The organism is Thiocystis violascens DSM 198, from assembly GCF_000227745.2.
GTDB lineage: Bacteria > Pseudomonadota > Gammaproteobacteria > Chromatiales > Chromatiaceae > Chromatium > Chromatium violascens.
The window spans coordinates 514,505-629,847 of sequence record NC_018012.1 but is presented as its reverse complement, the minus strand read 5'-3'; the positions used below and the strand labels follow the sequence as shown (position 1 = coordinate 629,847).

Below are 115,343 nucleotides of genomic sequence, written 5' to 3'. Positions count from 1 at the left end.
CATGCCGCCGATCGAGCCCGCGCTGTCACTCGCGCCAAAAACCGCCACGGCACTGGCTGTGAAGAGTTGATCGATGTCCGACAAGCGCATGGGGTTTGCCCTCCGGGGCAAAAAAGCGGTTAATCTTCGGTACTGCCGCCGAAGCGCGGCAAAGAACAATCCGGGCACTGCCCGAATCGAGAATCGCACATGACCCGCCGCGTCACGCACCGCGATCGAGCCTTAGAGGAGCCGACATGAACCTCGCCTTCATTTCTCATCAGTCCTGCAAAGAGCACCGCATGGGCGCGCATCACCCGGAATGCCCCGAGCGCCTCTACGCGATCCAGGATCGCCTGATCGCCTCGGGCATGGAGATGCTACTGACCCATTATGACGCCCCGGCGGCCAGCGTCGAACAACTCGCCCGCGTCCATGAGCGCGACTACATCCAGCACATCCTCGACAGCGCGCCTCAGGACGCCGACACGCTGGCCTGGATCGACGGCGGCGACACGGCGATGAACGACCACACGCTGGAGGCCGCGCTGCATTCGGCCGGGGCTGCGATCCTGGGCGTGGATCTGGTGATGAGCGACCGGCACCACGCCGCCTTCTGCTGCGCCCGCCCGCCCGGTCATCATGCCGGCCGGCGCAACGGAGGCGGATTTTGCATCTTCAACAACCTCGCCGCCGGTGCCGCCCACGCGCTCGAACAGCATGGCCTGGAGCGCATCGCCATCGTCGACTTCGACGTGCATCATGGCGACGGCACCGAGAACATCGTCAGCGGCGACGAACGGATCCTCTTCTGTTCCAGTTTTCAGCACCCCTTCTATCCCGGCACCGGGGCCAACAGCACGGCCCCCAACGTCATCAACCTGCCGCTGCCCAAACTCACCGATGGTGCCGCCTACAAGGCCGCCGTCGAATCCGCCTGGCTACCGTGCATCGACGCCTTCGCCCCGCAGTTGATCATGATCTCCGCTGGCTTCGACGGCCACATCGAGGACGACATGGCCCACTTCAACCTGCACACCTCGGACTACGGCTGGATTACCCGCGAACTCCACAAACTCGCGGTCAAGCATTGTCAGGAGCGGGTGGTGTCCTGTCTGGAAGGCGGCTATACGCTGTCGGCGCTCGGGCGCTGCGTGAGCACGCATCTCGACGAATTGATCGGACATGCCTGAGCGGATTGCCGCCGCTTTTGCTGCAATGCAGCATCAGGATAGCCCGGCGAGTTGCGGACTGCAATTCCCTTCGGTAGAGCGTGGTGCCGTTGGTGCGTGGGAATGACCTTGGTTTTCGGCTTGCCGTCAGCCCACGAACGGCTTCAGTCTCCAAGCTAGCTCGTTTCGGCTTCGCTCAACGCGGGGCGCGAAGACGGAACGCGGCGGTTCGCACGAGAGGTCGGGCGATTTCAGCGATGGCAGCACCGGGCGTGGAGCACGAGGCGTACCGAAGTAAACACTATCTTTGAGATTTTTATCCGCGCTTGATTTCGAGTGTAAAATTTTCCGACACCACGAAGGGCCTATTGTGCGCTTGTTGATCGGATCTAACGACACGGTTTCCGCTATGTCATTGTGATGAAAGAATTTCAAGCGCAGAAATTGGCGAATGCGAAGTGTAAGAAATCCTGACACTAGGGCAGTGGTTAAGTCCATCGCCTTTATCAGGGGAGCGATCAGGTCGCGCAGGGGATGCGCGATGTCGGACGGATGACGCTGATCGCAGAAGTTATTTATCTATAAAATACAAAAGTTTGTATTTTTAAATTAGCGCGGGGATGTCAGTATTTCTGTGTCGGTGGTCATTTTATCCTCGTGCTGCTTCAAAGCGTTCGGCGTAGAGGAAAGGGATGACCCGGTCCCAGGCTCGCCGCCAGGCCACCGCGACGGTGGGAATTTCTCGCCCCAGGGGCGCTGCGCGAAGGCATCCAGTTCGGCCAAGGCCGCTTCGGCGCTGGGTGCCGTGTCAATCGGTTTGATCGCCGCTGCCAGCGCCTTGCGATCCTTCCAACTCGCGTCGTCGAGGCTGTTGCGAGATGGCCTTGTTGCGAACCACCGCGTCCTCGCGAATCTTGACCCGCAGCGCATCGAAGAAGACGACCGGAGACATCGGTTCCAGCGCACGCGACTGCTAGGCGGTCACCTCGGCCATGACCGCATCGGTGACCGAACTGATGAATTCCGGTGACACCTCGGTGCCGTACTGCTCGGCCAAAAATCCCTGAATCTCGCGGACGCTCATACCCCGAGCGTACAGGGCGACGATCTTGTCGTCGAAGCCGGTGAAGCGCCGCTCGTGCTTGGGAATGAGCAAGGGCTCAAAACTCCCCTGCCGGTCGCGTGGGACGTCGATCCGCAACGGCCCATCGTCGGTCAGGACCGTCTTGCTGCTCGCGCCGTTGCGATGGTTGGCAACCTCGCTGGGTTTCTCGGCACCGGGCGGGTAACCCAGATGATGGCTGAGTTCGGCACCCAACGCGCGCGCGACCAGCGCCTTCTTGAACGCCATGGAGGTCGCATTGATCGCCTCGGCGTTCACCGAGCCGCTGACCATCTGGTCAATGAACTCTTTGGGGATGCTGGGTAGTGCCGCTGCCGGTTGCTTCTTGCTCGTCTTGCTTGGCATACATGCTCCTGCTTGCTGACATGTTATGCCTCACACACAAAATTTCTGACAGGCTCATTGGCGGAGAGGGAGTCCGCGTTTATCTAGTTCAATCATGTCCAGAAAGATCCACAAGAAAAAAATAAATTCTTTTAATATTTAGTAGTTACAATTATTTTCGTCCAACTCCGTCCAAGCGAATACCAGCGCAGCCGACTATAATGTGGTGGGCTGAGTGGTGGGCTGATCGATTCGCTGGAGGATTGCGGCAATGAGTTTGACTGCACTGGAGATCAAAAACGCACGGGAAGGAATGCATGCCGATGGAAATGGCCTTTATCTCAGGGTACAGAAAAGTGGGGCGAAATCCTGGATTTTCCGCTTCCAGTTACAGGGTAAGCGGCGCGAGATGGGGATCGGCACACTGACCGACAAGACCGCGCCTGTCGCTCGGGCTGAAGCCGCACAGCTTGCCGCTCTCGTCCGTGCTGGCACCGATCCCATCAAGGATCGTCATGCCAAGGCTATCCAAGCCACCGAAGACGCGAAAGAGGCCGACGCTGAAACGATTACGTTTCGAGCTGTAGCGGCTGACTACATCGCGAGCCATCGCGCTGGCTGGAGCAATGCCAAACATGCGGAACAATGGGCAAACACCCTGGAAACTTATGCAGCCCCAGTTATCGGCGACAAACCCATCAGGAGCGTTAACACAGATGATGTGCTAACAATTCTGAAACCGATCTGGAACACCAAGACCGAAACGGCTACGCGCGTTCGATCCCGTATTGAATTGATCCTCAGCTACGCGAAAGCCTTGAGGTTACGCCAAGGCGAGAATCCAGCACTGTGGCGTGGACATCTGGACGCATTGCTTCCCAAGCCGACAAAGCTTAAGCGTGTACGACATCATTCTGCCCTGCCATATGACAAAACTCCTGCATTTGTAGCGAGACTCAGAGAGGTGACAGGTCTGGGTGCGCGGGCGTTGGAGTTTGTCATTCTAACAGCCGCTCGCTCTGGAGAGGTCCGGTTAGCGACCTGGGCTGAAATCGACCTGAAGACGAGATTATGGACGATTCCGGCTGCGCGCATGAAAGCAAAACGAGAACATCTTGTGCCACTGTCCAGCGCCGCGATGCGACTCCTGGAAGCTCTCCCGAGGATCGACGGCAGCCCTTACCTGTTTCCGGGCAGTCGCGAACAGAAACCGCTCAGCGATATGTCGCTTACCCAAGTAATCCGACGCCTCAATGAGCGTGCCTTAGACAATACAACGTTACTGGAATGGATCGATCCGAAGACCGGCAACCCAATCGTTCCGCATGGTTTTAGATCAACGTTTCGCGACTGGACGGCAGAGCAAGGCAATTATCCCCGCGAAGTGTGCGAACACGCGCTGGCACACAGCCTGCCAGACAAGGTGGAAGCAGCCTATCAACGAGGCGTAATGCTGGAGCGACGCAGACCCATGATGCAATCATGGGCTGACTACCTAGAACCACAAGAAACGATGGTTGCCCTGTTGAAAGACATTCGCGACATCCTGCACAAACCTGAAAGAAGCAACTGAACAGTCATTCATGTCATACCCTTCGATTGACGTGGACTCACTCCCTTGCCATTGAACGAGAAAAACTCGTCCACCAAAAGCGTTTATAGCCGTCAAGTGTGATATTCTTACATACCCCAGGGCAATCGCATCAAGCGCTGCTAACATTAGCGGGTACCGATGTATCAGCGTCGCCCTTCCTCTGAGGCGACTCGAAGAGCAATTTCGACAGGTAGGACTCGTCCCAACCGGCTTTCAAGCGTTTGTTCTGGATGCCGAGCTTGGTGCCGTCATTCTTGAGGCGCGAGAGGGCGAGGTGACGCAGGACGGCAAGATTCTCGCGCGCCACCGGATCGCGGACACGGCACTCATCCTCACGAAAGGCGATATCGAGATTCCAATGCAACCCGTTTTCGATGCCCCAGTGACCGCGTACTGCGTGGGCAAAGCGCGCGGCGCTGGTGCCGATGCTGCCAATGAAATAGCGGGTCTCGACCGAGACCTTGCCGGCGACCTCACGGCGCGATTCAACCATGCCGATCATGTTCATTGCCTCCCACGAGGCGCTGTGCGGCACGCCGGAAAGATCGCCCAAGGTTTGGTAGCGACGGGTTTCGAGACGACCATGCCCTCGCTCGACGGTTTCGAGGAATGCCGAATCGACACCGGCGTAGCCTCTGGCGTCGGCGTCGATGAACGCCTCCTCGACCTCGGCGGCCAGCGTTTCCTGGTTGCCTTTGAGCGCGAGCACATAGTCCCCTCCCTGGTGGATGATCTGCGCGGCAATCTTGGTCTGGCAGCCCATGGCGTCGATGGTGACGATGCAGCCCTCCAGCTTCAGCCACTCCAGCAGACGTGGAATGGCCGTGATCTCATTGGATTTGGCGTCGGTGGCGACCTGTCCGAGCACCACCCGATTGGCCGTCGCCCAGGCACTGACCAGGTGCAACGCCGCCAAGCCCTTGCCGCGGCTGTGGGAGCGGCGCAGGGTCTTGCCATCGACGGCAATGATCTCTTCGGGGATCAGTTCGGCCACCGACGCGCTCCATTGGCGAAAGCAGGCGGCAAACTGTGCGGGATCGATGAGCGCAAACACCCGCCCGAAGGTGTCGTGCGACGGAATGCCCGCGGGCAGTTTCAGAAACGTGCGCAGCCACGCCTCCTTGGCCTGTCCGAACGTCTCGACACCCACCCAACCGTCGGCGCCACTGAAGGACGCCGCGATGGTGATCACGATCATCTCACTTAAGAGGTGCCGTCGTTGGATCGCGCTGCGCGGCTCGTCCAGCGGGGCAAAATGGTGCGCAATCGATCGCTCCACACTCAAGTCGCACATCGGCGAGATCTCCCCAAGATTCTAAAGACTCAAATCATTGGGGCCGCAGTACGGATTGTCTAACAGTATGCGCTAATGCGTTGATGCGATTGCCCTGTTACATACCCTCTCCGTTATCCCCCGTAAATAGTCGACTTTATCAAGGGGCCAGTGAAAATATCACATCAGAGGGCTATCACAAGATGGCCTATTTATTGACTACATTTTCTGGGATTTCGTTCGGAAAGTTGCTGCGATTAACGTCGCGATCATGGGTTTTTCGCGGTCTTCCACGTTTGATTTTCGGTACCGAAGGGTGAGCACCCCGACGGTAAAGGCGGATCGAAGTACCATATTTCGGCTTGATAAATTGATCTAATTTTGTCAAATAACCGATGACGCGATTCAAGAGATTTTCGCGTAAAAGTGTTTGATCGTGGTTAATTGGACCGATTCCTCGAATCCCATTCTTTTCAAACTCACTGGCTTGTTTGTTGCAGTTCCAATATTCGCCTCGACCTTTGGTAATCGTTTCTTTCCAATACTCGCCAATCTGTTTCGCATGATAAATATGGCTTTCATTTTTCCGCTTCGATCCATCAAAAAAATAGATTACATGGACATGAATCCCCTTCTCGACGCCATACTCTAATTTTGTGATATAGCCGCACATGTTCGCAAAGAGTTTATTGGACCGTCGATTGCTAAATAAGCGATTTAAATCTTTCCCAACATCCTGGATATTGACGGAATTGGAGAATTCCTTTTTGTAAAACAAATCAAGACGCAATACAGAAAGACGACCATACTTTTCAAACAACTTATTGCAATAATCGCAATACTCCGTGAATCTCTCAATGGATTCTTTGCGTCGTCTATATATTTTCTGTTTTATTCTAAATCGCCTCGCTTCTGTTCTAATACTGTTAACGAGAGCGTTAAAAATTTCTCCCCCTGTCATTCCGTTTCGATGCCGATAGTTTGCGGATGGCATGTTACAGTGCGGGCTCCAGTCACATGCTTCCTCACTCAAACTCATTGCGCGAGAACAATGGATGAAGAGCATAATATACTCGTCGTATTCGTAGTCTGGAGAAAGTAAGTTGACGGTTGAAATGAAAAGTGGAATTAACGCAAAATACTGCCTGGCAAGTGGTGTGGAATCATATGTAATTCTGTTGGCGATGACATTAGATCGCACAAAAGGGATAGTATCGTCGTTTAGGAGATCTTCGACAAAACACTCCAAATCCGCAAGGTATTTTGAGTATGCGGCGTTGTTATATCGTTTCAACTTGAACTCAGGTAATTGGTCAGATGAATCAAAAATTTCGTCTGCCAACATCGAATAAAAAGCTCTGCACGCATGTCTATCAAGGTGAATTTTTTCTTGAGAAACTGTCATGTTAAAACCCATAGCATTAGAATTTTGAGACGGAGATTCCAGACGAATTAAATCATCAGGAATCTCTCTCAAGTGAGATCGCTATCAGGCTTGTTTCAGTTCATGCAAACCGATTATGTTCAGCCACAGCGATTACAATGAGTTGCTTATTTGGATAGCATCTCCATCCCGAAATGTTTGAAATCTGGATGTGGTTTTAGCCGTAAATAGAGATCACGCTTTAGTATCCCACTCATATTCGACAAGAGTGTTGAATGATAAAAATCATGCTCTTTCCCAATTGATCCTACATTCCCGAGGATGCCATTATATGGCGATAAAATATAGTCGCACACGACACCTATGCCATCCGTCGCTAGTTGCCATTGGCTGTCGATTTCCACGAACGATTCGCCACATAACGTATTGCTTGAATTGATAAAAATCACGACAGAGTAGCGATAGCTTGCCTCTGTAATGTACTCGCGTTTCCACCAGCAACCCAAGATATGGCAATCAGGAAGATCGCTGATTAATGCATTGATAAACCGTTGAAGATGGCCATCCGTTTCCTGTAGACTGATGTTATTCACTACATCGTGTTTATAGCAAAACGTCTTTCTGACAACATATAAACTGGGTGTTTTTTTAAAAAACTTTGCAATGTTGCGTTCTGTGATACGGATCTGTTCATTGATCAGTTTTCTACGTTCGTTAGACTTGGTTTTATACTCGTTTCCTTTCGCCGCTTCGCGTATTCGGATGATAATGTTGTTGATTAACTCACCTTCCAGAAAGCCATTCTCACCAATTACTGTACCAGGATCTCCAGTAAAATTGATGTTATTCAAGTTTAATGCACGGAGAACGTGAGCGATAATCTTTGAACTTTCGCTGACTTCCATCATCGGAGGATAGTGTGCTTGTGGCAATCGCAACAAATCGTAGACTAGCTGAGAAAATGGTTGTTCGGTCTTGATATCAAGACTTGTCGCTGTTCGATTAATCGTGAAAGCCAATTTATTCGACTTTGCAATGTGCCTCACAAGGCGTTCTTCAAATTCTGCACGTACAGAGCTGAAACCCTGGATGTCTTTGCTGACACACCAAGATTGATCGGTGGACTGAAAAGTGTACGCAATTTGAATGGAGTGGATCGCGTTCCAATCAGCCGTCATCGCTAGTGATTTTTTCATCGTTTACTCCTGATCGATTTTGTTTACGGTTGTTCATGTGCGTAAGTCTCTTGCTCTTCATTAATTGGCGTTTTACGCCATAATCTTTAGGCATCAGCGATTGTTCTTGTGGAACCATCGCTGATTGGCCTTCACTAAATCTAGCCATGTCAAGCTAGTGCTAATATCAATTCAAATCACATAAAAACCAATAAAATGGCCATGAAAATCTCCTCGACTGCTTTGACATGAGCAGTCGATTTGCTAGACCTACCGAGAAAAATGCCTGCGTCTGCTTGTACTGACTTAGCGCCAGTCAAGTTTGATCGCCACGGTTGTTAATTGTTGTCACGGCTCAGATCAGCTCTGTGTTTGACCCATGCCACCACTTCTGATCGAATCCATGCGACAGCTCCTCGGCCACTGGCCGACAGTCGAATGGGTTTCGGAAACGACGGATCGTACTGTGGTGCTTGGGGGTTTAGACGTGCCCAGATACTGGATCGTCCCAATCCTGTGAACAATTTAAGTGTCGGCAGTCGCATGAGTGAATAGTCTTCGTTCACCTCGTTGGTCTCCTGATGTACACCGCGACTGGCGACTCATGGCCAGCAGCGGAAATTAATGTGTACGCGAAACATCGCTTCGCGTGTTTGAACGCAAAATCTGAAAATGAGGAGATTTATGGATGGACTAGAGAGAGCAAATTCACATCACGGGAAGCGCGATGGGCTCTGAACTGATGTGCGCGAAGTTAACTACTTCGGCAATTTGACACCTTAGTTTAGAACTAAGGATTGATCTATTTGGCCACGCGGAGGCGGCGGCATATGTAGCTTAGGGTATGTCCCAAGCTTTCATTGGCGTGGTCGTCTATCGACACGTCCGGGAGAGATTCTACGGAAATCCCCACAGAGAATGCAAGCAAATCTTTGTGGCCGATGTTGGTTGTCGCGAAGCCTAGCTTGTATCCACAGTCCGTAATTCATTTCGCATCTTCGGGCACCTTGACGCATGGCTGCAACCCAGATTCTGATCCTAGTCAATTTTGAGAACCTGCTGAAAATTTCCACCGGCACAGAAGCGTCAACTTGTGCTTGACTTGGCGAGGTTCAGATGTTCATCCGCGAGATCCACAGTGATAATCCGTATCATCTGGAGCTGCATCCTCAGTGAGTCGTTTGCTTTTGGCCGAAGTGACCCCGATTCCGTAAGCCCTTTCATCGCAAGTGTAAAAGCCAAGTCCGTATAACTGTGAGATGCGTAAAGCTAAGCCTGTATGGCCTTTTTTGCGCCGGGCTGCGATCGTTCCATGGTCGACTGATTCACGCCTTAGCGCGAATCAGATTCAATGTCAGTAACCAGCGTCGGGCATCTCAAGCGGGATGAGCGTTATAGGGGGCAGCGTGTCGATTCACACGAATTGTTTAGAAATCGCCTTGTTATCATCGCCACGAATGCCCTGACGCACAACGATTTGACATCAAAACGCCGTGCTTTGACGGCTAAGCCGCCTGAACATAGATGCTATGACGGCCATCGACATAGCTATCGAAGATATGGCAGTAGGCCAGATCCGATTTCACCGCGCGTAGCTCCGGGCTGTAGGACTCGGGCAAGGTTTGAGAGAAGGTGCGGGTGATGGTCTTCCTCACTGCCGCTCGCGCCTGTTGTTTCTCCCGCCAGTCTAATACCAGCTTCTCGCGCTTCAGCGTCTCCAACAGTGTCCTTGCCACCTTCTTGACCGCCTCGCGCTCTGACGGCGACAGCTCGGGTTCGGGTTTGGTCAGGATGTCGAAGATCGCTAGTTCTTCCGCTGTCAGGCGTTCCGCCATGCCGCGTTGATCTTCTTCGGAAAGGCTCTGCGCAAACGTCACCAGCTTGGCGAAGAACGCCTCGATGTTCTGACTGCCCGCGTTGTACTCCGCGATCATCTGCTGAAACTTCTCCAGGAAGTCGAGACGGGAGCGGTTCTCACGCAGCATCTGATCAATCTTCTTCGCCAGAATGGCCTGGAGCTTCTGCGCTTCGGTGCGTTTACGTTGGGTTGCAAACTCCTTCGCCAATTTCTCGAAGTCGATCTGCGACAGATCAATCAGTGGTGCGGGGGTCGCTTGGGCTTCGATCCGATAGGGTTCAGTGGCGATGGAGTCGTTGAGCAGTGCTTCCACGTCGTCCATCACATCGCTGATGTCCGCCTTTGGCGAGAGCGAGCGGATCTTGCTGGCAATCACCGCGAGGAGCACCGTATCAGGCGCAAAGGTCTTTGCCTCGGGGTCGGGGAGGATGGCCTTGTAGATGCGCGCGGCACGACTGGCGAGAGACAGATACCGCTTGCGAACGTCATCGCTCACCAGCAAGGCTTCCACGGCATCGTCGAGCTTGCCAATCCGGGCGAAGCCTTCTGCTTGGCGGATGGCGTCGAGATCAATCCCGTGGGTCTGACAGAAGGCGCGGGCCTCGATGAGTGCTTCGCTTAAGCCGTCCACCAGCGCCTGCTTGTTCTTGATCGGCAGTTCCCCGCCGCCGCCACCCTGTCGGGCATAAATCGCCAGCGCCTTCTGCAAGCTGCGGAAGATGCCGACGTAATCAACGATCAGCCCGGCGGTTTTGCCCGGTGCGACCCGATTCGCGCGGGCGATGGTCTGCATGAGCGTGTGGTTCTTCATCGGCTTGTCGAGATAGATCGTCGAGCAGGACGGCACATCGAAGCCGGTGATCCACATCGCACAGACAAACACCAGTCGCAATGGGTTGGTCTCGTCCTTGAAGGCGGCGTCCAGATCCTCGTTGACCAGACGCTGACGATGCGGCGCGATGTCCAAGCCCTTGGCCTTAAGATCCGCTACTTCGTTCTGTGCCTGCGAGACGATGACCGCCATGTCGGTCGAGTCCATGTAGGCGATCTTCTCGGCGAGTGCGGCCTGTTCAGCCGACCCGTCGTTCGCTAGGCGTTCCGGCGCGACCAGATCGCCGGTCGTATAGGCGGCGGCCTGCTCCGCGATGGCCGTCTGACTGGCCAGCGTCACCTTCAATGTCGCCAGATATGCCTGCCAGTGCGCGCGTACCTTGTCATACATCCGCACCGCCGTCGCCTTATCGATGCAGACCATCATGGCCTTGCCGCGATAGCCACGTCCGGTGAAGTGCTTCACCAGATCCTCGGCAATCGCTTCCAGGCGGTCCTCACGGGTAATGAGGTGATACTCGCGCGCAAACTGGCGTTCCAGCAGTCGCTCCTGTTCCTCATCCAGCTCGGCGGCTTCGAGCAGCGCCGCCATGTCTTCGTTGAGGTTGTCGTTGGTCAGTTGCAGCTCGGGGATGCGGTTCTCGTAATAGAGCGGCACCGTGGCGCCATCGGCGATGGAGCGCAGGAAGTCATAGACCGACACGTAATCGCCGAAGACCTCACGGGTCTTCTCTTCTTCGCCGCTGATCAGCGGGGTGCCGGTGAAGCCCAAAAACGCGGCATTCGGCAGCGCCGTGCGCATGTTGAGCGCAAAGGTGTCGTACTGGCTGCGGTGCGCTTCGTCGGTGATGACGATGATGTCGTGGCGTTCCGAGAGCAATGGATAGGCTTCGCCGTGCTTGGTGTGGAATTTCTGGATCAGGGTAAAGACGTAACGGTGATCTTCGGTCAACAGTTGCTTGAGATGCTGACCGTTGCGGGCATGCGCCTCGGTTCCAGTGAAAGCGCCAGTGGCAACGAAGGTCTTGTAAAGCTGGGTGTCCAGTTCGTCCCGGTCGGTGACGACGACAAACGTCCATTGACCAAGCAGCCGGCGCAACACCTTCTGGGTGAGGAAGGCCATGGACAGACTCTTGCCGCTGCCTTGGGTGTGCCAGAAGACGCCCAGGCGTCCCTGCTGGTCGCGCAGCAGCACGATCCTGGCGTAGACCTTGTTGACGCCCAGGAACTGGTGGTTCTTGGCGATCTTCTTCACCAAGCCGCCGCTCACCTCCTCGAAGAGCGTGAAGTTTTCCACGTAGTCCAGCAAGCGGGTCTGCTCGCACAGACCGCGTAAGGCGGTTTCGAGCGAGACGAGGCCGGTCTCGCCTTCATCGTTGATACGCTTCCATTCAAAGCAATGCTCCCAGGCCGCGCTAAGACTGCCGATGCGCGTGTGACTGCCGTTCGATAGCAGGATGAAGGCGTTGGGGATGAAGACTTGCGGAATGGTGTCGCGGTAGTCGCGCAGATTGTCGCTGTAGGCGTTCTTCAGATGTTTGTGCGACGCCTTCAGTTCGATGAAGACGAGCGGGATGCCGTTGACGAAACCGATCAGGTCGGCGCGGCGACGGTAGAGATCGCCGGAGATCCAGAACTGCGAGGCGAGAAAGAAGTCGTTCTGACTGGGATCGGACCAGTCGATGACCCGCACGTCATCCGTCGCGGTTTGCCCGTCTGCATCGCGGTAGGTGACGGGTACGCCGTGCTTGAGCAGGCGGTAGAACTCGCGGTTAGCAACGGTCGGGTTGAGCGTGGAGCGGTCGCGGGTGATCTCGGTCATCGCCGCGTCGAGTGCGTCGGGCGGAAGCTCCGGATTCAGCCGTTCGAGCGCGGCCTTGAGTCTGCGGGGCAGGATGACTTCATGTTCGGACTCGCGTCCTTCCGTACCGGAGACACCAAAGGTTTCATGGTAGAGGTTCGCCGTGGTCCAACCGAGTTCATCGAACAAGGCGATGGCGGGTTGTTCAACGAGCGTATCTTCCGAGTAATGACCGGACGGCGAGCGGAAGCTCATGGGATGGTTTCCTCGGGAAGCGTCGAGACATCGAGTTGACCGGAGAGTAGGCGTGGAAGCAGGAGGTCGCGGGTGCGGCGGAGGTTTTGATTTTTGGCTATCAAACGCCAACACATTTCAAGCATCGGCTCGCAGAGTCTTGACCAATGTTCCTGCAAATTTATAGGCGGCATCAATATATTGAAATGCCGAAATTCTTTTAAAATTATTCGGGGCAATGCAGCGCCGGAAACGTACCCCTTCATGCGCAACTTAACATCTGGGTCTCTAAGCATAATAGCCAGCAAATGCGGCTTAAATCGGTGATTTGGACGCAATATCGCAATTGAAGATAATAGCGCAACCTGCATGTCTTCCTCGACAACAAAGCAATGCTTAAGATAGCTTCCATCTTTTGCTATCAAAACATCATTTTTTCGCATCGTTGAATCATTTCTTTCTAGTTCCTTAAAATCCTCCTCGCTGATCTTGCGGCAAGATTCGATGTTGATTCCCCAATCGTGCATATCTTTTACTGATGCCATTGGATAACCTAGTTCTTGAGTCTTTGGGCTATGATGTGCACCGTCAGTTATTCGGTCACAAACAGATTCCATGGGGCCAATCTCCCACCCTTCTGGAATCTTCCCGAGCGGAGAATCAACAAACTTGACGTTCTCATGTCCTGGAAATCGAAACTCGACGAACCATTCGCGATAGAGCGACCGCGCCATGTTCTCCAGAATCTGGATGCGTCGCTGGTTGTTCTCGATCAGGTCGTCGTAGGCGGAGAGGATGTCAGCGATGCGGTGTTGGATAGGGAGGGGAGGAACGCGAAAATTAAAAGTGATTAGCTTATCTACACTTAAATTATCCTGAGTTGTGCCACGCGAGGCTCCTTGCATTTCCAGCTTGAGAGTATCAATGGAATACTTGATAAATCTTACGTCTGCTTTATTCTGATCTGCGACGAACCCGACAACACTATCTGGAAAGCAAGCAGGAATTCCAAGTATCGCGGTGTCAGCTATATTTGCAGCGATTGTAATACACAGTGTTCCGGGTTCCCAAAGTTTACTCTGGGCCAACCCTTTTTCGTTATATGTCTGCGAGTATTTTGTAAGACGAAACTCTGCTTCCTTAACATCACCTGTTTGAACGAACGGATACTTCCCGCCGTAAAGTGATGTGTCATTGCGTGGGCGGTGCCTTGACTTGCCTCGCCCAACTGAACCTAGATCGTCTAACTTACACTCACGCCACTCTCTCCCTAAGCCACTCATATCTCCAAAATCTCCACAACATCCCACACAATAGCCTCTCGTTTATCCATGCTGGATTTCCACCGACTGACTGCGTAACCCGGCAACGCCCAGCAATTGCCGGTCGTTGGTCAGCAAGACCGCATTCTGTGTGGCCGCACTGGCGGCGATGATGGCGTCGGGGACTTTCAACTGACAGTCTCGACGCAAGCGGATGGCTGCTTCGCACACGGCGGCGTTCAGATCCACGCGCTGAAATTGGTTCAACAGCCAGCGTAACTCTCGTTCCTGGGTCGGCGTGATGTTCGACCAAGACAGCAGTTCGATTTCGCTGATCACCGAGTAAGCGTAATAACCGGCTTCGATCCCAACCATCGTTTTGCCAGCATGAATGTCAATCAGGATATTGGTATCGAGGAGATAGTTCATCGCCATTCCGTATCCCGAATCTGCCGCTGAAAGGCGACGCTCTCCTCGGTGATCGGCTCGGTACCCGTGAATCGTGGAAAGTCACGGGCGGGGTCGATCAGCGTCCGGTGTGCATGGGCTTGGCGCGTCGCAATGAACTCCACGAAGTCCAGGACTTCGGCTTGATGGTCTTCATCAAGGGTACGCAGCCTGTCGAGTAGCGCAGTTTCGATCAGGGTATTCATCCTGGATGCCTCGGCTCAATCGAGTAAGAAGGCCGCATTCTCGGCAATGCGGGTTTGCAGTTCCAGTGCTTGCGCATTCAACGCCTCCAGTTCCTCGTTCCACGCTTCAAACTGCGCCTTGAAGTCCTCGTCACTGACGGACTCGCCCGCCACCACGCCAACGTAGCGGCCTGGGTTGAGCGACCAGCCCTGCGCGGCAATCTCGTCGAGCGTGGCGACTTTGCAGAGTCCGGGGACATCCTGATAGACCAGTTCCGGGAAGGTCTCGCGCAGATCGGGATCGGTGCCGGGGTAATCTTCGTCTGGTCCGGCCATGAACTCGGGCGCTTCGCCACGATAGAGCCGGGCGATGTTGGCGAGATACTCGATCTGTCGTGGGCTCCACTTGCGCAATGCCCGATTGACTTGGCGGTAGAGATGGCGAGCATCGATGAACAGCACCTGCTTGGCACGCGCCGTCTGGAATTTCTTTTTGTCCAGAAACCAGAGCGTACAGGGCAAGGTCACGGTGTAGAACATATTGGAACCGACCGCGACCATCACATCGACGGCCTTGTCGTCCAGGAGCTTGCGACGAATCTCCTGTTCGGCCCCGCGCGCATCGCTGGCGGAGTTCGCCATTACGAAGCCCGCGCGTCCGATGGGGTTGAGGGCGCTGTAGAAGAGCTGAATCCAGAGATAGTTGGCGTTGTCGGTGGTGGGAATCCCAAAGGGAAAGCGTTTGTCGCCTTTCAGGCGTTCCTTGTCCACTCCACTGACGTTGAACGGCGGATTCGCCATCACGAAGTCGAAACGACCCAGTGCGTCGTGCGGGTTCTCGTAGTAGGTATTCGCCACGCGAATGTCCCCCGAGAGACCATGCACCGCGAGGTTCATCTTGGCGAGCTTGACGGTTTCGGCGTCCTTCTCGGTGCCGAAGACGCTGATCTCGGACGCCACGTTGCGCTGGTGACGTTTGCCGAAGGCGGCACTCTGCACAAACATGCCAGCGGAGCCGCTGGCGGGATCAAAGATGCGTCCGTGGTAGGGCTCGATGATCTCGACGATGAGTTCGACCAGGGATTTGGGCGTAAAGAACACACCGCCTTTCTGCCCTTCCGCCAGCGCGAAGGCACCCAGGAAGTATTCGTAGATGACACCGAACGCATCACCTGCTTGATTCAGCGGTGCCAGCAGACGCAGCAGCTCGATGAGCGTGGGGTTCGAGAGCAGGGTGTAGTTGCGTGGCAGGACGCCGCGCAGCTCCTCGTTCTCGGCTTCGATGGCAGACATGGCGTCGTTCACGGCACGACCGACATTCTCGCCTTCCGGCAGCGCCAGTAGATGCGAGAAGCGGGCCTTGTCAGGCAGATAGAGGGTACCTTTCTCCTGGTAGTCGTACTTATCGGCGTTTGCGGGCGACACGCCCTCCTGTTGGAGTTCGGCCTGTGCATCGACAAACCGCTGCTCGGCATGGCGCAGGAAGATGAGGCCCAGAACGGGCGTCGAGAACTGCGAGGGACGCAGCCCGGTGTTGGCCCAGAGCTGGTCAGCGGCGCTCCATAAACGCGATTCGATGTCCTTGATCGTCATGAGTCTTCTTGCTGGTGATGGTTTCAAGTCTTCAAGCACATCCCGTGCAGGAAAGCACTTGAGTCATTCAGGCCAGGGTGTCTGCGCGCGAGACGACAAGACAGCAGAGGCTCCTATGCCTGATGCTCCGCCATGCGCCGTCAAAGATCAACCGATAGGGCGTCATTCTGTCGTCGTGCGGCGTCTGAGAGGCTCAAGCTTGGGTGATTTGATGTTGGAATGCCTCGTGCTTCGTACAAAGGTCTTGGCGCTAGGAACGTAAAGAGCATGTTTAAGGCATCGGCCCATTACGGACGGTCAGATTGCCAGGGAAAGGTGAGTTACGCCCAGGTCGTACAACTCGCGAAGAAGTTCATTTGCACCAGATACCTAAAGCCTCTCGAACAGATAATCTCGACGCTAGACGGCTTTCAAATGGCGTATGACCGCAAACAGGGCAGACAGAAAGAATGTCGCCCGGCACTAAAGCGTCGCTTCTCGGGGACACCGTCTTGCGCCATCGACAAACAGGACAAGTGTAAGTCGTTGGTGGAGGACGAATAGACATGATATTTTCTCATTTTTCCTGATTCTCGACCCCACGTCGAAGCGACTTGGCTTTTTTAAAAGACAGAGCGATTGCCCCGTTCACGACGCCGGCTTGATCGTCATCTCCGCGAACCGCTCCGCGTATTCCTGCACTTTCTTCTTCATCACCTCGCGCAAGGGATGTGTGTTACCGATCACGCCCAACAGGCGTTCGGTCTCCAGCGTCGGGCAATCCTCGACAAAGGCTTGTTCGATGCCTTCCTTGACCACCGACTCGATGTCCGCGCCTGAATAGCCCGCCGTCGCCTTGGCCAAGCGTTCCAATTGAATCCGTGCCGACAGTTGCTTGCGCCGTTGCAGATGCACCCGAAAAATCTCGACCCGCTCGGCCTCGCTCGGAAAATCGACATAGAAAATCTCGTCGAAGCGGCCCTTGCGCAGCAGTTCCGGCGGCAGCGCCGAGATGTCGTTGGCGGTCGCGATCACGAACACCTGTTTGGTCTTGTCCTGCATCCAGGTCAGGAAATAGCCGAACAGCCGGGTCGCCACTTCCGAACCCTCGCCGCCGCTGCCCATGCCGACGAACGCCTTTTCCACCTCGTCCACCCACAGCACGCAGGGACTGACCGCCTCGGCGACCTGAATCGCCCGGCGCATGTTGCCCTCGCTCTCGCCGACGTACTTGCCCATCAGCGAGCCCATGTCGAGCTTGAGCAGCGGCAGATTGAAGAGCGCGGCGGTCGCCTTGGCGGTCAGCGATTTGCCGCAGCCGGGCATGCCGACGATCATCACCCCTTTCGGCGGCTCGACCCCGAAGGCGCGCGCGGCGGGCCAATCGGCCATCACCCGCGCCTTTTGATGCAGCCAGGGTTTCAGCTTGCCCAGCCCGCCGATGTCCTCCAGCCGTTCGCGCACCGTCAGCATTTCGAGAATGCCGCTCTTCTTGATGATCTGCGCCTTCTCGGTCAGCACCAGATCCAGGTCTTCCAGCCCGATGTTGCCGTCGCGCTGATAGCCGCGATTGATCAACTGGCCGATCTCGTAGCGGGTCAAGCCTTGCAGAGCCAGCGCCATCTTGCCCAGGGTGTCCGCGTCCAGCGTCAGATCGTAGGCGGCGGCGTACTCCGCGACGACCGACCGGATCAGGGTTTCGTCCGGCAGCGGCAGCTCGAATAGGGTGATGAATTTTTCCAGTTCCGGCGGCACGAACAATTGAGACGAGAGCAAAAAGATCGTCACCGCCGCCTCGTCATCGGCCAGGATGCGGCTGACCAGCGCCTTGAGCCGCGCCACCGCCAGCGGCTGATCGCGCAGCCCCAGATGGGCATCGCGGATCACGATGAAATGGTTGTCGAGATCCTGATCAAGCAGGTTCTCCAGCGCGGCGGCCAGATCGCACCACTCCATCAGCGGACGCTTGGTAACGAAATCGACCATGCCCCGCGCCAGGTTCCATTCCAGGATCTTGCGGTCGTCGGCGAGGGCGGCGATCAGCGCGTCGGCCTCGGCTTCTTCGTAGGTGAGGAGATAGAGAACCGGGTAGTGGGATTCGATGTGGGCGCGGAGGGTGTCTTGGAGTGTTTTGGGCATGGATTTAGAGTCTCGAAAAACGGATTTTAGAAAATCGCTGTCGTATTCCTGAAAAATGAGACAAAGCCGTTTTTCTTTCAACATCAGCGATTCATCAGAAATCTTCGTCAGGCGTATCAAAAAAACGACTTAATTTTCTGATAGAACTTGCTGATTTCTTCCTGAACAAAACTGGCTGTAGAGTGACTTGAAAAAGTTTCTACCCTTAACAAAATCGTACCGTTTGAGACCTTGCTTTCCTCATCAATAAGGATCTCTCTGACAATTCCGGTCGCGTTTGAGCGAATTGATTTACCTCCTGAATATGAATACTTTTCCTTCGCAATAACATCGTTTGCGTAAATCCTGTCGCCGACTTCGACACATAGCTTTATATTTTTTTCTTCGCTATCTTCAAGTCCATACATGATTATATCTTTTTTATCGATATTTTTATTGAAAAAAATTATCTTGCAGTGGTCTTGAGGGAGTCCTGCGAGGGAGTCTAGTAACGAATTTCTTGCTTTTTTTAGCTTTCCCGCTATTTCGAAATCATCACTATCTTCGTCAACTTGTTCAATTCCTTGTTTTACTTCCTCATTGTTCCATAACGAAAAAATCATTGATAACATTCCACTTTTTGGAAGCTCGTAACTATCAATAATGTCAATAACCGACTGAATAACTGAGATGCGGCGATCAATTGCTTTTTTAAACAATGTAATATTCGTTTTTTCCAAAATGAGTTTTGACACAAGATCAAGAATATTTTGTCGATGCTTTAAAATGGATAAAAGAACATGCCAGTTACCAGAATAATCTTCCGCACTTTCCGGCAGGATAAACCATCCAATAAGATCTCCTGACACTAATTTCTGATGATCATCGGCAATCTTTTCAACTATTTTGCAAGCGACAGGTGGAGAAAAAAACAGATCCGAATATGGTAGTGCCCCAATCTATAGGATCTAAAATCTGACTGGATTTATTCAAACATGAATCACTGCCCAACTTGCAACACCACCAAGATCGTGAAGAATGGATTTAATGCAACCGGAAAGCAAAACCATCTTTGTCGGGAATGTGGCCGTCAATTCGTGATTGACCCCTTAGTTTCAGCGATTTCTGAAGAGACCAAATCGCTGATCGATCGACTGCTTCTTGAACGGATTGCGCTTGCTGGTATCGCGCGTGTTGCAAATGTCTCTGAATCCTGGTTGCAAATCTATGTCAATCAAAAATACGAGGGCGTTCCGCGCCAATTAAACGTGCCAAAGTTGTCTGATTTTCGACTGGTTGTCGAGTGCGACGAACTGTGGTCATTTGTTTTGAAAAAAGATGAAAAACAATGGGTTTGGATCGCGAAAGATCGTGACTCTGGATATGTTGTCGGACTTTATATCGGATCTCGTGGCATTAAGGGTGCGCAAGGATTATGGAATTCATTGCCACGCGATTATCAAGAATTGGCCGATTTCTACACCGATTTTTGGGAAGCTTATCAATCCGTTTTTCCAGAATTCCGTCATTACGCTGTCGGTAAGGAATCGGGAAAGACAAATCATATCGAACGATACAACTGCACACTCAGGCAACGTATTTCCAGGCTCGTACGAAAAGCACTTTCTTTCTCAAAAAAGCTTGAGAACCATATTGGAGCTATTTGGCATTTTGTCCATCATTATAATAGCACTCTCTCAGTTAAAGCTCATTCGTGAAATCATATAGAGAAGGGCACTACCCCGAATATTTCTCGAAAACAGATTCTCCTTTAAAATAAACCTCTTTCTGAGGTGCCCAGCATAATTCCACTTCTGTATTCTCTGCTTTATTACAGTTGGCCGTAATGCAATTGAGCCTTATCGCTTGATAAATCGCTAAATCAACGATCTCTGCCAGATCGTCATACATTTTCACCTGTTCATTCACGCTAATTTCTGTTTTCGTGGGTGCCTTGTTTAACATCGCCGAAGCAATTTCATCGTCGATATCGACACCAAAAATCTCGCACAATCCCTTGAGCAAAGTATGATCCTCCGCGCCATCGAGTGTCTTCACCGCCGCCAGTTCATCCTGCAACTTTCTCGAACTCAGCCACTTAGCCAGCAGTCCACTGTGGGCATGAGCCAGAATCTCAAGCGTGAAATGATCCCGCAACTCATCCACGGTCTTCACTTTCACGCCATCGATAGGCAGATCGAACTTGATGATTTTCATTTGTGTACATCCGCTTGAAATGAAATTTAGATGGCTGCTCAGCGCCTTCAAACACACGAATCCGCACAATTGATTAAGAGAATAAAAGTATGCAGTCAAAAGGAGGACACCATGCACCCAACCAGCAAACTCTAGACTACTTTAAACGTAGTCACCGTATTGATCAAGCAACCGAATATCGAATTTGGATAGCTTGCTTTTGTCTTCGATTTCCTTAAGCTCTCTTACAATCTCTTTAAGCTTAGGCGTCATGTATGGACCTGGATTAGGATTTTTCTTTCCGAACAGATACTCACGTACTGTGAGTTTTTCATCAATAGCTTTGTTGGTGTGAATCGGTTTCTTAGGAGACGTTTTGAAAATTACATCAAATACGTCTTTGGGCTCTTCAAACGATGTGTCTTTAGAAACTTTATTTACACATTCGTTTTCTTGCGTAGACACGACTGTCACTGGGTCAACATTCATGATGGCGCTGGTGAGGGCATCGACGACGACTACCACTGAGCATTCTTTTTCTGGCTCGGTCTCACTTACAATTAAAAAATAATCGCCAGCTTTTTTTCTTTTTTTTGCATCAATAATGGACGCTAAACCTTCATCAGTAACATCGACATGCAGAATTTGGCTCAGACTTTTTAGGAGAGAGTAATCATCTGCTTCATCCAACGAATTGATCGCTGCCAACTCATCGTCCATCTTTCGGGACGACATCCACCTAGACAGTTTCCCGCTCCGATAATGATCAAGGATCTCCACGGTAAAGTTGTCGCGTAGCTCCTCAATACTTTTGGCGTTCATGCAATTAATAGGAAGATCAAATTTAATCGTTTTCATCTCGTTGTTGCTCCAATTTGAAAACCACTGCTTTACCCTATTCGCCGCGATCTGACAGAGTCAGGTTGAGGTGTGCGGTGAAATAGGCGTTCGCTCCAGTTTGAGTATCCATTGATCCGTCGTGCGCGGAATCGCTCCCGCGCATCTCGTCAAACACTCAAGCTGCGAACCAAGTCAACGGGTTCAATTTGCGAGTCACGGCAGCGCCGGCTTCTTTGAGTCCAACGTTCAGGGTCTTGAGCATGGTCGATGCCGTCTTGACCAGCACCTTGCCGCCCGCATAGACGGCCTCGCCGATCTTGCTCCCGGCCATGCCGCCTGCGACGCCGCCGACAAAGCCACCGACCACTACGCCCACTGGTCCCAAAATAGCGCCAAGGGCCGCGCCCTGGGTCACGCCGTAGCTGGCTGCCATGAGTCCGCCCAGGGCACTGCAACTAACCGTGCCCATGGCGTCGAGCGCCTCCGAACCGGTGAGTTCGCCCTGGGTGAGCTTGAATAGAATCTTGGCGTTTTCGAGGCCGATATACACGATATTGGCGATGCGACCGGCGGGGGTATTCTTGAGCAGCGTCCCCAGCCAGCCATTCTTGACGGCGACCACCACCGCGCCAGAGACGGCGACCTGGACGCCGACATGCTTGCCGCTCTTGATGGAACTGTCGAAAAACTCCCGGAGATCCTCGCTGGCCGGTGGGTTTTCCTTGCCGGTGAGCCGATTCCAGACACGTCGACCAAGAATCCGCCCGCCCTGCATACCAGCGGCGATGGTGGCGCCAATCAGCGCCTGCTTGCCGATGCCCTTGACGATGTTGATGCGGTTGACATCGTTCCATTCGTATTGGCGCAGTTCCTGCTCGTGCTGCGCCTTCTTGCGCATGACGGCGAGTTCCTCGCGACTTGGCATCTCCACCTTGACGCCATCGGTTTCGAGCGTGCTGGTGACTTTCAGATCCGGAAATTCGCGTTGCACGCGCTCGACCTGATCCTCGTGCACCAGCAGGGTCGTGCCCTTTGGGTAATCGTGTGCGCGAACGTTCTGGATGAGATTGTCGGTGTTGGCGTAGGTCTTGACCTGGACGTTTTGCACCAGATGATTGGAGGCATCACGCAGTACCAGATCGTGCGAGTCGAGCGATTGGCTGCGGAGCACTTCGGCGCGAACACCGGAATGGCTGGCCTGGGCGTTGAGATTGAACTGGTTGGCAACCTCGGTCTCGGCGATATTCCCGTGGAGCGTTCCGGCCTGGTTGATGGGTCCAGTCCCGTTCCGCGTCAACACCGTCTTCTCGAATTGCCGATTAGCTTCGCCAAGCGCCCGATCAATCTGGCTGGCATAGTGGCCGACCTGAGCCACGCCCGCGATGCCCGCGCCGTCCTCGATCCGTTTCGCCAGCCAGCTTTCCCGGCTCTTGCCCTTGTCGAGATGGGCGTAGAGCGACGCCTTGGCGGCGTTGGCCTGCTCGACGCTGACGATGATGTCGCGGGCGGTGGACTCGATCTCGGCTTCGTCCCGCCAGAGCGTCGGAAACTGGCGGAGTTCGGCGGTTAGCCATTCATCGAGCGGTTGTTCCGTTTTATGTCGTTCGTAGGAGGCCACAAAGCGCGTGATCAAGTGCCCGGTTTGTGTTGCGTTCGCTTCCCCATCAAAGACTTCTTGAGCGATCTGCTCCGCCTGTTGGTTCTGGCATTCCTCTTGGGTGATGTGATCGACATCAATGGATTCGGACGAGGATATGGATCGTGACTGATTCATCGTGTGTGTACTTCTTCCAAAGTTGAAGATCGATGGCGCCGGATTGCGAGACCTTGAAACTATTGTTGTCTATCAGTGTAAGTGGCTTCTGAAAGCGAATACCACAGTTATCAGCGTGCGGCTGTATGACTGGGAATCAGTGTAAAAGACACATGCGACAACCTGTGTCGTTCGCGTTGAGGTTTCCGCGACAGACAACGAACCAGCAATCCCCTCGTGCGAGTCAGCAAAAGGCGATGCAAGCAATCGCCAGCGTCCGAATCGGTGATCGCAAGGCAAAAAAAATCGATGCCCATCCATCAGGACTGATCCAACCCGTCATGGCTGACAAGCATCGGATAAAAGCCCCTCTTTCGGAAGTGAAAATACAACTCTTCGTGACCATCGACTGTGATGCACTTCGCGTTTCGCCATACCAAAAGTCCCCGAGATAGGCCCGCTTCAACCCTAAAATATCGCCAAGCATCGTTCTGCGGGGCTGACAGCCCCGCATTTTCTGAAACACGATTCGGCGAATACTAGCCGCCGACAATGAGCAACTGCTCCGCTTTCTGGAAGAGTTCGCGTTTCAAGTCGGCAATGTCGTGAATGCGGATGGCCACGGGAAATAGCCGCGACACATCTAAGCCAATCCCCACGCCGATCATCTGAATCCCCGCCACTGTCGCTTGACGAACCAGCTTCGCAGCACTCGTGAAGTCATCGGGTCCGCCATCGGTCAAGGTGACGACAACCTTGCGCGTCTCGCGGCGTGCCAGCAGATCTGCGACCGCGAACCAGAGCGCCCCAGTCATGGGCGTTCCGCCCCGACCACGTTGCACGAACGCGCCCGCTCTTGCAGACACCCGGTCGTCATGCGACAGAAGGCGCGTGATCTTCTCATCTTCGCCGTCGATTCCTGGAAAGGCGGAGACCGCGCGTGACACGCCATTGGTCGTTTCCAGCGCGAGCGCCAAGGCCATCGCCGCATCCAGCGCGATCACGTCTTGACCTCCAGCCATCGAGCCTGAGAGGTCGACCAGCAGGTGCAGCGCGGTATTCGGTGCCACCTTGCGCTCCTTGAGACGGAAGATCCTGGAATCTCCGACAGCAGCGCGATGCAGGTGATGCGTGGATAACATCCTGCCTCTTCGCGCGGAGCGCCGTGTCTCCAAGGTATGAGCTTCAATGAGTCCTTGCAGTCGAGCCGTCAGTTTGGCGGAATGCACCTTGACCCGGTTCAACGCGAGCTGTCCTTGCTGGCGATCTCCGGCGTATTGCTCCAATGCAGGCAGCAGGGTTGGTGAATCACCCGAATGCTTGCCCAGTGTTTCGGCAACCGACTCGAAGAGGTCGGCGGGAAGCTCGGCGTCTGTCGCATCCAAGGCGGCTTGGAGTGCTGGTTTCACGTCAACCTGCTTGGGTTGAGTGCTTTGATCTGGGTTATTACCGCTTTGATCCTGGCGATTAGCGCCTTGTTCTTGGTTCTGGCGGGTTCCTTCCTCCTCCTCGTCTGGTTCAGCTTCCGGGCTGGCTTCCTCTTCGACCAAGGCGACAATCTTGGCAGCCAGTGCGATTGAATCGGCGGTACTGGTCAGTCTTGGAATCTCGGACATGAGACCTTGCAGTCGGTGGACGAACCTTGAACCCAGTACCTTGCGCATCACGCGATCCGCTTGCTTCGCTTGGGTTGCCAGTGCTGGTTGTTGACGGTAACGGTGCCGTGCCAGCGCAAGGATGCCGTTGCTTAGGATCTCGACCGGCTTGTCCGTCGCGTTCACTTCAGACATCCTGCCGTCAGCCATCAACGTCTCGATCACACTGTCCAAGGTCGTGCGTGTCCCTGGATAAGCCTGGATCATCTCGGCTTCGATGCGAATGTCCTCGATGATATTTTCGAGATGGCGACCCAACGGGGTGAGATGCCGTGGTAGGCCGAAGTCGGTGTAGCGGACATGCCCGGCTTCGTGCGCCAGATAGCCAAAGGCCAGGGTCTTGCTGGTGGCGTCATCGCGGATCTCTGGGATCTGGATCATGGTGCCATCGGTCCAGGCGTGCGAGCCGCTCACCTGAACCGGAATCCCGAATTTGCGCCCATAGGCGGCGGCGACAATCGGTAGGGCGTTGGTGATGGTGTGTCGTTGCATGGTGCACTCCAATAAAAAAAAGGCGCCTCACCGGTTGGGTGAAGCGCCTGGGGGATGAAGACGAGGGTTTTTTGAGGTGTCGGTTAAAAGAAGAAACTCTCGATCTCGCGGCTCGCACGCCTGGACCCTGGATTGACCGCCGCCTGTTCGCCGTCCACAGCCGCGAACGACGGTTGCTCGGCGTCCGGTTCCCAACCTTCAGTGTCGTGTTGCAGCGACCATTGACCGGCACCGTGCCGCGCCAAGCGGTGCGGATCGGACAGCAAGAGCGCCAGCCCCATTCCTTCGTTGAAGAGGCCACCCGTGATCGGTGCGGCCATGGGTAGACGCCCGACCCAATCGTCGATCGCATCAACGACCGGTTGAATGCGTTCGTCGAGAAACGATAGACAGGCGAGCTTCTCGCGAATGCGTCCGAAGGTGCCCAGCGCGCGGCGGTGCAGTTTGTCCTTGCCCTCGAAACTGCCGTCCAGGTCGCGCGCCAGTTGGCTGACTTCCGCAAAAATCCCGTCGCCGAGCCCCGCCACCTCCTCGGCCAAGGTGCCGGGATGGTCCGCCGGTGCGATTTGCACCAGTTGGTAGCCGAAGCGCAGCCGTGCGCCAACAACAGCAGCAGGCTCGATCGCTCTGCGAATCGGTTCCTCGAACTCGGGCAGACGATTGATCCACTGCTCAAGTGCTTGGTCGTAACCACACAGAAAGGTCCGGGTTTCCCGGTCGAACTCTGTCTTGATCATGTCCAACTGTTCGGCCAAGGCTTCGGCGTGGGCATGCGGGACGGCATAGCCGCCCAGAAAACGAGTGCCGACACGCAAACAAGCGCGATCCGCACGCTGTTTGATGCGATGAAAGCCCTTTAAGGCGTCCGGATCGCAAACGCGCTTGCTTCCTAGCGACACCAGATCCTCCGGTGGCATCTCGGCCCCGAGTTTCAGGTCTTCGGCGCGGAGCTTCTTGCGTCCGGACCAAATCGCGATGGACAAGATGACCAAGGTGACTTGATCGGTGATGGTGGTGATGGCTTGCATGTTGATCTCCTGCCAAAGCACGGCGCACACGCCCGCCTCACCACGGCAAACGAATGCGCCGCTGTTGGCGATGGATGGGTTGAAGTTAGAAGTAGAAGCTGTCGCCTGGACCCAGCAGGGTGGTGAGATCGACAGTGTTCTTGCGGAGGGGTCGTACCGCGTGGGTGTTGACAGGTCGGCCCGCGTCATCGAGCCAAATCGTCCCAATCGGTCGATAGCCCTTCCCGAGCTTCTGTTGCGCGCGTTCCTGCGCCTCCCGCAGCGGCTTGATCTGACACTGACGAAGTTGATTGCTCGGTCCCCAGCGGATCTCGGCAGTCCCATTGCCCAGATGGCTGTAGGCCCACTCCTTGGCGGTGCCGTCGGGATGGGTGTAGCGGTACAACGCGAAGGACTTCATGGCGTCGCCTGCCAGTAGTCGCCGAAGATGTCGGCGGCAATCCGATGAATGGCTTCCTGCTGTTCCGGTTCGGCTCTCGCCGTGAGTGCCTGGGTCAAGGCGTACTCGAAGACATTCGGAGCGCCCTTGAACGTCAAGCTCAGGGTGGCCCAACGCACCAAGGTCCGCGTGCTCATCGTCAGGGTTAGCTCCGGCTCGCCTTCGCTGGACCCCAAGAACAAGCGCCGGATGTCCTCCGCCACGCGCAGCATCTTGTCGATGATGTCGAGTGGCAGCTTGGGAGCCGCCGCGAGAACAACCTGCTTCTCGGTGTCTGCGTCTGGATACCCAACGCTGATGACACGAAACCGGTCCATAAAGGCGAGGTTTTGGCGCAAGGTGCCCTGGTACAGCCCTGACCGATCTCCTGAACCTGCGGTATTCCCCGTGGCGAAGACGCGGAATTGGGGATGCGGTTGAATGACCTCGCCCCCGTTTTCCGCGATCACCAGCGGCTGGCCTTCCAGAATGTCGTTCAGACCGGCCAGTTCGGACGGGTCCATCAGATCGGATTCATTCAGGATGAGCAGGTGCCCATCCCTGGCCGCGACCGATAACGGCCCATGCACGAAGCGCGTGGAGCCATTGATCAGCACGAACTGACCGATTAAAGCGTTCAGTTCCAAGCGACCGTGACAGGTCACGGTTTGGACCGGGTAGTTCAACCGGGCCGCAATCTGGCAGATCAGCGAGGTCTTGCCGCTGCCCGTGGGTCCAGTCAGGAACAAGCCGTCACCATTGGCAGCGTGCAGATAGGCCAGCACATCCCGGAGCAATTCGGGACGAAAGACATAGGGCTGCCTGACCGGAATCTGCGGATGGGCGTCGTCGGCAAAGCCGTGGACTTCCAAGCCCGGTTTGGCGTTGACGCCGAAGGTGGCGGCGACGTTAAACGTTTGTCCTGTGGGGATCGTGGTCATGCGGGTCTCCTCAAAGCAAGCGCGGGAGACGCACCGCCCCCGTGGGGGCGGGCGCTCCCCAGGGGGTGAAATGACAAGCGAGCGCGGGTTACGCGATCACTAACCGCGTCGATGACGCCAGACGGGCACCGGCCACGCTGTGACCGGCCTTGAGTGCCGCGCGAATCTCGGTCTTCAGAATGGTCGTCACCGTCTCGGTGCGCCGGTAGGCATCGGGCAAGCGCGTGGCATCCTCCACCAGCACCGAGGGCGGATTTTTTTGCAGGCGCACCGCCAGATCCGGCGCTTTCGGGGTCAATCCCGTCCGTTCCAGTTCCAGCTTCAGATAGGCTTTGAGCCGGGCGGCCTGATGGGTCGTGGCCTTGGCGCGCGCCTCCATGCGCTGCTTCGCGTCCGCGATGGCGTCGGCTTCCGCTTCCAAGTTGCGCACATAGCGGGCGACATTGAGCGCCTTGTCTTCCCACGCCCCGGCCAGTCCGTCCAGGGTGTCGGCAATGGCGTCCGGGGGCAGATCCTCTTGTGCGGTCAAGGCATCCAGGGCGCGTAAATAGTCGGTCGAGAGTTCGTAGAGTTTCAGCGTCGCAGTCATGGGCAATGCTCCAGAAGCGCGCTCCCAGGGAGGATCGCGTGGATGGGTGACGTGGGTTAATTCATGGCCGAGCGGCCACGGGTTTCGCGGTCGGTGTCCTGACCGTTGCCGGCGGGCGGGGGATTCGCGTGAGCGGCCTCTAGGATGGCGAGCTTGCGGTCGCTGCAACACGCGGTCAGGGCTTCCCGATCCGCTGGGGTCAGCAACGCGATGTCGGAGCGGTGTTGGCGCCACCAGTTCGTGAGATGCGGAAGCGCGTCAATCGGAGCGACCGCCGCCAGCAGCGCCTGCAACCGCTGCCGACTGTCGGCGAGCGGATCGCTGCCGCCGTCCAGCCACCGGCGAAAGACCTCGCCGGTGCCGACCGTGGGAACGAAATGTTGCCCGTCGAAGCAACTCGTCCGGTCCTTGGTGGCCGTGGCGACATGGCTGTCCACCGCCAGATCCAGCACGGTCGTCAACTCGTACTCCAGTCCGTCGCGTTGGACCGGGGCCAGTCCAATCTTGATCGGCTTTTTGCCGCCTTTGTGGTCGTCCACCACGTCGTAAGCGGTCTTGGTGCGGATCGTCACGATCACATGCAGGTTGACCCCCAGGATGGCATCCACCAGGGCCGTCTGTTGCGGCGTGACCTCGCGCCACGCCATGAAGGAATTGCCCGAGCGACTGGCGGCGGTCGCTTTGTCGTGGAGATCCAACACCCCGCCTTCCCCGGTCCAGGCATGACTCAGGCTATCGACGATCAACACGTCATAGCCGTCCTGTTCCGCCCGGCAAATCCGTTCGATATAGCGCGCCGGGCTAAATGGCGGCTCGATCAAGGTGGCATCATAGGGCGTCAGATCGGCATACAACTCCCCGCTGCCCCGTTCGCTATCGATCAGGGCGATCTGACCGTCGGGCGCCAAGCCCCGCGCAATCAGTAACGCGCTGTAGGTCTTGCCCGATCCCGAGGGACCGCAGAGCGCCAAGCGCAATTTGGCTTGGCGTCGTTCGGCTTGGTGGAACATGCTTGAGACTCCTTACTTGTGAATGTGCCTTCGGAGTGAGTAACCGGACGCTTGCGAGGGGCCAACCTCCCAAGCGTCCACCATTAGAACGGCGCTTCCCCGTCCAGCAGCGCCAGCGCCCCTGTTTGCCGGGGATCGATTCCCCAATACGGCGGTTGCTCGCCGACCGGTAACGCGACTTTCGGGCTGGTCAAGTGCAGCACGATCCGTCCGATCAAGGCGTCTTGCGGATCGAAGAGTTCCAACTCCTGCCACCAGCACATCGTCTGGCTGCCATCGCTCAACAGTGCCCCATTGGCCGACACCTGAATGCGTTCGACCCGATACCAGCTCACTTGCATGCTCATGGCTCAATCCTCTCCGGGTTGCAGAATGGTGATCACCGGCTCCGCCTGATCGCCGGGGCCGATATGCAGCGTCAGTTGCGTCAACGCCGGCTTGGCACCGCCCCGAGGGACGCGCAGCACCCGAAACGGCACCACTTGCAAGTTGCCGTGCCGACGGGCCTCGATCCGCGCCATCGTCAGCACATCCCAGAGCCGACCGGGTTCGTCCTGCAAACCATCCTGAAACGGCCAGGCCACGCAATCGGCCCACACCGCCGCTGTCACTGCGACCGGCACCTGAAAGCCCGCTTCCTGGGCCATGACCGAGACATCCATCAGCACCCCGTCGGCAATCGCCTGGGCACGGGAATAGACATGGATCGGATCCATGCGGTTGAACAAGGGAGACAAAGACATCACAACCTCCTGGGTTGAATGCGTGCCGGAAGATCGAACCCCGCACACGACAGTGCGCTTTATAACGTTGCGTGTTAAGGACAGAAAAAACCCCGCTCGGTGCGACACCGAGCAGGGTGATGGCGAAAACAGCGGGAGGACGGAAAAACTTGACGTTAAGCCGCCAGTTGCCATGCCTTGTCCAAGGCGCGTTGTTTCAGCAGGGCACCCTGACCGAACCAGGCGCTATCGAGACGATAGCCATGATTGCGCGCTCGTTTTTCGTGATCGACATACTCGGTCACGGCGCACAGCAGACCCCAGGCCGTCCCATTCGCTGCCGCGAGATCCGCGCCTCGCCCCTGTCCTTCGTACAGGCGCTGCACCGTCTTCAGTGCCCGCTCGTTGCTCAAGCCTGGGTTGACCGTGCGGTCGGGTTGGTCGGATTGGCACAGCACCTGGAGGAAGTAGTGCAGGGCTTCATGATTCTTCACCTTGCGTTCCGACAGCATCTTGATGCGATACAGAAAGCTATCCCAGTGCGAGACCGCGACCTTCAGTGGTTGTTTGACCGCCACCGCATCGAAGCGTGTTCGGTGCGGTACCTTGATGGCGCTGCGGCTGCCGTTGAAGGCGACCGCGAGGGTGTTGTTACAGACCGTCCGGATTGTCGTTGGCGTGGCGGTGGTGGCCAGTGTGCCATCGCAAGACGTGGCCAACAGCAAATAGCCCTTCACCCGATCCGTTCCCTTCAGCGTCGTTTCCTGGCCAGTTCGCGCCAGTGCCCAGAACTTCTTGCCTTCCTTGAGTACCCCTGCCGTTTCCAGTTCATAGCCCGACTGTTCGGCGAGATCGCGGTAAAACGCCAACACCTCCTGCGGTTGCACCACTTGGTAACGCTCGCTCACCACCGACAAGGGCGCGTGGGTGTCGCTGCGATAGAGTACTTTCTGATCGCTGACGGTGGTGATCGCTACTAGCGCACCCGCGCGTTCGGTCATAAAGCACACCGGCGCTTCACGGATGCTCCAATCCATGCCGGCCTGACGTGCCCAGATTTCAATCGGTTGTTTCGGAGGCAATGCCTGTCCAAGGCGATGCCAGGGGGCTTGGCCGGTATCGGCCATGGTTTCAACGAGAGGGAACATGGAATCCTCCTAAAAAGCCACGCGGCAAGGCCGCGCAGCAGACGCTCGATGCGCCGACGTGGAGCAAAAAGATTAGTCAGACCAGAGACTCGGTCCTGGTCGGTCCTGGTCGGTGGTGACGTGGGCATGGCTGAAGAGGTAATCGCAGGCGAGACACTGGTAGTTGTCCATGATCTGTTCGTCGATCGCTTCTCCCAGGTGTGCCCCGGCCAGGCAGCCTGCCGTTCCACCCAGCAAACCCCCGACGAGTGCGCCGGCCAAACTACCGACGGTCGCACCCATCGGTCCCGCGACATCCATACCGAGCGTGCCACCGAGTTTGGCGCCAGCGAGCGCGCGCGCGGCTCCCGATGCGGCACCGCTTACGGCACCGATCACCGCGCCCGTTTTTTTCGCCACATTGCGGGTGACAACCCGGTGAGACTGGCAAGACGGACATTGAATCAACATGGGAAAACTCCGTTGAGATCGCAGAAAACACCCGAGCCGCATCGACTGATCGCCAAACCGCGCCTGTCCGGCCTGGACCGCAAAGGTCCAGGCCGAATGGCGCGCGGGATGGCGAAGGCGAAGGAAATCACTCGCGGTCAAGGACCGGAGGGCGGAGACAATGGAGTGGTGAGGCTCAGGGATGAAGGAGCAAGGACGCTCCTCACATTTGGTATATGTGACCCAATTTTATTCAGATCCAACTTAACCGTGGGGATGGTCTGTCATTGATGACGACCAGTAGCACTGGAATGCTGTAGCGACTCGAACTGACCCGAATATGGTTCGGCGCAGCGAATCGGCTGATTGCGGGCATGCCGCACCTAACAGTGGATTTGATGTGGTGGGCTGAGTGGCGGGCTGATCAAAGCTAGAAAACAAAAAAGCCCATAAAATTATGGGCTTATGTCGCATATTTGGCGGAGAGAGAGGGATTCGAACCCCCGGACCCTTGCGAGTCAACGGTTTTCAAGACCGCCGCTTTCGACCGCTCAGCCACCTCTCCGGGCATTGCAAAAACTCAAGGGAAACCCTTGGCTCCATCTAAATTGCCCATATCCTCAAGCGCGGCATCATACCGCACGCCGAGCCTTTGCCCAACATCGATGATGTCTTGCGCCGGCTGAATCGTCAGGTATGCTTTCGGAACCGTATCCGTATCGCCGGGTCTCATACTCGGTCACCACCCAATCGTTATCCGCTCAAACTGAGGAATGAACCACATGGCTAATCCAGGTATTTCAGTCGTCCGTGACGCCCAAGGTGCGATCTCGGCCAATAAAGTCCTCAAAAACACCTATCTACTGCTGTCCGCGACGCTGGGATTCAGCGCGCTGACCGCTATGCTGTCCATCGCGCTGGCGATGCCGGCCTGGACCTATCTGGCGTCCGTGATCGTCGCGATGGTGCTCGGAATTTTCGTTCTGCCCAGAACCGCGAATTCCGCGTCGGGCATCGGGGTGATTTTTCTGGTCACCGGTCTGCTCGGCTTTGGGCTCGGCGCCATCCTGACCCAATATCTGGCCCTGCCGAACGGACCGCAAACCGTCGGTCTCGCCTTCGGCGGAACCGCTACCATCTTCCTGGGTCTGTCTGGTTATGCCCTGACCAGCAAGCGCGATTTCAGCTTCATGGGCGGCTTCATCTTCGCCGGAATGATGGTGGTGATGATCGCGATCATCGCCAACCTCTTCCTGCAGATGCCCGCGCTGTCGCTGGCCATCTCCTCCGCCATCATTCTGCTGATGAGCGGTTTCATCCTGTTCGACACGGGCCGGATCGCGCGGGGCGAGGAAACCAACTACATCATGGCGACCTATGGCATTTACCTGAGCATCTTCAACATCTTTATCAGCCTGTTGCAGATTCTCGGAATCATGGGCGGCGACGATTGAACGACCGCTGACGCATGACCCCAAGCCCCGGCCCGCGCGCCGGGGTTTTTGTTTCGCACTGGAGGACAGCATGGAATTGTTCCTGAAGATCGCCGCCGCCGCGCTGCTGGTTCTGATGCTCTTCTATCTCTGGCCCGTCTACAAACAGTGGCAGGAAAATGGTCCCAAGGCCCAGAAAGGCGATTGGCAGGCGGCCATCCTGCCGCTCGGCGCCGTCGTCCTATTCGTCATCCTGTTGATTATGGCGGTTCGTTGACGGCTGGAGTGGGCCGCGGAATGTTGCATCGACCAGCGCCGGCTCGGGACGACCGGTTTTACCTGGAAGCCGCGCCGGGTAGTCGGCCCTCGAACACCCAGGCACGATCAGTCAGCATCCGCGCGATCGACAGCCCGATGGCAATGCCGGCGACGATGAACATGGCCTCGTAGGCATTGGTGATCGCCTCCATGGGCATGTCCTGATTGGCGTAAACCAGCGCCTGATAGGCCGTCGTCCCTGGAATCATGATAAGGACGGGGGGCACGGATAGCACGATGCGCGGACAGCGCATCCAGCGCGACACCCCGGCCGCCAGCAGGCCGACCAGCAGGGTCGCGATCGGCGCGGCCACCTGCAACGGCCACTGCATATCCACCAGATAGAGACGCAGCGTATTGGCCAGCATGCCGATGAACGCCGCCGCCAGCGCCATGCGCAGCGGTGTGTTGAACATAATGGCGAAACCGAAGACGCCGCAGAAGCTGGCGAGCAACTGCAACAGCAGGAGTGTCGACCGCGGCAGATTCAGTTCGGGCGCCCGCAGCGGAATCAGATGGACCAATTCGGCAACCAGCCAGGCACTGATCGCCGCCACCGTGATCACCAGGATCGCATAGGTCAGGCGCGAAATCCCCGCGGTAAAATCCAGACGCGCCAAATCCAGCGCGGCGGTAATGAGCGGAAAGCCGGGGATGAGGAAGAGCACCGCCGAGGTATAGCCGGCGGCATGCCGCGCGCTAGGCACCCCGAGACTCATCAGGAGTCCCGTGCCCCCCAGATAGAGCAGACAGGCCGTCGCCCCCGCCATGAGGGTGACGCCGAGCTGATTGAGCCGATAGCGGGCCAGGGTCGCGCGCAGGAATTGTCCCGCGCCCGCCCCGACGGCCACCCCCAGACACTCGACCCAGCCCCCGTGATTGAGAAAGCAGAAGGCCGCGCAGGCGACCAGCGCCGCCAGCGCGGTCGTGAAAGGTCCGTAGCGGGCGGGCTGGCGAGCGATGGCGTCGAGCCGTCGATTAAAGTCCTCGACGCTCGTGTCCGGTGGCGTGTTCAGCGCCAGCGCCTCCATCTCGACGATCCGCCCGGCATTGACGCTCACGGCGGGAATGGTCCCGACCAGCGTATGACTCTGGCCCTGACGCAGGCAGGTTGCGATCACCGTGTTGAGCGTCACCTCGGCATGGACGGCGTCCAGACCCAGCGCAGTGCCGACCCGGTTCATCTCTTCCTTGACGCGATAGGCGCCGGTGCCTGCCGCCGCCATCAGCGTTCCGGCGCGCACGACGGCCTGGCAGATCGCCGTGTATTCGGAGGATTCGAGGTGACTTGACTCAGCAGGGCGTTTGATAGGATGAATCCTCCAGGATCGTGATTGACGTGGATGCGTGGTGCGTGCCCGCTTCCCCAGGTGTTTATCCGAGCACCGAAATCGTACCGATGGACGTTCGTCCGACCCTCGATCAGCGCCAGCGTTCTCGCCGGCATCGCCCTTGGACAGTTAGAATCGGTCGCGAAACTGCGTCGGCCCCAGCGCAACAGAGCGGCGCTCATCTGGCCGACGAATCATAATGCCAACTCCCGCGCCGGACGCGGTGTAACTCCTCAAACAACCCAAACAACCGAGACCCGCTAAATGCGCCGACTGCCCGCCGAATGGGAGCCCCAACACGGGGTCATGCTGACCTGGCCACATGCCGACACCGACTGGGCGGACCACCTGGATGACGTGGAGACGCTCTATGCCAATCTTGCCGCCACCATCAGCCGTTACGAAAGGGCTCTGATCGTCTGCCGGGATCGCGATCATGCCGAACGCGTGAGGGGTCTGGCAACCCGGGCAGGCGCGGATCCCGCGCGGCTGGATCTCGGCATTGCCCCGAGCAACGATACCTGGGCGCGCGACCATGGCCCCATCAGTCTCCTGACCGATCAGACGCGGACCCTGCTGCTGGATTTTCGCTTCAACGGCTGGGGCGGCAAGTTCAGCGCCGACCTGGATGACCGGATCACCGGACGTCTGGCCGCGTCCGGCGCCTTCGGCGATGCACTCCTGGAAACCAGCGAGTTGGTGCTCGAAGGCGGCGCCATCGAGACCGACGGCCGGGGCACCCTGCTCGCGGTCACCCGCACCCTGGTCGATCCACGGCGCAATTCCGGCCGTTCACGCGCGGACATCGAACGCGAACTCACCGCCCGACTCGGCATCCGTCATTTTCTCTGGCTGGAACATGGCGCCATCAGCGGCGACGATACCGACGGACACATCGACACACTCGCCCGCTTCTGCGATCCTCGGACCATCTGTTACGCCCGCTGCACCGCACCGGATGATGCGGATTTTGCCGAACTCGCCGCGATGGAAGCGGAATTGAAGGCGCTGCGCGATCCCCATGGCCATCCCTATCGGTTGATTCCCCTCCCCTGCCCCACGCCGATTCTCGACGCGGACGGCGCGCGACTCCCGGCGGGTTACGCCAACTTCCTGATCGTCAATGACGCAGTGCTGCTTCCGATCTATGGCGATCCGGCGGATGCCGAGGCCCGGTCAATCCTGAGCGGTTTGTTCCCCGACCGCGACATCCTGACGCTCGACTGCCGCCCGCTGATCCGCCAGGGCGGCAGTCTGCACTGCATCAGCATGCAGCTTCCCGGAGCGCCGCCGGCACCCGAGCGTTTTTGCTAGGGCGCGGACTCCGACGCCAGCGCCATCGCGTCCATGTGCCGCAGAATCTCGCGCAGATGATCGCCCTCCTCCGGCAATGACGGTGCCCAGGCAGAGCACCGGCGTTGCCGGCCCCAAAGATTCGCGCGCCAGTGCCAAATTGGCGTGCAGTGCCACATCGAGTGCGTTAATACGTGGTGTGTTCTGATGCATCAGGATCGCAAAATACTCCGGGCCGAGCCGGTACAGTTGGGCATTCAGGTCGAGCACGCCAAGCAGGGTATCGAGTACCTGAGCCAGCAAGTGATTGGCCGCTGGCGCCTCAAGCGCCCGCAGTCCGGTGAGGCCGAAGCAGGTCATGGCGAGCGGGAATTCAAACTGAATCGGTGATCGAGACGCTCGGGGCGTTTGCCGGACGTGGTTCACGTCCCGGGCTCCCAGGGACCGAGTCATTTTTCCAAGACCTCGGCCAGAGCCGCGGGGCGCACCGGCTTGGCGATATAGTCGCTTATCCCCGCCGCCAGGCACTGCTCGCGGTCGCCCTGCATGGCATTGGCGGTCATAGCGATGATGTGAATGGCATGATCGAGGACGGCACTGCCTGGATCGCGGATGTGGCGCGATGCCTCCAGTCCATCCATCACCGGCATCTGCACGTCCATCAGCACCAGGTCATAGGATTTGTTGAAGAGCAGGCCGAGCTTGTCGAGCGGAATCCCGATCCCGGTGTCGCGCACCTCGAAGCGCAGCAGGACCGCATCCCCGGTGTCGGTCTCCTTGGCGCGGGCGTTGGCATCCTGAAGCTGGCGGTTGGTTTCGCGGAGCGTCTCCTCCGCGCGCGCTTGTGTTCGGTGACGTCTGGGCATGGCGAATTATTTCGCCGCGCGCGGCACGCTCTAGGTTTCATCGGTTTAACGGTTCTCAGGAGGCATCCCACACGGGCGCGGAATCAGAGCGATACAACGCATCGCGAATCGCGTGCATGAGCCGGTCGGGATCCAGTGGCTTTGGCAGAATCGATGGCCATCGTTCGTCGGCGTCAAGACGGATTGGTTGCAGCTCCTGGCCGGTCATCAGAATGACCGGCAAGTCCGGGCGTTCGCACGCGAGGGTCTGGAACAGGTCGATCCCATCGAGCACTGGCATGGCGATATCCGACAGCACCAGGTCGAAGTCCGGCTCTTGCCGCAAGCGCTCCAGACCGGCGGCGCCATGTTCGGCGGCGGCAAAACGGATGCCGTTCGCGGTCAGCAGGCGACCGACCGATTCGCGAACCCGCGGATCATCCTCGACCAGCAATACCCGCGGCACGGCGCCGAGGCCGGTCATGGGAGGCGTGTGATTTAACTCCAGAGGCGCGGCGGGCGCGCTGGCGTCGATGGGCAACCACAGGCGGAATTCGCTCCCCTCGCCCAAGCGCGAAGCGACCGCGAGCGCGGCGCCGGTACGGGTGACGAATTCCTGCACCATGAACAACCCGAGTCCGTGACCGCGCTGCTTGGCCTTGGTCGAAAACAGCGGCTCGAAGATGCGTTCCAGGGTCTCGGGGCGCATGCCGTGGCCGGTATCGCTGACGCGGATTTCGAGGTGCGCGCCGCTCGGCGCCTCGCCAAGACGCGGGGGAAAGACTGGCGCCGCGCTCACCAGGCAGGCTTCCAGCGACAATTGGCCGCCATCGGGCATGGCGTCGCGGGCATTGAGCACCAAATTGAGCAGGGTCGCCTGGAGGAAGGCGCCATTGCTGGACGCGAACAAACCAGCTTCGGTCCAGATCCGTACATCGAGGACACTCGGCAACAACTGCCTCAGGATCGCGGTCAGTTCCTCGAAGACCTGACTCAGCGCCACCCGTTCGCGGGGAATCCCGCCGGCCCGGCTCAAGGAGAGCATGCCCGCCGTGATGATCTTGGCATGACCGAGCGCGCTCCGGGTCTCGCCCAAGATCTCGGCGATCTCCGGGTCGGCGCCCTCCCCGCTCAGCGAATCGCTCAGATAATAGAGATTGGCGTCGACGACCCCGAGCAAGTTATTGAAATCATGTGCGATTCCGCTGGCGAGATGACCGATGGTCTCGCGCTCGCGGGCGCTCTCCAGTTCGTGCTGAAGCCGCTTGTTGTCCGCCTGGGCCACCAGTTTTTCGGTAATATCCTCGACGATGCCGACCGGCAGCGGCGATTCGCCCGCTTCCCCCGGCATCAGCGTAACCCGCAGATCGCCCCAGACGATCTCGCCATTGGGACGGACATAACGCCGATTCATACGATAGCTGTCGCGCTGGCCCGATAGGAGTTCGGCAAACAGCCGATCGGTCTCGGCCCGATCGTCCTCATAAATCATGGGGTCGATCGGCTGACCGATCAGTTCGATGCGCGCGCGGCCCAGCAGACGGGCATAAGCGTGATTGACATAGACGAAGCGGCGCTCCCGATCCGGGATGGCGATCCCCATCGGAGCATGGTCGAAGACGGTGCGCAGACGCTGCTCGCTGGCGGCGAGCCGGGCGAGCGTCTCTTGCCGCGCGGTGATGTCCTGACTGGTGCCGCGATAGCCCAGCAGTTCGCCATCCGCGCCGAAAAACGGCTGACCGTGGGTGAGCAGCCAGACCCGCCGACCGTCGCGATGCTCGGCGAGATTGACGAAATCCTGCAACAGTGCGTGACGGGCGAAGACGTCGAGCCCTTGCCGTTGGATCGTCGCGCGGTCGGCGGCGGGCGCCAGCTCGTAGAAATGGCGTTTTCCGACCAGTTCGCCCGGTTGCCACCCGAGTACCAGCTCGACCAGCGGACTGACAGAGGTATAAAGCCCTTGCGCGTCAACCTCCCAGGCGACGGAGCGAGTCTGTTCCGCGAGCCGATCGTAATGCGCAAGACTCTCGCGCAGCTTGAGATCGGTGCGCTCGCGCAGGAGCGCGCCGACTAGCAGATTGGAATACACCCGCAGAAACTCGCGCTTGTTGATGCTCCAGCGATGCGGCAGACGCACCGCGTCGAGACCGATGATCCCAAGCAACCGATTGGCGTGGATCATGGGCATCAGCAAGAGCGAGCGCGTCTCCGGAGATGCGAGCCGGGCGCATTCGTCGCGCCAGTCCGCGGGCAACTCGGACACGTTGTGCAGGCTCACTGGTTCATTGGCGCGCAGTTGCTGGAGAAGGATCGGGAAATCCGCCTGCGGCGTGCGCTGACCGTGCGCGTGTCGTGGCGTCACGTCGGCGGCTGTCCACTCATGGGTCTTGCTCAGGGTGTCGGTCCCTTCGTCGACGAGACAGACAAAGGCGCGGTCGAGATGGCGGCCGAAGCGCCCAAATGAACGCGCGATGAAGGAATCGAGTCCAGCCGGCGGCAGGTTGACCAGTTCGCCAGCCAGATCGACCAGCAGGCGATCCAGCAACTCGCGCCGTTTCAGTTCGAGCTTGGCGGATTGGCGTTCGCTGATGTCGGTATGGGTGCCCGCGAAGATCCGTGGCCGACCCGCGGCATCGCGCGCGACCACGCGTCCCTCGTCGCGCACCCAGACCCAGTGACCGTCGCGGTGGCGCATCCGCAGTTCGCAGACATACCGGTCGGACCGACCGCTCAGGTGCGCGGCCACTCGCTCCTCGCTGACCAGGAGATCGTCGGGATGCGCCAGTTGTCGCCAGGTCGCGAGCGAGGTCGGCGCCAACTCCGCGAGCCGATAGCCGCAGAGCCCCGCCCAGTGCTCGTTGAACACCACCGCGTCGGTCTCCAGGTTCCACTCCCAGGTGCCCAGGCGGGTGCCGTCGATGACATTGGTCAGGCGCTGGCGTTCGCGCGCGAGCGCCTGTTGAGTTTCCCGGAGATGGCTCTGGTCGAACAGATAGCCGCGACTCTCGACCACCTGCCCGCGCGCCTCGCGCACCGGCCCGGCGGAGAACAGATCGCGCTCGGCGCGCAATTCGTCGCGTACCGCCATTTCGTCGGTGAGATCCTTGGCAACGCCGAACAGACAATCCTGGCCATTCCATTGCCCGCGCCAGATCCGCGCGGCGACCGGAATCCGGGCGTCCTCCCGGGTCACCAAGGGCAGGAAGCAGGTGTCGCGCTTGCCCACTCGCAGCGCGGCCAGATGCCCCTCGCAATCCTGACTCTGCTCCGCCGGGTGGAGCGCCATGATCGACATCCCCGCCAGCTCCTCGGCGCGATAATCGAGCTTGCGTTCGACGGACGAGTTGACATCGAGAATCCGACCCTCGGGCGTCATCACGAAGATCAGATCGTCCATGCTGTCGAAAAAGGCGCGGAAATTAGCCCGCTCGTGTTCGATCGCACGGAAGCTGGCGTCCAGCGAGTCGGCGATCACGGCCAGCGTGGTTAGCAATTGGTCCGTTTCGACGAACAGATCCGCTGGCGGCGCGATCCAGGGCGCGCGATCGCGGATCGCCACCGGCAGATGGCGCGCGCTGGCGTTCAGAGACTGCAACAGACGCGACAGATGGCGGCTACCGATCCAGGCGACGAGCAGGGCGATCAGCATCAGGAACGTCAGCGTCTCCATCGCCTCCATCACGGCCAGTTGGGCACGGTCGATCAAGGGGGCCGCGTTGTCGGAGGTGGCGATCAGGAGCCCCGGCAGCAGGATGGCGGTCAGCAGGGTGGCGAAGAAAAAATCGGCGATCGGCATCCCGCCGCGCGGTTGGCGAGCCAGCGCGACCAACAGCAGGATCAAGCTCGCCAGGGCCGCGTTGAGAATGCCGTTGAGCGGTTGCTTCAGGGCGATCAGCAGGGTTTGCGACCCGTTCAAGCCGAGTCCGAGACGATAGAACAACAGCACCAGCGGCAGGCCGACGAGCAGCCAGAACACCACGCTGGCGACGGCCAGCGGCGGCGCTGACCGTCCGCGCCGCCGGGCAAGCTCGCGCAGCCCGCCGATGACCGCGATCTCGGCGACGAAGATGATCAGCGCATAGGGATGCCCCCACAGCAACAGGGTGTAGACGCCGCCTGCGGCGGCGACCAGCAGGGCGGGGACAAACCCGAGCCAGACCAGCGTCAGGAGCGCCACCACGGAGCCAAACAGCAGATCGACCCCCAAGAAGAGCGGGAGCGGAAAGGCATTCGCGGCCACCGCCGCGGCCGCGAGCAGCGCCGTCAACAGTGCGCGACGCACGGCGCTGACCGAGACGCCAGGTCCAGGATGGTGGGTGGTCATCAAGATCCTCCATGAGAAAACGTTAACCCTGTCAGAGCTTGTCGAATGGGATGAACGGGAAATCCTCAGCCGCGGCGCGTGAAGCCGTTTATGGTTCGAGGGGCCTCACCACGAACGGCTTCATGGACATCTTGAGGCTGGATGGGGTGAATGCCCCGTCCGGCCTGGTGGAGATACCAAACTGGCTGACCACCGAAAACGACGCATACCATGTCGGACGCGGTTTAGGTGCTCAGGCCCAAAAGATCGCTCGCGTCAAAGGCGTCGGAGCCGTCAGCGCTCAAGCGCGACGCCGCGATCATCCGCTCGATCGCCGCCAACTCGCCGGGCCGGCCGAACAGGTAGCCTTGGGCAAATTCCAACCCGGCGCTGAACAGCAAGTCGCGTTGGGCCTCGGTCTCGACGCCCTTGGCGATCATCTTGAGGCCGAGACGCTGACCGAGCCCAATGATCGCCATCAAAACGGTCATGGCCTTCATGGATTCGAACATCTCCGACACGAAGCTGGCATCGATTTTCAGAATCGTGATGGGAAACTCCGCGAGGTCGCGCAGGGACGCATAACCGGTGCCGAAGTCGTCGATCGCCAGCGACGCGCCTTGTAGTTGAATCTGGGCGGCGGCGGTCTGCAGCAGGTGACGGTCGTGACAGACCGCGGTTTCGGTCACCTCCACGATGACGTGACAGTAGCCTTTCAACTCGGTGACGAGGGGTTGTAACACGTCGACGACATCCAATTGTTCAATCGTGACACGCGACAGGTTCACCGCGAGAAAATCGAGATAGAGAGGCCGCAGACGCTCTTTGAGCGCGATGATCCGACGAAAGAGCGCCCTGGTCATGGGCGCGATCAGTCCGGATGCCTCGGCCAGCGGGATGAAGTCAGCGGCATCGATCAGAGAGCCATCCGCCAGGCGCAACCGCGCCAGCACCTCCACGCCGCAAGGACGCCCATCCATCAAGGAGACGATGGGTTGAAAGAACGGCTCCACGCCGCCGGCCTCGATGCGCTCGGCCAGTACGGCGGCATTCAGTCGGATGATCGAGGTATCGGCCGCGTCCGGGCGGGCGCTCGGGAGTCTGTGCGGCGAACCGACTGGCGGCGGATCGAGCAGTGGCATCAGGTCGCTCGCCAGCAGCGCTTTGGAGACCAGGCCGCGGATTTCAACGCCGCGCGACTTCGCGATCCGCTGCGCGGTGTCGAGCAGATCGTCGCCGTATCCCGACAGGAACACGACCGGCAGCGGGATGCGTTCATCGGCCAGCCAGTCGATCACATCGAGACCGCTTTCCTGCGCCAATCCGAGATCGAGCAGCAAGAGGTCCGGCGCCTTGGCGGCCACGGCGGTCTTGCACGCCTTGATCGATGCGCAGAACTCGAAGCCATGCCCCTGACGCTGAACCAAACGCCGCAACGTGGACTCCATACGCGGCTCGTCATCAAGATACAGAATATGCATGCAGATCCATCTCCGAAAAAATCGTGGTCAGGTGTAAAGGTCAAACGGAATCGGGGCGCCGGCGCGGTCGGTCCGCATCAAGCCCCGCTGGACTCGCAAACCCAATGCTTCCGACCGGGGAATGACGGCCAGATTTCTCTGGGCTGCATTAAGTCTGTCGGGTGGCGACGAAGGCAAGTAAAGGTTTGTAAAGATTTTTGAAACCGTGAAATCCGTTCCGAATAGGAAACTTAGCCCAAGGCGTGCCGCATTCGGGAGCGGTCAATCTTGGGAAGCGTCACGAGATCGAGGGTTAGGGCTCGACAGTCAGCCGGTAACCGTGACCGCGAATCGGCAGGATGATCAGTTCCTTAAAGTTCGCTTCCCGCAACTTGCGCCGGATGCGCCCGATATGGACATCGACCGAACGATCGTCGGGGCTCCAATCGGCTCCCCGCCGGAGACTCGCACGGCTGATCGAGCGCCCCTGATGGCGGATCAACTCGGCCAGGATGAGGGTCTCGGTTTCGGTCAGAACGACGTCTTCGCCGCCCTCGCGGCAGAGCCGGCGTGTCCGTGGATCCAATGTCGCCGATCCGGCCCGCAAACGGCCATCGGACTTCACGGCCTGACCGCGACGGCGCAGCACCGCCCGAACGCGCGCGCGCAGCTCAGCGAGCGCCACAGGCTTGATGAGATAGTCGTCGGCACCCGCATCGAGTCCCTCGACGCGATCCCGCAGATCGGTGCGTCCGCTGACGATGATCAGCCCAACCGCGGTCGTCGCGGCCAGTTCGCGGGCGAGATCCATCCCGTCCTCGGCGCCCAGATTGAGATCGAGCAGCACCAGATCCGCGCCTTCCGAGCGATACTGGAGGAGCAATTCGGTCCCACAGGTGACGACGGCGACCGAATAATCCTCGGTGGCCAGACAGCGCTGCATGACGCTGGCCAGGAGCGGATCGTCTTCAACGATAATGATTCTGATCGATGACGGCACAGGGCGCGAAAGCAAAGGGCTCGCCACGAACGGATTCGGTGGTTTCCGGTCCATTAACGGCCTCTCTGTCTCTGTCGGTAATTGATTCCAGGAAATGGCCTTAAATCCTGAACCGTCCCACCCCGTTCTGCAGTTCGGCCGCCAGACGCGCCAGTTCGCCGCTGGCCTGCGCAATGTTCGCGGAGCCGGCGGCGGTCTGGTCGACCGTCCTGGAGATGATGTGGATGTTGCGGTTGATCTCCTCGGCGACCGCGGTCTGCTCCTCGGCCGCGCTGGCAATCTGCGTATTCAAATCATTGACCGCGGCGATCGCACCGCCGATGGTCTTGAAAGATTCGCTGGCCTGGCGCGCCTGATCGACACTCGCGCACGCCTGGATCTGGCTGCGGCCGATCGCGGCCACGGCGCTCCCCGAGCCGGTCTGCACCCGTTCGATCTTCTGGGCGATGTCCTCGGTCGAGGCGCGGGTGCGGCTGGCCAGGGTGCGAACCTCGTTAGCCACCACCGCGAAGCCGCGTCCCTGCTCGCCCGCGCGCGCCGCCTCGATGGCCGCGTTCAGCGCCAGCAGGTTGGTCTGCTCGGCCACGCCCCGGATCACTTCCAGCACCGCGCCGATCTCCTTGCTGTCCTCGGACAGACGCGCCACGACGGCGCCCGTCTGCTCGACCTCCGCCGCCAGACCCTCGATGGCGGTAACGGCCTGCTGGGCGATCAGATCGCCGGCATCGGCCTCGCGCTGCGTGTCCCTGACCATGCGGGCGGCCTCCGCCGTATGCCGGGCCACCTCTTCCACCGTGGCTGTCATCTCGTTGATGGCCGTCGCGACCTGATCGGTTTCGGACTGCTCCTGAGCGACCTGACGGCTGGTGTCGGCGCTGGCGAGCGCAAGTTGCTCGGCCGCCGCCGCCATCTGGGACGCGGCGCCTGCGGAATGGGTGACCAACTCATGAATCTTATCGACGAAGCCGTTGAAGGCGAGGGCCAGTTCGGCCAGTTCGTTGCGCCCGGTCGCGTCCAACCGCCGGGTCAGATCGCCGTCGCCATCGGCGATGGCATAGAGTCTCTCCACCGTGGCGCGAATCGGTACAGTAATGCTGCGCGCGGTGAACCAGGCCAGGACCAGGCCGATCAGAAGCAGCAGTCCGGTGGCCGTCAGAATCGAGATCAGCGCCGTGCGATAGGCGGTCGCCGCATCCGTCCGGTCAATCAGCAGTTCCAGCACGCCGACCGGACGCCCGGAGAAATCGTTGATGACGCGCCCATAGGCCACCGCCGGGGCGCCACGGTAATCCAGATGACGGGTGAGGATGTCGCCGTCCAGAGCGCGCCGCAGCGACTCGGGGTCGAAGGCGCTGCCGCCCTCGATGGTGCCCGCAAAGGTCTTGAATCCCTCGCCGTCCGGGAGTTGCAGGGCGACATCGACGCCAAAATCCTCCTTGAATGCCGTAAAAAAAGCCTGGTCGAAGGACAGGCCAAACTCGACCACCCCCACCGGCTGGCCCTGCCAGGAGACCGGTTCGACCCCACGCACCCCCAGACCGGCCACGCCGGTTTCGAGGCCCCGCACTGGCTGCTGCGTACGATTGGCCTCGACGATCGTCTGACGGATCGCCGTCAGATCGTCGCCATAACGATCCAGCATGTGGACACGCAGGAAAGAGGTCGCGGGAGCGGTCAGAAATTGAAACTGGCGCACCCCGTGACGCAGTTTCATGTACTCGAAAATAGGGTGAGTCAATTCGGTCAGGCGCGCGCGGTCGGCGTCGGCGAACGCCTTCTGAATCTCGGGCATCCGGGCCATGGTCGCGCTCAACGCCTGGGCGCGCTCCCCCTGCTCGGCGATGGCATTGCTCAGGGTGAAAAACAGGTCGTCCAGATGGCGGCGCTCGGCGCGATCGGACATCTCACTCAATTGCGCCAGCACCAGCGGCAGGGTGATCCCGACGGTCAACGACAGCAACAGGGCAAACCCAATGAGCACACGCCAGCCGATCTTGAGATTTTTCATAAGTAAACATCCATTTTTTAATTTTTAATTTTTAATGTTTTAATCACTTTCAATGAGCGGGGGAATCACTTGAGACAACGTCTTTTATCCGGACGCGGTTTAGAATACAAGCGCCGATCGAAAACCGGCACACTTGACAACCGAACGACAGCGACCCGCGGCGTCCTGACCGCTAGTCGCCCCATCCACCACCGAGGCCCGATGACAGCATGAGCGACGCAGTCAAATATCTGCTCGATGAGCAGCACCTTCCCCGCTTCTGGTACAACATCAATGCGGATCTGCCCCAGCCGCTGGATCCGATCCTGCACCCCGGCACCCAGCAGCCGATCTCCCCGGCGGAACTGGAAGTCATCTTCCCGCGCGCCGTGATCGAGCAGGAGGTGAGCACCGAGCGCGAGATCGAGATCCCGGAGCCGGTGCGCGAGGTGCTGCGTCAATGGCGTCCTTCCCCGTTGTTTCGGGCGCGGCGGCTGGAAAAGGCGCTGAACACGCCAGCCAAGATCTTCTATAAGTACGAAGGCGTCAGCCCCGCCGGCAGCCACAAGGCCAACACCGCCATCGCGCAAGCCTTTTATAACAAGGCCGAGGGCGTCAAGCGCATCACCACCGAGACCGGCGCCGGTCAGTGGGGATCGTCGCTCGCCCTGGCCGGATCGATGTTCGGGCTGGAAATCCTGGTTTACATGGTCAAGGTGAGTTTCAACCAGAAACCCTACCGCCGCGCCTTCATGGAAACCTTCGGCGCCGAGTGCATCGCCAGCCCCAGCAACACCACCGAATCCGGCCGCGCGATCCTGGCCGAGCACCCCGACAGCACCGGCAGCCTGGGCATCGCCATCAGCGAGGCGGTGGAACTGGCCGCCCAGCGCGACGACACCAAATACGCGCTCGGCAGCGTGCTGAACCATGTCCTGCTGCATCAAACCGTGATCGGACTGGAGGCGCAAAAGCAGATGGAAATGGCCGACGCCTATCCGGACATGGTGATCGGCTGCACCGGCGGCGGCAGCAACTTCGCGGGCATCGCCTTCCCCTTCATCGGCGAGCAGATGCGCGGCGGGCGCAAGATTCGGAGCATCGCGGTCGAACCATCGGCCTGTCCGACTCTGACCAAGGGATTGTTCGCCTACGATTTCGGCGATACAGCCCATCTGACGCCGCTGTGCAAAATGTATACGCTCGGCTCCACCTTCGTGCCACCGGGCTTCCATGCGGGCGGACTGCGTTATCACGGCATGGCGCCGCAGATCAGCCATCTGGCCGCGCTCGGCCATATCGATCCGCGTTCCTACAATCAATTGGAATGCTTCGCCGCCGGCATCCAGTTCGCCAAGGCCGAAGGCATCATCCCAGCGCCCGAGGCCAACCATGCGGTGCGCGCCGTGATCGACGAGGCCGAGAAGTGCCGCGAATCCGGCGAGGCCAAGACCATTCTGTTCAACCTGAGCGGACATGGTCACTTCGACATGCAGGCGTATACGGATTATCTGGGCGGCAAGCTCAAGGATCTGGAGTATGCCGAGAACGAGGTCGCCATGGCCCTCTCCGGCCTGCCATCCATCGGGTAAACCGCGTCCGGCACGGCAGGCGTTGCGCGCGCGGCGCGGCCTCGCACACGCCATCGGTGGTTGACGCTGTGTACGTGTTTCGTTGTTCATCATGGAAACCGTATCCCACCAATCGCCTTGGGTGACCGCGAGGCTGGTGCCCGCCGACACAACGCCTGTCAATCCGGACCCGATCGACGTCATGCCAGGAGACATCGGAATGCGTCATTGTCGATTCCAGCGGGAATCTCCATCATGGGTGCTCGCTGCCCCAGCGATTCTGCTGTTGACGATTGTCTGGACGGACAACGCCTTGAGCGATTCGGTTGACATCTCCGCGACCTCAGCGCTGGCGTCAACCGAGTTACTCCCAAGCGATGAGAACCAGGCCCCGCTTGAGGAACTCAGACGACGCATTGCCGGAATGGAAGGTAAACTCAAGGAGTCCGCCAACGCCCGAAAGAATGCGGATCAGGCGCGGATGGAGGCTGAACGGCACTTGGCTGAAGGTCTGCAACAGATCGAGCAACTGCGCCGTGCCCGCGACGAGTTAGAGCATCGGCTGAACGCCCGCGAGGCCGAGATTGCGCGCCTGACCTCCGAATTGAGTTCGGCGCGACAAGCGAATGCCGAACTCAATCGCGGCATCGCCGACCTGCAGCGCCGTTTGCCGGTTTTGGATGGAGGGAGCCTGACCGCCGAGGATGCTCGGCAATTGGCCGTCGAGGCGCTCGCAGAGCTGCGCGACGCGAAAAAACGCGACGACCGGGCAGAGGACCGGGACGCCAGACTCGCGGAGGCGGAACAGACACTGCGTCGCCGGCAGTTCCGACTCGCCAGCGTCATCGACGCCCAAAGCGTCTACCGCGTGCGCCCCAATGACACCCTCGCCCTGATCGGCAACCGCTTCTATGGAAGCGGTCAACAGTGGCGAGCCCTCTTCGAGGCCAATCGTCATGTGATCGAGGATCCGGATCGACTGACACCCGGCATCACACTGGTGATCCCCTGATGCGCCTCACTGCCATGATGAAGATCTGTAAGAAAAATTAGGAAATAGCGAACTGTTACGCAACCCCCGCTCGACCCTTCGTCAATCCCCCAAGCACCGCCGGATATGCGCAAGAAACCGAGCGGTCCAGCGGTTTCCGCCAACCGCGCGCAGATGGCTGTAGCAGGCCAGTAGGTTGCCCTGCACAATGCCGTCATGCGCCCCATCGACGCCGACGCCACGCAGCACGTCATAGCCATAGGTCCAGGACGGATCGGGTTGCACCACTGCGGAGTGGTGAAATTCATGGGCGGCGATATCGGCACAACCCTGCGCAGCGCGGGGCCAGGGAAAGTCTGCCGTCTCGCGCAGCCTGACATAGCCCCGGCCCTGCGGCCGCGAACGCATTTCGACCTCGGCCTTGAGCGCGCCGACCATGGCGCGGCGCTCGCCCTTCCAGGTCAGCCCCGCACAGAGATACATGAGACCGCCGCACTCGGCATACACCGGACCGCCGCCGGCGATGAAGTCGGCGATCCCCTGGCGCATCGAGCGGTTGGCTTCCAGTTCGGCCATGCGGGATTCGGGAAACCCGCCGCCGAGAAAGAACGCATCCACCTCTGGCGGTTCGGCGTCGTCGAGGGGACTGAAGGAGACCAGTTCCGCACCGCCGGCGGCGAGCGCGCGGAGATCGTCGGGGTAATAAAAACCGAAGGCTGCATCGCGGGCGATGCCGATCCGCAGCGGCGCGCCAGTGTCGGCGATCGGCGAGGCGGGCGCCGGTACCGGCTCGGGCCGCGGCGCCTGCTCGGCAATCGTCAGCAGGCGTTCCAGATCGACCTGATCGGCGATCCGGCGGCGAATCCCCTCGATCCATGCCTCGGCGCCATCCGCTTCATTGCTCGGCATCAACCCCAGATGACGTTCCTCGATCATGATCGCGTCATCGCGATGCAGCACGCCGAGCATCGGCAGATCCGTATAGTGCTCGACGACCCGGACCAGATTGGCGGCGTGACGGGAACCGCCAACCCGGTTGAGAACCACGCCAGCAAGATTGAGATCGGGATCGAAGGCCCGGTAGCCGAGCAGGAGCGGCGCGATTCCGCGCGCCATGCCATGACAGTTGACGACCAGAACGACCGGGGCGCGCAGATGTTTGGCGAGTTCGGCGTTGCTGTTGGCACCGGCCAGATCGGTGCTGTCGAACAGGCCGACATTGCCCTCGATCAGACCGAGATCGGCCGTGCCGAGTTCGTCACCGAACGCGGCGGCGATCTCGGCCCGGTCCATGGTATGGAAGTCCAGATTGAAACAGGCGCGTCCAGCGGCCTGAGTCAACCAGAGCGGGTCGATGAAGTCGGGACCTTTCTTGAAAGGCTGCACGACCAGACCGCGATTGCGCCATTCGCGACAGAGTCCGATCGTCAGCGTGGTCTTGCCGGAGGATTTCTGCGGCGCGGCGAGATAAAGATGGGCCATCGGTCTCAGGCCGGCTTGGCGAATGCCTCCTCGCTCAGGGTCTCCTCGTCGATCGGGACCACGTCGTCCGCCAGCGATTCGGGCAGGAATTGCAAGACCCGCACACCCACGACCGTGATGATCGATGCCACCGCGACCCCGCCGAGCCCCAACAGAACTTCGGGGATGGTCGGATTATAGGGGCCAGGCTGACCGTTCACGCCATCGAGAAAGCCGGACTCCAGGATGGTCTGGCCAGGGAACATCTGGATGGGATACGCCTGGCTGCCGATGATGATCACGTACAGTGTCGCCAGTCCGCCCAGGATGACCAGGGCGCAGGCGGCCACGATCCAGTTGCGATCCTTACTCAGCTCCGGGTGATAGAGGATTCCGAGCGGCAGCAGGCCGCCGATCAGCACCCAGCCGATCCAGAACAGGAAGGTATAGATCCCGCCGCTCAACAGCAGCCAGTGCTCCAGGTCGTCATGCTTGGCACCGTAGAGATTGGTCAGGTGATACACCAGGGTGAAATAGAGCACGCCGGCCACGAAGACGCCCAGAAGATTTTTCAAGCGCCTCATGATCTTGGGTCCGATCGGACGACCTTCGTCGCGGAAGGTGAACATCAGCACCAGCATGAAAACCGCCAGTCCGTAGGCGAAGGACATGATGACGAACATAGGCGCCAGAATCGCCGCGTCATAGGCCTGACGGGCAACGAGAAAGCCGAAGATGGCGCCGGTGCCGGTCGTCAACGCGAGACGCCACAGAAAGGCCAGAATCCCCACCGGGTGGTTGAACGGCCCGCCCTGACGATCCGCCATGGTCCAGAGATAGGCGATGACGATCACCATGAAACCGGTATAGAGAAAGATGTTCCAGGCAAAGATGGAACTGAAGTTGTAGTGGGTCATGGCCACGATGAGCCGCTCGGGTCGTCCCAGATCCATGACCAACACCAGCAGCCCGCCCATCAGAAGCGCCACGGCCAGCAAACCGGAAAGGCGTCCGAGCGGCTTGTAGATCGGTTTGTGGAAAACGGTGCCGATGGAGGCGATATTGAGCGCGCCGGACGCGGCGATGATGAGGAACACGGCGAAGACGTGCGGGGTACCCCACACCACCGAGTTGTTCATGCCGGTGACCCAGTGGCCGGTGTGCTCCATGTAGCCGAAGGCGAGGACGGCCGTGCCCGCGACCGCTGCCAGGATGCCGAGGATGCCCCAATACCGAGCGGGCGGGATACGCCACTCGCGATAGACGATTCGTTTCATGATCGGTTTCACTCGCCTTGTTTAGACGCCGGAATAGCGCACGCCCGTGTTCAGGGACAGATCCTCGCGGATCTGCCGGCTCGGCATCTCCTTGAGCAATTGGCTGATCGGGCTCGCGGGATCCTTGAGATCGCCAAACACGATCGCCTGGTGGCCCTCGGCGGCACAGGCATCGACGCAGGCCGTGGATGGCTCGCCGAAATCGCGGCGATGGACACAGAGATTGCAACTCTCGACGCAACCCTTGCCGCGCGGGACGGCCGTGAGTTGGCCGTGCATTTCCTCGTGGATGAAACTTCTGGCCTTATAGGGACAGGCCATCATGCAATAGCGGCAGCCGATGCAGAGGTGGCGGTCCACCATGACGATGCCATCCGCGCGCTTGAAGGAGGCGCCCGTGGGACAAACATCGACGCAGGGCGGATGCTCGCAGTGCTGGCACATCATGGGCAGCGTGGTGACCCGCCCGGTCTGGTTGTCCTGAAGCTTGACCTTGCGGATCCAGGCCGCTTTCTGACTCTCCCACTTGAGCGGCGGCTGTCCCTCCGGCTTGGACTGAAGATCGAGCCCGTTCTCCTGGTCGCAGGCCGTGACGCAGGCCGAGCAGCCGTCGACACATTTGGCGGTATCGATCAGCAGCCCCCAGCGGACATCGGCGGTGACCGCCTCCGAGCGCGGCGCGGCGGAGACCGCATGCAGCAGCACGCCGGGGGCGACCACCGCGGCCGTGACGCCGGCGGCCACGCCCATGAAGGCGCGACGGCTGGGATCGACCGCGTCGTCGATGGCTTTGTTTTCGTCTTTCATCTCAGCGGTCCTCTCCATCGCGACGAGACTGGACCAACGGCCCGACACCCGCCGCCCGATGCGCGGCAATGGCCGTGGCATCGAGTCGCGCCCCATTGGGCACGGCGGCGTGACAGTCGAAGCAATTCAGGTCGATGGCGGCGAACGCATGGCAGGCGCCACAGAACTGATCCGGATCGTTGATTGGCCTGGGAACCCGTTCCTGGTCGTAGCTGATATGGCAGTCGACACAACCGGACAGGCTGTATTTCTCGGTTCGGATGCCTTCATGAACCGTGGCGATACGTTGATGCTTGATGAACTCCATGTGTTGACGGCGCATCCGTTCGGTTGGCTCGACACAGGATTCAAGCCCCGCGGCCCGCGAGCCTTCGACCACGTAACGCTTCACGTCCTCCGCCTGAACGGTCTGGACGGCAAGCGTCCAGACCAATCCGACGGCGACGAGGCTGGCTCTGAGTACGGCTGTAGCCATCGACGCCTCCAAGGGCCTTACTCGCCCAGTCCCATCTTGATGTAGCCGGTCGGACAGACATCGGCACAGATGTGGCAACCGATGCAGCGGGCATAGTCGGTATCCACGTAACGGCCGGTTGTCCGACTGTTCTTGTCGACCCGGAAGACGGCGTCCTGCGGGCAGAAGATGACGCAGTTGTCGCACTCGAAGCACATGCCGCAGCTCATGCAGCGCTTGGCCTCGTCGATCGCCTCGGCCTCGGTCAATCCGATGACGCGCTCGTGGAAATGACCCAGCACGTCCTCGGCACTTGGCACTTCTTCCTTGCGCAGATTGCGCGGCTGGAAGTTGAAGTGTCCCAGGAAAAGTTCGTCGTGCGGGATGACCTCGGCGCCCGAGCGATCCTCGTAGTTGTGGATGGCGTAGTTCGCGGAAGACGTCCCGCGCATGTCGCCGCGCTCGGCTGGTTTGAAGGCTTCCGGGGCCAGATGCGCCTCGGTCATCTTGTCCAGCAGATTGAAGTGATGCACGTCGACCTTGGGGCGGCGCTTGTGCTCGGCCTGATTGATATAGGCGTCGATGGATTCGACGGCGATCCAGGCCTGGCCGATGGCGGTGGTCAGCAGATGCGGGCGGATAATGTCGCCGGCGACGAAATGCCCCGCCTTCCCCGGCACCTGATAGAACTTGTCGGAGTCCATCAGACCGCGGCCATTGTCGAACTTTTCCAGACCGGAGAGATCCCCGCCCTGCCCGATGGCGGAGACGATCAGGTCGGCGGCCAGCACGCGCTCGGTGCCGTCGACGGGCGTCGGACGGCCATCGGTCATGACGCAGTCGGCGACCTTCAGCCCGGTCGCGCGGCCGTTGGCATCCTTGATGACCTCGACCGGCATGACGCCGTCGAGAATAGTCACGCCCTCGCGGTTCGCGTCCTCAACCTCGTGTTCGGAGGCGGTCATCTTGTCGCGGGTGAATAGCGAGGTGAGGGTCACCTCGGCGCCCTCGGCGGCGGCGGCGTTCGCGGCATCGTGCGCCACGTAGCCATCGCGGATGACGGTTTCGGGCAGATCACTGTTGCCGGTCTTGGTGATGTGACCGAGCCGGCGCGCGACCGAGACCACGTCGATGGAGGTATCGCCGCCGCCGACGCAGACCACCTTGCCCGCGGTGAACTTCATGCGGCCTTCGTTATACGCCTTGAGGAAGGCGACGCCCGAGACGCAGTTCGGCGTGTCCTGCCAACCCGGCACCGGCAGACCGCGCCCGGACTGACAGCCGATCGCCCAGAGGATGGCGTCATAGTCCTTTTCGAGCTGTTCGACGCTGACATCGGTGCCGACGCGGGTCTTGAGTTTGACCTCGACCTGGCCCAGATCGAGGATGCGCTGAATCTCGGCGTCGAGCTTGTCGCGCGGGACGCGATAGCCGGGGATGCCGAAGCGGAACATGCCGCCGAGACCCTCGTTCGACTCGAAAATGGTGCAGGCATGCCCCTTGCGGCGCAGGTTATAGGCCGCCGCCAGACCGGCCGGGCCGCCGCCGATGATGGCGACGCGCTTGCCGGTGTCGGCCGGCGCGGCGTCGAACTTATAGCCGTTGGCGATGGCGGTATCGCCGATGAATTGCTCGACCGCGTTGATGCCGACGAAATCCTCAAGCTCATTGCGGTTGCAGCCGTCCTGACAGGGCGCGGGACAGACCCGACCCATCATGGACGGAAAGGGATTGGCGTCGGTGGAGCGGCGGAAGGCGTACTCATGCCGGTCCATGCCCGCTGGCGGCTGCTCCAGTCCGCGCACGATCTGCAGCCAGCCGCGAATGTCCTCGCCCGAGGGACAGCTTCCCTGACAGGGAGGCGTTTTGTGGACATAGGTCGGACACTTGTGGGAAGTGTCCTGATTGAAGATCTTGTCGGTCAGTTTGTCCCAAACATGATTGCCGTCTTCAAAACGGCGCCATGAGGGCTTGGTCTTCATCTCGTCGCTGGAAGTCGCCATCGTGTTCAGTCTCCTCTACCAAATGATGCCCTGACGCGGGATCAGGGGGGGTTCGTATCAGGTCGCGAGGCCGGGTCGCGCAGCGGGCAACGCCCTACCCTCGCGGATGGCCCCGGTCAGGCCGCCTCGTCCGTCTCTTTATTCTTCGTTCAGGTCGTCTTCGTCGTCGAGGTCATCATCCTCGGCGTCGTCATCGGGTCCGGGAGTCAGCACGATGGCATCCCCCACCAGTTGATGCAGACTGATGATCTGATCCATCTCCATGCCGTAGTAGGGCAACACCTTGCTGAACTGCGTCTTGCAGATGGCGCAGATGGCGGCCATGTGGGTGACGCCCTTTTCCTGAATGACATTGTTCAGCGCATCGAGACGGGGCTTGGCGCCCTTGACCCGAAGCTCCATCAGATCGTCGGTCAGCAGACCGCCGCCGCCGCCGCAACAGAAGGTCCGGTCGCGGATGGTGTCCTCGTCCATGTCGTAAAAATGGTTGCAGACCGCCCGAATAATGTCGCGCGGAATATCGAACTGACCGCCCGGCACGTCGCCCATGCGCGAGGCGCGGGCCACGTTGCAACTATCGTGATAGGTCAGAACCTTGTCGTCGTTCTCGCTCTTGTCGAAGGTCAGCTTGCCGCGTTGGATCAGGTCGTGGGTGAACTCGCAGATATGCTGCGGCACCGGATAGCGCGGATCCAGGAAATCCCAGGGGCCGGCCAGGGTGTTCAGAAAACTGTAAGCGACGCGCCAGGCATGACCGCACTCGCCGAAGATGATGCGCTTGACCTTGAGCTTGATGGCGGCTTCGCGGATGCGTTGAGACACGCGGCGCATGTTCTCGTAGGAACCGATGAACATGCCGAAGTTGGCCGCTTCCGAGGCATGCGAACTCAGGGTCCAGGAAATCCCCGCCTCATGGAAGACCTTGCCGTAACCGATCAGACCGTCGACATGGGGTTCGGCGAAGAAATCCGCCGAGGGGGTGACCAGCAGGATCTCGGCGCCTTCCTCGTCGATCGGGAAACGGACCTTGACGCCGGTGTCGTCGAAGACGTCTTCTTCCAGTCCTTCCAGAGTATCGGCCAGCGCGGGGCCGGGCAGCCCGAGATTGTTGCCAATCTTGTAGACCTTGGCGATGATTTCGTTACAGTATTTCTGCCCGACGCCAATGCTGTCCATGATCTCGCGCGCGGCCATCGAAATTTCGGCCGTGTCGATCCCATAGGGACAGAAAACCGAGCAACGGCGGCACTGCGAACACTGGTGGAAATAGCTGTACCAGTCGTCGAGCACTTCCTTGGTGAAGTCCTCGGCGCCGACCAGTTTCGGAAAAAACCGGCCCGCCAGCGTGAAGTAGCGCCGATAGACCTTGCGCATCAGATCCTGACGCCCGACCGGCATGTTTTTGGGGTCGCTGGTACCCAGGTAATAATGACACTTGTCGGTGCAGGCACCGCACTTGACGCAGGAATCGAGATAGACCCGCAAAGAGCGATATTTGCCCAGCAGGTCGTCCATCTTGTCGATGGCCTTGGCTTGCCAGTCATCGACCAGTTCGCCCGGAAAGCCCAGCGGCTCCTGAAACTCCGGCTTCGACACGAACGGCAAGCTGTGCGCCATCGCACCGGAAGTGACCGCCGGAACTTCGGTGTACTGGGTCAATTCCGGAACTACAAATGTTGCCTTGGCCATGGATCAACCTCGTATGCAAGCGACGCCTTGGGCGCGCTGGGGGTCTCGCGTTGGACTCATTTTTGTTCGAGTTGTTTTGCCCAGGGCGCGAGATGACGAACCTCGCGCGGGTTGTCGGCCTGGTTGCGGGTCGGACTGAAAAAGAGGCCGGGGGCGTGCAGAAGCTTGCTGTACGGGAACACGATCATCAGCACCGCGACCAGGAAGAGATGCAATAACAGCAACGGATCGGCCGGGAGCGGCTGGATATCGTAGGAATAGAGCCCCAGGAAGAAGGCCTTGATTTCCACCACGTCGGTATGGAACACGAATTTCATCAGCAGGCCGCTACAACCGATCAGAATCAGGAGCGCAAGAATCAGGTGATCGGAGGGCGATGAAATGTAACGCACGCGGTCGACCAGAAAACGGCGCGCCCAGAGACCGCCGAGGCCCACGATCATGGCCATGCCGCCGTAGATGCCGAAGGGCTGCACGAGCTGAATCGGGAACCAGACCGGTTCCATGAAATAGCGCAGGTGCCGCAGCGTGACCAGCAACAGTCCGAAGTGAAACATCCAACCGAAGATCCAGGTCCATTTGTTGCCCCGAAACAGGCTCTCGAACAGGACGACTTCGCGCGTCATCCGCAAGACCACGCCGTGGGTCGTGGTCGGCGCCGGCGTCGTCGGGATCTTCAAGGGCGCGGGGGTCATCGTGTACTGCGCGATCTTGAAGATCAGGCCGGTGACGAGAACCAGAGCGGCAAAATAGAACAGGAAGACGTAGAAATTCGTCAGAAACGCCATGTCTCCGCTACCTCGGTGGATCGAAAATAAGGTCCGGGGAACCCGATGGCTCCCCGGAGAACCGCTGCCTTAGACGCAGCCGGTCGGCTTGGGAAGGCCCGCGAAACGGCACGCCTGCTTGGCGGGTCCGTAAGGGAACAGACTGTAGAGATACTTGCTGTTGCCCTTCTCCTTGCCCAGCTTCTTGCCGACGGCCTTGGTCAGGACGCGCACGGCGGGGGCAATCTGATATTCCTCGTAGTATTCGCGCAGGAAGTTGATGATGTCCCAATGCTCGTCGGTGAGTTCCAGGTTGTCCTGCTTGGCCATGACGCCAGCAATTCCGGGCACCCACTCGTTCAGGTTGGCCAGATAGCCTTCTTCGTCCACGGCATATTGCTTGCCGTCAACCTCGATCGTGTCTGACATTGCGCTATTCCTCTATTGATTTCGGCAAAAAACGAAAACTACAACCAGGCTTGAACCGTGTCGTGTTCTGCGGTGAGATCCACGAAACCCGCATAGTCCACGACACTGATCCCAGCGATCACGCGCTCCTCGGAAAAACCCCGCGCCTTCAGATCGGGTCCGAGCACATGGATGTTCAGTTTGTCGAGCGCGCCGGCCACCTGGGCCTCCACGCTGGTTCCCGACAGCGCCGCGTAGATGCCATCCTCGAACAGCAGGACGGCGGCGCCATCGGTGGCAAACCTCAGGCAGGATTCTAACGAATTCCGCTCGAAGGGTGATTTATTAACGGTATGCAGAATGGCCATTCGAGTCACTCCCTCTGAAACTGAGGATCAGAAGCTGAAGATCGCATCGGATTCGTTCATCAGTTCGCTGACGCGAGCCGAATCGATCACCTCGACGATGTTGTCGATCTCTTCCTCGGTCTCGAAATCCTCCCAGGCGATCTCGACCAGATCCTCCTGAGTGAGCCCGCGCGACTCCATGGACGCGCGATCCACATAGACCTTCTTGACCTCGTAGTCGCCCAGGGTACGGAAGGTCGGGGAGAAGTTCTTCATCCCGATTCCCTTGGTGTCCTGGCCCTTGGTGAGCTGATAGACCCCGTCATCAAGGAACATGACGCTCACGTCCTGATCGAAAGCGGCACCGATCAGCACCACTTCCAGGGCCTCCCAGGCGTAAATCGTGCCGTAGGGGGCCTTGCGGTTGAGGTACATGAATTTCTTCACGACTTCCGACATGTCTGGATCCCCTTAATCGCCGAAGACGACGAGACGGTCGGCCTGGATCGCCGCCTCGACCAATTGCCCGAGTCCCGAGATGCGGAACTTGGGATGGATGTTGGTGGCGTCCTTACCGTTGCGGCTCGCCTCGCCCTCGTCCACGATCCCACGACGTTGGGCGGCGGCGACGCAGACGACCATGTCGAGATCGTACTGCTCGGCCAGCTCGGCCCAGCGATTGACGATATGACGATCATCCTGGGGGGGCGTCGTCAGACGCGTCGAGTTATTGACCCCGTCGTGATAGAAAAAGACTCGAAAGATCTCGTGTCCTTTTTCCAGCGCCGCTTTGGCGAACTGATAGGCCGAGTCGGACGCCTGGTGCTGGTAGGGCCCCTCGTTGATCTGAAGCGCAAACTTCATGTCGACCTCATAAAGAGTTGTCAGTTGTCAGTCGAAGACCCTGGAACCTCTCCCGCCTAGAGGCCGGGGACATAGACAACCCCGACACCCCAGGCGATTCCAGTTTAAAAACGGATATAGGTGGAGCTGTTGAAGCTCGCCCGCGCGCCGCGCCAGGTATCGATGTGATACTTGGTGAACGGCAGCTCGACTTCCTCGAAGAAGCGCGGCCAGCCGATACGCTCGATCCACTCGTTGACCCGCTCCCAATCGCGCGCGCCTTCCTTGTACGCCTTGAGAATGCGCTTGACGATGGCGGTGGCTTCCGGCCAGCGCGGCGGGTTGTTCGGAATGCCGGCGGCGACCAGCTTCTGGAAGGTCGGCTTGCCGCGAGCGTTGGAGTGATTGCCACCGACCCAGATCGCCAGCTTGGAGTGCTCGGCGTCATTGATCTGCATGGGCGGACAGGGCGGATAGCAGGCGCCGCAGCAGATACACTTGCGCTCGTCGACTTCCAGCGAGGGCTTGCCGTTGACCATGGCCGGACGGATGGCCGCGACCGGGCAGCGCGCGACGACCGAGGGGCGTTCGCAGACGTTGGCGACCAGATCGTGGTTGATCTTCGGCGGCTTGGTGTGCTGGATGTTGATCGCGATATCGCCCTGACCGCCGCAGTTGATCTGGCAGCAGGAGGTGGTGATGTGCACGCGGTTGGGCATGTTGGCGTTGCGGAACTCGTCGATGAGTTCGTCCATCATCGACTTCACCACGCCGGAGGCGTCGGTGCCGGGGATGTCGCAATGCAGCCAGCCCTGGGTGTGGGAGATCATCGCCACCGAGTTCTGGGTGCCGCCGACCACGAAACCGGCGCCTTCGAGCGCGTCGATCAGCGGCTGAACCTTGGTCTCGTCATTGACCATGTACTCGATGTTCGAGCGCAGGGTGAAATGGACATACCCATCGGCGAACTGATCGCCGATATCGCACAGCTTGCGCAGGGTGAAGACATCCAGGATGCGCTGGGTGCCGGCCTTGACCGTCCAGATCTTGTCGCCGCTGTAGGCGACATGCAACAGCACGCCGGGGCGCGGATGTTCGTGATATTTCCACTGCCCGAAGTTCTTGCGCATCGTGGGATGCAGATACTGCCAGGGATCGGGGCAGCCAGATTCGATCGGCTCGCGCATGTCCGCCATTGCCTGTCCTCCAGTTTTCTGTCGAAATTTGAATATGGTCGTCAGGATCGGATCGCTCGGCCCGAGGCGGACTGATCAGCGTCAGCCGCCAACGGACCAGACCGAATTACTTGCCAGCCTCGGCTTGACGCTCGAACCACGCTTCCGCCGCTTCGTCCCAACCGTCCATGCGGATATAGGAACTCTGGCGCGGGTGACTGAGCATGTTCGGATCCGGGTCGACCTCGATCCCTTCGAGGAAGTTCGCCAGCCCGATCCGCTCGATCATCTCGCCGCAGCGTTCATGTTCCAGGCCATTTTCAGCCCAGAAGTCGATGATGGTTCCGGCCAGCTCGACCATGGACTCATAGTCTTCCTCGGTCTCCAGCTTCTTGAAGGGAACCAGCACGGTCCCCATCAAGTCGCCGATCTTCAGGGTGCGCTTGCCGCCGATCAGAATGGTCACGCCCTTGTCGTCGCCCGGATGCAGCGCCTTCGGCATGACATTGAGACAGTGCATGCAGCGCACGCAGTCGCGGTTATTGACCGCAAGCGTATTGTCGTCATTGAGCGCCAGCGCCTGGGTCGGACAGCGCGTGATCACGTTATCGATGTAATACTGACGGCCCTTGTCGGCGATATAGTTCTTGACCTCGGCCTGATCGACTTTCATGTCGTCGCGCCAGGTGCCGATCACCGCGAAGTCCGAACGCTCGATCGCATTCTGGCAGTCGTTGGCGCAACCGGAGACCTTGAACTTGAATTTGTAGGGAAGCGCCGGGCGATGCACGTCATCGACAAAGTTGTTGACGAGCAGGCGATGGGCTTTCAACTCATTGGTGCAGGACATCTCGCAGCGTGCCGCGCCGACGCAGGACATCGCGGTGCGCACGCAGGGACCGGCGCCGCCGAGATCCCAACCGTAATCGTTGATTTCGTCGAAGAAAGGCTGAATGCTGGTGCTATCCGCGCCGATGAACATGATGTTGCCGGTCTGACCGTGAAAGGTCACCAGGCCGGAGCCATGCTTTTCCCAGCTATCCGCCAATTGACGCAGCATCGCGGTCGTATAGTGATTCCCTGCCGGCGGCTGCACCCGCATGGTATGGAATTCCTTGGATTTCGGGAACGCCTGACCGACTTCGGAGAAGCGCGGAATAATGCCGCCGCCATACCCGAAGACCGAGATCGTGCCGCCTTTCCAATAGCCCTTGCGGGTTTCATAGGAGTGTTCGAGTTGACCGAGCAGATCATTGGTCATCTCGTTGATGCGCGCTTCCGGATGCTGGTCACGCAGACGTTTAATGCCCGAAATGAAACTCGGCCAGGGACCGGTCTCAAGCTGGTCGAGCATCGGGGTAATGTGCTTATCGATAGCCATTGCGCGTTCTCTCCTATCAATTAACCAGGAAAGGGAGGATTGAATTCGCGTGCAAAATCGCGCCGCGGCGGGCGAACCGGGGCAACACGTCGATGCATCACGTCACGTTATTCTTCAGGATGCAGAGTGATCGCTTTATCGAAGCGGCGATCATTCCCTACCGATCATTTCATCGTCGAGTGCGACTATACCGATGAATCCGGCAGTCGCCTATTCCACGATTGGGAGGGCCGCCGGCCGCTCGCCTATCCCTTTCGGGATATGGCTCTTTCGATGGATCGCGATTCAGGCGGATTAACCCTCAGACGCCGACGTAGGTGTCCCCCCACTTGTGTCGTCACGCCTTGTATTTGGAATGCGCGGATGCTACAGCCCGATGACGGGCAAGTCAACGTTCACTAATATAACCGCCTTCTTATATACCAGGAGGCCCGATCACGAGATCGCCCATCTCCTGCTGCGTGACCAGTGCCCCCGACATATCGAGGCGCTGGACCACCCCGAGGTGCTCGTCATTCCGGCCAATCTCCAGGACGGCAGGGCGATTCGCCCCGACAGCGTCGGCCCCGTCTTCTCGGTTCGGCGGGGCCGCCTGCGTCTGCGATATTCGGCTCGCGGACGCAACGTGCGCTGGCGCGATCCACCCGCGACCGATGCCGCGAGACAGGCGTTCGAGCAGTTGTTTTCGCAAGCGGAGGACTTCACATTCAACTGAAGGATGCAATCTGGCGAAGGCGTGATCGCACACAACGTCTTACATAATCGCTCAGAATTCACCGAAGACAGACATGCAACCGAACGCCGCCTGCTCTATCGAGTGCGCTATCTCGACCGGATCGCCTGTGCGCCAGACACGCAACCGGCACGCATGTCGCCGAACAATGACCCCGCCCCCACCAACCTCGATCCGACCGACTGGTGACGGCGTTTATTTTGAATCATCAACATCACGAGTAGGAGAGGTGACGGTCAATCATGCTAAAGCTCAGCGAAATCCTGGTCGCCAATCAAGGCATCGAGTCCTTCGACGAACTCATCCCGCTCGTGCAGGCCATTGCCCGCGACGGCGAGCGCTTTTTCCGCATGGACGTGAAACCTCCCTACCCCGACACGCCCGAGAACTGGGAAGATCGACTTGAGGCCGCATTCAGTGGACTTATCCGTTAACCCCGGCCCTGGGCATGCCTTCATGAAGCAATTCGAACTCCTCGCCACCCGTCTCTCCGATCAAGCCGCCGATTCCATCGTCAACCAGGGTCTCGAAGCGGCCGCGCTGGAGTCTCACCTTCAGGTCTTGACCGAACAGATGACGCATCTGGAGCGGACCGGCGCCCCCCTGGATCGTCTGGCCGACCTGCATCTGCAGATGGCCCGCACGCTGGTCAACCTGGATCGTGGCGAAGACGCCTGGCCGCTCGGGCGCGCGGCGCTGGATCATTTCATCGCCGGAGACCAGTTCGAACTTGCGGCGGACGCCTGCGATGTCCTCTTTCAGGCCAATCAACCCGACTCGATCGCCGCCCTCGGGCAAGGGATCTGGCTCGCGGTCACCTGTCCGATCGACCCCGAGTTGACCATCGAACTTCTCAGCCATGTCATCGACGAGACCCCGGACGATTCCGATGGCGCTGCCGTCGCTGCGACCACGGCGCTATTTCTCGCCGATGTGCGGGCACAGGGCCGGCAGCGCGAGGATTTGATGTTTTTCTCCACCCAATTGCTCGGCAACGTCGCCCGCCGCCACAGCGGCGTGGACTCGCGCGAGCAGTTGGATCAATGGATGGAGAAACTGGAACTCAAGGAACCGGAGAAATTTCTGGTACGCCTGCGCAATGTGGTCGATGTCCTGGTCCAGGATGCCTGGTGGTTCGACCGCGAAGCGCTGCAGGAGCGCCTGCCGTTCGGTTAATGCGCGGCCGGCACCGCATTGTCCCGACTCGGTTTAGCGCCCATCGCTTTCACCGCCTGTTTTTTCCATGAGACGAACCATGTTCTGGAACGAAGACGAAAATCCCGACGAGATCCAGGTTCCCGACGACATCGTCGACGTCCTCTTTGCGATCGATTGCAAGCGCCTTCCGGTGGATCACGCGCATCTTCTCTCCACTGCGCTCCAGGCGGCCTTGCCCTGGATCGCGGAGGAACCGGGGATGGCGCTGCACACCATTCATGTCGCCGGATCCCAGAACGGTTGGGAGCGCCCCGCGCACGGTACCGATTCCGAGCTGATGCTCTCGCGCCGCACCAAACTGACCATCCGCGCGCCCCGCGCGCGGGTCGACGATATCCTGACGCAACTGCCCGGCACCCGCCTCGAACTCGACGGTCATCCGCTGACCGTGGGCGTCGGCAAGATCAAGCCGTTGTGCAAGGATGCCACCCTCTTCTCCCGTTACGTGGTGACCGGGAACGAGGATCAGGACGAACAGGTTTTTCTTGAGATCGCCGTGCGCGCCCTCTCCGGGATGGGGATCCAGGTACGCAAGGCGCTCTGCGGCAAAACCACGGCACTCGCCACGCCGGATGGCCCACTCCAGACCCGCAGTCTGATGCTCGCGAGCCTCACGGCGGAGGAATCGATCCGGCTCCAGCAAACCGGACTTGGCACCCATCGCCTGATGGGATGCGGGATCTTCATCCCGCACAAGGGGATCGATTCGGTCAAACAAGGTTAACGATAAAAATCGTTTTGATGACGGCTTCATCATAAAATCATAAAATTCGCCGGCTTTGATCAAGCCCTGAAACATTCGCGCCGGTCATGCTGGCCGTGGCGCGCCGACAATAATGACGAAGAGGAGAAGCGAATCATGGCCATCGAGGTCAACGGCAAAACCATCGAGACAACCGCTAATGGGTATCTGGAGAACTACACCGACTGGGACGAGGATGTTGCGCGCAAGCTGGCGGAAATCGAAGGCATCGAACTGACCGACAAACACTGGGACGTGATCAATTATCTCCGTGCGGAATATATCGATAACGCCCAGAATCAGCCGATGGAGCGCGTCGTGCTCAAGGACATGGGGAAACTCTGGGGCTCCAAGCCGACCAGCAAGGATCTGTACACCCTCTTTCCGCTCGCACCCACCAAGCAGGGCACCAAGATCGCGGGACTGCCGGCGGTGATGCGCAAGGGCGGCTACTGAGGCGAATTCGTCGCATCGACGAGACGTTTGCGGAAGAGCAAAAGGCCGGCAACCAGCCGGCCTTTTTTGTACCTGGGCACATCTTCGCGACGCATGACCGCCGCAGCTGCTCACCGGCTATATTGCCCCTTGCCCCTTGCCCCTCAAAGCCTGTCGCGATCAATCCCTGAACGCCCGGACGCCGAACTGTCGATTCCTTCCTCGATGCGATCGAGCAGATAGGGAAAAAATGGATTGGAGGACATTCGGATCAGCATGTCCGCGCCAACGATCAGCGCCCCGCGCTCGCCCCGCAGGGACAAGGCGCCCAGGCGGATACCGAAATCCTCCGCTTCGTCGGGCTCCAGTCCGTAGAGCGGATCGTTCGACGGAAAGGGCAAGGCAACGTGCGAGAGAGAGAAAACCGTGGATGGATATTGCAATCCCAGGCGGTCGATGCGTTCCGTCGTTTCTCCAGCCGGGATGACGCGGGCAACGACCTCGCGACGGTCGGCCTCGGCATTGGTGACGAGCGTGGTCCGGTAGGCGCGCGGCGCGGCAGGCAGCAGGCGGGCGGGATCCAGATCGCCGCCAAAATGCAGCAGCGGACCGAATTTGACGCTGCGATTCAGGTCGAACAGAACCAGTTCGCTACCGTTCGCGGGAAGTCGGGCATAGAGCGAGTCCACGATCGCCCGGGTGCTCACGGTGAAATCCACGATCGACTGAAAGGTGAGAATGGGCGGCAAGGCGTCGAGTCGGCCATCCTGCGCGGCGCGCGCCAGACGGCGCTGAAGCAGGCGCGACAGCAGCGAGGACTGCCGCGCCGCGTTGACGGGGAAGGAGTTGTACTTGAAGGGATTGAACTCGGGCAGCACGCCGATCCAGGCCGCGTTGGCGAAGGCGGGAAAGATCGCCGGAAGTCCCAGCAGACCGGCGAATCGCGCAAAGGCGGTGATACCGATCATCGGCGAGATCAGCACGATGCGCTCGGCCTGGGGCAGATCAGGGTCATCGATGGCGTCAAGGGCGTATTTCATCGCCAGCGCCCCACCCTGCGAATAGCCGACGAGATGCAGCGGCGTGCCCGGACCCGCGCGCCGCCGAGCCTCCCGCACGGCAAGCTGGGTGGCAGCGGTCCAATCCTCCCAGTCGACCACGGTCAATCCGCCTGGAACGGTGCCATGACCCGGCAGCCGGATCGCGACCGCGACATAGCCATGCTCGCGGTAGCGCCGGGCAATGTTGCGCAGACTGTAGGGCGAATCGGTCAGGCCATGCAGCAGAACCACGGCCCCGACCGGCGGTCCGTCGGGATCCAGCACGAACGAGCGGTTCCAGTCCTGCGCGAAACGACCGGGATAAAGCGGACTGCCGTCGAAATAGCGATTGGCCGGCACCCGATCCGCCGGATCCAGTTGCCGGGTCACCGCCATCTCCAGTTCGGTGAAAATGGCCGATTCGACCTCCAGATAACCTGTCCAATCGGACCTCGCCAACTCAGCGGCCGTCAGTTCATTCGGGACATGCGTATGCCAGGGACCGAGCGGCGCGGCGCGATGCGCGAGGTAGGCGCGTGCGGCAAGGATGGCGAACAGCCCGAGCGCAGCCAGAATCAGGATCCATTTCAACAGCTTCAGGTTTTTCACGCGCGTTCAACCGTGGCAAGGGACAAGGGACAAGGGACAAGGGACAAGGGACAAGGGACAAGGGACAAGGGACAAGGATCGTGGCGTGCAAGGTATCATCGTGTCCTGGAATATCCTTGGCGGGATGGTAGACGCTCGCCGGAGACACGACAAGGCGCGGAGCGGTCAGCACCCTTGTCACACAGATACGCGACGACGGAGATCTCATGAAACGACTGTTCACGATCGGCGGTTTGGTTCTGGCGGTTTTGCTTGGGTCGGGCGCCTACGTCTATTTCCTCTCCACCAGCAGCACACTGGAGCGCGCCGAGAGTTTTCAGTTCCGGCGGATGCAGGTGGCGCGGGTCGGCGAGGATGGCGTCTACCGGTTTTTCTATGTCACCAATCGCGTCCCCAATACCACGGATGCGCCACTGGAGGAGCGCTGGAGCGCAACCCGGGATGAACAACTGCGGTTTGGCCGCTTCGATACGGCTATCCAACCCACGCTCGGTCTTGGGATGTGGCTGGACGCGGGCATGTGGTTTCTGGAGGAAGAGATCCAGATCGTTGACACAACCGCATTAGAGCAGGCTGATTTCAGTCGACAGCTACGCCGGATGGTGGCGGACTCGCCCCAGCGTTCGTTACTCATTCTGGTGCACGGCTTCCGTACCGATTTTCCTCACGCCATGCGCGGAACCGCTTTCCTGTCGCACATTCTCGATATCGATACGCCGGTGATGGTCTTCGATTGGCCGGCCGATCAGGGCAGTTCGCTGGGGGGGTATCGGCGCGCTCAACGCATGGCGACCGACTCGGCGGCGGAACTGGCGGCAGCCCTGAAGCTCGTCGTGAACGAGATCGCGCCCGAGCGGATCTGGCTGGTCGCCAATAGCATGGGCGCGCAGGTGGTGGCGGACACCTTTAGCCTGCTCTATCGCGACCCGGCCTGGGCTGACGCCGCGCCCGAAATCGCCGAGGTGGTACTCACCGCGCCCGATGTCAGTCGGGCGCGGTTTACCGAACAGTTCAAGCACGAACTCGCCGCGCTGGCGAACCACACGACGGTCTATGTGTCCGCGAACGATCGCGCGCTACTGGTCAGCCGGGCCATCAATCGCGGACGCCGGCTCGGTGAAAGCACCCTGTCCAAGGGGAACGCGATGTCGGTCGGTGCCACCGCTCCCGCGCTTGAGACCGCGCCAGACACCCTGTCGGAGTCCACGCTGGACGCCGACCTGGCTGACGTCGCGGATCTGCTGGAGATCATCGAACCGGGCAGCGAAAGGGTCACCCTCGTCGATGTGACTCCGATTAATCGAACCCGCAATTTCCACAATTTCAGCTTCGAGGTACCCGAATACTTCGATGACATCTTCATGCGTCTGCTCAACCGGGAAACGCCGGAAAATCGTCTGCGCTATGAGCTTCGTACCCCGGAGGGAAAGCTCTATTCCGTCTTGACCAGGGGACGTTAGACAATGTTCGTCCGGGCGCCTTCCATGCGCGCCTCCGTCGCTCCACTGCCATTAAGTTAAGCCGTTCGTGGTGAGGCCCTCGAACCATGAACGGCTTAACCCTCAGAGGCTTAGGATTTTCCGTTCGTCCCGATGCACTCAAAGAATCGATCTACTGCCCAAACGCGCGCAGATAGGCCGAAAACCGCTCGCCAAGCTCGGGATGCGCGAGACCATATTCCACCGTCGCCTGCAGATATCCCAGCTTGCTGCCGCAGTCATAGCGCTTGCCCTCGAAGGGATGCGCGATGACGTGCTCGTCCTGGAGCAAATCGGAGATGCCGTCGGTCAGTTGGATCTCGCCGCCGGCGCCTTCGCGGGTGTTTTCGAGTTTATCGAAAATCCTGGGCGTAAGCAGATAACGCCCGACCACCGCCAGATTCGAGGGGGCGTCCGCAGGCGCCGGTTTTTCGACGATGGAGACGACCCGCAACTCGCCGTTGCGCCCTTTCTCGACTTTCACGATGCCGTATTTATGGGTTTCCTCGCGCGGCACTTCCTGGACGCTGAGCACGCTACAGCCATAGCGCGCATGGACATCCGCCATCTGCTCGACCACACCCTTGGCGGGACTGTGAATAAGGTCGTCGGCAAGGAGCACCGCGAAGGCTTCGTCGCCGATCACCGGCTTGGCGCACAGCACCGCATGCCCCAGACCCAATGCCTCGGCCTGGCGAACATAGATGCAGGTGGCCAGTGCCGGCAGCACGCCGCGCACGATGCGCAGCAGATCCTGCTTGCCCGCGCTTTCGAGTTCTGCCTCAAGCTCGTAGGCTTTATCGAAATGGTCCTCGATGGAGCGTTTGCTCCGCCCGGTAATGAACACCAACTGATCCACGCCCGCCGCCTCGGCCTCTTCGGCGGCGTATTGGATCAGTGGCTTGTCGACAACCGGCATCATTTCCTTCGGACTGGCCTTGGTGGCCGGCAGAAACCGCGTCCCAAGTCCAGCCACTGGAAATACTGCCTTACGAATCTTTGCCATCGCTGTTGCTCCTTAAGATTGATGAAAATAGTGGTTCATGGTGAAACCGCGTTCAAAACGATCCGAGTTGTCGCGAAGATTCCCGGAGATGCCAGGATCCACGGCAAACGGCGAGACGCGGTCAAGAATACTCACGGGATTGCGGGCGGACCCGCAAGCTCGCGTTCGATCTCGACGATGGTGGCCAGCGGATCGGCCGCTTGGGTGATCGGACGCCCGATCACCAGATAATCGGCCCCGGCGGCCACCGCCTCGGCGGGCGTCATGACGCGCTTTTGATCGCCAACGGACACCCCGGCGGGCCTGACGCCGGGCGTCACCAACAGAAACTCACGCCCCAGCGCCGCCCGCGCCAGGGCGGCTTCCAACGGCGAGCAAACGATCCCATCCAGCCCGGCGGCCTGCCCCAGACGCGCCAGCGCCAGCACCCGCTCGCGCGGCGTGCCAGGACAACCGATCGCCGCCAGGTCGGTCTCGTCCAGGCTGGTCAGCACCGTGACGCCGATCAGCAGGGGGGGACGGGCCATCCGGCTCAGGCGTTCGCGGGTCTCCGTCAGCATTCGCGAACCGCCCGCGATATGCACGTTGACCATCCACACGCCCAGGTCGGCCGCAGCCTCGCAGGCCGCCGCGACCGTATTGGGGATGTCATGGAACTTGAGATCCAGAAACACCTCGAAACCGCGCCGCTGAAGCGCTTCGACGAATGCCGGCCCCAAGCGGGTAAAGAGTTCCTTACCCACTTTCAGTCGGCAACGCGCCGGGTCGAGTCGTTCGACCAGGGCAAGCGCGGGCGATTGGGCGGCAAAATCGAGTGCGACGATGATACGCGGAGACGGGGTTAAAGACTGAGACACGGCGTTCTTCACTCATGTGGCGACTGGGCGGTTAAGCATGGAAGACGCACCAGATCAAGCGAACCGGCGTTCCGGCGATATTTCAGGGGCGACGATGGGCTCGGGCTGCACCGGCAGGACCGTCCCCCAGCTTTTACAACTGGGACACTGCCAATGCAACGAGCGCGCCTGGAAGCCGCACTGTTCGCATTGATAGACGGGGTGGCGAGCCAGCAGGTGTCGCGTCACGTTCAGCGCAACCCGCAGGCGGTTCTGGCGAGTTGCATCCGCCTCCTGGGCCAGGAGGTCGAGCAGACGTTCGAGCGCCGCCAGATCCGCATGGCGGGAAAGATACTCGGTCAAGAGATCGAGGGCGGTCTCGGCGTCGCGCGCCTGCTCCAAGACCTCGGCGAGGCTCAGGATCAGGGGCGAACTCGGATGACGGCGAGCCAGATCCCCGAGCAGTTCGGGAACCTCATCCCGACCCGAGCGCCGCAGGGCGTCGATGAGCGAAGGCAGAATCTCGGCAACATACGCGGCCCCCCGATCGGCCACGCGCAGAAACAGGATCACGGCCCGTTGCGGATCGCCGTCGTCCAGCGCCGCGTGCCCCTCCAGCATCGCCGCACGCACGCCGTTGGGATCGACCTGCTGGGCCAGCAGCAACTGCCGCTGCGCGGTTTCCCGGTCATCCTTGCGCCGCGCGTCTTCGGCGAGTTCGCAATGATAGTGAGCGATCTCGACCGCCATGGGTTGCTCGGTCATTGGCCTGAGCCGCTCCGCGACCTCCAGGCATTTGGCCCAGTCGCGCTCGCGCTGATAGATATCCCGCAGGGCATGGAGTGCCCGCTTGCGATGCAAGTCGAGTTCGACCAGTTCCTGAAACAGCACCTCGGCCCGGTCCAGCAGCCCCGCGCACATGTAATCCTGACCCAGCTCGAACAGCGCGTAACCGCGACGCTCGGCGCTGAGATTTTTGCGCTCGACCAGGTTCTGATGAATGCGAATCGCGCGATCCACCTCGCCGCGACGACGAAACAGACTGCCCAGCGCCAGATGGGTCTCTACCGTCTCGCCATTCACTTCGGCAAGCTTCAGAAACAGATCGATCGCCTTGTCGGGCTGTTCCTCCAGCAGATAATTCAGTCCGCGCAGAAAATCCGGATGGGCCGGTCCCAGCCCGTCGCATTTGGCCCGCGAATCGCGCCGCGATAGCCACCAGCCAGAGGCCGCCGCGACCGGTAACAACAAAAAAAGAAGTTCGATCATGTCAGCGATCCGTTCAACAGGAAACCGCGCCCATGAATCCGCCGCGCACGGGCAATGCCGACCTGGATCCAGTCGGAGGTCCATAACAGGCGGCGGATGAATCCGAATCGATTGCTCACGAACCGAATCATACAGGGTTGGGGCGCGGGTCGCATGGTGCGGGATACCGATCCGGATCTCGCCCGAACGTTGTTCCTCATCGTCCAGAACCCCACCTTTTGACATTGAGTCGGCATTCGCCACAGACCTTCGTTTCAGGAGACCACACCGTGCAGCATCTCAAGGGCAAGACCGTCCTCATCACGGGCGCAGCGGGGAACCTCGGGCGCGCGACCGCCCGCGCTTTCGCGACGCATGGCGCCAGACTGGCACTGGTCGGTCGGGATCCGCAAACTCTCGCCGACGCGCAACAGGCACTCGGACCCGATCCCGAAACGGACATTTTCGCCGCGGATCTCTTGCAACCCTCGGCGGTTTCGGCGATGGTCGACCAGGTCATCGCGCGTTTCGGGCAATTGCATGTGGTCGCCAACCTCGCCGGCGGCTTCACCATGGGGCCGCCCGTCCATGAAACCAGCGACGCGGATTGGGATTTCATGATGGACCTGAACGCCCGGACGGTGTTCAATTGCGTCCGTGCCACGGTCCCCCGACTCCTGGACGCCGGCAGCGGGCGAATCGTTAACATCTCCGCCCGCGCCGCCACCAAGGGCAGCGGGCACATGGCCCCGTACTGCGCATCCAAGGCCGCGGTCATCGCCCTGACCGAAAGCCTGGCCGATGAACTCAAGCATCAGGGAATCAACGTGAACTGTCTCCTGCCCGGCACGCTCGACACGCCCCAGAACCGCGCGGCCATGCCCGATCAGGACTTTTCAACCTGGGTCTCGCTCGACGCGCTCGCCGAGGTCGTCCTCTTTCTCGCCTCGGATGCCTCCCGTGCTATCACGGGCGCGGCCATCCCCGTATACGGACGGAGTTGAGATTGATCGTGGGACTCGCCACCGACACAACACAACGACAGTCGATGCTTGCCGCGCTTACCCGCACCGGTCTCTCGTCGCGTTTCGGAGGCCGGCGCCCAAGACCGGCACCGCTGTCTCGCCATCCGCTGACCTGGCTGATCCTCCTGGCCTGCATCGCAAGCGTGGCCGGCGCCGCGGATGTCCCGGACGAGGAAACACGGAAGATTCTGGTCGAGGCGGTCGAGGCCGCATCCGTGGCGGATCTGTACCACGCCCGTTGCCGGGGCGATGTCTCCGGGCGCCGCATGGAGAATCTGAATAAACTGCTGGTCGGCAAGCTGCGCATCACTGTCCTGACGGTCAAGGATGACCTCTTCCCCGAACGCAGTTACCGTCGCGCCGAGCAGCGACTCGAACAGGACTTTGCAACCATCCTGCGTGATGTCGGCGGCTGTCAGGGCGCCAAGGAATCCACCCTGCCCGAGCAGTGGAAAAACCGTTACGAGGCGACGCTCGATGCCATTCGCGCCCTACCCTGACCGCTCCAGCGCCGTCTTGACCGATGTATAACGATGAGCAATTAGTCATTCTGGACGCCGACGGCACCACCATCGACGCCTTCGACGCCATTGCGGAAACCTTCGCTCGACTCGGAATGGATCTGGGCGATCTGGAAACCTTTCAAAAACGCCGGCATCTCTTCAAATATCTGGGAGGCGTCAAGGTCTTTCCCAAAAACCTGAGCCGACAGATCGGCAAACGCAAACGCGGCACGCTCATCGCCACGCTGACCGAGGTCTATCGGGAGGAAGCCCAACTGTTTCCAGGCATCGCCGCCTTGATGCAGCGTCTTATCGCGGCGCCGCAGATCAAGGTGGGCGTCGTCACCCGCAACATCACCGACCGCCCAGAGGAAACGCTTCGGTGCCTGTTCGCGCGCCACGGCATCGAGACGGACGCGCTGGACTTTCTCGTCCATGTCCCGCTGTCCCAAGAGAAAACCGCTTGTTTTCGCACCGTCCGCGAGCAGTTCGGCATCAATCCCGCCAGAACCTATGCCTGCGGCGACGAACGCAAGGACTTCCGCGCCGCCATCGGTTCCGGAATGCACCCCTTCATGGTGTCCTACGGCTTCGAAAATTATCGGCATCTTACCGATAAGGCCGGTATCCCGGAGGAACTGATCTCGCGCACGCCCGAGGAATTGTGTCAGCGCATCCTCCACGCACTGGACCTTGAACACACCTGCTGCAAAACCCGGCTGCTTTCATAAAGCGGTAACCCTTGTCTGCTTTACTCCGGACTTAGTACGCCTCTTTCATCGCTAAAGAGACATTTCACGGGCTAGAACAGGTTATGAGTATCCGCAAGAGCGTCACCCTGGTCGCCATTTCAGTCACGCTGGTCGTTGCCGCCACACTCATCGTCGTGGCCCAGTTTGGTCAGGCACGTCTGCACGAACGTCTGGCGCACGAGGTGACCACCAGTAAAAACCTGCTCTGGAGCCAGGTCACCGAACGACTCTACGAACGCATGGAAACCGGGATCGCGGACTTCGAGGCGGATTTCGCGCTCCGGCAGGCGTTGAAGCAAGGCGACGCCACCGGATTGCGGCAGGCGGTCGACTCGCTCACCAATCTGATTGGCGATCAAGGCTATTTCGATCAGCTTTATCTGTTCGACGCCGTGCAACATCCGCTCTGCTGTTCCGAGGGAAACCAGGCGCCGCAAGATGTCGCCTCGCTGATGCGGGTCAATTTCGGCAGCGAAAAACCGCTTCGGAGCATCGGTCGCAACGCCAGCGGCGAACCGGTCGCCCTCCTGACCTTCACGCTCTCGATCCGACACCAGCCCATCGGCGCCGTTGTCTTCCAGAAGCCACTGACCGAGACCCTGGAGCGATTCAAAACGATCGATGGCTCCGAGGTCTACCTGGCCGGGGCCGACGGTCGGTTATTCGCGGGAACTCGCCCGGAGCTGTTCGAGCAACTCGGTTTCGCGCTGCCGCCCTTGGGCGTAAGCGTTCTGGACACGAAAACCATCGGCGAAGCGACCTATTCCGTCGCCATCCTGCCCATTCAGGGTATCGACGGACAACCGCTCGCCCATCTGATCGGCATTGCCGACGAGAGCGCCATCCATGCCGCGCAGCGCCGCTTCGAATGGATCGCCTACTCCAGCGTGGCCCTGCTCCTAGTGTTGGCCGCCATTGGACTGTTCTGGTACATGCAGCATGCTCTGAGGCCACTCGACCAGGCGGTCGCCACGGTCTCCCGGCTGGCCGATGGCGATCTCAGCATTTCTTTCGAGACGAATCGCCAGGACGAAGTGGGTCGGTTGATGCGCGCCATGCAAACCATGGTCGAGCGCATTCGGGACATCGTCGGCCATCTTCACTCCGCCAGCGGCGATCTCCACCACTCGGCCGGCGACATGGCGCGTCTCGCCGCAACCAGCAAGATTCAGTTCGATCGTCAGAAGGCCGAGACCGGGCATGTGGATCTCGCCGTCACCCAGATGGCCAGCTCCGCCCAGGAGGTCGCCACGCACACCACGCGCGCCGTTGGGGCGACGACCGAGGCGCGCCAGCGGATCGAACACAGCCGCCAGATTCTCGAACGGACCAGCGACATCATTGGGGTACTGGCGGTCGAGATCGATCAGGCCGCGAGCGTGGTGCTTGGTCTGGCGGATCGCAGCCAGGCCGTCGGCAACGTCCTGGACGTCATCCGCACGATCGCCAGCCAGACCAATCTGCTGGCCCTAAACGCCTCCATCGAGGCGGCGCGGGCCGGCGAACATGGCCGCGGTTTCGCCGTCGTCGCCGACGAAGTCCGCCAACTGGCAACCCGCACCCACCATTCGATTCAAGAGATCGAAACCATGATCGGCGCGCTGCAAAGCAGCTCGAAAGAGGCCGTCGGCGTGATCCACGCCAACCGCGATCGGGCCAAGCAAAGCGTGGACCATTATGGTCAGGCCGTGCTAAACCTCGACGCCTTCTCCGAATCGGTCGGCATCCTGACCGACATGACGCACCAGATCGCCAGCGCCGCCGAGGAGCAGAGCCGGATGGCCGAGGAAATCGCGGCCTCCATCAACCAGATCAGCCTGCTGGCGCAGGAACATGCCGATGCCGCCGAGACTGGATTCGACCAGAGCGCGCACCTGAACGTCCTGTCCGACGCACTCCGGGAGCGCGTCGCCTATTTTCGAATCCATTGAGGCCGACCCATGGATGCGAGCGCACACATGACGGTCGACCGCAACGACGCCTGGGAGACGTCTGGAATCGCGGCGAACCGGACGCACGTCTCTTCCACCCACCAGGAAATCTTCTTCGCGCGCGCACGTGAGACGCTGGCGTACGCATTGCAGCCCATCGTCAATATTCATACCGGAAGCGTCTATGGCCACGAGGCGTTGCTGCGGGGAGTGACCGAACTCGGCTTCCTGGATGTCTTCGGTTTGCTCGACCATGCCTGGAATCACGGCTTCGCCGGCGCCTTGGACAGTCTGCTGCGCGACCTGGCGATCGCGCGCTTCGCGCAACTGCCGAATGCCGGACGTTACCGTCTCTTTTTCAATCTCGATCCGCGGCTCCTGGATCTGGATCGCCCGGAGATCACCAGCGAACTGCTGCGCCGGCATGGCCTGGGTTCCGAGACCATCTGTCTGGAGCTGTCCGAAAATGCCAGCCTGACCGCATCGCCGCAAGTCGCCGAGCTGATCGACGCCTATCGACGCCACCGTTTTCATCTCGCCATCGACGACTTCGGCAGCGGCTACGCGGGTCTGCGCCTGCTCTACGAGCATCCGCCCGATCTGCTCAAGATCGACCGTTTTTTCATCAGCGGCATCGCCGACGATCACCGCAAAGGTCTGTTCGTCGCCAACACGGTCCAACTCGCGCATGTCATGGGAATCAGCGTGGTCGCCGAGGGTGTCGAGACCGAAGCGGAATTTCTCGCGTGCAAAGACGCCGGTTGCGATCTGGTCCAGGGATATCTGATCGCCCGCCCGCAACTGGACATCGACGCGCTGCGGCCCAGCTACGAACAGGTCATCGAGATCAACCGGCGCGACCGGCGCGAGTCGCACGGCGATCTGGCCCTGATCCAGAACGGTCTGGAACGCATTCCGCCGCTCTCGGTCAGCGCCAGCGTCAAGGCCATGTTCGAGGCGTTTCGTCTGACCAAGGTCCACCAGGTCATTCCGGTGCTGGATGGCGCCGAACGCCCGTTGGGTCTGATCCACGAGGTCGACATCAAGGAGTACATCTATTCCATCTACGGGCGCGAACTCATCGTCAACCCGGCGTTCAGCCGTTCGCTGCGGGATTTTGCCCGACCCTGTCCGGCGGTCGACACCCATGTCTCCGCCGAGCGGCTGCTGGAGGCATTTTCAGCCGCGATCAATCCGGCCGGACTGATCGTCACGCAGGATGACCGCTATCTGGGATTCATCTCGGCCACCTCGCTGCTGCAACTTGTCGAGCAGAAGAATCTCGCCGCGGCGCGCGATCAGAACCCACTGTCCAAGCTTCCCGGCAACATCCCCATCCACGAATACGTCTCGCGCATCCTCGACGAGCGCGACAGCACCTGGCATCTGGTCTATTTCGATTTCGACAACTTCAAGGCATTCAACGACCACTACGGTTTTCGCCTGGGCGACCGCGCCATCCTGATGTTCGCCGAACTCCTTCAGAAACATCTGGGCACCGGCGCCTGGTTTATCGGACACATCGGCGGCGACGACTTCTTTGCCGGAACCCAAAACGCCCCAACCCACCAGGTCATTGGCCAGATGCGCGATCTGCTCGGGAAATTCGGCGCCGACGTGCAAAGTCTCTATGATCCCGAGGATCGCCGCCGCGGACACCTGCGCGCCCGCGACCGCTTCGGCGAGGAGCGCGACATGCCCTTGATGCGCTGCAGCGCGGCCGTGATCGAGATCCGTCCCGGCGAGGACTTCGTCAGCGTCGACAGTCTGAGCCGGATCATCGCCGCGATGAAACATCAGGCCAAGGCGAGCAGTTCCGGTCTGGTCTTTCGCCATGACCCCGACCCGCGCGGATCCGCCCTCACCCTTCCGGAAGAATCGCCCCCGCCTCCAGGGATGTCACAAAATCGTCAAACCTTGTCGGTAAAGTGAGTGGCTCAACAGACCGCTTCCGATGGCGCGGTCAACCTCACGCCCCACACGACGAGACGAAACGCCATGAACGAGATGCAGCTGTTGGTCGAAAAAAAGCGCGAGACACTCCGAGAGGGCATCCTGGCGATGGGCGATCTGGTCTCGACGGCCCTGCGGGCGTCACTCGACGCACTGCGCGGACAGGATCTCGCGCTCGCGAGTCAAATTATCGAGGGCGATGAAATAATCAACCGCGAGCGTCGCGCCCTGGAGCAGGAGGCATTGGTGGTGCTGGCCGCGCATCAGCCCGCTGGCCGCGATCTGCGCCTGATCGGGGCCTCGATGGAGATGATCGCCGAACTCGAACGGGTCGCCGATCACGCCGCCGACGTCGCACGCATCCTCCTGCGGGCCGAGGGGCAGGCGTTTCCGGCGGATCCGGTCGACCACATCGCTGCCATGGGCCAGATGGCCGCGTCCATGTTCAGCGATGTCATGCAGGCCTATGCGCGAAATGCCAACGCGGAGCAGGCTCGTATCGCCGTGGCGCGCGAAGACGAGGTCGACGCTCAGGAGCGTGAAACGATCCAGGAAATCGCGGGCTGGATCTGCGGCAATCCGCAAACCTCGATGGCTGGAATCGAACTCTTATGGATCGCGCACCACTATGAGCGGGTGGCCGACCGGGCGACCAATATCGCCGAACGCATTATCTATATCGCCACTGGCGAGACGCCCGAGTTGAATTGACGCATCGCCAACGGAACCTAATTCGCCGCCGCCCGCAACCTCGGTCTGACGATCGCCTCGGGCTCCTGAAACTGCAGCGAGGCGAGGCGCGCATAGAGTCCGCCCTGGGACATGAGTTGCTCGTGACGGCCGGAGGCGACGATGCGTCCCTGGTCAAGCACCAAAATCCGATCGGCGTTACGCACGGTCGCCAGTCGATGGGCGATGACGATGCTGGTGCGGCCCTGCATCAGCGTTTCCAGCGCATCCTGAACCAGTCGCTCGCTTTCGGCGTCGAGCGCGCTGGTCGCCTCGTCGAGCAGCAGCAGCGTGGGATTGCGCAGGATGGTGCGCGCGATCGCAATCCGCTGACGCTCCCCGCCCGAGAGCCGCACCCCGCGTTCGCCCAGATAGGTATCGAAACCCTTAGGCAGACGATCCAGGAATTCGACCGCGTGCGCGGCCTCGGCGGCGCGGCGCACGTCGGCATCGCTGGCCGATTCCATTCCATAACGGATGTTCTCCCAGGCATCGGCCCCGAAGATGACCGGATCCTGCGGTACCAGCGAGAGACGCCCGCGCAGATCCTTGGGGTCCAGATGGCGGATGTCGACACCATCGAACCGAATGACGCCCGCCGAGGGGTCATAGAACCGCAGCAGCAGTTGAAAGAGCGTGGTCTTGCCCGCGCCCGAGGGGCCGACCAGCGCGAGCCGTTCGCCCGGCTCGACGGTCAAGGTCAGATCCGACAGAGCCGGCGTTTCGGGACGCGCCGGATAAACGAATCGCACCCCCTGGAATTCGATCTGTCCGCGCGGCGGCAGGGGCAGCGACTCCGGTTCCGCGGGCGGCAGGATCGCCGGGCGAATCTCCAGCAGTTCCATCAGACGCTCGCTGGCGCCGGCCCCCCGCAACAACTGACCGATCAGATCGCTCAGCGACCCGACCGCGCCGGCGACCACCACGGCATAAAACAGAAAGGCGGAGAGTTCGCCGCCGCTGAGCGTGCCGGCCAGCACCTGATGCCCGCCGATCCACAGCACCACGCCAATGGCGCCGAAGGTCAAGAGCGTGGCCGTACCTGACAGCACGGCGCTGGTCAGCGAGCGGCTCAGCGCGACGTTGAAGGCCGACTCGACCTGATCGCCATAGTGCCGGCGGTCGAGCGGTTCGTGACAGAAGGCCTGCACGGTGCGAATGCCGTGGATAACCTCGTCCACGTAGGCCCCGACATCGGCGATGCGATCCTGACTGGAGCGCGAGAGCTTGCGCACCCGCCGTCCCAGAAACCAGGCCGGACCGATGACCGCCGGCAGACCGATCAGCACCAATCCGGTCAGCCCCGGACTGGTCACCGCCAGCATCGCCAGACCGCCCAGCATCAAAAGGGAGGTGCGTAGCGCCATCGCCAGCGTCGAGCCCACCACCACCTGCAGCAGCGCGGTATCGCTGGTCAGGCGCGAGATCACCTCGCCCGCGCGGGTGACCTCGAAAAAGCCCACGTCCAGTTCGAGAACCCGATCGAAGACCGCCTTGCGGATATCCGCGACCACCCGCTCGCCGATCCAGTTGAGCAGATAGGAGCGCGCCATCACCGAGGCCGCCGTCAGCACCACCACGCCCAGAAACAGCAGCAGCGAGCGGTTCAGCGCCTCCGCCGACCCGGTGCCCAACCCGGAGTCCACCACCACCCGGATCACCTGTCCGAAGGCCAGCACGGAGCCGGCGGCGATCAGCAACGCCACCACGGCGGCGGCCAGATGGCGGACATAGGGTCGGGTGAAGCGCAGCAGGCGCATCAGGGATCCCAGCTTGCGGGTACCGGGCCGGTTGATCGAGTCGGAAGGTTCGTGGCGCATGGATTTAGAGATACTGTAATTGATCGACTCCAAACGGCGTGGGCGTCAGCCCCAGCCGCGCGAAACTGTCGTTCTCGGTGCAGACGTTGCCTTCCATCAGCATCTGGATCTGATCGCGCGAGATCGGGAACCAGGAATACCGATCGAAGACGCCGGCCACGGCCTGAACCGCCAGCGCCGGAGCCGGCGCCATGAGTTTGGTCTTGCCGGACGCGGCGGCGATGGTGCTCAGGATCGCCTTCCAGGTGTACCGCTGGGGACCGCACAGGCTATAGGTCTGGGACTCGGTGCGCGGCTCGGCCAGGGCAATCACGAAAGCCTTGGCCACATCCTCGACGCTGACCGGCGCCAGCTCGAATGTGCCGGCGCCGGTGGGCAGCAGGCCCTTGAAAAAGAGCGGCGCCGGCAGTGGGCTGTCGATGATGTCCTTCTTGAGCTGCGAACAGAATTCCATGCGCCCCTGAGGATCGCCGAAGATCACCGAGGGCCGGAAGATGGTCCAGCGCAGCACCGACGCCTTGAGCGCCAGTTCGGCCTGATATTTGGTGCACTGATAGGGCGTGCCGTCGGCGCGAATCCCGTTCGCGCTCATCAGCAGGAAACGCCCCACGCCGGTCGCCTGCGCGGCGGCGATGGTGTCGACCACGCCCTGGTGCTGAAGCGCCTCGAAGGTGATGCCGCGCGCGGGAAACTCGCGCAGGATGCCAATCAGATAGATCACGGCATCGGCGCCGGCGAGACAATCGGTCAAGGTCGCGGAATCCCCGACATGCCCGTGAACGATCTCGCAGTCGGCGATCCGCTCGATCTTGCCCTCGCTGCCTGGTCGCACCAGCAGCCGCGGAAGATGACCGGCGGCGATCAAATGCCGCACGAGGTGGAAGCCAACGAATCCGGTACCGCCAATCACTGCAACTTTCATGATGAACTCCTGAGCGATGACGTTAAACACGTCCGGCGCGAGATGCCTTGTGGCGGGTAGCCTGAGCCCTGGAGTCGCTCATGGCGGTCGGCGAGACGCGGTTGAAGTGATGAGAACCTCGAACATAAGGTCTGAGCAAGGTCAGTCAAGACCGTTCATCGACATCGCACGGGACGCGCAAGGAGAAATCGGGAGCGGGAATCAACGACCAGCGGCCTGAGCCGCGGGCAGGAGCGCTGGACGCACGGGGGCCAGACTCAGAATGTGTTGCCGGCGCAAGCGACGGACATTGCGGCCCGCGGCATTGAAGACCTCGCGGATCGCCTCGTTGGCGGTCTTGCGCGCGTCGCGCACCACCACCTGACGACCGGCGCCGACCTTGGCACTCAATTCGCAACGGACACGGTGCCCGTGCAGCGGGTCGAACTCTTCTTGAATGGTGACCTGGGCATCGACCTGCCCATCGGGAAACCGGGCCGCGAATTTCATTGCCTCGGATTCGATCTGACGACGGATATCGGCATCCAGTGCGAGCGTATCCCCGCCTATCTTCATGAGCATGCTTGACTTTCTCCATAAGCTCGACCGAATGCCGCGTTCTTTGCCGCGTTTCAGAGATCGAGTTGGACGGATGAGGGCGCTATCGCCTCGATGGATTGTGTCGCCGGGGTGTCTCTGGGAGCGGAAGGCGCGGTACGAGACCTGGCGCGACGGTCGAATCATGGCGGTCGATGACTCAAAAAGCAAGGCTGGAAAGCGTTTTCATGCGAAATCACTCGAACAGGTCGCGGAACGCTCTGGCGAATGTCTTATAGGCATCCCAGCCATCCCGGTCCATGACCTGATCGATCACCCAGCGGTTTTCCTGGCTGATGCCCATCAGTGCCTGGATCTCGAACCCCAGGTGACGCAGCAGCGCATAGCTGGGTCCGTCGGCGCCAAACTGAGATTCGGCATATTCGTCCGAACGCGCGTTCAGCCGGGCGATGAAGGGGCCGCCATAGTCGCCGGGTCCGAGCAGATCCTGGCTGTTGTCCTGGACATGCCCGAAGACTTTCCTGGCGAACTCGGTAACCAGGATCCGGCGATCCTCGTCGTGCAACGGACCGTGCGAAAGCCGGTCGGCGATCTGGATCAGGAACACCAGATATTCCTGAATCACCAGCAGACGCTGTTCGTCGCTCGCATAGACGAAACGTTCACAGTGCAGATTGATGGCCTTTTCCATGGCGATCCGCCAGGCAATGAACGCCAGCGCGCCGGCGATCTCCGGGAGCGACCGTTCCCGCTCCTCGTTCTGCCAATGACTTTTGATCCGTAGTGCCATACCTGACCCCTGTGTTGATCGATTGGGCTGATGCCGACCTGGCGAGTCGCCATTCAGGCGAATTTCCAGGAGTTCTCCGACCAAATTTAATCCGTTCTTGGTGAGTTTGTCGAACCATGACGGGTGACAGATGACGGGTCGGGCGATGACGATTTCTCGTTCGCCCCCAAGGCTCTCTTGAGGGTGACTGTCCGGTTATACTTAGCGGCTTCTTCTCGATTGAAAGCCGTTGACATCATTATCATGGAAATAATCATGGAAAAATGTCCAAAATGCGGAAGCTTGAAAACCAGGAAGTCAAGTTATCAACCCCGCTCCGAGCATCGGAGATGGTTTTCTTCCTGGTTCAGATGTCGTGACTGCGGGATGCGTTTTCTGTCGACGGATCAGCTTTTGATTCAGTTCTGGAGCATGGGGTCGCTTGCATTCCTTGCCATCGCGGGCGCCCTCGTTTGGGCGCTGCAATCTCAACCTGGCGCACCGCTTTCCGCGCAACCGGTCGGGGATTCTCCGCCTGACCAGACGACATCCGCGTTCGCTCCTGTTGAGACATCTCCGAGGGCCGCGGACCTCGATCCCGCAACCCGACAAGCCGCCGAGAATCGCGATCCGGATGCGCAATACCGGCTCGGACTTGCCATCCTCGAACGTCATTGGGACCGCGGCAAACCGGTGGCTCTTGACGAAGCCACCCATTGGATCCGCCAGGCCGCGGAGCAGAATCATGCGCGCGCGCAATTCCTGCTCGGCAAGCTCTATCAGAAGGGACGCGGCGTCATTCAGGACGACCAGGAGGCCGCGATCTGGTTTCGCCGGGCCGCCGAACAGGGCGATTCCCTGGCCATGTCGCACCTGGGTAAACTGATGAAGGCAGGACGTGGCTTCGAGAAAAATCTGGTGGAAGCCTATACATGGCTGAATCTCGCCTCGGCACGCGGCGATCAATCCTCTGAAAGCGACCGCGACCGGCTGCGGCATCGGCTCTCGCCGGAGCAACTCGCCGAGGCGCAGAATCGCTCGCGGGCTCTCGATCAGAGTCTGCCGCGACTTTCCGGGAACACGCACGACCCTTTTCTTGACGATTAGCGGGACGGATCGCGCTCATTGGTTGCCGGTGGCACACCATTGACAGACACGTGTTCAGGCGCTCAACACCGGGTGGAACCAGTCAACGTCACTCAGCGCAAGACGCGCGTTGGAAGACGCAAAAGACGCCAGCGCCTTGCGGATCGCCGGCGGCAAATCGCCCACGCGCTGTCGCAGTTGCGCCAGACCAACACCCTGACGGGCCAGATAGAAGACATAGCTCTGCCAGATCGCAAGCGCGGTGACGCGACGCCTGTCGTCGAGACCGGCGGCTAGCGCGGCCGCGCCAAAATGGGCATCCAGATCCTTGGGCGACCAGGGCTGTGCCCCACTCTCCAGATCCACGATCAGCGGCGTCAGACGACGCCAGGCGCCAGGCGCCAGAACGAGATCGCGTGCCTCCGCGCCAGGCACCGAGATCGAACCGGCCTTCTCGTTCAGACAACCTGGATGAAGCGACGCGAACTCCGCCGGTTTGACCCCCGATAACAGCAAAACGCAGTAGGCCGCGGTCAATGCATCGGCCGCGTTCAGGACCGATGCAATCTCGGACGAGGCGAGTTCGCGCGGCAGCCGCGACAATTCGATGACCGGCGCAGGCCGAGAATCGTCATCCGAGGGCAGCAAGTCGGTCGTCGTCGCGCCACCCTGTAACAGCTCGTTGGCGGCTGCGCTGTTTCCCAGTGGCTGGAAGCGCCCGCTCTGATCGATGCGCATCCCGAGGAATGACACGTTTTGCGGTTGCGCCCGCTCGCTCAGATAATCGAACAGCCAGGTCGCGAACAGGGCCGACGCCAACGCCGATGCCAGCGCAATGAGCAGGTCGCGGGGATAGTTCGGATGGATCGGCCGGGTTGGCGCATGCGCCCATTCCACGACCTGGATGGGTGGATATTTTTCGAGATTGCGCACCTGGATTTGGGCAAGCCGCTCCTGGTTGTCGGCGAACAGACCTTCCAGCCGCGACAGCCCCTCTTCCAAGGCCGAGAATTCCTTGAAACGCTGCGTGAAAACCTGGACGCCCCGCTGCTGCTCTTCCAGACTGCGTTCCAGTTGGTTCATGGAATCCCGCGCCTTTTCCACGTTCTGTCGTGCGTCATCCCGGGCCGTGATGCGCGCCAGTTTGACGGCCTGCTCCAGCTCCGACTCCAGGGATCGAAGTTCAGCCGGCAGATCCCGGAACGACGGATGCCGATCGATATACTCTTGGGTGTAACGCCCCCTGAGATCGTCGAGATGATCGCGCGCACGCTGCACCGCGAGCGTCAATCGCGCCAGATCCGCCTTTTGCTCCGGCGGCGCGACGGTCTCGTTTCGCGCGATGGCGCTGTCGGTCGACTTGAGCGCGGCCTTGGCGGCGATCCATTCCGCGCGCGCCTTGTTGAGCGAGTCGTTCAGTCCCTTGAGCGAGGACAGGGTGCGATTCTCCTCGCGTTCGAGACTGACGATATCGTGTCGCTCGCGGAAGGTCTGAAGCTGCGTGCGCGCCGCCTCGATTTTGCGCGCCAACTGCTCTTGTTCGTCTTCCAGTTCGGCGGTGGTGCGTTCCGTCGCCGCCGCGATCTCCTCGGCACGCAAACCTTCATAGGCGGCGGCCCAGTGGTTCACGATTCGCTGTAATCGCTCGGGCGGGCTACCCTCGGCGCGGAGTTCCAGCAGATTGGTCTCCGCCACCGGAATGACCGACAGCATGCCGCGCAGAACGTCTTGCCGCGCGAGTTCGGTCTCGCCCTCCTCCGCCAGCCGCCGGCCCACCTGGTCGAGAAGGGACTCGCCCAGCAGAAGGCGGGACTGGATGGCCACATGCTCAAGATCGGCGGCGGCACTTGGCGTATCGACCGCCTTGGGTTTGACCGTCAGCACGGAGGCCGTGGCGCGATAGATCGGTTCCCGGCTGTAGACGATGGCCAGACCGACAGCCGTGGCGAGGAGGAAAACGCCAAGAAAGACCTTCCAGCGCCGCCCTCGCGCCATCTTCGGCGAAGACTGCCCCGGCCCCTGAATCAACTCGACATTCGACCACGGGGACGTATTCATGCTTGCAACACCTCATGGACTGGAAGGACGTGGACCAGACCCTTTCCGATCAATCCCGCTCGGGTCGAGGCGGCGTTGCGACACGCTCTCGGCTAACGTCGATCCGCTGTCACGTCCGCGCATCCCGTGGCACATGATCCGTCACGCCAGGACCGACATAGAGCTGACGCGGCCGGGCAATCTTGTTGCCCAATGTCCGCGATTGTTCCCACCAATGGGCGATCCAGCCTGGTAGCCGGCCCATCGAGAACATGACGGTAAACATATTGGTCGGGATGCCCACCGCGCGCATGATGATGCCACTGTAGAAGTCGACGTTGGGATAGAGCTGGCGGTCGATGAAATAGGGATCTTCCAGAGCGATCTCTTCCAGCCGGCGCGCGATGTCGAGCAGCGGATCCTGGATCCCGAGCGTGGGCAGCAGACGCTCCGCCACGTTCGCCAGCATCCGCGCGCGCGGGTCGAAATTCTTGTAGACCCGGTGGCCGAAGCCCATCAGACGCACCTTGCTGTCTTTGTCTTTCGCCATGCGCACGTAGTCTTCCGGGCTGATGTGGCCCCGGTGGATCTGGTCGAGCATCTCCAGCACGGCGACATTGGCTCCGCCATGCAGCGGCCCCCAGAGCGCGCACACGCCCGCCGCGCAGGCGGCGAAGAGGTTGGCCTGACTGGAGCCGACCATGCGCACGGTCGAGGTCGAGCAGTTCTGCTCGTGATCGGCGTGCAGCAGCAGCACCAGATTGATGGCGTCGCGCACCACTGGCTCGCAGAAATGCTCCGCGTAAGGCTGCGAAAACATCATGTGCAGAAAATTGGGCACATACCGCAGGCCGGGATCGGGATAGATATAGGGCTGGCCGATGGAATGGCGATAGGCATAGGCCGCGATGGTGCGGATTTTGCTGATGATCCCGGCGGCGGCGACCCGAAAATGGTCTTCGTCCTCCAGATCGAAGAATTCCGGATGGAAGCAGGAAAGCGCGTTGATCATCGCCGAGAGGATGGCCATTGGCGGCGCGGAGCGCGGGAAGCCCTCGAAATGATGCTTCATGCTTTCGTCGAGATTGGCGCAAGTGGTTAGATCCGCGGCGAAATTTTGATATTCGGCGTCGTTGGGCAGATGCCCGAAGATCAGCAGCCAGGCCACCTCGACAAAATTTGGCCCCTCCTCGAACTGTTCGATGGGGATCCCGCGATAGCGCAGGATGCCCTTCTCGCCGTCGATGAAGGTGATGGCGCTCTGACAACTTCCGGTATTGCCGTAGCCGGGATCGAGCGTGACGTATCCCGTCCGCGCCCGCAGATCCTGGATATCGATGGCGCGTTCGCCTTCGGTGCCTTCGCGGATGGGAAACCGGTACTGCTTGTCGTCCAGGATCAGGGTCGCTTCATCGGACATGGCTTAGCTCTCCGACACCACTTTATCGTAGAAACCCAGGAAATCGTCCGGGGTGGAACCCTCGCGCCACTCAATGGCGGTGCGCGGATGTTGGTTGAGCTGGCCGGTGATGTTGTAGGGGATGGATGGCCCCCAATCCAGTTTTTTGCGCAGGGGCAGCAAGTGGTTCTGGATCATCTCGATGACCGGACGGACATCGAATTTGGGGTTGCGCAGGAAGCCGAGCAGGATCTCGGTGTGACAATTGCCCGCGCCGCGCCCGAAGCCGAACATGGTGGCATCGACCCGGTTGCAGCCCAGGATGATGGCCTCGATGGTGTTGGCGAAGGCCAGTTGCAGGTTGTTATGGGCGTGGATGCCGATTTCCTTGCCGGTCCCTCGGAGCGCCGCCGCATAGGTTCGGTACAGCCGGTCGACCTGCTCGCGATAGAGATACCCGAAGCTGTCGACGATCACCATGGTGGTGGCTGGCGTGGGCTCGATGGCTTCCAGGACGGTATCGATTTCCTCCTCGGTGATATTGGAGACGGCCATCAGGTTCGAGGTGGTTTCGTAGCCGAGTTCGTGCGCGTAATGGATCATATCCACCGCCTCCGAGACCTGGTGCGCATAGAAGGCGACACGGATCATCGACAGCGGACTCTCGGCGGCGGGGACCAGTTGGGTCTGCCAGTCGCTCTTGCCGGCGTCGGCCATCGCCGCGAGCTTGAGCCCGGTCTTGACCGGATCGTGATCGCCCACCACCCGGCGCAGATCCGCCTCGTCGCAATGACGCCAGGGGCCGAACTTGTCCTTGGGGAAGACCTTCGGCGAATTCTTGTAGCCGATCTCCATGTAATCGATGCCGGCCTCGACGCAGGCGCGATAGGCGGCCTTCACGAACTCGTCGCTGAATTGATGGGCGTTCACCAGTCCGCCGTCCCGGATGGTGCAGTCGAGCACCTTGAGTTCGGGTCGGAAGGTGATCCAGGGGGCCTTTTCGGACATCGGTTGTACTCCGCGCGTTCATGGGGTGGAGCGTCAGGAGACGACGACCGCGAATCGCGAATTCCGCCCGGACTTCTGCCGGAACAGGGGATGAGCGGCGCGAGACCGGGAAACGATCGTTCGGCATCCTGATGCCGGTCGATCTATTTTGATCCCAAGGGACGATCCGAGCAAACGCCGCCCGCGATTTCTCGACAATTCTCCAGCATGGCCTGACGTTCGCCGTCTCCTGAAGCCGTTCATGTCGATCCCGAAGCCGTTCGCGGCAAGGCCCTCGAACCACGAACGGCTTCACAATCCGATGCCGCGCGTTCCCATCCGCCCCGCGGTCATCCCGGCGCAATCGTTCCGTCGCAAAGCCTCAACGAAACGGTCACGCACACGCGTTATCCTGCATCGGTTTTCGCCAACCGACTTTGGTGATGGGCCGCGACGCCGCATCGCCGGGAGCCACACTTTGAACACGCCAGCGACCACGACCACAGCGACCAAGGCCACCCCGACGCTCGCCGACCGCATCGACCAAAACGTCTTCAACGCGATCTATTCGCGCGCGCTGGTTTATAACACTTGCTGGGAAGACCCGGCGGTGGACCGGATCGCGCTCAATCTGACCTCCGACGATACCCTGCTCGTCATCACCAGCGCCGGTTGCAACGTGCTCGACTATGCCCTGACCGGCCCCCGGCGCATCCACGCGGTCGACGCCAATCCGCGTCAGAACGCGCTGCTCGAACTCAAGCTCGCGGGCATCCGCCGGTTGGATCACGCGGATTTCTTCGCCGTCTTCGGCCACGGCTATCATCCCGAATTTCGCGACCTCTACCGCGACGCGCTGCGCGCCGAGCTGTCGCCCTCCGCCCTCGCCTTCTGGGATCGCCGCGCGGCCTGGTTCGGCAATCCGAACGGTAGCTTCTATTTCCATGGCCTGTCCGGGATCGTCGCGCGTCTCTTCCAGACCTATCTCAAGGCGCGTCCGCGTCTGGCCGCCAGCGTGCGGGAGCTGTTCGAGACCCGCACGCTCGACGACCAGCGCCATGTCTACGACACCCGGGTACAACCCCTGATCTGGACTCCGAGCGTCAACTGGACGCTCTCGCGCCAGCTCACCATGAGCATGCTTGGGGTGCCGCATCCGCAACGCAAGGAGGTCCAAGCCCAGCACGCGCACGGGGTCGCCGGATTCGTGCGCGAGTCGATCGAATACGTCTTCCGCCAACTGCCGCTCTCGACCAACTATTTCTGGTCGGTCTACGTGCGCGGTCGCTACAGCGAGCAGTGCTGCCCCGAATATCTCAAACCCGAGAACTTCGCTGCGCTGAAGGCGGGGCTGGTCGACCGGATCGAACTGCACACCTCGACCGTCACCGATTTCCTGCGCGGCGGCGAGGAACCCATCTCGCGCTTCGTGCTGCTCGATCACATGGACTGGATGAGTTCCTACTATCCGGAAGCGCTGGAGGAGGAATGGCTCGCCATCCTGTCGCGGGCGACCGCCAATGCCCGTGTCATCTTCCGCAGCGCCCATGCCGCTCCGACCTATCTCGACCGCATCGAACTGGGCGCGACCCGCGCGCGTCTGCGCGACCATCTGGAATTTCATCCCGAACTAGCGCGCGAACTCAGTCTGTACGATCGCGTCCACACCTACGCCGGCTTTCATATCGCCGACGTGCGCGCATGATCGCCGACGACGCCCGAGTCCTCTACCGCCTGCTGCGCGGACAACCCCGGCGCGGCTCGCACGCCGAGCGACTCCAGGCTTTCTATGGCCCGCAGGCCGGGGATTACGACCGCTTCCGCGAGCGTCTGCTCAAGGGGCGCGATGAGCTGGTCGGGCTGCTCGATCCGCCGCCGGGATCGCGGATTCTCGAACTGGGCGGCGGCACCGGACGCAACCTGATGTCGTTCGGCGCGCGGCTAGACGGCTTCGCCAGCGTCGAACTGGTCGATCTCTGTCCCGCGCTACTGGAGCAGGCGCGCAAACGCACTGCGGGCATGGCGAACGTGCGCGTGATCGAGGCCGACGCCACCACCTATCGGCCGGACATCCCGCCGGATGTCGTCTATTTTTCCTATTCGCTGACCATGATCCCCGACTGGCGCGGGGCCATCGCCAATGCGGTCGAGATGCTGCGTCCGGGCGGAATGCTCGGCGTCGTCGATTTCTATGTATCGGACGCCGCCGGCGGACCGGGCACGGTGCGTCACGACGCCGTCACACGCTGGTTCTGGCCGCGCTGGTTCGGACACGATGGCGTGCATCCGAACCCGGAACATCTAGGTCTGCTGCGGCACTTGCTCCCCGCGCATGACTTGCTGGAACGCCGTGCCCCCGTTCCCTACCTGCCCGGCTTACGGGTGCCTTACTATCTGTTCGTAGGGCGGCGTTCAGGCGCGGCGAATGGCTAGCGATCAACCACCCATTCTCTATTAAGCCGTTCGAGCCGTTCGTGGTGAGCTTGTCGAACCATGAACGGCTTAACTTGATGGGAGTAGATGCAATCCGGTGCGAACTTTTCCAAACATCGCCTGAACGATGCCGTTGCGCTGCGCTGCTGGCAGATAAGGCGAACAGAGTTACGTTCAAACCGAGAATTGCCGAACGGGAAAGCCTTCGCGGCAGGGTTTTTAAAGGGATTGGGTAAACGGCTACGACAAAACGGCGATGCCAGATGAAAACACAAAAAGCCAAGTGAGCTAACTTGAGTTAGTTACCTGGCTTTTTGGGTATTCATGGAGAATCGAAAACAGACACTGCTTTCAATACTTGAAGATGATGGTGCCGAGAAGAGGACTCGAACCTCCACAAGCTTTCGCTTACATGGACCTGAACCATGCGCGTCTACCAATTCCGCCACCTCGGCATGAGGCTTGGAGTGACATCAAGCGAGCGATGACGACACCGAGCGAGGCGCGAATATTAGTGAGACGCGCCGGGCTTGTCAACGGTACACTTGGCCTTTTTGAGAATTCACGAGATCACGTGGCAAAACGTCAGCCTTCCAGCACCGCCAGAGACGCGGATCCGCATCGCCAACGCGAGGCGAAGAAATATGCCAACCCCATCCCGAGCCGCGAGTTTATCCTCGACACGCTCACCAGCAACGGGGTGCCTCAATCCTTCGAGGAGCTGGCCACCACCCTCACCCTGACCGATGAAGAGGATCGGATCGCGCTGGAACGCCGACTCGGCGCCATGGTGCGCGATGGTCAATTGGTCCGCAACCGCAACCAGGCGTTCTGTCTGGTGAACAAGCGCGATCTGATCGCGGGACGGGTGATCGGTCATCCGGACGGGTTCGGCTTCGTGCGTCCCGACGAAGGGGGCGACGATCTCTATCTCTACGCGAAGGAGATGCGCGCGCTCTTCCACGGCGACCGGGTCGTGGTGCGGGTCAGCGGACGCGACCGGCGCGGGCGTCTGGAAGCCGCAGTGGTGGAGATCCTGGAGCGCAATACCCGTACCGTGGTCGGGCGTCTCTACAAAGAGAGCGGCGTCGGCTTCGTGATGCCGGACAAAAAGCGCCTGACCCACGACATCGTCATCCCGAGCGACCGCATGGAGGGCGCGCAGCAGGGTCAGATCGTGGTGGCCGAGATCACCGATCAGCCAACCTCGCGCACCCAGCCCATCGGGCGCATCGTGGAAGTGCTTGGCGATCACATGGGGCCGGGCATGGAGACGGACATCGCGATCCGGACCCATGATCTGCCGGTGGACTGGCCCGAGGAAGTCAAGGCGGAAGTCGCCGGGCTCACCGCCGAGGTGCCGGAGACGGCGAAGGAGGGCCGCACCGATCTGCGCAAGCTGGCGCTGGTGACCATCGATGGGGCCGATGCGCGTGATTTCGACGATGCCGTTTACTGCGAACGCAAGCCCAAGGGCTGGAAGCTGCTGGTCTGCATCGCCGACGTCTCCAGCTACGTGGTCCCTGGCACCGCGCTGGACACCGAGGCCAAATCGCGCGGCAATTCGGTCTATTTCCCGGATCGGGTCATCCCCATGCTGCCGGAGGTTCTGTCGAACGGACTCTGCTCGCTGAATCCCCAGGTGGATCGGCTGTGCATGACCGCCGAACTCTATATCAATGCGGAAGGCAAGGTCACGCGCACCCGCTTCTTCGAGGGCGTGATGCGCTCCCAGGCACGCCTGACCTACGATCAGGTCGCGGCCATGGTGGTCGATGGCGATGCCGAGCTGTGCGCGCAATACGCGGATCTGTTGCCCCGTCTGCACGAACTTTACCAGCTCTATCAGGTGCTCCACGCGGCGCGGGTCGAGCGCGGGGCCATCGACTTCGACACCACGGAAACCAAGTTCGAGTTCACCAATCAGGGCCGCATCGAAGCGGTGGTACCGCTGATCCGCAACGACGCCCACAAGCTGATCGAGGAGTGCATGCTGGCCGCCAACGTGGCCGCCGCGCGTCTGTTCGAGCGCAAGCGGATTCCAGCGCTTTATCGCATCCACGACACGCCGAGCGAGGAAAAGCTGACCGATCTGCGCGAATTCCTCGGTCAGTTGGCCCTGAAGCTGCCGGGCGGCGCGAAGCCGACCGCCGCCGATTATGCGCAGCTTCTGGAGCAGGTGAAGGAGCGTCCGGATCGTCGTCTGATTCAGACCGTGCTGCTGCGCTCCATGCAGCAGGCGATGTACAGCGCGGACAACGTCGGCCATTTCGGCCTGGCCTTCGATGCCTACACCCATTTCACCTCGCCGATCCGCCGTTATCCGGATCTGATCGTCCACCGCATTATCAAGCATCTGCTCGCGGGCGGGACGGCGGCGACCCTGGACTATTCCAAGATCGACCTGCAACAGATCGGGGAGCAGTGTTCGGGTACCGAGCGGCGCGCCGACGAGGCGACCCGCGACGCCGAGGACTGGCTCAAGTGCGAGTTCATGCAGGACAAGCTCGGCGAGCAGTTCGACGGCACCATCACCAGCGTCAATTCGTTCGGCATCTTCGTCGAGCTCGACGAGGTGCATGTGGACGGACTGGTGCATATCACCGCGCTCGACAACGACTACTATCACTTCGACCCTATCGGCCACCGGCTGCATGGCGAGCGCACCGGGATGGTCTATCGTCTGGGCGATCGGCTGCGGATTCAGGTCGCCGCGGTGAATCTGGATGATCGCAAGATCGATTTCGTGCCGGTCCCGGTCACGGGATCGGGCGGGCGCAAGTCCGCGAAGTCGGGCGGCGACACGTCTTCCGGGCACGCCGCCCCCAAGCCGACCGCCGAACAGGGCAGTCGCAAGTCCGCCGGCCAGGTCGCTCGCAAAAAAACGTCCGCTCGGGGCACGCGGAAAGTCGTCGACGAGGGTAGCCCAAAAGCGGCTGAACCGGCGGCAACCAAGAAGCCGCGCTCGCGCAACCGTCGCAAGCGCAAACCTTCCAGCTCCGCGCCTGAGTCCTGACGATGAAAGACCTCTCCCCGGTAAGCGGCATCCACAGCGTTCGCGCCGCGCTCAAGTTTGGCACCGAGGGCGTCGCCGAACTCTGGCTGGAACACACCCGACGCGATCGACGGCTGACCGAGGTGGCGGAGCTGGCCCGTCAGGCGGGCGTGAAGGTCCGACAGGTGGACCGCGACGAGTTGGACGGCGGCGCCGAGGGGGCGAACCATCAGGGCGTCCTGGCCTGGGTGCGGGTTCCGGCGGCGCGCTCGGAACAGGATCTCGCGGCACTCCTGGACGGTCTCCAGGAACCGCCCTTTCTGCTCCTGCTCGACGAGGTGCAGGATCCGCACAACCTCGGCGCCTGTCTGCGCACCGCCGAAGCGGTCGGTGTTCAGGCCGTGATCGCCCCCCGGGACAACGCCGTCGGTTTGACCCCCGTGGTCTGCAAGGTCGCCAGCGGCGCGGCCGAAACCCTGCCGTATTTTCAGGTCACCAATCTGGTCCGCGTCATGGAAGACCTCAAGGAGCGGGGGGTCTGGCTGACCGGAACCGCCGGCGAGGCCGACATCGACCTCTACGCGGCCGATCTGACCGGTCCGCTGGGGCTCGTCATGGGCAGCGAGGGCCAGGGTCTGCGACGCCTGACCCGCGAGCGCTGCGACCGGCTGGTCCGTCTGCCCATGCGCGGCCAGGTCGAGAGTCTGAATGTCTCGGTCGCCGCCGGAGTCTGTCTGTACGAGGCATTGCGGCAGCGCCGATGAGTCTGTTCCGATGAATCTGTCCCGATGAGCCATTCCTCGCTCCTGCGTCTCTCCCCCGGTCCGATTCGCTCGCGTCTGCTGCGCGATCTCATCCTGCTGATCGCCTTCACGGTCGGTCTGCTGGTGACGATCAATCTCCTGCTGATCGACGAGATCAAGCACGATCTGGCGGGCAATCGCATCGAGGCGGCCACGGTGCTGGTACAGGACGAGGTGCGCGGACTGTTGCTGCCGGTGCGCCAACAATTGCTGATCGTCCGCGACGGGATCGAGAGCGCGGGACTCGCGCCGACCGATGAGCCGGCGCTGAATCGGCATCTGATCCCAACCCTTGCGCACATTCCCCAGATTGCCGGGGCGCTCGACGCCACGGGCGATGGGGTCGAGTATTTTTTGCGCCGCGACGGGGATGGCTGGCTGACCCGGCTGCGCGCGCCGGGCGATGCGGCGCGGATCCGCATCACCCGCTGGGACGCGGCCTTGCGTCAGTTGGAGCGCCGCGAGGACGTCTCGGACCATGACCCGCGCTCCCGCCCCTGGTTCACCGAGGCGCTGGAAACGCCCGGACGAGTCATCTGGAGTCAGCCCTACGTGTTCTCCTCGCTCCGGGTACCGGGCATCACGGCGGCCATCGCTTGGTCGAATGCCGATCAGGCGCGGGTCACGGCCATGGACGTGACGCTTCAGAGCATTCTCGACGCGATCGCGAAACTCGCCATCGGCGACCAGGGACAGGGGTTTCTCTTCAGTGGCGAGGGTGGCGTCTTCATCCCGCCCGCGCCGACTGACGCCTTGAACCACGATCACCAGGCCAGCGGCTTTTTCTCGGCCCAGACACGGCTTGGCGGACCGCTTCAGTTCGACGCCGTGGCGGCCTGGAAGACCGCTGGCGCACCGCGCGACGATCTGGTGCGTTTTCACAGCGGCGGCGAGGATTGGTGGGGCGGTTTTCGCCCCTTGACCGAGGATACCGATGGCGCCTGGATCGGCGTAGTCCTGCCAGTCTCCGAGACCCTGACTATCCTGCAAAGCCGCTGGCATGTCATCGCCTTCACCGCGCTCGGCATCCTCGCCGCCAGTCTCGGTCTAGCCCTTTTGGTCGTGCGCAAATACAGCCGTCAACTGCGCGACCTGCCCAAGCTCAGTCTCGATCGGCACCGGCTGGAGCAGGATCTGCGGGAATTAATCGCCGCCGGCGAAGGGACGCATCTGGAGTTCAAATCCACCATGCGGATGAATCTCCACACCCAGACCGCGGGCAAGGAGATCGAACTCGCCTGGCTCAAGGGTGTGGCCGCCTTCCTCAATACCGAGGGCGGTATCCTGCTGATGGGGGTCGCCGACGATGGGACCGTGCTCGGAATGGCCGCCGATAAGTTCGAGAACGAGGACAAGTGTCAGCTCCATTTCAAGAACCTGCTGAACCAGCATCTGGGGCCTGAATACGCGCGTTTCGTGCGTTTCTATCTGTACGATCTCGACGGACGGCGCATCGGCGCCATCGAGTGCGAGCGCGCCGATGCACCGGCCTTTCTGCGCGACGACAAGCAGCGCGAGTTGTTCATCATCCGCAACGGTCCGTCCAACATCGAACTGTCCATCAGCCGGGCGCTCAATTACATTCGGGGCCATTATTAAACCGTGTCCGGCGTGTCGTGGGCGGTCCGGACGCAACCGAATATCCACGATCCTTGCGCATTCCCTGCACGAGCGATGCACCCTCGCCCTTTATTCTCTCTCTCGTCGGAGCCCAACCGCTCCGCCGCACTCGGGAGGCCCAAGCGCCAACCGATCCCGCAACCGAATCGAGAGGAATGACGGTATGAAAGACTCACGCATCCGCACCGGACTCACGGGCATTGCCGCCGCCACGGGCCTGCTCATCGGCGCATCGTTCATCGACCCCGCCCAAGCCAGACCGCACGAGGGCTGGGGCCTCGACCCCGCGCAAAGCATCGAGACGCGCATCGAACGCATGACCGGCCAACTCGGCCTGACCGAGACGCAACAGGCGGAGATCCGCACGATCCTGGAGGCCGAGCGCGCGCAACGCGATCTGCAACGTCAGGCGCTGCGCGAGCAGATCGACGCGGTTCTGACCGACGAACAGAAAGCCACGCGCGATGCCGCCATGCGGACGCGCCTGGACCGCCGTTTGGAACGCATGACCGAGCGGCTCGACCTTACCGACGAGCAGGTCGCCAGCATCCAGGCCATTTTCGATGAGCAACGGACCAATCCGGATCTGAACCGAAGCGACGTGCGCGAGCGGATCTCGGCTATCCTGACCGATGAGCAGCGTGCGGCCATCAATGATCGGTCGGAGCGCCATTTCGGGTCGGATCGGCGGGATTTCCGCGAACCGGCCGACCGCGACCGTCTCTGACGGCTATTTCCAAGCGCGAACCGTGGAGCCTGGATGTAGCGTAATCGCTCCACCCGAAGGCTCCATTGTCCAGATCAATAGGCCAACGAAGGTCATTTCCTGAAAAGTTCATACCCAGATTGCATCCGCTAGTGGTGACATTGCCTCCGTTCGTGGTGAGCCCTGAGCCCGTCGAAGGGTCGAACCATGAACGGAGGCAATGTCAGCCTCGGAGCGCGATTTTCCGATCATCCCATTCGACAAGCTCATGACAGGCTTCGACCCTTCGGCAAGCCTGTCCTGAGCGAAGCCGAAGGGCTCAGGGCTCAGGACGAACGGAAAATCGGTAAAGTCTTTCCCGGAAATCACCTAAACTAAGCGGACTTGGTTCAGTTGGGCGAAACCCTGGATCCTCTCGACCTTCCCGACGCGATCATTCGCGAATCCGCTCCTGAATCCCCATCTTTCATCCTCAGAACCGCCAGCCAGTCGGACCGATTGCCAACACCTTGAACGACTCCATCCGCCTGCGCGGCCTGCGCCAGAACAATCTGAAAAACCTCGATCTCGATCTGCCGCTCGGCGCGCTGATCGTGGTGACGGGCGTCTCGGGTTCGGGCAAGTCGTCGCTCGCCTTCGACACGGTCTACGCGGAAGGCCAGCGCCGTTACGTCGAGACCTTCTCGCCCTATGCCCGCCAGTTCCTGGACCGCATGGACCGCCCGGCGGCGGATCGCATCGAGGGCATCCCGCCGGCCATCGCCATCGACCAGACCAACCCGGTACGCACCTCGCGTTCCACCGTCGGCACCATGACGGAGCTGAACGATCATCTCAAGCTGCTGTTCGCACGCGCCGCCCGGCTGTTCTGTCATGGCTGCGGACGCGAGGTTCGGCGCGAGTCCGCCGAGGACATTTGGACTACGCTGACCGCCATGCCCGACAGCGATGCGCGACGCGTGCTCGTCGCCTTTCCAGTGCCAGTCCCCGCATCGCTTGGGCTGGATGGCGTGAAGCAGATGCTCGCCCAGCAGGGCTATGTGCGACTGCTGCGCGCGGACGCGGACCGTATCGAGGTCATCCAGGACCGCCTGCGACTCACGCCGGACCACCGCGGACGCGCCATCGAGGCGCTGGAAACCGCGCTTGCCAAGGGCCATGGCCGCGCCCTGGTCTATCCGCTGGACGCGGACCGGCAACCCGGCGCGCCCTGGCGGTTTTCGGGCGACCTGCACTGTCCGGACTGCGACATCGTCTATCGCGACCCGGCGCCGCATCTGTTTTCCTTCAACTCGCCCGCTGGCGCCTGCGAGACCTGTCGCGGCTTCGGTCGCACCATCGGCATCGACTGGTCGCTGGTGGTGCCGGATCCGTCCAAGTCGCTAATCGAAGGGGCCATCAAACCGATTCAGTCGGACAGCTACTCGGAGGTCCAGGAAGAGTTGATGGGTTTCGCGCATCGGCGCGGCATCCCCACCGACGTGCCCTGGCGGGATCTGACCGAGGCCGACCGCGACTGGGTCATCGAGGGTGAGGGGCCATGGGATGACGGCGTCTGGTACGGCATCCGCCGCTTCTTCGACTGGCTGGAGGGACGCAGTTACAAAATGCATGTGCGGGTGCTGCTCTCGCGCTACCGCGCCTATGACACATGCTCCGCCTGCCATGGGGCGCGACTGAAGGACGAGGCGCTCGACTGGCGGCTCGGCGATCCATCGCTGGCAGACCGGACACTGGCTCCGGCGGATCGTTTCCGGCACGCCCGTGTCGGCATGCCTCGCGGCGTTTGGGAAACCTTGCCCGGTCTCAATCTCCATGATCTGATGCGACTGTCGCTCGCGCGCGCCCACGCCTTTTTCGAGGCACTGACGTTCGATGGGGCCATGGATCAAGCGATGGACCTGCTGCTGACCGAGATCCGCGCCCGGCTACGTTATCTCCGCGAGGTCGGGCTGGGCTATCTGACCCTGGATCGTCAGTCGCGCACACTCTCCGGCGGCGAGATGCAGCGTCTCAATCTGACCACGGCGCTCGGAACCGCGCTGGTCAACACCCTGTTTGTGCTCGACGAGCCGAGTATCGGACTGCATCCGCGCGATCTGGACCGGATCACGGACATCCTGCGCCAACTGCGCGATCGCGGGAACTCGCTGCTGGTGGTCGAGCATGATTCGCAGGTGATGTTGGCCGCCGACCGGATCATCGACATCGGTCCCGGCCCCGGCGAACAGGGCGGACGAATCGTCTTTCAGGGGACGCCGGCGGAACTGCTGGCCGCGCCCGACTCGCTCACCGGCGACTATCTCGCCGGCCGCCGTCGGGTCTCCCCGCCCCGCGCACCTGACATCCCGACGGCGGACAGCGCCTGGATTCGTGTCCGCAATGTTCGCGCGCACAACCTCAAGGGAATCGATGTCGGGATTCCGCTCCACCGGCTGGTGGTAGTGACCGGCGTCTCGGGCTCGGGCAAATCGACCCTGGTACAGGATGTTCTCTACCCCGCGCTCTGCCAGCGCAAGGGACACCCGGAGGGCGTGCCGGGCGAGCATGAAGGGATCGACGGGGATGAAGCGGTCGCCGATGTCCTGCTGCTCGACCAGTCCAGCATCGGACGCACCTCGCGCTCCAATCCGGCCAGCTACGTCGGCGCGCTCGACGTGCTGCGCAAACGCTTCGCGAGCGCACCGCTGGCGAAAGAACGTGGCTACACCGCTGGCACCTTCAGCTTCAACAGCGGCAACGGACGCTGCCCGACCTGCGGCGGTAACGGCTTCGAGCATCTGGAGATGCAATTCCTCGCCGATGTCTATCTGCGCTGTCCGGACTGCAACGGACGGCGGTATCGCGCCGAGGTGCTGGAGGTCGCCATCCAGGGGTCGGACGCCGAGGCGCCCGCCCGCTCCATCGCCGATATGCTGGAAATGACCGCCACTGCGGCACTCGCCTTCTTCGCCGCCGACCGGGATCTGCAACGCGCGCTGGCGCCGCTGCAAGCGGTCGGTCTGGGCTATCTGCGACTTGGCCAGCCGGTACCGACGCTCTCCGGCGGCGAGGCGCAACGGCTCAAGCTCGCCGGTTATCTGGCCAAGTCGGGACGCCGCCGGGCGCGCGACGGCGGGTTGCTCTTTCTGCTCGACGAACCCACCACCGGGCTGCACTTCGCCGACATCGCCGTGTTGCTCAACGCCTTCCGCCATCTGATCGAACAGGGTCATTCGCTGCTGGTCATCGAGCACAATCTGGACGTGATCGCCGCCGCCGACTGGCTGATCGATCTGGGGCCGGAGGGTGGCGACGGAGGCGGCGAGATCCTCTGTTGCGGGACGCCGGAGCAGGTCGCCGAACACCCGGCCAGCCATACCGGACGCGCACTGCACGGCCATCGTCGCGCGCTGGTCACCGAAGCGCCCGTCATCGCGTATCAGGTTTGGCAGCCGACATCCGCGCCTCGCTCGCCACGCGACACGGACCATTCGATTTCCATCCTGCACGCCCGCGAGCACAACCTGAAGGATCTGACACTCTCGATCCCGCGCGACCGGCTCACCGTCATTACCGGCGTCTCCGGCAGCGGCAAAAGCACCCTGGCCTTCGACATCCTCTTCGCCGAAGGTCAGCGGCGCTATCTGGAGTCGCTGAACGCCTATGCCCGCCAGTTCGTGCAACCCGCCGCCCGCGCCGATGTCGACGCCGTCCACGGCATCCCGCCCACCATCGCCATCGAGCAGCGCACCAGCCGGGGCGGGGCCAAGAGTACCGTCGGCACCCTGACCGAGATCCACCATTCGCTGCGTTTGCTCTATGTCAAACTCGGCGTCCAGCACTGCCCGGATTGCGCCATCCCCATCGAGCCGATGACGCGCGAGGCCATCCTGGCGCGACTGCTGCGCGATCACGCCGGTCAGCGCATCAGCCTCATGGCCCCCATGGTCATCGCCCGCAAGGGACTCTACAACGAGCTTGCCGCCTGGGCCGCCAGCAGGGGCTGGCCGTTTCTGCGCGTGGACGGCGCACCCGTCGAAACCGCCGACTGGCCCCGGCTCGACCGTTTTCGCGAGCACTCCATCGACCTGCCGCTCGGCGAACTGACGGTCACGCCGTCCGCCGAACCGGCCCTGCGCGCCCTGCTCGATCAGGCGTTGGATCTGGGCAAGGGACAGGTCCGCGCGGTCCGGATCGAACACGAGCGTTGGAGCACCGAAACCCCCTATTCCACCGCCCGCGCCTGTCCCGGCTGCGGCCGCGCCTTCCCCGAGCCCGATCCGCGTCTCTTCAGTTACAACTCCAAGCACGGCTGGTGCCCGGACTGTTTCGGCACCGGCCTGGCCCTGACCGGCTTCGACGGCGAGCAGACTGGCGAGGAAGGTCAATGGTTGGAATCCGTGGGCCAGCGCGCCCCAGTTTGCCCCGTCTGTCACGGCGCGCGACTCAATCCCGAGGCGCTGGCGGTGCGCTTCCGGGAGCGTTCCATCGCGGAACTCTCGGCCCTGACCGTCGACCGGATCGCCGCCGTCCTGAACGCTCTGGAACTGAACCCGCGCGAAACCGCGATCGCCCGCGATCTGCTGAGCGAAGTCCGCCACCGGCTCGCCTTTCTCGCCGAGGTCGGACTCGGCTATCTGGCGCTCGACCGCGCCGCGCCCACGCTCTCGGGCGGCGAGGCCCAGCGTATCCGGCTCGCGGCCCAGCTCGGCTCCAATCTGCAAGGCGTCTGTTATGTGCTGGACGAGCCGACGATCGGACTGCATCCGCGCGACAACCGACTGCTGCTCGATACCCTCGTCCGGCTCCAGGCCAAGGGCAACACCGTCGTGGTGGTCGAGCACGACGAGGAGACCATCCGGCGCGCCGACCACGTCATCGACCTGGGTCCGGGCGCCGGAACGCGGGGCGGCGAGATCGTCGCGCAAGGCACCGCCGAGGAACTGATCGCCAACCCGAACTCGGTCACGGGTCGCTTTCTCGGGCGTCGCCATGAAGTCTCCAAACCGCCGCGCTCGACCGGTCGGGGAACCGACTGGTTGACGATCAAGGGGGCAAGACTGCACAACCTCCAGGATCTGGACGCGCGACTGCCGCTGGGACGGCTGGTCTGCGTGACCGGCGTCTCCGGCTCGGGCAAATCGACCCTGGTACGCGAGGTGCTGGCCGGCAGTCTCGGCCACCTGTTGACCACGAAACCGCCCGCCACGGGGCGCGCCGGCAAGAGCGATCTGGTCGGCTGTCGCAGCCTCGCCGGCTGGCAGGGGCTCGCGCGCCTCCTGGAAGTCGACCAGACCCCGATCGGTAAGACGCCGCGTTCCTGTCCCGCCACCTATGTCGGCTTCTGGGATGGCATCCGGCGTCTGTTCGCGGCCACCCCGGAGGCGCGCATCCTCGGCTGGGGGCCGGCGCGGTTCTCCTTCAACACCCCCGAGGGCCGCTGCCAGGCCTGCGAGGGTCAGGGCATCCAGACCCTGGAGATGAGCTTTCTGCCCGACGTGCGGATGATCTGCGAGATCTGCGGCGGTAGCCGTTTCGACCGCGAAACGCGCGAGGCGCGTTTCAAGGGGCTCGACATCGGGCAGGTATTGGCGCTCAGTGTCGACGACGCCATCGGCATTTTCGCCGCGCATCCAGCGATCCACCACGCGCTGACGCTGCTCGCGGACGTGGGACTGGGGTATCTGCGCCTCGGCCAGCCCAGCCCGACGCTCTCGGGCGGCGAGGCCCAGCGCATCAAGCTGATCACCGAACTCGCCAAGGCACGCCCGAGCGCCGACGGCAGCGCCAGCCGCCCGACGCTTTATGTCCTCGACGAACCCACGGTCGGGCTGCACATGGCGGATGTCGAGCGCCTGATCAGCGTCCTGCAACGCCTCGTCGACGCCGGGCATTCGGTCCTGGTCATCGAACACAACCTGGACCTGATCGCGGCCGCCGACTGGATTCTCGACCTGGGGCCGGAAGGGGGAGACGCGGGCGGACGGATCGTCGCGCAGGGCACGCCGGAACAGGTCGCCGCCTCCGGCGACGCGCCGACCGCATGCGCCTTACGCCAGCACATGGGCCGGCACTGCCGTTAAGTGAAGCCGTTGATTCCGGTACAAGCTTTCCCGGAAATCGCCTAAAGTCCGTGGCGGTTCCGTTCTCTCATCGGAAAGATCCGCTGTTTCTGGCGCGGCGATCCCTTGTTCGACAGACTGCGGAAGCGTGCAATTCCCGCTATGATAACTTGGTTTTCGCGCCGCGCCCGCGCGGCTCGATACTCCATCCACCTTGCCCCACGATCAATTCCGCCATGCCCAGAGTCGAAACCGACCACTTTTACCGCCACTCGCTGGAACACCACGGCCACACGGCCAAGGGAGTTCAGTGGAATTCCGAGCACAGCCAATACACCCGTTTCGAGGCCCTGCGGCGCTTTCTGCCCACGGATCTGTCAACGCTCACGCTCGCGGACGCGGGCTGCGGTCTTGGGGATTTTTTCCGTTTCCTCGACGCGCGCGGCGACCGACCAGGACATTATCTCGGCATCGATGTGGTGGAACCCATGGTGGAGGCGGCTCGGCTGCGCACCGATCGCGAAATTTTGCTCCTCGATATCCTGCGGGAGCCGCTGCCGGATGCTGCGTATTACGTCTGCAGCGGGGCCATGAACACCCTGACCCGCGAGGAGACCAGGACGTTCATCGAACGCTGTTTCAGGGCGTCGACCGCAGGTTTCGTGTTCAATCTGCTGTCCGGGCGGGATTCCTCGCTTCAGTACAATCTGTGCCTACCGGAAGACGTGCGCGAGTGGACGCGACATCTCGATGCCCGGATGGAGATCGCCGACGACTATCTCCACGGGGATTTCACGGTCGCACTCATCCGTACCGGCGCGGCCTGACGTCCCCGGTCGCGCGCGGAACCTTTGGCGATCGCGGCACCCTGTCGCGGTCCTTTCCCCGGCCGTTCTCATTCATTTTGACGTAGGAGCCCGCTTGCGGGCGACGGGGGTTGGCAGACCCAATGCTTGTTGGCAAATCATGTCGCCCGCAAGCGGGCTCCTACGCTGGCGGATGACGCCAAAATGAGAACGGCGGCCCATCTCCACAACGACGCGCCTCTTCGGCCCCGCATCTGATAGTCTCTGCAGGCTGCACGACTACCGCATTCATTCCGACCGGAAGACCTAAACATGAAGACTCAGCCACTTATCCTTCGCAAAGATCAGGAACGCCGACTGCTCGCCGGTCATTGCTGGATCTACAGCAACGAGGTCGACACCCAGGCGACTCCCTTGAAAAACCTGGAGCCGGGCCAGCCGGTCGAGATTCTGAGCGACCACGAACGCTGGATCGGGCACGGGTATGTCAATCCGCATTCGCTGATCTGCGCCCGGATCGTGACGCGCGACCGCAACCATCCGCTAAGTCCGACCCTCTGGCTCAAACGCATCCATGATGCGCTGGCGCTGCGCGAACGGCTCTACAAACGCCCCTTTTATCGGCTGGTGTTCGGTGAGAGCGATGGCCTGCCGGGTCTGATCGTGGACCGCTACGACGACCTGCTCGCGGTGCAGATCACGACCGCCGGGATGGAACGGGTGCGCGGGGAGATCCTGGCCGCACTGGAACAAGTGCTGCGGCCCAGGGCGATCGTGCTGCGCAACGACACCGCCGTGCGCGAACTGGAGGGACTGCCGCGTAGCGTGGAAACGGTGCTCGGAACGCCCGAGGACCATCTGACGCTAATCGAGCACGAGCTGGCGTTCGAGGTCTCGCCCCTGAGCGGACAAAAGACCGGCTGGTTTTTCGATCAGGCCGAGAATCGCACCCGGCTCGCCCGCTACGGGGTTGGCAAGCGAGTGCTGGACGTGTGCAGCTATATCGGCGCCTGGGGACTGCGCGCCGCCGCGTTGGGCGCCGAGGAAGTGACCTGCGTGGACAGCTCGCACACCGCGCTGGAACGGGTCGCCGATAACGCCGCCCGCAACCGTCTCGACAACCGCGTCAACCATCTGCATGGCGACGCCTTCGAGGTCTTGCGGGATCTGCGCGACAAGGGCAAACGCTTCGACACCGTCATTCTCGATCCGCCCGCCTTCATCAAACGTCGCAAGGACGAGAAGGAAGGTACCCAGGCGTATCAGCGGCTCAACCGGCTCGGAATCGAGGTTCTGGAACCCGGCGGACTCCTGGTGACGTCTTCCTGCTCCTTTCACATGGACCGCGACACCTTTTTGCGCTCGGTTCAACTCGCGGCGCGGCGGTCCGGACGGAATCTTCAGTTGCTGGAAGTCGGCCAACAGGGGCCGGATCATCCGGTGCATCCGGCCATTTCCGAGACCGCCTATCTGAAAACCTGCTTTCTCCGCGTCCTGCCGGAATTCTAAAGCTGGATTTTAGTCATCGGCTTACATAAACTTTCTGGCGTTGATTATGAACTTTGCCGGCCGGCCGCTGGCACCGTCGATTCAGGACTCACTCCATGTACTTCAACGCCAAACACTCCCACGCCATCTACCGTACCCCGCCACGGCACCGGCGTATCCGCCCGCTCGGGATGCACGTTCTCGCCGCGCTCGCGCTGACCGGACTACTCGGGCTGACGGGCTGCGGCAGCACGCCTCCAGTCACGCAAAAGGCCACCGGCCCCGTCGATCAGGTCGTGGTCAAAAAATCCGAACGACAGATCGAGTTGCTCAGCCGGGGCCAGGTGGTTCGGACATACCGCGTCGCACTCGGCGGTTCGCCCAACGGCCACAAATACCGCGAGGGCGATCAACGCACGCCAGTCGGCGATTACGTGTTGAACTGGCGCAATCCCCGAAGCAATTTTTACAAGGCCATCCATATTTCCTATCCCAACGAGCAGGATAAGCTCGCCAGCCGCCAGCTTGGGTTCAACCCCGGCGGCATGATCATGCTCCACGGGCTTCCCAACTATATCCAGTCGGAAAGCATGCGCCGTCTCTATACCAACCGCGACTGGACCCACGGCTGCATCGCCGTGCAGAACCATGAAATCGACGAGATCTGGAACCTGGTTCCGGACGGGACGCCGATTCGGATTCTGCCTTAGTCAGCAGCGCGCGGCGCGCCTGATCCACCGTTACGGCATCGTTCAGGGCAGGCTCGGCCAGGGACGGCCCCGAGCAAGGGAGTCAGACTCGGATTGAGACTCCGAAGGCGGGTTAGACAGCGAATCGGACGGACTGGCGACGATGATTCGCGCTAGTTAATGTGACGGGAAGACGTTGGAAGGTCAGCGGGCATCCATCGATCAATCGTAATGCGTCGCCGTCTTGATCGCCTGCTCCACCCCCGTCGGCAAATCCTTGGGCACCACGGGCATCACGCGATTAAAGGGCGTTGGATTGGGGTCGCGACCGTGGATGAAATCCTGATCCTCGACGATGGTACGGTAAGCCTTGTTGAGCCGCATCGCCCGCTCAGGCGAGGGTAGAAGCGCGAAGGCGATGTCGTGCCGCAGGCGCTCGAACGCCTCTTCCCTAGGAATACCTTCGGAAGTAAAGAAGCGATCCGCCAATTCCGGGTTGTCCAGGAACTCGCTCCCGGAACGGGTCTGCTTCAAATAGAAGCCGTACTCAGGATGAACGCCCTCTCCCAGAACCTCGACCCAGGGCTCGGCGAGGTCCGAAGCGTCGCGTCTCGACCAGTGAAACCAGCCGCCGTGCTCGGCGGAAGCCTTGAACTTACGGGCAAAAGCGAAGGTTGTATCGGCGGTGACACCGACGCCACCGTGACAGCCCATGCAGTAGAGCGTCTCCTCCTGCGACTGTGGTCGCAATTGGCCGGCGCGATCCTCGATAAACCCCTGGTACACCCAACCTTGCGCGAAGAGCCCGCGCTCGTAATCCCCGGGGGCTTCCTTGACGACGTTGTTCTCGTATTCCCGGCGCTCGGCGCCCTCGCGTTGAGCGATACCCCTGAGTTCGGAGTAGTTGTACCAGGCCTGCTTACGGGCATAGCGCAGTTCCTTCATGCGCGCCGCCGGCTGGATCCGCCCGGCCGCATCGGCGTCCAGATAACGCAGGCTCTGCAGGAATTCGGTTCCTTCTGGAAAAAGCCCGCCCGCCAGGTGGGCCTTCCCTTCCGCCAGCCGTTGCGCCGCCAGTCCGACATAAGACATCTCACGACCTTCAAGCGGCGCCCAGTCGTAGCGAACCCGGTCGGCGAGGTCGAGCGACCCGTCCCGGTCGAGATCGACCCCAAAATCGCGTTCGTCCACCGGATCGATAGGAACATCGGCACGCTTGATCAAGGCTTCGACGATGGCGAGATTGAGTGCGTAGACGCGCACATCCGGCTCCCCGTCCGCGCGGCGCCGAAAGGCATCGGGCAGCCGGATGAGGACATCGCCCGCACTGCCGTTCGTTGGCCAGTAGGTTGCAGGCAAAGGGTAGTAGGCGAAGGCGCGCCAGCCGGTGTATTGACCTTGCGGATCACGGTCGAAACCCTGCTCGTCGAATCGAAAATAGGCATCCGGGATATAACCGTTCCAGTGACGGTCGCCGTCCAGATCCCAGTGCGCGGGCAGTTCGGACAACCGTCGCGCCAGCAAGAGCGAACCATCCTTTGCCTCGTAGTTGCTCGTGCGCACCAGATCGCGCATCCAGATATCGTCGATGCGTTCGATCCGCTCCGAGCGATCCTCATACACATTCGGCCAGGGCATCTCTCGTGCCGACTCCGCCATCTGGAACACCTTCTGAAAGAGGCTGTCGTCGATATAATTGGGCGTATCGCCCAGTTGATGGCAGGTGTAGCAAGGGTTGAGAACCACCCCGTCCTGGAGTCTGGGCATGACATAGCACTGGGGGACAAGGTAGGCGAACGCATTGCGCAGGCGCGTGTCCCGCAGATCAAGGGAGTCAGCCTCCAGGGAACCGATGGCGGCTTGCCCAACGTCGCCATGGTCCTCGTCCGAGCGCGCCGACCACAAGATCCATGCGGCAAGAAGTAAGCACAGAAAGCCAAGAATCGCGGCCCCAAGGATGCGTTGGGGAGTGGCTTGCAGTGAGGGATTCATGGGCGGAAACCTGACTCGGGGCCCGCGAGAAACGACCGTTCCGATCCAATCGCGGGAGGCTGCAAAGAATAGCCGGGGAGCCTAACGCAAACCGCCCCAAACGCGTATGAAGGTTATGTGACCAGCGCCAGCGCATGATTGCGGTCGCGAGTTCGCTTCCGCAGCCCTGACCTGTTCATGACGATACCCCGCCCGTCCCGCGCCGTCGTGTCAGTCGGCGCGCATCCAGCAGCAGGACAGCCAGCAGAAAGATCGCCAGACAGAGCGTCCCCGCCGCCAGCGAATTCCAGCCTGGCACCGAGACCAGCCACCGGCTCGCGAGATAAAGCGCGACCCCGAGAATCACGTAGCCCAGCACGCGCCCGACCTCGTAGGGCACCGGGTAATAACGGCGTCCAAGCAGATAGGACATCGCCACCATCGCTCCGTAGCAGACCAGGTGTGCCCAGGCGGCGCCCTCGTAGCCGTAAATGGGCACCCACCAGAGCAGCAGGACGATGGTGATGCCCGCGCCGATCAGCGAGACGACAGCACCCATCAGGGTACGGTCGGTCAGCTTGTACCAGATGGACAGATTCACGTAGATGCCGAGAAAGAGGCTCGCGAGCAGCAGCACCGGCACCACGCTCAGTCCCTCGCGGTAGGCACTACCGACGAAATACTGGAAGAGATCCAGATAGAGCGTGACCAGCAGGAACAGAAAGACGCAGCAGATGACGAACCAGTTGAGTACCAGCGCATAGGTCTGTCGCGCGTCGCTCTGTTTGGCGTAGCTAAAGAAAAACGGTTCGCCGGCGTAACGGAATGCCTGGATGAAGAGCCCCATGAGTATCGAGAGCTTGTAACAAGCGCTGTAGATTCCGAGTTGCGCCATGTTGGTCGCGTCATCGAAGGGCAACAGGTATTTGAGCGCGGCGCGGTCCAGCATCTCGTTGATAATCCCAGCGAAGCCGATGACGACCATGGGGAGCGAATAGCGCAGAAGACGCCCGAAGAGCGCCGCCTGAAAGGTGCCGAATCCGTCCCGAAACTGCGGGGCCAGCAACATCAGCTTGAGCCCGCTCGCCGCCAGGTTGGCGATGAAGACATAGCCCACGCCGATGCTCGGGTTCCAGAGCGACCCGAGCAGGGATTGCGGATCGGACTCGAAGGCGCGCCGGCAAACGTAGATGAAGAAGATGGTCAAACCGACGTTGGCCCCGATCTCAACCAGCTTGAGTGTCGCGAAACGCTTTGCCCGATCCTCCGCCCGCAGGCGCGCGAAGGCGACCGAACCCACCGAATCCAGGGCCAGGATCGCGGCGCTCCACCAGACATACTCGGGGTGACCGGAATGGCGCAGCAGTTCGGCGATCGGCTCGCGCTGGACATAGATCAGCAGGAAAAAGGCGATATTCGTCAGCGCCAGGAAGCGCAGGACCGTTCCGTAGACAACCTCGGGCGGCCACTCGCCCCCGGCGCGAAAACGGAAATAGCCGGTCTCCAGCCCGAACATGAGCACCACCGCCAGAAACCCCATGTAGGCGTAAAACTCGGCGATCACGCCATACTCCGCTGGGGCGAAGGTATAGGTCAGAAAGGGCACCAGTAGATAATTGAGAAAGCGCCCCAGGACGCTGCTGACACCGTAGATGGCGGTTTGGGAGGCGAGCCGCTTGAGTGGGTTCAAGGTTGGGAGTCCGGGTGTGGCCTGACGGCGGATGCGAAGCGCATTCTAACCCGTGACGGTTGGGCACATTGCAGCGGGGATGCGCACTCGTCTCAATGTCGGGGACGCGGCGGCGATTGCTCGGAATGCAGCGATCGTCCCGGAACGGTCGATGATCGTCCGGGGCGGGTAACCGAACGCCCATCGGGCTGAACCGGACGCGTATCGGAGTGCCGTGGCAGGTGATCCGACCGGTTGGGCCGATGATCCGGTCCTGGGCGCGGAGGCTTCCGGAATCTTGGATAAACGAGGTAGACGGACTGACGCGCACGCTCGGCCTCTGCTTCAGCCAACCGGGCGCGGGCACGGCTCTCTTCGATCTCCGCGAGACGCAGTTCCTCCTCCTGCCGCGTCACTCTCTCCGCCCACCGCGCCGCTTCGCGCTGTTGACGTTCGCTCTCCAGTCGCTTGACCTGGTTCATCACCGAATAGTGGTTATCCGCTGGCCGGGGAGCGGGCGGCGGCAATGGCTGAACCTGGACTGGAGCCGCCGGATTCGACGGTGGTCGATCGCTGAAATGAACCTGACCCTGATCGTCAATCCAGCGGAACAATTGACTGGCCGCGCACGGGTCCAAGGTCACGAGGAGAGCCAGTAATAGGGCGAGCGTACGCATCGTTTCGTTCGCGAGTCTCGTTAAGGCGAATTCCGGACATGACTTGACCAAACGTACAACCCCGTAGGAGCCCGCTTGCGAGCGACGTGCCTGCCAAGATGCCTTCCATGCATCCAGCCGTCGCCCGCAAGCGGGCTCCTACCGGCAGGATCCTTGCCAACAATCGCCTAAAGCGCCAGATTGATCCCCGAAACCAATAGCCCCGGTAAGAGCGCGCTATCGGTCGAGCGGCCGTCATAGGTCTGCGCTGAGAGAATCAGCTCGCGCTCGCGGGTCAGCCCTTCCAGACGGTCGCCCAACAGATGATAGAGGCTGTCGTCGAACCGCATGACCTTGACCGGAGAGACGATCTCGCCGTTTTCCACCCAATAGGTGCCGAAGCGGGTCATGCCGGTGGCGCGACAATCGTTGGGATCCGACCAGTTGCAGTACCAGAGGTTGCCGATATAGAGCCCTGTGTCGAGCCGGGCGAGTACCTCGGCCATCGGCAGCTCGCCCGCGTCGAATCCCAGAGATTCAGGCGAGCCGCTCGCGGCATTGACGGTCTCGCCGTATTCCTTGCCGTCGCGCGCATCCACCAAGCATTGACTAAAGATGCCCCCTTCGATCAGTGTCACGCGGTCCGGTTTGACGAAACCCTCGGCGGTAAAACCGGCCGCCAGCCCGCGCGCGTGTTCCTCGCGGAGCGTGACCCGCGGGTCGAAACGGCGCTCGCCGCGCGTCATCAGGAGCAAAGGGGTCTGATGGGTTCGATGACTCTTGAGATCGAACCCGCCCCAGGCGAGCATGTCCGTCAACTCATTGACCGCGGCCGGGGCCAGGTAGGCGCGATAGCGACCGGGATCGAGGGTGCGCGCGGGTCGCGCCATGATCCGCAGCCCTTCGCGCAGGGCGTCGAGCTTGTGGTTGAGCGCCGCGGTGTCCCAATGAAAGCCGCCCAGGCCCGCCTTGACCGCCTTATCGGCCTCCAGATAACAGCTCCAGTCGAGGTTGAAGCTCAGGCTCTGGTGCCAGTGACGATGACCGAGCGAACTCGCCAGTCCCTCGTCGATCGCCCCGCTGGCCCAGATGCCGACCAGATCCAGACCCTCGGCGGCGGCGATCAACTCGGCGACCGTTTCCTCGGCAGAGGGGATCGCTTCGCCGACCTGCCGGTGGCTCTCGCTGGCCTCGGTGGAATAGTGCAGATAGGGATCGTCCGGGACATGGACGAGACGTTCGCGCAGACGCGCGAGCAGATGGCGCGCCCGGACCAGATCCTGGCGCGCATCGCCGGTGAGGTCGCAGCGGCCTTCCGCCTGTCTTGCCCCATCGATCAGGTTCAGACCGAGCGCAGCGGAGCGCACATGACCGGCCTGACGGATGCGGTTACGGTTCAGACGCACGAAGTCGGATGCCTCCGCGCCCAGGTTGCAGAAGAGAATTTCCGTGCCAGCGAGCCCAGCCTGTAGCCGGTCGGCCAAGGCGAAAAAGGTGTCTTGATTCATTCGCCACCTCCAAACACGGCCACGTCGCGGAACAGACAGGGCGGCGAGGCGTGTCCGACAGAGACCGCCTGATTCGGCTCGCCCTTGCCGCAGTTCGTCACCCCGCGAATCTCCAGGGTCTCGGGGCCGCCGACCCCGTCGAGACGACGCCAGAATTCGGCCGAGATGCCGCGATAGCCGGGATTGCGCACCAGTCCCTTGAGTTCGCCGTCCTCGATCAGGCGTCCCAGTTCGCAGCCGAACTGGAACTTGTTGCGGCTGTCGTCGATCGACCAGGAACGGTTGGTGTCCATCAGGACGCCGCGCTCGACCCGCGCGATCAGATCGTCGAGACTGCCCTCCCCCGACTCCAGATTGAGGTTGCCCATGCGGTCGATCGGCGGACGGTCCCAACCGCTGGCACGGGTATTGGCGGTGCCCGGCAGTCCGGCGCGCGCCTGGGAGAGCGGACCGCCAAGCGGACGTTCCAGGATGCCCCGGCGGATCAGATATTCGCGCTGGGCCGGCGTCCCCACGTCATCGGCGACCATGGACACCAGTTCGCCGGGAACCGTGGGATCGAAGGTGATATCGAGGAGTTCGGAACCGTAGCGATAGCGGCCGAACATGCCGGGCGTGACGAAGCTGGTGCCGGCATAGTTGCGCTCGTCGCCCAAAATGCGGTCCAGTTCCAGCGGGTGACCGATGCTCTCGTGGATCTGCAACACCATCTGGCTTGGCAGCAGGATCAGATCGCGGGTGTCCTCGGGACATTCGGGCGCGTCCAGCAGCGCGATGGCCTCTTCCGCCACGCGCGGCGCGTCGTCCAGCAGATGCACCGCCGCGATGCGCTCCAATCCGCCCTGTTGCGCCCAATCCGCCCCGCCACCCTGCCGACGCTGGGTCTGACTGCCGGCATTGGCGACGGCGAACAGCCCCGGATGGACCGACTCGAACACTTGGGAGACCCGTGCGCCATCGCTGCTCACCAGCAACTGCGACACCCGATGGCGCGTCAACCAGGCGGACCAGTCGACGATGCGCTCGTCGATCGCCAGGGCCGTGTTGGCGGCCTGGAGCAGCGCCAGCTTGTCGGCGACCGCCATGGCTTTCCAGGATTCCAGGATGGTGGAGCGATAGTCGGCGCGCGTACTGGCGCGCGGATAAAGACCGGCATCGAAGAGTCCGAGCCGGGCATGGGCGAGCGCCCAGTCCGCCGCCCGCTCACCGGCGGCGCGCAAACCGGCGGCGCTCAGATCGCTGGTGGCGCCGTAGCCGATGCCGCCGCCACGCACGACCGTGACCATGGCACCCAGCGAGCTATCGAGCACGCTCGGCTCGACCACGCCTTGGCGCACCTCCAGATGATCGGACTCCTCCTCGACCAGGCGCAGGGTCCAGTATTCGCAGGCCGGTGCCTGCGAAGCGAAACGATCGGCAAATTCGGAGAGTTGTTCCATGAGACGAACGGATCCGGTGGCGATGCAATCCGATCACTTTCGTCAGAGGCAGCGCCGCTGTCAAGTCAACCGGAAGAAGCGACCTTGAGCGCCGAATGACGCTCGTCTCCCCGACGACCGAGTGCGATTTGACGCTTGCGGCACGCGATCATTTCAACGACGAGGGCTCGCGCAGCGCCGGAACGACCTTGCCCCTCGACCCTTCGTCATGCATCCCAATCGACCAACTCGCGCAACACGGCGGTCGCATAGGATCCAGCGGTCAATTCAAAGGTCAGTTCAAGCCCCTCGTCGACCAAGCGTCCGGTCAAGTCGATGACCGGCAGGCGCAGCGCGCGGCGCTCCTGATCCATCCTCTGGACGGCGAGCCCTTCGGGCCAACCGGGAAAACCGGCGGCGACCTCCTCCTCTAGCCGCTGAATCGCCGCGCGCGTCGGCGGCGCGCCGGCGCCCCAGAGCGGACCGCTGGGATGCAGATCCATCCGCTCGCAGCGCTCGGTCAAGGTCTCGTCGATCACTTCGGCGAGAAAATGCGAATGGGTGCCGTCGAGTTGCAGACAGTCGCCAGGCTGGGGGCGATCCCAGTCCTCGCGTCGGACCCGCTCGGCCAGAAGCTGATTGAACATCTGCGAACGCGCGGCGGACAGCCAGAGACCTTTCTGATGGCGCGGTACGCGGCCCGCAGTGCCGCCGAAGAGCGCATGGGCGCGGATCAGATTGCCGTCGGCATGACCGAAGCGTTGTTCGCCGAAATAGTTGGGCACGCCGCGCGCCCGGATCGCATCGAGCCGGGCGTCGAGATCGGAAATCGCCAGCGCACAGTCGCGTATCCGGAGGCGAAAGCGGTTCCCGGCCAGTGCGCCGCGCCGGAGCTTGCGCCGGTGCGGATGGACTTTGAGCACCTCGATCCCATCCGTGCTCAACGCCGACCAATCCGGCGGTTCGTCGCGCGGTCGCGGGACGGAAAACCACTGGCTGGTAACGGCGTGACGGTCCTTGAGACCCGCGTAACCGATTTCGGACTGGGACGCGCCAGCCAGCGCCGCCAGACGGCGAGCGACCCATTCGGTATTGGCGCCGGTCTTGCGCACCCACAGCAGCAGATGATCGCCCTCGCCGTCCGGCGCGAAGCCCAGGCGTTCCTCGACCTGAAAATCGGCGGGATCGACCCGCAGACGCCCGTGCCCCAAGGGTTCGCCGTGCGCCCTCGGCAGATCCGCGAAGGTCGTCCATCGCGGTAAGGGGGTTTGCGTCATGCCCCCGACTCTGTCAGCAAGACCACGGCGGAGGCCGCGATCCCCTCGCCACGCCCGGTGAAGCCCATGTGTTCCATGGTGGTCGCCTTGACATTGACGCGCGTCGGAGGGCAGCCAAGATCGATGGCCAGGATCTGACGCATCGCGGGAATGTGCGGCGCGAGTTTAGGCTGCTGGGCGATGATGGTCATGTCCGCGTTGTGCACGGTCAGACCCATCTGACTCAGGCTGGCCATCGCCCGCCCGAGCAAGATGCGGCTATCGATGCCGGCATAGGCGGCATCCGTATCCGGAAAGTGATTGCCGATATCGCCCAACCCGGCCGCGCCAAGCAGCGCGTCGCAGAGCGCATGGATCAGCACGTCGCCGTCGGAATGTGCGAGCAGACCCTGATCGTGAGGGATCGTCAGACCGCCGAGCACCAGCCGGCGCTCCGGCGCGAAACGATGGGCGTCGAAGCCCTGGCCAATCAGCATGTTTTGTTTCCTCGTTATAGGATGCAGCGAGCGAGAGCGAGTCGCATGATTCGGGGTGATGTCGCGATTCTGAATATTCTGCTTCCCGATTGCTTCCGGACAGTGCCGCTCAAGTCGGGAAACAGTTGATGGACACCTTCTTAATGGCCAGACACGCAGTATTGCGAGCAATCCTTCATGGTCTGGAAAGGCACTCGCCCCTTGCATCCCCCATAGACAAAAGGCTTGCAGCGATCCTCTCGATAGTCGTAATAGAACTTCGTTTGAGCGGCGTGGCAGGAACCAGGATCTGGCTTCGCGAGGCATTCGACGGGCAGTTCGTCTCGATTGCTTAGAACATGATCCGAGCCGCAACCGGAAAGAGTCGAAGCAATGGCAAAAACTGCGAAGATCGTCAGGATGCGCATGGTGATTTCGCGTTCACGACCCTGCATGGTCACTTCAGTTTTGCCCTCCATCTTTATTCCATTCCGGCCCTTTGCGGAGGTTCGCGCCACGCACACTCGGCCCTGAATCAGAACCATGGCCGGCAAGGGGCGCCGAACGCGTCCTTTTTATCCAGACTGTCAGACTGGCGTCAAGCCGTCTTCAGGCGTCGAGATTATCGAGCGCCTTCTGGAAACGGTTGGCATGCGAACGCTCCGCTTTGGCAAGCGTCTCGAACCAGTCGGCAACTTCGTCGAACCCTTCGTCCCGTGCCGTTTTCGCCATGCCAGGATACATATCGGTGTATTCGTGGATTTCGCCGGCAATCGCCGCCTTCAGGTTCGCGCCTGTTGGGCCGATCGGCAAACCGGTCGCTGGATCGCCGACGGCTTCGAGGTATTCCAGATGGCCGTGCGCATGGCCGGTTTCACCCTCGGCGGTCGATCTGAACACGGCCGCCACATCATTGTAGCCTTCAACATCCGCCTTCGCGGCAAAATAGAGATAACGCCGATTCGCCTGCGACTCACCCGCGAAAGCATCTTTGAGGCTCTGCTCAGTCTTGCTGCCTTTGAGTTCCACGTTGATTTCCTCGTGATGGACAACATTTGATTCGTTAATCTGGCTTCGCCAAGCCTATGGAGCCGCAGCGAAATAGAGAAATTGTTTGTTCCAATGACACCGATAGCGTCACTTGATGACCGCGCCATCGTCCAACCGTGACCGAGCCCGCAGTCTCGACCGGGCGTCGATCGGCAGGCGCCGAGACGCGAACGGTTTCCTTGCGGCGAACGTAACTGACTGTAAAAATGCCTGGGAAGACATCCTCCAATGACGTCTCGCCAAACGCTTGCGCAGACTGGAAATCGACATGTCCATGCTCCCGGAAGTTCTATCGACTCACGCGCCGGGCCAGGATCCGTCTGCCGCATCGAACGCGGCCGACCCATTGCGACTGGTGCAACTCACGGACCCGCATCTGTTCGGGAACCCCGCCGGGCGACTGCTCGGTATCACGACCAGAATCAGTTTCGAGGCCGTCCTTGCTCATGTCCTCGCGAATTCTCAACCGGTGGATGCCTTAATCCTGACCGGCGATCTGGTGCATGACGAATCGCCAGCCGGTTACCGCTATCTCCGCCAAGCCCTCGACGGCAGCGGACAGCCCTATTACTGCATCGCGGGGAACCATGATCGCCACGATCCGATGCGCGAATATCTCGGTTGCTCGGCCGTGGAGACGCTTGGCATCCGACGCATCAAGAACTGGAGTCTCATTTTCCTGGACTCCCTGAATCCGGGCCGCAATAGCGGACTTCTGCCGCATTCGCAACTGGACCAGTTACGCGGCCTGCTGGCGCGCAACCAGTCGCCGTCGTTGATTTTTCTCCATCACCACCCGATCCCTGTGCACAGTACCTGGATGGATACCATGGGCGCCGAGAACGGTGGCGAACTACTCCGAATCTGCGCACTCAATCCTCAGGTCAAGGCCGTGGTGTTCGGCCATATTCATCAGGCATTTTCAAGTGTCCAAGGGGACTGCCGGATCCTCGGAACCCCCTCTACCTGCATCCAGTTTCTGCCCGGCAGCCGGGAGTTTGCGCTAGACGATCGCCCGCCCGGTTATCGGGAACTGATGCTCTATCCGGATGGTCGCCTGGAGACCCAGGTGATTCGACTGGATGAATTTCATGAATCGCCCACTCCACATTCCGCAGGGTATTGAGGCGATTTCCTGCACATTTCGAGAACCGGCGGCTCTATGGCGCCTCGTAATCCTGCCGATAGCTGATCACTTCTTTCGCCCGCATCGGCGGCCAGGGCTCACGACACTGAGTGATGCAACCCTCGCGACAGTCATGG

The 115,343-nt window shown here is 60.9% G+C and carries 99 protein-coding genes, 2 tRNA genes and 1 pseudogene (2 of these 102 running past the window's edge); 34 read left to right on the top strand and 68 right to left on the bottom strand.

What is annotated here, in order from left to right:
- Positions 1-90, bottom strand: the 5' portion of a protein-coding gene (locus tag THIVI_RS02910) for a bifunctional acetate--CoA ligase family protein/GNAT family N-acetyltransferase (RefSeq protein WP_014777151.1). It extends 2,589 nt beyond the left edge of the window; 90 of the gene's 2,679 nt are visible here — the first part of the coding sequence; its start codon is at positions 88-90; its stop codon lies beyond the left edge, outside the window.
- A 146-nt stretch (positions 91-236) separates the two neighbouring features.
- Between THIVI_RS02910 and THIVI_RS02905 the strand changes: the two genes are divergently transcribed.
- Complete coding sequence (locus THIVI_RS02905) at positions 237-1,172, top strand: histone deacetylase family protein (RefSeq protein ID WP_014777150.1); 936 nt, start codon at positions 237-239, stop codon at positions 1,170-1,172.
- Positions 1,173-1,836: 664 nt separating this feature from the next.
- Here THIVI_RS02905 and THIVI_RS02900 read toward each other — a convergent pair.
- Positions 1,837-2,619 (bottom strand): annotated as a pseudogene (locus THIVI_RS02900) (transposase); the annotation flags it as partial.
- 250 nt (positions 2,620-2,869) lie between these two features.
- On the opposite strand from THIVI_RS02900, the gene THIVI_RS02895 reads away from it, so the two are divergent.
- Entirely contained in the window at positions 2,870-4,171 is a 1,302-nt protein-coding gene (locus THIVI_RS02895; RefSeq protein ID WP_014777149.1) for a tyrosine-type recombinase/integrase, read from the top strand.
- Positions 4,172-4,301: 130 nt separating this feature from the next.
- Here THIVI_RS02895 and THIVI_RS02890 read toward each other — a convergent pair whose 3' ends face one another.
- The 11 genes from THIVI_RS02890 to THIVI_RS02845 all read right to left on the bottom strand — a co-directional run bounded on the left by THIVI_RS02890 (position 4,302) and on the right by THIVI_RS02845 (position 19,201).
- The gene (locus THIVI_RS02890) at positions 4,302-5,486 is read right to left on the bottom strand and encodes an ISAs1 family transposase (protein ID WP_014776993.1); all 1,185 of its coding nucleotides are present in this window, start codon (positions 5,484-5,486) and stop codon (positions 4,302-4,304) included.
- Between the two features lie 187 nt (positions 5,487-5,673).
- Positions 5,674-6,942, bottom strand: a complete 1,269-nt coding sequence (locus THIVI_RS23325) for a YagK/YfjJ domain-containing protein (protein ID WP_157174346.1) — start codon at positions 6,940-6,942, stop codon at positions 5,674-5,676.
- Positions 6,943-7,016: 74 nt separating this feature from the next.
- Complete coding sequence (locus tag THIVI_RS24400; RefSeq protein WP_014777147.1) at positions 7,017-8,045, bottom strand: hypothetical protein; 1,029 nt, start codon at positions 8,043-8,045, stop codon at positions 7,017-7,019.
- Positions 8,046-8,362: 317 nt separating this feature from the next.
- Entirely contained in the window at positions 8,363-8,569 is a 207-nt protein-coding gene (locus tag THIVI_RS23320) for a helix-turn-helix transcriptional regulator (RefSeq protein WP_083845682.1), read from the bottom strand.
- A 960-nt stretch (positions 8,570-9,529) separates the two neighbouring features.
- On the bottom strand, positions 9,530-12,769 hold the full coding sequence (locus THIVI_RS02880; RefSeq protein WP_014777146.1) for a type I restriction endonuclease subunit R: 3,240 nt from the start codon (positions 12,767-12,769) through the stop codon (positions 9,530-9,532).
- Positions 12,766-14,031: a restriction endonuclease subunit S gene (locus THIVI_RS02875; protein ID WP_157174345.1), complete on the bottom strand. Its 1,266-nt coding sequence runs from the start codon at positions 14,029-14,031 to the stop codon at positions 12,766-12,768. Before THIVI_RS02875 ends, THIVI_RS02880 begins: the two co-directional genes overlap by 4 nt.
- Positions 14,032-14,073: 42 nt before the next feature.
- A complete protein-coding gene (locus tag THIVI_RS02870) occupies positions 14,074-14,439 on the bottom strand; it encodes a type II toxin-antitoxin system VapC family toxin (protein WP_014777144.1) in 366 nt (121 codons plus the stop codon).
- On the bottom strand, positions 14,436-14,663 hold the full coding sequence (locus tag THIVI_RS02865) for a hypothetical protein (protein ID WP_014777143.1): 228 nt from the start codon (positions 14,661-14,663) through the stop codon (positions 14,436-14,438). The genes THIVI_RS02870 and THIVI_RS02865 overlap by 4 nt, the downstream gene beginning before the upstream one ends.
- A gap of 15 nt (positions 14,664-14,678) precedes the next feature.
- Positions 14,679-16,235 carry a type I restriction-modification system subunit M gene (locus THIVI_RS02860; RefSeq protein ID WP_014777142.1) on the bottom strand — a complete coding sequence of 519 codons (1,557 nt, stop codon included), beginning with the start codon at positions 16,233-16,235 and terminating at the stop codon, positions 14,679-14,681.
- A gap of 627 nt (positions 16,236-16,862) precedes the next feature.
- Positions 16,863-18,353 carry an AAA family ATPase gene (locus tag THIVI_RS02850; RefSeq protein WP_014777140.1) on the bottom strand — a complete coding sequence of 497 codons (1,491 nt, stop codon included), beginning with the start codon at positions 18,351-18,353 and terminating at the stop codon, positions 16,863-16,865.
- A gap of 116 nt (positions 18,354-18,469) precedes the next feature.
- Positions 18,470-19,201, bottom strand: a complete 732-nt coding sequence (locus THIVI_RS02845) for a biotin/lipoyl attachment domain-containing protein (protein ID WP_157174344.1) — start codon at positions 19,199-19,201, stop codon at positions 18,470-18,472.
- A gap of 126 nt (positions 19,202-19,327) precedes the next feature.
- Between THIVI_RS02845 and THIVI_RS23310 the strand changes: the two genes are divergently transcribed.
- On the top strand, positions 19,328-20,050 hold the full coding sequence (locus THIVI_RS23310; protein ID WP_014776653.1) for an IS1 family transposase: 723 nt from the start codon (positions 19,328-19,330) through the stop codon (positions 20,048-20,050).
- A 19-nt stretch (positions 20,051-20,069) separates the two neighbouring features.
- Here the strand turns inward: THIVI_RS23310 and THIVI_RS02835 are convergent, their stop codons facing one another.
- The 14 genes from THIVI_RS02835 to THIVI_RS02770 all read right to left on the bottom strand — a co-directional run bounded on the left by THIVI_RS02835 (position 20,070) and on the right by THIVI_RS02770 (position 32,118).
- On the bottom strand, positions 20,070-20,549 hold the full coding sequence (locus THIVI_RS02835) for a hypothetical protein (RefSeq protein WP_014777138.1): 480 nt from the start codon (positions 20,547-20,549) through the stop codon (positions 20,070-20,072).
- Between the two features lie 141 nt (positions 20,550-20,690).
- Complete coding sequence (locus THIVI_RS02830; protein WP_014777137.1) at positions 20,691-21,386, bottom strand: hypothetical protein; 696 nt, start codon at positions 21,384-21,386, stop codon at positions 20,691-20,693.
- 157 nt (positions 21,387-21,543) lie between these two features.
- Positions 21,544-23,142 (bottom strand): hypothetical protein, encoded by a 1,599-nt coding sequence (locus THIVI_RS02825; RefSeq protein WP_014777136.1) that lies wholly within the window; start codon positions 23,140-23,142, stop codon positions 21,544-21,546.
- A gap of 518 nt (positions 23,143-23,660) precedes the next feature.
- Positions 23,661-25,268 (bottom strand): VWA domain-containing protein, encoded by a 1,608-nt coding sequence (locus THIVI_RS02820; protein WP_014777135.1) that lies wholly within the window; start codon positions 25,266-25,268, stop codon positions 23,661-23,663.
- Between the two features lie 83 nt (positions 25,269-25,351).
- Positions 25,352-26,485: a DUF3150 domain-containing protein gene (locus THIVI_RS02815; RefSeq protein WP_245537360.1), complete on the bottom strand. Its 1,134-nt coding sequence runs from the start codon at positions 26,483-26,485 to the stop codon at positions 25,352-25,354.
- On the bottom strand, positions 26,382-26,696 hold the full coding sequence (locus THIVI_RS02810) for a hypothetical protein (RefSeq protein ID WP_014777133.1): 315 nt from the start codon (positions 26,694-26,696) through the stop codon (positions 26,382-26,384). Before THIVI_RS02810 ends, THIVI_RS02815 begins: the two co-directional genes overlap by 104 nt.
- Positions 26,693-27,655, bottom strand: coding sequence for an AAA family ATPase (locus tag THIVI_RS02805; protein ID WP_014777132.1), 963 nt, complete (start codon positions 27,653-27,655; stop codon positions 26,693-26,695). The genes THIVI_RS02810 and THIVI_RS02805 overlap by 4 nt, the downstream gene beginning before the upstream one ends.
- An 88-nt stretch (positions 27,656-27,743) precedes the next feature.
- Entirely contained in the window at positions 27,744-28,244 is a 501-nt protein-coding gene (locus THIVI_RS02800) for a siphovirus Gp157 family protein (protein ID WP_014777131.1), read from the bottom strand.
- 56 nt (positions 28,245-28,300) lie between these two features.
- Positions 28,301-29,254, bottom strand: a complete 954-nt coding sequence (locus THIVI_RS02795) for an ATP-binding protein (protein ID WP_014777130.1) — start codon at positions 29,252-29,254, stop codon at positions 28,301-28,303.
- A gap of 83 nt (positions 29,255-29,337) precedes the next feature.
- Positions 29,338-29,601, bottom strand: a complete 264-nt coding sequence (locus THIVI_RS02790) for a hypothetical protein (protein WP_014777129.1) — start codon at positions 29,599-29,601, stop codon at positions 29,338-29,340.
- Between the two features lie 3 nt (positions 29,602-29,604).
- A complete protein-coding gene (locus tag THIVI_RS02785) occupies positions 29,605-29,997 on the bottom strand; it encodes a DUF6573 family protein (protein WP_014777128.1) in 393 nt (130 codons plus the stop codon).
- Between the two features lie 155 nt (positions 29,998-30,152).
- Complete coding sequence (locus tag THIVI_RS02780) at positions 30,153-31,124, bottom strand: DUF932 domain-containing protein (protein WP_014777127.1); 972 nt, start codon at positions 31,122-31,124, stop codon at positions 30,153-30,155.
- A gap of 72 nt (positions 31,125-31,196) precedes the next feature.
- Complete coding sequence (locus THIVI_RS02775) at positions 31,197-31,574, bottom strand: hypothetical protein (protein WP_014777126.1); 378 nt, start codon at positions 31,572-31,574, stop codon at positions 31,197-31,199.
- 456 nt (positions 31,575-32,030) lie between these two features.
- A tRNA-Ser gene (locus THIVI_RS02770) sits at positions 32,031-32,118 on the bottom strand.
- A 217-nt stretch (positions 32,119-32,335) separates the two neighbouring features.
- On the opposite strand from THIVI_RS02770, the gene THIVI_RS02765 reads away from it, so the two are divergent.
- Both THIVI_RS02765 and THIVI_RS02760 read left to right on the top strand, forming a co-directional pair.
- On the top strand, positions 32,336-33,007 hold the full coding sequence (locus THIVI_RS02765; protein WP_014777125.1) for a Bax inhibitor-1/YccA family protein: 672 nt from the start codon (positions 32,336-32,338) through the stop codon (positions 33,005-33,007).
- 70 nt (positions 33,008-33,077) lie between these two features.
- On the top strand, positions 33,078-33,263 hold the full coding sequence (locus tag THIVI_RS02760; RefSeq protein ID WP_014777124.1) for a hypothetical protein: 186 nt from the start codon (positions 33,078-33,080) through the stop codon (positions 33,261-33,263).
- A gap of 58 nt (positions 33,264-33,321) precedes the next feature.
- Here THIVI_RS02760 and THIVI_RS02755 read toward each other — a convergent pair whose 3' ends face one another.
- On the bottom strand, positions 33,322-34,548 hold the full coding sequence (locus THIVI_RS02755) for a threonine/serine exporter family protein (protein ID WP_014777123.1): 1,227 nt from the start codon (positions 34,546-34,548) through the stop codon (positions 33,322-33,324).
- Between the two features lie 351 nt (positions 34,549-34,899).
- Here THIVI_RS02755 and THIVI_RS02750 point away from each other — a divergent pair, with 351 nt between their 5' ends.
- Together THIVI_RS02750 and THIVI_RS02745 are read left to right on the top strand one after the other, a co-directional pair.
- Positions 34,900-35,949, top strand: coding sequence for an agmatine deiminase family protein (locus tag THIVI_RS02750; RefSeq protein WP_014777122.1), 1,050 nt, complete (start codon positions 34,900-34,902; stop codon positions 35,947-35,949).
- Between the two features lie 186 nt (positions 35,950-36,135).
- Entirely contained in the window at positions 36,136-36,318 is a 183-nt protein-coding gene (locus tag THIVI_RS02745) for a hypothetical protein (protein ID WP_041446791.1), read from the top strand.
- 59 nt (positions 36,319-36,377) lie between these two features.
- Here THIVI_RS02745 and THIVI_RS25990 read toward each other — a convergent pair whose 3' ends face one another.
- From THIVI_RS25990 to THIVI_RS02720, 5 genes are all read right to left on the bottom strand, one after another.
- On the bottom strand, positions 36,378-36,794 hold the full coding sequence (locus THIVI_RS25990) for an ATP-binding response regulator (protein WP_014777120.1): 417 nt from the start codon (positions 36,792-36,794) through the stop codon (positions 36,378-36,380).
- 55 nt (positions 36,795-36,849) lie between these two features.
- A complete protein-coding gene (locus THIVI_RS02735) occupies positions 36,850-41,097 on the bottom strand; it encodes a PAS domain S-box protein (RefSeq protein ID WP_014777119.1) in 4,248 nt (1,415 codons plus the stop codon).
- A gap of 224 nt (positions 41,098-41,321) precedes the next feature.
- Positions 41,322-42,557 carry an EAL domain-containing response regulator gene (locus tag THIVI_RS02730; RefSeq protein WP_014777118.1) on the bottom strand — a complete coding sequence of 412 codons (1,236 nt, stop codon included), beginning with the start codon at positions 42,555-42,557 and terminating at the stop codon, positions 41,322-41,324.
- A 292-nt stretch (positions 42,558-42,849) separates the two neighbouring features.
- Positions 42,850-43,590, bottom strand: coding sequence for a response regulator transcription factor (locus THIVI_RS02725; RefSeq protein ID WP_014777117.1), 741 nt, complete (start codon positions 43,588-43,590; stop codon positions 42,850-42,852).
- A gap of 46 nt (positions 43,591-43,636) precedes the next feature.
- Positions 43,637-45,544, bottom strand: a complete 1,908-nt coding sequence (locus THIVI_RS02720; protein ID WP_014777116.1) for a methyl-accepting chemotaxis protein — start codon at positions 45,542-45,544, stop codon at positions 43,637-43,639.
- A 209-nt stretch (positions 45,545-45,753) separates the two neighbouring features.
- On the opposite strand from THIVI_RS02720, the gene THIVI_RS02715 reads away from it, so the two are divergent.
- Together THIVI_RS02715 and THIVI_RS02710 are read left to right on the top strand one after the other, a co-directional pair.
- On the top strand, positions 45,754-47,115 hold the full coding sequence (locus THIVI_RS02715; protein ID WP_014777115.1) for a TrpB-like pyridoxal phosphate-dependent enzyme: 1,362 nt from the start codon (positions 45,754-45,756) through the stop codon (positions 47,113-47,115).
- Between the two features lie 238 nt (positions 47,116-47,353).
- The gene (locus tag THIVI_RS02710; RefSeq protein WP_041446789.1) at positions 47,354-48,106 is read left to right on the top strand and encodes a LysM peptidoglycan-binding domain-containing protein; all 753 of its coding nucleotides are present in this window, start codon (positions 47,354-47,356) and stop codon (positions 48,104-48,106) included.
- 81 nt (positions 48,107-48,187) lie between these two features.
- Here the strand turns inward: THIVI_RS02710 and THIVI_RS02705 are convergent, their stop codons facing one another.
- The 13 genes from THIVI_RS02705 to dsrA form a co-directional block, all read right to left on the bottom strand.
- Positions 48,188-49,567, bottom strand: a complete 1,380-nt coding sequence (locus THIVI_RS02705; protein WP_014777113.1) for a cobyrinic acid a,c-diamide synthase CobB — start codon at positions 49,565-49,567, stop codon at positions 48,188-48,190.
- Positions 49,568-49,572: 5 nt separating this feature from the next.
- On the bottom strand, positions 49,573-50,823 hold the full coding sequence (gene nrfD / locus THIVI_RS02700; RefSeq protein WP_014777112.1) for an NrfD/PsrC family molybdoenzyme membrane anchor subunit: 1,251 nt from the start codon (positions 50,821-50,823) through the stop codon (positions 49,573-49,575).
- A 21-nt stretch (positions 50,824-50,844) separates the two neighbouring features.
- Positions 50,845-51,630 carry a sulfate reduction electron transfer complex DsrMKJOP subunit DsrO gene (gene dsrO, locus THIVI_RS02695; protein ID WP_014777111.1) on the bottom strand — a complete coding sequence of 262 codons (786 nt, stop codon included), beginning with the start codon at positions 51,628-51,630 and terminating at the stop codon, positions 50,845-50,847.
- A gap of 1 nt (position 51,631) precedes the next feature.
- Positions 51,632-52,105, bottom strand: a complete 474-nt coding sequence (locus THIVI_RS02690; protein WP_014777110.1) for a cytochrome c3 family protein — start codon at positions 52,103-52,105, stop codon at positions 51,632-51,634.
- 17 nt (positions 52,106-52,122) lie between these two features.
- A complete protein-coding gene (locus THIVI_RS02685) occupies positions 52,123-54,087 on the bottom strand; it encodes an NAD(P)-binding protein (RefSeq protein WP_014777109.1) in 1,965 nt (654 codons plus the stop codon).
- Positions 54,088-54,225: 138 nt separating this feature from the next.
- Positions 54,226-55,776, bottom strand: coding sequence for a sulfate reduction electron transfer complex DsrMKJOP subunit DsrK (gene dsrK, locus THIVI_RS02680; RefSeq protein ID WP_014777108.1), 1,551 nt, complete (start codon positions 55,774-55,776; stop codon positions 54,226-54,228).
- A 56-nt stretch (positions 55,777-55,832) separates the two neighbouring features.
- Positions 55,833-56,564, bottom strand: coding sequence for a respiratory nitrate reductase subunit gamma (locus THIVI_RS02675; protein WP_014777107.1), 732 nt, complete (start codon positions 56,562-56,564; stop codon positions 55,833-55,835).
- A 69-nt stretch (positions 56,565-56,633) separates the two neighbouring features.
- Positions 56,634-56,972 (bottom strand): TusE/DsrC/DsvC family sulfur relay protein, encoded by a 339-nt coding sequence (locus tag THIVI_RS02670; RefSeq protein WP_014777106.1) that lies wholly within the window; start codon positions 56,970-56,972, stop codon positions 56,634-56,636.
- Positions 56,973-57,010: 38 nt separating this feature from the next.
- On the bottom strand, positions 57,011-57,319 hold the full coding sequence (gene tusB / locus THIVI_RS02665) for a sulfurtransferase complex subunit TusB (protein WP_014777105.1): 309 nt from the start codon (positions 57,317-57,319) through the stop codon (positions 57,011-57,013).
- A 27-nt stretch (positions 57,320-57,346) separates the two neighbouring features.
- Positions 57,347-57,757 carry a sulfurtransferase complex subunit TusC gene (tusC, locus tag THIVI_RS02660; RefSeq protein ID WP_014777104.1) on the bottom strand — a complete coding sequence of 137 codons (411 nt, stop codon included), beginning with the start codon at positions 57,755-57,757 and terminating at the stop codon, positions 57,347-57,349.
- Between the two features lie 12 nt (positions 57,758-57,769).
- The gene (gene tusD / locus THIVI_RS02655; protein ID WP_014777103.1) at positions 57,770-58,162 is read right to left on the bottom strand and encodes a sulfurtransferase complex subunit TusD; all 393 of its coding nucleotides are present in this window, start codon (positions 58,160-58,162) and stop codon (positions 57,770-57,772) included.
- A 104-nt stretch (positions 58,163-58,266) separates the two neighbouring features.
- Complete coding sequence (gene dsrB, locus THIVI_RS02650) at positions 58,267-59,337, bottom strand: dissimilatory-type sulfite reductase subunit beta (RefSeq protein ID WP_014777102.1); 1,071 nt, start codon at positions 59,335-59,337, stop codon at positions 58,267-58,269.
- 106 nt (positions 59,338-59,443) lie between these two features.
- Entirely contained in the window at positions 59,444-60,697 is a 1,254-nt protein-coding gene (gene dsrA / locus THIVI_RS02645) for a dissimilatory-type sulfite reductase subunit alpha (RefSeq protein ID WP_014777101.1), read from the bottom strand.
- A gap of 376 nt (positions 60,698-61,073) precedes the next feature.
- Here dsrA and THIVI_RS02640 point away from each other — a divergent pair, with 376 nt between their 5' ends.
- The 6 genes from THIVI_RS02640 to THIVI_RS02620 all read left to right on the top strand — a co-directional run bounded on the left by THIVI_RS02640 (position 61,074) and on the right by THIVI_RS02620 (position 63,846).
- Positions 61,074-61,412 (top strand): hypothetical protein, encoded by a 339-nt coding sequence (locus THIVI_RS02640; RefSeq protein WP_052314942.1) that lies wholly within the window; start codon positions 61,074-61,076, stop codon positions 61,410-61,412.
- Between the two features lie 3 nt (positions 61,413-61,415).
- On the top strand, positions 61,416-61,619 hold the full coding sequence (locus tag THIVI_RS22480) for a hypothetical protein (RefSeq protein ID WP_052314941.1): 204 nt from the start codon (positions 61,416-61,418) through the stop codon (positions 61,617-61,619).
- A gap of 53 nt (positions 61,620-61,672) precedes the next feature.
- The gene (locus THIVI_RS02635) at positions 61,673-61,864 is read left to right on the top strand and encodes a hypothetical protein (protein WP_014777100.1); all 192 of its coding nucleotides are present in this window, start codon (positions 61,673-61,675) and stop codon (positions 61,862-61,864) included.
- A 22-nt stretch (positions 61,865-61,886) separates the two neighbouring features.
- Complete coding sequence (locus tag THIVI_RS02630) at positions 61,887-62,606, top strand: hypothetical protein (RefSeq protein WP_041446788.1); 720 nt, start codon at positions 61,887-61,889, stop codon at positions 62,604-62,606.
- A gap of 79 nt (positions 62,607-62,685) precedes the next feature.
- Complete coding sequence (gene cas6 / locus THIVI_RS02625; protein WP_014777098.1) at positions 62,686-63,372, top strand: type I-MYXAN CRISPR-associated protein Cas6/Cmx6; 687 nt, start codon at positions 62,686-62,688, stop codon at positions 63,370-63,372.
- 135 nt (positions 63,373-63,507) lie between these two features.
- Positions 63,508-63,846 (top strand): TusE/DsrC/DsvC family sulfur relay protein, encoded by a 339-nt coding sequence (locus tag THIVI_RS02620; protein WP_014777097.1) that lies wholly within the window; start codon positions 63,508-63,510, stop codon positions 63,844-63,846.
- Positions 63,847-63,989: 143 nt separating this feature from the next.
- Here the strand turns inward: THIVI_RS02620 and THIVI_RS02615 are convergent, their stop codons facing one another.
- On the bottom strand, positions 63,990-65,474 hold the full coding sequence (locus tag THIVI_RS02615; RefSeq protein WP_014777096.1) for an alpha/beta hydrolase: 1,485 nt from the start codon (positions 65,472-65,474) through the stop codon (positions 63,990-63,992).
- A gap of 206 nt (positions 65,475-65,680) precedes the next feature.
- Here THIVI_RS02615 and THIVI_RS02610 point away from each other — a divergent pair, with 206 nt between their 5' ends.
- Entirely contained in the window at positions 65,681-66,934 is a 1,254-nt protein-coding gene (locus THIVI_RS02610) for an alpha/beta hydrolase (RefSeq protein WP_014777095.1), read from the top strand.
- Positions 66,935-67,085: 151 nt separating this feature from the next.
- Here the strand turns inward: THIVI_RS02610 and galU are convergent, their stop codons facing one another.
- From galU to lapB, 3 genes are all read right to left on the bottom strand, one after another.
- Positions 67,086-67,958 carry a UTP--glucose-1-phosphate uridylyltransferase GalU gene (gene galU, locus THIVI_RS02605; protein ID WP_014777094.1) on the bottom strand — a complete coding sequence of 291 codons (873 nt, stop codon included), beginning with the start codon at positions 67,956-67,958 and terminating at the stop codon, positions 67,086-67,088.
- Positions 67,959-68,089: 131 nt separating this feature from the next.
- Complete coding sequence (pyrF, locus tag THIVI_RS02600) at positions 68,090-68,815, bottom strand: orotidine-5'-phosphate decarboxylase (protein WP_014777093.1); 726 nt, start codon at positions 68,813-68,815, stop codon at positions 68,090-68,092.
- A 54-nt stretch (positions 68,816-68,869) separates the two neighbouring features.
- Entirely contained in the window at positions 68,870-70,063 is a 1,194-nt protein-coding gene (lapB, locus tag THIVI_RS02595) for a lipopolysaccharide assembly protein LapB (protein ID WP_014777092.1), read from the bottom strand.
- A 269-nt stretch (positions 70,064-70,332) separates the two neighbouring features.
- Between lapB and THIVI_RS02590 the strand changes: the two genes are divergently transcribed.
- The 6 genes from THIVI_RS02590 to phoU all read left to right on the top strand — a co-directional run bounded on the left by THIVI_RS02590 (position 70,333) and on the right by phoU (position 76,917).
- A complete protein-coding gene (locus THIVI_RS02590; RefSeq protein WP_014777091.1) occupies positions 70,333-71,046 on the top strand; it encodes an SDR family oxidoreductase in 714 nt (237 codons plus the stop codon).
- A gap of 8 nt (positions 71,047-71,054) precedes the next feature.
- A complete protein-coding gene (locus THIVI_RS02585) occupies positions 71,055-71,567 on the top strand; it encodes a hypothetical protein (protein WP_245537429.1) in 513 nt (170 codons plus the stop codon).
- Positions 71,568-71,590: 23 nt separating this feature from the next.
- Positions 71,591-72,301 (top strand): HAD family hydrolase, encoded by a 711-nt coding sequence (locus THIVI_RS02580; RefSeq protein WP_014777089.1) that lies wholly within the window; start codon positions 71,591-71,593, stop codon positions 72,299-72,301.
- Between the two features lie 83 nt (positions 72,302-72,384).
- Complete coding sequence (locus THIVI_RS02575; protein ID WP_014777088.1) at positions 72,385-74,253, top strand: methyl-accepting chemotaxis protein; 1,869 nt, start codon at positions 72,385-72,387, stop codon at positions 74,251-74,253.
- Between the two features lie 9 nt (positions 74,254-74,262).
- On the top strand, positions 74,263-76,185 hold the full coding sequence (locus THIVI_RS02570) for a GGDEF domain-containing protein (protein ID WP_014777087.1): 1,923 nt from the start codon (positions 74,263-74,265) through the stop codon (positions 76,183-76,185).
- Positions 76,186-76,251: 66 nt separating this feature from the next.
- Complete coding sequence (phoU, locus tag THIVI_RS02565; protein WP_014777086.1) at positions 76,252-76,917, top strand: phosphate signaling complex protein PhoU; 666 nt, start codon at positions 76,252-76,254, stop codon at positions 76,915-76,917.
- 17 nt (positions 76,918-76,934) lie between these two features.
- On the opposite strand, the gene THIVI_RS02560 is transcribed toward phoU, so the two are convergent.
- The 4 genes from THIVI_RS02560 to THIVI_RS02545 all read right to left on the bottom strand — a co-directional run bounded on the left by THIVI_RS02560 (position 76,935) and on the right by THIVI_RS02545 (position 81,004).
- Positions 76,935-78,755, bottom strand: a complete 1,821-nt coding sequence (locus THIVI_RS02560) for an ABC transporter transmembrane domain-containing protein (protein ID WP_014777085.1) — start codon at positions 78,753-78,755, stop codon at positions 76,935-76,937.
- A gap of 4 nt (positions 78,756-78,759) precedes the next feature.
- Complete coding sequence (locus THIVI_RS02555; RefSeq protein WP_014777084.1) at positions 78,760-79,677, bottom strand: NAD(P)H-binding protein; 918 nt, start codon at positions 79,675-79,677, stop codon at positions 78,760-78,762.
- A 201-nt stretch (positions 79,678-79,878) separates the two neighbouring features.
- Positions 79,879-80,238, bottom strand: a complete 360-nt coding sequence (locus THIVI_RS02550; RefSeq protein ID WP_014777083.1) for an HPF/RaiA family ribosome-associated protein — start codon at positions 80,236-80,238, stop codon at positions 79,879-79,881.
- Positions 80,239-80,449: 211 nt separating this feature from the next.
- Positions 80,450-81,004, bottom strand: a complete 555-nt coding sequence (locus THIVI_RS02545; RefSeq protein WP_014777082.1) for a hypothetical protein — start codon at positions 81,002-81,004, stop codon at positions 80,450-80,452.
- Between the two features lie 123 nt (positions 81,005-81,127).
- Here THIVI_RS02545 and THIVI_RS22475 point away from each other — a divergent pair, with 123 nt between their 5' ends.
- Positions 81,128-82,090 (top strand): tetratricopeptide repeat protein, encoded by a 963-nt coding sequence (locus THIVI_RS22475; protein ID WP_157174342.1) that lies wholly within the window; start codon positions 81,128-81,130, stop codon positions 82,088-82,090.
- A 54-nt stretch (positions 82,091-82,144) separates the two neighbouring features.
- Here the strand turns inward: THIVI_RS22475 and THIVI_RS02535 are convergent, their stop codons facing one another.
- The 3 genes from THIVI_RS02535 to THIVI_RS02525 all read right to left on the bottom strand — a co-directional run bounded on the left by THIVI_RS02535 (position 82,145) and on the right by THIVI_RS02525 (position 86,513).
- A complete protein-coding gene (locus THIVI_RS02535; RefSeq protein ID WP_014777080.1) occupies positions 82,145-84,127 on the bottom strand; it encodes a GumC family protein in 1,983 nt (660 codons plus the stop codon).
- A gap of 109 nt (positions 84,128-84,236) precedes the next feature.
- Positions 84,237-85,526 carry a citrate synthase gene (locus tag THIVI_RS02530; RefSeq protein ID WP_014777079.1) on the bottom strand — a complete coding sequence of 430 codons (1,290 nt, stop codon included), beginning with the start codon at positions 85,524-85,526 and terminating at the stop codon, positions 84,237-84,239.
- 3 nt (positions 85,527-85,529) lie between these two features.
- Entirely contained in the window at positions 85,530-86,513 is a 984-nt protein-coding gene (locus THIVI_RS02525) for an aldolase catalytic domain-containing protein (RefSeq protein WP_014777078.1), read from the bottom strand.
- 457 nt (positions 86,514-86,970) lie between these two features.
- Here THIVI_RS02525 and THIVI_RS02520 point away from each other — a divergent pair, with 457 nt between their 5' ends.
- Positions 86,971-88,197 (top strand): BtaA family protein, encoded by a 1,227-nt coding sequence (locus THIVI_RS02520; RefSeq protein WP_014777077.1) that lies wholly within the window; start codon positions 86,971-86,973, stop codon positions 88,195-88,197.
- Positions 88,194-88,925 carry a class I SAM-dependent methyltransferase gene (locus tag THIVI_RS02515; protein WP_014777076.1) on the top strand — a complete coding sequence of 244 codons (732 nt, stop codon included), beginning with the start codon at positions 88,194-88,196 and terminating at the stop codon, positions 88,923-88,925. Before THIVI_RS02520 ends, THIVI_RS02515 begins: the two co-directional genes overlap by 4 nt.
- A gap of 368 nt (positions 88,926-89,293) precedes the next feature.
- Here THIVI_RS02515 and THIVI_RS02510 read toward each other — a convergent pair.
- Positions 89,294-89,380: transfer RNA gene (locus tag THIVI_RS02510), tRNA-Leu, on the bottom strand.
- A 119-nt stretch (positions 89,381-89,499) separates the two neighbouring features.
- Between THIVI_RS02510 and rnr the strand changes: the two genes are divergently transcribed.
- From rnr to THIVI_RS02470, 8 genes are all read left to right on the top strand, one after another.
- Positions 89,500-91,941 (top strand): ribonuclease R, encoded by a 2,442-nt coding sequence (gene rnr, locus THIVI_RS02505; RefSeq protein ID WP_014777075.1) that lies wholly within the window; start codon positions 89,500-89,502, stop codon positions 91,939-91,941.
- A gap of 2 nt (positions 91,942-91,943) precedes the next feature.
- Complete coding sequence (gene rlmB / locus THIVI_RS02500) at positions 91,944-92,684, top strand: 23S rRNA (guanosine(2251)-2'-O)-methyltransferase RlmB (RefSeq protein WP_014777074.1); 741 nt, start codon at positions 91,944-91,946, stop codon at positions 92,682-92,684.
- Positions 92,685-92,708: 24 nt separating this feature from the next.
- A complete protein-coding gene (locus THIVI_RS02495; protein WP_014777073.1) occupies positions 92,709-94,322 on the top strand; it encodes an RNA-binding domain-containing protein in 1,614 nt (537 codons plus the stop codon).
- A 184-nt stretch (positions 94,323-94,506) separates the two neighbouring features.
- On the top strand, positions 94,507-95,070 hold the full coding sequence (locus THIVI_RS02490) for a Spy/CpxP family protein refolding chaperone (RefSeq protein WP_014777072.1): 564 nt from the start codon (positions 94,507-94,509) through the stop codon (positions 95,068-95,070).
- Positions 95,071-95,558: 488 nt separating this feature from the next.
- Positions 95,559-101,114, top strand: coding sequence for an excinuclease ABC subunit UvrA (gene uvrA, locus THIVI_RS02485; protein ID WP_014777071.1), 5,556 nt, complete (start codon positions 95,559-95,561; stop codon positions 101,112-101,114).
- A gap of 215 nt (positions 101,115-101,329) precedes the next feature.
- Positions 101,330-101,920 (top strand): class I SAM-dependent methyltransferase, encoded by a 591-nt coding sequence (locus THIVI_RS02480; RefSeq protein WP_014777070.1) that lies wholly within the window; start codon positions 101,330-101,332, stop codon positions 101,918-101,920.
- A 291-nt stretch (positions 101,921-102,211) separates the two neighbouring features.
- Entirely contained in the window at positions 102,212-103,408 is a 1,197-nt protein-coding gene (locus THIVI_RS02475; RefSeq protein WP_014777069.1) for a class I SAM-dependent rRNA methyltransferase, read from the top strand.
- A 95-nt stretch (positions 103,409-103,503) separates the two neighbouring features.
- On the top strand, positions 103,504-104,097 hold the full coding sequence (locus THIVI_RS02470) for a L,D-transpeptidase family protein (RefSeq protein ID WP_014777068.1): 594 nt from the start codon (positions 103,504-103,506) through the stop codon (positions 104,095-104,097).
- 201 nt (positions 104,098-104,298) lie between these two features.
- On the opposite strand, the gene THIVI_RS02465 is transcribed toward THIVI_RS02470, so the two are convergent.
- The 9 genes from THIVI_RS02465 to THIVI_RS02425 all read right to left on the bottom strand — a co-directional run bounded on the left by THIVI_RS02465 (position 104,299) and on the right by THIVI_RS02425 (position 114,059).
- Positions 104,299-106,068 carry a hypothetical protein gene (locus tag THIVI_RS02465; RefSeq protein ID WP_014777067.1) on the bottom strand — a complete coding sequence of 590 codons (1,770 nt, stop codon included), beginning with the start codon at positions 106,066-106,068 and terminating at the stop codon, positions 104,299-104,301.
- Between the two features lie 175 nt (positions 106,069-106,243).
- Complete coding sequence (locus tag THIVI_RS02460; RefSeq protein ID WP_014777066.1) at positions 106,244-107,737, bottom strand: lipopolysaccharide biosynthesis protein; 1,494 nt, start codon at positions 107,735-107,737, stop codon at positions 106,244-106,246.
- 92 nt (positions 107,738-107,829) lie between these two features.
- Positions 107,830-108,393: a DUF4124 domain-containing protein gene (locus THIVI_RS26245; protein WP_083845676.1), complete on the bottom strand. Its 564-nt coding sequence runs from the start codon at positions 108,391-108,393 to the stop codon at positions 107,830-107,832.
- Positions 108,394-108,560: 167 nt separating this feature from the next.
- Positions 108,561-109,880, bottom strand: a complete 1,320-nt coding sequence (locus THIVI_RS02450; RefSeq protein WP_014777065.1) for a TldD/PmbA family protein — start codon at positions 109,878-109,880, stop codon at positions 108,561-108,563.
- Complete coding sequence (locus THIVI_RS02445) at positions 109,877-111,319, bottom strand: TldD/PmbA family protein (RefSeq protein ID WP_014777064.1); 1,443 nt, start codon at positions 111,317-111,319, stop codon at positions 109,877-109,879. The genes THIVI_RS02450 and THIVI_RS02445 overlap by 4 nt, the downstream gene beginning before the upstream one ends.
- Positions 111,320-111,525: 206 nt before the next feature.
- Positions 111,526-112,575 (bottom strand): tRNA pseudouridine(13) synthase TruD, encoded by a 1,050-nt coding sequence (gene truD / locus THIVI_RS02440; protein ID WP_014777063.1) that lies wholly within the window; start codon positions 112,573-112,575, stop codon positions 111,526-111,528.
- Positions 112,572-113,051 carry a 2-C-methyl-D-erythritol 2,4-cyclodiphosphate synthase gene (gene ispF / locus THIVI_RS02435; RefSeq protein ID WP_014777062.1) on the bottom strand — a complete coding sequence of 160 codons (480 nt, stop codon included), beginning with the start codon at positions 113,049-113,051 and terminating at the stop codon, positions 112,572-112,574. Before ispF ends, truD begins: the two co-directional genes overlap by 4 nt.
- 140 nt (positions 113,052-113,191) lie before the next feature.
- Positions 113,192-113,509 (bottom strand): BPTI/Kunitz-type proteinase inhibitor domain-containing protein, encoded by a 318-nt coding sequence (locus THIVI_RS23300; protein ID WP_014777061.1) that lies wholly within the window; start codon positions 113,507-113,509, stop codon positions 113,192-113,194.
- Positions 113,510-113,639: 130 nt separating this feature from the next.
- Positions 113,640-114,059: a rubrerythrin family protein gene (locus tag THIVI_RS02425; RefSeq protein ID WP_014777060.1), complete on the bottom strand. Its 420-nt coding sequence runs from the start codon at positions 114,057-114,059 to the stop codon at positions 113,640-113,642.
- A gap of 289 nt (positions 114,060-114,348) precedes the next feature.
- Between THIVI_RS02425 and THIVI_RS02420 the strand changes: the two genes are divergently transcribed.
- Positions 114,349-115,206, top strand: a complete 858-nt coding sequence (locus THIVI_RS02420; protein ID WP_014777059.1) for a metallophosphoesterase — start codon at positions 114,349-114,351, stop codon at positions 115,204-115,206.
- A gap of 34 nt (positions 115,207-115,240) precedes the next feature.
- Here the strand turns inward: THIVI_RS02420 and THIVI_RS02415 are convergent, their stop codons facing one another.
- Positions 115,241-115,343: the final stretch of a 4Fe-4S dicluster domain-containing protein gene (locus THIVI_RS02415; protein ID WP_014777058.1), read on the bottom strand. 248 nt of this gene lie beyond the right edge of the window; only the last 103 of its 351 coding nucleotides appear in the window; its start codon lies beyond the right edge, outside the window — the gene reads right to left on this strand; it ends in the stop codon at positions 115,241-115,243.

What these genes read in the sequence shown, in the direction of transcription:
- THIVI_RS02640 (WP_052314942.1), top strand. Translation starts at nt 61,074, where the DNA reads ATGACGGGCAAGTCAACGTTCACTAATATAACCGCCTTCTTATATACC.
- THIVI_RS02635 (WP_014777100.1), top strand. Translation starts at nt 61,673, where the DNA reads ATGCTAAAGCTCAGCGAAATCCTGGTCGCCAATCAAGGCATCGAGTCC.
- THIVI_RS02670 (WP_014777106.1), bottom strand. Translation starts at nt 56,972, where the DNA reads ATGTCAGACACGATCGAGGTTGACGGCAAGCAATATGCCGTGGACGAA.
- THIVI_RS02675 (WP_014777107.1), bottom strand. Translation starts at nt 56,564, where the DNA reads ATGGCGTTTCTGACGAATTTCTACGTCTTCCTGTTCTATTTTGCCGCT.
- THIVI_RS02555 (WP_014777084.1), bottom strand. Translation starts at nt 79,677, where the DNA reads ATGAAAGTTGCAGTGATTGGCGGTACCGGATTCGTTGGCTTCCACCTC.
- THIVI_RS02860 (WP_014777142.1), bottom strand. Translation starts at nt 16,235, where the DNA reads ATGACGATCAAGGACATCGAATCGCGTTTATGGAGCGCCGCTGACCAG.
- THIVI_RS02800 (WP_014777131.1), bottom strand. Translation starts at nt 28,244, where the DNA reads ATGACTGCGACGCTGAAACTCTACGAACTCTCGACCGACTATTTACGC.
- THIVI_RS02620 (WP_014777097.1), top strand. Translation starts at nt 63,508, where the DNA reads ATGGCCATCGAGGTCAACGGCAAAACCATCGAGACAACCGCTAATGGG.
- THIVI_RS02745 (WP_041446791.1), top strand. Translation starts at nt 36,136, where the DNA reads ATGCATCAGGATCGCAAAATACTCCGGGCCGAGCCGGTACAGTTGGGC.
- THIVI_RS02760 (WP_014777124.1), top strand. Translation starts at nt 33,078, where the DNA reads ATGGAATTGTTCCTGAAGATCGCCGCCGCCGCGCTGCTGGTTCTGATG.
- THIVI_RS02865 (WP_014777143.1), bottom strand. Translation starts at nt 14,663, where the DNA reads ATGAATACCCTGATCGAAACTGCGCTACTCGACAGGCTGCGTACCCTT.
- tusB (WP_014777105.1), bottom strand. Translation starts at nt 57,319, where the DNA reads ATGGCCATTCTGCATACCGTTAATAAATCACCCTTCGAGCGGAATTCG.
- dsrA (WP_014777101.1), bottom strand. Translation starts at nt 60,697, where the DNA reads ATGGCTATCGATAAGCACATTACCCCGATGCTCGACCAGCTTGAGACC.
- THIVI_RS02805 (WP_014777132.1), bottom strand. Translation starts at nt 27,655, where the DNA reads ATGACCACGATCCCCACAGGACAAACGTTTAACGTCGCCGCCACCTTC.
- THIVI_RS02560 (WP_014777085.1), bottom strand. Translation starts at nt 78,755, where the DNA reads ATGCGCCACGAACCTTCCGACTCGATCAACCGGCCCGGTACCCGCAAG.
- THIVI_RS02525 (WP_014777078.1), bottom strand. Translation starts at nt 86,513, where the DNA reads ATGTCCGAAAAGGCCCCCTGGATCACCTTCCGACCCGAACTCAAGGTG.
- ispF (WP_014777062.1), bottom strand. Translation starts at nt 113,051, where the DNA reads ATGCTGATTGGCCAGGGCTTCGACGCCCATCGTTTCGCGCCGGAGCGC.
- THIVI_RS02750 (WP_014777122.1), top strand. Translation starts at nt 34,900, where the DNA reads ATGCGCCGACTGCCCGCCGAATGGGAGCCCCAACACGGGGTCATGCTG.
- THIVI_RS02465 (WP_014777067.1), bottom strand. Translation starts at nt 106,068, where the DNA reads ATGAATCCCTCACTGCAAGCCACTCCCCAACGCATCCTTGGGGCCGCG.
- THIVI_RS02535 (WP_014777080.1), bottom strand. Translation starts at nt 84,127, where the DNA reads ATGAATACGTCCCCGTGGTCGAATGTCGAGTTGATTCAGGGGCCGGGG.
- THIVI_RS02880 (WP_014777146.1), bottom strand. Translation starts at nt 12,769, where the DNA reads ATGAGCTTCCGCTCGCCGTCCGGTCATTACTCGGAAGATACGCTCGTT.
- THIVI_RS02830 (WP_014777137.1), bottom strand. Translation starts at nt 21,386, where the DNA reads ATGAAAACGATTAAATTTGATCTTCCTATTAATTGCATGAACGCCAAA.
- THIVI_RS23310 (WP_014776653.1), top strand. Translation starts at nt 19,328, where the DNA reads ATGAATCACTGCCCAACTTGCAACACCACCAAGATCGTGAAGAATGGA.
- THIVI_RS02685 (WP_014777109.1), bottom strand. Translation starts at nt 54,087, where the DNA reads ATGGCGACTTCCAGCGACGAGATGAAGACCAAGCCCTCATGGCGCCGT.
- THIVI_RS02820 (WP_014777135.1), bottom strand. Translation starts at nt 25,268, where the DNA reads ATGCAACGACACACCATCACCAACGCCCTACCGATTGTCGCCGCCGCC.
- THIVI_RS25990 (WP_014777120.1), bottom strand. Translation starts at nt 36,794, where the DNA reads ATGCCCAGACGTCACCGAACACAAGCGCGCGCGGAGGAGACGCTCCGC.
- THIVI_RS02730 (WP_014777118.1), bottom strand. Translation starts at nt 42,557, where the DNA reads ATGCATATTCTGTATCTTGATGACGAGCCGCGTATGGAGTCCACGTTG.
- THIVI_RS02545 (WP_014777082.1), bottom strand. Translation starts at nt 81,004, where the DNA reads ATGGCACTACGGATCAAAAGTCATTGGCAGAACGAGGAGCGGGAACGG.
- THIVI_RS02575 (WP_014777088.1), top strand. Translation starts at nt 72,385, where the DNA reads ATGAGTATCCGCAAGAGCGTCACCCTGGTCGCCATTTCAGTCACGCTG.
- THIVI_RS02735 (WP_014777119.1), bottom strand. Translation starts at nt 41,097, where the DNA reads ATGACCACCCACCATCCTGGACCTGGCGTCTCGGTCAGCGCCGTGCGT.
- THIVI_RS02705 (WP_014777113.1), bottom strand. Translation starts at nt 49,567, where the DNA reads ATGGCCCATCTTTATCTCGCCGCGCCGCAGAAATCCTCCGGCAAGACC.
- THIVI_RS02720 (WP_014777116.1), bottom strand. Translation starts at nt 45,544, where the DNA reads ATGAAAAATCTCAAGATCGGCTGGCGTGTGCTCATTGGGTTTGCCCTG.
- THIVI_RS23300 (WP_014777061.1), bottom strand. Translation starts at nt 113,509, where the DNA reads ATGGAGGGCAAAACTGAAGTGACCATGCAGGGTCGTGAACGCGAAATC.
- THIVI_RS26245 (WP_083845676.1), bottom strand. Translation starts at nt 108,393, where the DNA reads ATGCGTACGCTCGCCCTATTACTGGCTCTCCTCGTGACCTTGGACCCG.
- tusC (WP_014777104.1), bottom strand. Translation starts at nt 57,757, where the DNA reads ATGTCGGAAGTCGTGAAGAAATTCATGTACCTCAACCGCAAGGCCCCC.
- tusD (WP_014777103.1), bottom strand. Translation starts at nt 58,162, where the DNA reads ATGAAGTTTGCGCTTCAGATCAACGAGGGGCCCTACCAGCACCAGGCG.
- THIVI_RS02765 (WP_014777125.1), top strand. Translation starts at nt 32,336, where the DNA reads ATGGCTAATCCAGGTATTTCAGTCGTCCGTGACGCCCAAGGTGCGATC.
- rlmB (WP_014777074.1), top strand. Translation starts at nt 91,944, where the DNA reads ATGAAAGACCTCTCCCCGGTAAGCGGCATCCACAGCGTTCGCGCCGCG.
- THIVI_RS02690 (WP_014777110.1), bottom strand. Translation starts at nt 52,105, where the DNA reads ATGGCTACAGCCGTACTCAGAGCCAGCCTCGTCGCCGTCGGATTGGTC.
- THIVI_RS02815 (WP_245537360.1), bottom strand. Translation starts at nt 26,485, where the DNA reads ATGACGCGGGCCGACCTGTCAACACCCACGCGGTACGACCCCTCCGCA.
- THIVI_RS02450 (WP_014777065.1), bottom strand. Translation starts at nt 109,880, where the DNA reads ATGAATCAAGACACCTTTTTCGCCTTGGCCGACCGGCTACAGGCTGGG.
- nrfD (WP_014777112.1), bottom strand. Translation starts at nt 50,823, where the DNA reads ATGAAACGAATCGTCTATCGCGAGTGGCGTATCCCGCCCGCTCGGTAT.
- THIVI_RS02630 (WP_041446788.1), top strand. Translation starts at nt 61,887, where the DNA reads ATGAAGCAATTCGAACTCCTCGCCACCCGTCTCTCCGATCAAGCCGCC.
- THIVI_RS02570 (WP_014777087.1), top strand. Translation starts at nt 74,263, where the DNA reads ATGGATGCGAGCGCACACATGACGGTCGACCGCAACGACGCCTGGGAG.
- THIVI_RS02445 (WP_014777064.1), bottom strand. Translation starts at nt 111,319, where the DNA reads ATGGAACAACTCTCCGAATTTGCCGATCGTTTCGCTTCGCAGGCACCG.
- THIVI_RS02795 (WP_014777130.1), bottom strand. Translation starts at nt 29,254, where the DNA reads ATGTTCCACCAAGCCGAACGACGCCAAGCCAAATTGCGCTTGGCGCTC.
- THIVI_RS24400 (WP_014777147.1), bottom strand. Translation starts at nt 8,045, where the DNA reads ATGAAAAAATCACTAGCGATGACGGCTGATTGGAACGCGATCCACTCC.
- THIVI_RS02890 (WP_014776993.1), bottom strand. Translation starts at nt 5,486, where the DNA reads ATGTGCGACTTGAGTGTGGAGCGATCGATTGCGCACCATTTTGCCCCG.
- THIVI_RS02725 (WP_014777117.1), bottom strand. Translation starts at nt 43,590, where the DNA reads ATGGACCGGAAACCACCGAATCCGTTCGTGGCGAGCCCTTTGCTTTCG.
- THIVI_RS02420 (WP_014777059.1), top strand. Translation starts at nt 114,349, where the DNA reads ATGTCCATGCTCCCGGAAGTTCTATCGACTCACGCGCCGGGCCAGGAT.
- lapB (WP_014777092.1), bottom strand. Translation starts at nt 70,063, where the DNA reads ATGATCGAACTTCTTTTTTTGTTGTTACCGGTCGCGGCGGCCTCTGGC.
- truD (WP_014777063.1), bottom strand. Translation starts at nt 112,575, where the DNA reads ATGACGCAAACCCCCTTACCGCGATGGACGACCTTCGCGGATCTGCCG.
- THIVI_RS02905 (WP_014777150.1), top strand. Translation starts at nt 237, where the DNA reads ATGAACCTCGCCTTCATTTCTCATCAGTCCTGCAAAGAGCACCGCATG.
- THIVI_RS23320 (WP_083845682.1), bottom strand. Translation starts at nt 8,569, where the DNA reads ATGCGACTGCCGACACTTAAATTGTTCACAGGATTGGGACGATCCAGT.
- THIVI_RS02785 (WP_014777128.1), bottom strand. Translation starts at nt 29,997, where the DNA reads ATGTCTTTGTCTCCCTTGTTCAACCGCATGGATCCGATCCATGTCTAT.
- THIVI_RS02530 (WP_014777079.1), bottom strand. Translation starts at nt 85,526, where the DNA reads ATGTCCGATGAAGCGACCCTGATCCTGGACGACAAGCAGTACCGGTTT.
- THIVI_RS02715 (WP_014777115.1), top strand. Translation starts at nt 45,754, where the DNA reads ATGAGCGACGCAGTCAAATATCTGCTCGATGAGCAGCACCTTCCCCGC.
- galU (WP_014777094.1), bottom strand. Translation starts at nt 67,958, where the DNA reads ATGGCAAAGATTCGTAAGGCAGTATTTCCAGTGGCTGGACTTGGGACG.
- THIVI_RS02550 (WP_014777083.1), bottom strand. Translation starts at nt 80,238, where the DNA reads ATGCTCATGAAGATAGGCGGGGATACGCTCGCACTGGATGCCGATATC.
- THIVI_RS02780 (WP_014777127.1), bottom strand. Translation starts at nt 31,124, where the DNA reads ATGTTCCCTCTCGTTGAAACCATGGCCGATACCGGCCAAGCCCCCTGG.
- THIVI_RS22480 (WP_052314941.1), top strand. Translation starts at nt 61,416, where the DNA reads ATGCAATCTGGCGAAGGCGTGATCGCACACAACGTCTTACATAATCGC.
- THIVI_RS02480 (WP_014777070.1), top strand. Translation starts at nt 101,330, where the DNA reads ATGCCCAGAGTCGAAACCGACCACTTTTACCGCCACTCGCTGGAACAC.
- THIVI_RS02790 (WP_014777129.1), bottom strand. Translation starts at nt 29,601, where the DNA reads ATGAGCATGCAAGTGAGCTGGTATCGGGTCGAACGCATTCAGGTGTCG.
- THIVI_RS02775 (WP_014777126.1), bottom strand. Translation starts at nt 31,574, where the DNA reads ATGTTGATTCAATGTCCGTCTTGCCAGTCTCACCGGGTTGTCACCCGC.
- THIVI_RS02835 (WP_014777138.1), bottom strand. Translation starts at nt 20,549, where the DNA reads ATGAAAATCATCAAGTTCGATCTGCCTATCGATGGCGTGAAAGTGAAG.
- THIVI_RS02475 (WP_014777069.1), top strand. Translation starts at nt 102,212, where the DNA reads ATGAAGACTCAGCCACTTATCCTTCGCAAAGATCAGGAACGCCGACTG.
- THIVI_RS02490 (WP_014777072.1), top strand. Translation starts at nt 94,507, where the DNA reads ATGAAAGACTCACGCATCCGCACCGGACTCACGGGCATTGCCGCCGCC.
- dsrO (WP_014777111.1), bottom strand. Translation starts at nt 51,630, where the DNA reads ATGAAAGACGAAAACAAAGCCATCGACGACGCGGTCGATCCCAGCCGT.
- dsrK (WP_014777108.1), bottom strand. Translation starts at nt 55,776, where the DNA reads ATGGCCAAGGCAACATTTGTAGTTCCGGAATTGACCCAGTACACCGAA.
- THIVI_RS02870 (WP_014777144.1), bottom strand. Translation starts at nt 14,439, where the DNA reads ATGAACTATCTCCTCGATACCAATATCCTGATTGACATTCATGCTGGC.
- THIVI_RS02515 (WP_014777076.1), top strand. Translation starts at nt 88,194, where the DNA reads ATGATCGCCGACGACGCCCGAGTCCTCTACCGCCTGCTGCGCGGACAA.
- THIVI_RS02895 (WP_014777149.1), top strand. Translation starts at nt 2,870, where the DNA reads ATGAGTTTGACTGCACTGGAGATCAAAAACGCACGGGAAGGAATGCAT.
- THIVI_RS02810 (WP_014777133.1), bottom strand. Translation starts at nt 26,696, where the DNA reads ATGAAGTCCTTCGCGTTGTACCGCTACACCCATCCCGACGGCACCGCC.
- THIVI_RS02825 (WP_014777136.1), bottom strand. Translation starts at nt 23,142, where the DNA reads ATGAATCAGTCACGATCCATATCCTCGTCCGAATCCATTGATGTCGAT.
- THIVI_RS02850 (WP_014777140.1), bottom strand. Translation starts at nt 18,353, where the DNA reads ATGCCCAAAACACTCCAAGACACCCTCCGCGCCCACATCGAATCCCAC.
- cas6 (WP_014777098.1), top strand. Translation starts at nt 62,686, where the DNA reads ATGTTCTGGAACGAAGACGAAAATCCCGACGAGATCCAGGTTCCCGAC.
- THIVI_RS02580 (WP_014777089.1), top strand. Translation starts at nt 71,591, where the DNA reads ATGTATAACGATGAGCAATTAGTCATTCTGGACGCCGACGGCACCACC.
- THIVI_RS02495 (WP_014777073.1), top strand. Translation starts at nt 92,709, where the DNA reads ATGAGCCATTCCTCGCTCCTGCGTCTCTCCCCCGGTCCGATTCGCTCG.
- THIVI_RS02470 (WP_014777068.1), top strand. Translation starts at nt 103,504, where the DNA reads ATGTACTTCAACGCCAAACACTCCCACGCCATCTACCGTACCCCGCCA.
- phoU (WP_014777086.1), top strand. Translation starts at nt 76,252, where the DNA reads ATGAACGAGATGCAGCTGTTGGTCGAAAAAAAGCGCGAGACACTCCGA.
- dsrB (WP_014777102.1), bottom strand. Translation starts at nt 59,337, where the DNA reads ATGGCGGACATGCGCGAGCCGATCGAATCTGGCTGCCCCGATCCCTGG.
- THIVI_RS02875 (WP_157174345.1), bottom strand. Translation starts at nt 14,031, where the DNA reads ATGAGTGGCTTAGGGAGAGAGTGGCGTGAGTGTAAGTTAGACGATCTA.
- THIVI_RS02610 (WP_014777095.1), top strand. Translation starts at nt 65,681, where the DNA reads ATGAAACGACTGTTCACGATCGGCGGTTTGGTTCTGGCGGTTTTGCTT.